Below are 104,014 nucleotides of genomic sequence, written 5' to 3'. Positions count from 1 at the left end.
TGGTTCATCGTTCGACTTGCATGTGTTAAGCACGCCGCCAGCGTTCGTCCTGAGCCAGGATCAAACTCTCCGTGAATGTTTACCGGTAATCCGGTGCACACATCACGAGAGCGGAACAGTCGAGCGGAATAGGCTCGACCGTTCACAGCGTCCTCGCTGTGTTTTTTCAAAGGAACCTCGTCCCAGCAGAGCTGGAGACGGGGTATCAACTAAATCTGGCGTTGATTTTTGGCACGCTGTTGAGTTCTCAAGGAACGGTCGCTTCCTTTGTACTCACCCTCTCGGGCTTTCCTCCGGGCTTCCCTTCGGTGTTTCCGACTCTATCAGACCGTTTTCCGATCCGATTTCCTCGGTGCTTTCCAGGTTCCCGCTTCCGCGTTTCCCTTTCCGGCGGTCCAAACTCTACCAGGGTTTTTCCGGCCCTCTGAACCATCTGATTTCGCAGGCATGCGAAAGATGATCCAGGGATAGGATCTGACGAGTTTGGGTGCTGCCACCAGAGGCACGCTTTCGCGCCGCCTCCTCTTGGGCAGGACGACGACTGTACACAAGTCCCGGCGGCAGCGCAAACCCCTGCTGTTGGTGGTCTAGACCACTACCTGATAGCTTCTCCGCAGAACTGCGACTACAACTGGCATACGCTGCTGCTCAGTGCGCTGTCCGGGACAGGCGGTGACGGCGCGTATGCACCCCCACTCCTTGGGAGGCCACCCATGACCACCGTGACGTCCCCGCTCGCCGGACGCGCCATCGGACTGGCCGAAGTGCCCGATCCGGTCTTCGCCGGGGCCATGGTCGGCCCGGGCACCGCCATCGACCCCGTGCGCGAGCCCTCCGAGGCCGTCTCCCCCGTGGACGGCGTCATCGTCTCCCTGCATCCGCACGCGTTCGTCGTCGTCGACGACGAGGGGCACGGTGTGCTCGTCCACCTCGGGATCGACACCGTCCAGCTGAACGGCGAGGGCTTCGAGGTCCTCGTGAACAAGGGGGACAGGGTGAAGGGCGGACAGAGCATCGTCCGCTGGGACCCCGCCGCCGTCGAGGCCGCCGGCAAGTCCCCGGTGTGCCCGGTCGTCGCGCTGGAGGCGACGGCCGAGTCCCTTTCCGAGGTGATCGAGGGCGGCCAGGTGCGGCGGGGCGACACCCTCTTCTCCTGGTCCTGACCACAGCCGCCGTCTGACGGCGTACACGAATACCAACTCGGCGGCGGGGGCCGCCGCACTAGCGGAGACGGTGAGATGGAGACAACGCTGCGGGGCGTCGGGGTCAGCCACGGTGTGGCGATCGGCGAAGTCAGGCACATGGGTACGGCGGTGCTCGAGCCGCCGGCCAAGCAGATCGCGGCCGAGGAGGCGGAGCGCGAGCAGGCTCGCGCACGCCAGGCCGTGGACGCGGTGGCGGCCGACCTGGTGGCGCGCGGCAACCTGGCGGGGGGCGAGGCCCAGGCCGTGCTCGAGGCACAGTCCCTCATGGCGCAGGACCCCGAGCTGATGGCGGACGTGGACCGGCGGATCACCGGCGGCAGCACCGCCGAGCGCGCGGTGTACGACGCGTTCGCCGCGTACCGCGAGCTGCTGGCCGCCGCCGGTGAGTATCTGGCTGGCCGGGTGGCCGACCTCGACGACGTGCGCAACCGGATCGTGGCGCGGCTGCTCGGCGTGCCGATGCCGGGTGTGCCGGACAGCGACGAGCCGTATGTGCTCGTGGCCCGGGATCTGGCTCCGGCGGACACGGCGCTGCTCGACCCGGCGCTGGTGCTGGGCTTCGTGACCGAGGAGGGCGGGCCGACCAGCCACAGCGCGATCCTGGCGCGGGCGCTCGGTGTGCCGGCCGTGGTGGCGCTGCCGGGCGCGGGCGAACTGGCCGAGGGCGCGCTGGTCGCGGTGGACGGCAGCACGGGTGACGTGTTCGTGAACCCGGGCGAGGAGACGAAGACGCGGCTGGAGGCCGCGGCGGCCGCGCGCGTGGCCGCCCTGTCCTCCGTCAGTGGCCCGGGTGCCACGGCCGACGGGCACATGGTGCCGCTGCTCGCCAACGTGGGTGGTCCGGCGGACGTGCCCGCGGCGGTGGAGGCCGGGGCCGAGGGTGTGGGGCTGTTCCGCACCGAGTTCCTGTTCCTGGACGACAGCAAGAACGCGCCGTCCGAGAAGAAGCAGGTCGAGGCGTACCGGCAGGTTCTTGAGGCGTTCCCCGAGGGCCGTGTCGTCGTGCGGGTGCTGGACGCGGGTGCGGACAAGCCGTTGGACTTCCTCACCCCCGCCGACGAGCCGAACCCGGCTCTCGGCGTGCGGGGTCTGCGGACGCTGCTCGACCACCCCGAGATCCTGCGCACGCAGCTGACCGCGCTGGCGAAGGCCGCCGAGGGGCTGCCGGTGCGGCTTGAGGTCATGGCGCCGATGGTGGCGGACCGTGCGGATGCCAAGGCGTTCGCGGACGCCTGCCGTGAGGCGGGGCTGAACGCGAAGTACGGCGCGATGGTGGAGATCCCGTCGGCCGCGCTGCGGGCGCGCTCGATCCTCGCGGAGGTGGAGTTCCTGTCGCTGGGCACGAACGACCTCGCGCAGTACACGTTCGCCGCCGACCGGCAGGTGGGCGCGGTGTCGCGGCTCCAGGACCCGTGGCAGCCCGCGCTGCTCGACCTGGTCGCGCTGTCGGCGGAGGCGGCGAAGGCCGAGGGCAAGAGCTGTGGTGTGTGCGGTGAGGCCGCGGCGGATCCGCTGCTGGCGTGTGTGCTGACGGGTCTGGGGGTCACCTCTCTCTCGATGGGTGCGGCGTCCATTCCTTATGTGCGGGCGACGCTGGCGCAGTACACGCTGGAGCAGTGCGAGCGTGCGGCTGCCGCTGCGCGTGCGACGGACAGTGCCGAGGAGGCGCGGGCCGCGGCGCAGGCCGTGCTGTCCGGCGAGTAGGACGTACCGGTCTTCCGGCGCAGGGGCGCCCCGCCTTCGGGTGGGGCGCCCCTCGGCGTTTCCCGGACATGTTCCTCAGTGCCGGTGGTCGGGGCCCTCCTCTCCGAGGTCGGGGGCCGCGCAGTAGTCGACGCCGGATTCGGGGGCGACGAGGTCGCCGGATTCGGCGTCGGTGCAGTAGGCGTCGAAGACCTCGGCGGCGGTGAGGGGTTCGAGTGCGCCGGCGCGGATGCGCCAGCCGTGGACGCGGTCGGGGTGGCCGGGCGTGGTGGTGCGCAGGACGAGGCCGCCGGGGCTGTGGGTGGCGAGGCCGAGGGCGAGGACGCTGGTGAACTCGATGGCCTCGGCCTGGTCGGGTTCGGCGGGTCCGGTGTCCTGCCAGTCGGCGTGGAGCACGGCGACGAGGGTTTCGGGTGGTCCGGAGACGCTGCAGACGAGGTGCAGGTCGCCGGGTGGCGCTGCTTCGAGGACGCGGGCGAGGAGGGCGGCGGCGCGGATGAAGGCGGCGCGGCCGATGTCCTCTCCGCAGGTGGGGCAGGGTCCGAGGCGGGTGAGCAGGGTGGTGGCGTACTCCCAGGTGGCCTGGCGGACCGCCGCGTCGACGAGGGTGGGAAGGAGGGTGGTGAGGGGCTGGCCCTCGTAGGCCAGGGTGGGGCCGAGGGCCGCGAGTTCGGCGGTGAAGCGGCCCCGGCTTGCCGGGGCTCCGGGATCGAGGCCGTTGGCGGTGCAGTACTCGGTGTACTCCTCGGGGTCGAAGAGGGCGAGTGTGGTGTGGCTGCCTTGTGCGGTGCGGGACTTGAGGACGGCTTCCAGGTTCTTGAGGTAGGCCGGGTGATCGTCGAAGGGGAAGCTCTCGTAGCGCCGCATGGTGTGGAAGTCGTGGGCGTCGGTGAGCAGGCCGACGGTGCCGGCGATCTCGCGGTGCAGGGCGCGGCGCTGGGTCCGCTGGTCGGTGTGTGTCATGTGGTGCCCCCGTGATGTTCGGTCGATCAATGCTCACTCACCGTAGCCGGGGGCACTGACAATGGGGTCGGGTGGAGCCGGTCGCGGACCAGGCGGTGCTGGATTCCGCAGGTCAGGGCGATGGTGGTGCCGAGCGCGGTCCAGCCGAGGGGGCCGAGGGTGAGGGCGGCGGTGATGGCGAGGGGGCCGAGGGAGCGCTGTGCGGCCTGGGCGAGGCCGTGGACGCCGAGGTAGGTGCCCTGGGCGTCGTCGGGGGCGAGGGCGACGGAGAGTTCCCAGGAGATGGTGGCGTGCAGCATCTCGGCGAGGGTGAAGAGGGCGGCCGAGGCGGTGAGCAGGCACGTCGCGCGGAGGGGGTCGCCGGTGGCGGAGAGGGTCATGGTGAGGCCGCCCAGGGCGAAAAGGACGGAGAGCGGTGCGAGGAGCCGGCGGGATGCCTCGGTGGTGGCGCCGAAACGGGAGAGCGGTACTTGGAAGGCGACGACCAGCACGTTGTTGAGCACGAGCAGCAGGGGTGCGAGGCCGTGCGGGATGCCTGGGGTGTGGGCGATCCAGAGGGGCAGGCCGATCTTGAAGTAGGTGTCGTCCAGGAAGAGGACGGTTTCGGTGCCGACGTAGGCGAGGTAGGTGCGGTCGCGCCAGGGGGTGCGGGGGCGGATGCGTGGCGTGTCCTTCGCGGTGGCGGCGACGCGGCCGGCCGAGGGGGGTTCGGCGCAGGTGAGGGTGAGCAGGGCGACGGTGATGAAGGAGAGCGCGTCGCCGGTGAGGAGCCAGCGGTAGGCGGTGGTGGTGCCGAGGGTGAGGGCGGCGGCCGCGGCGAGGCCGCCGAGTGCCCAGCCGGCGTTGGAGGCGGTGCGGTTGACGGCCTGGTAGCGGACGCGGTCGGGTCCTGCGACGCGGGTGGCGTAGAGCTTGGTGAGGATGCCGGCGGCGCGGTCGCCGAGGGCGGCGAGGGCGGAGTAGGCGACGAGCAGGGCGTAGTGGTCGGTGGTGAGGAGGGCGAACGAGGCGACGGCGCGCAGGAGTTGGAGGGCGACCAGGAGGTGGGTGAGCGGGAGGCGGTCGGCGAGGCGGCCGCCGAGGGGTGCGCCCGCGATGCCGGCGGCGCCCGCGATCGCGGCGAGGGTGCCGATCTGGGCGGCGGAGAGGTGGGAGACGTAGGTGAAGTACAGGACGGAGACGGAGGCCCACAGGCCGCTGCCGATGCGGTCCAGGAAGGTGACGAGGAGCATCCGGCGCCCGTCGCGGCCTCCTGGTATGCGCGGTCGGTGGTCGGCTGGTCCGGGCTTCGCTGCCACGGTTCCCCCTTGCCTCGATGTATGTACTGATACATAATCAACAACGTGGCAACACAATATGAGATCAGTGGTACGACCGCCAAGGGGATTACGCGCTCCGTCGAACAGGGCGTGGCCGAGGGCGTGTTGGCGCCGGGGGCGGCGCTGCCTCCGGTGCGGCGGCTCGCGGAGGAGTTGGGGGTGAGTCCGGGCACGGTGGCCACCGCGTACAAGGAGCTGCGGCGGCGCGGGATCGTGGTCACGCTCGGCCGGGGCGGCACGGTCGTGGCCGAGGCTCCCTCGGTGGCGTCACGGCGGCCGCCCAAGGTCCCGGACGGGCTGCGGGACTTGGCCGGCGGGCATCCCGATCCGGCGCTGCTGCCCGCGCTGGTGCCGCCCTCGCGCCTCTCCCCCGGTGTCCGCTCGCACCGTTCCGCGCCCCGGCTCGCACGGCTGGAGGACGCGGTGCGCGGGTGGCTGGGGGCGGACGGGGTGCCGGTGGAGCAGGTGACGTTCGCGCACGGGGCGCTGGACTTCATCGGCCGGGTGCTCTCCGTCGAGCTGCGGCCGGGGGACGCGGTGGCGATGGAGGACCCCGGCTATCACCATCTGCTGGACCTGGTCGCGGCGTTGGGGCTGCGGTCGGTGCCGGTCGCGGTGGACGGCGAGGGGATGCGGCCCGAGGAGCTGCGGGACGCGCTGCGGGCCGGGGTGCGGGCGGTGGTGCTGAGTCCGCGGGCGCAGAATCCGTACGGCGGGGCCTTCACCGCTGCGCGCCGGGACGCGCTGGCCGAGGTGCTGCGGGAGGCGCCGGACGTGCTGGTGGTGGAGAACGATCACGCCTCCGACGTGTCCGGCGCGCCGTTGCACACGCCGGCCGGGGCGGGGCTCGCCCGCTGGGCTCATGTGCGGACCGTCAGCAAGTTCCTCGGCACCGACCTGCGGTGGGCGGCCGCCGCGTGCGATCCGGTGACGCTGGCCCGGCACGACGGGCGGCTGCTGCTGACCTCGGGGTGGGTCAGTCATCTGCTCCAGGAGACCGTGTACGGCCTGCTGACGGACGAGGGCACGCGGGAACTGGTGGCACGCGCGCGTACCGCGTACGTCGAGCGCCGGACCGCTCTCGCGGGGGCGCTGGCCGAGCGGGGCATCCCGGCGCACGGGGTGAGCGGGATGAACCTCTGGGTGCCGGTGCGCGACGAGTCGGCCGTGGTGAACGGGCTGCGTTCGCGCGGCTGGTGGGTCGCGGCCGGGGCGCGGTTCCGGCTGGCTTCGGCGCCGGGGGTGCGGATCACCACGGCGGACCTCGAACCGCCGGAGGCGGCCCGGCTGGCCTCGGACTTCGCGGCCGTACTGGGCGAGTCCGAGGCCACCTACGGGGGTTGACCGGGGTCAGCCGCGTTTGCGGGCCAGTTCTTCATAGAAGTGGAGCAGGGTCAGATTGTCGATGGAGCCGGGGTTGACCGCCTTGTCCAGCGGGGTGCCCTGGAGGAGGCGTTTGACCGGCACCTCGATGCGCTTGCCGGTGAGGGTGTGCGGGACGCCGGGCACCTCGATGATCTCGTCCGGGACGTGCCGGGGCGAGAGCTGTTCGCGGATGGCCTTCTTGACGCGGTCACGCAGGGCGTCGTCCAGGACGGTGTCGGGGGCGAGGTGGACGAAGAGGGGCATCCAGTAGCCGCCGTCGGGCTGTTCGATGCCGATGACCAGGGATTCCTTGATCTCGGGGAGCCGCTCGACGACCTCGTAGATGTCGGCGGAGCCCATGCGGACGCCCTGCCGGTTGAGGGTGGAATCCGAGCGGCCGTGGATGATCACCGAGCCGCGTGAGGTGACGGTGATCCAGTCGCCGTGCCGCCAGACGCCGGGGTAGGTCTCGAAGTAGCTCTCGCGGTAGCGGCTGCCGTCGGGGTCGTTCCAGAAGCGGATCGGCATGGAGGGCATCGGGTTGGTGACGACCAGCTCGCCCACCTCGTCCACCAGGGGCTTGCCGCTCGGGTCCCAGGACTGGAGGTCGGTGCCGAGGCCGGGGGCCTGGAGCTCGCCGGTGTAGACCGGCAGGGTGGGGACGGCTCCGGCGAAGCAGGAGCAGACGTCGGTGCCGCCGCTGACGGAGGCGATCCACAGGTCCTCGCGGACCTCGTCGTGCAGCCAGCGGAAGCCGTCCGGGGGCAGGGGCGAGCCGGTGGTGGCGACGCACTGGACCATGGAGAGGTCGAAGTCGCGCGCGGGGTGCACGCCGGCCTTGCGGCACGCCATGACGTACGCCGCCGAGGTGCCGTAGAGCGTGGTGCCGGTGCGTTCGGCGACGCGCCACTGGGCGCCGGTGTCGGGGAAGCCCGGGCTGCCGTCGTACAGGACGATCGTCGTACCCGTGAGCAGGCCGGAGACGAGGAAGTTCCACATCATCCAGCCGGTGGAGGTGTACCAGAAGAAACGGTCCTCTGGGCCGAGGTCGCAGTGCAGGCCGAGCTGCTTGAGGTGCTCGACCAGGATGCCGCCCTGGGACTGGACGATGGCCTTGGGCAGGCCGGTGGTGCCGGAGGAGTAGAGCACCCACAGGGGGTGGCCGAAGGGGACCTGTTCGAAGACGGGCTCGGTGTCGCCGGCGGTCAGCTCCGACCAGTCGAGGGCGCCCTCGGGGGGCTCGGTGCCGAGGAGCGGGATGTGGACGACCGCGCGCAGGGTGGGCAGTTCGCGGCGCAGTTCGGCGACGGTGTCGCGGCGGTCGTGCTCCTTGCCGCCGTAGCGGTAGCCGTCGACGGTGAACAGGACGACGGGTTCGACCTGCTGGAAGCGGTCCAGGACGCTGCGGGCGCCGAAGTCGGGGGCGCAGGAGGTCCACACGGCACCCACGGCGGCGGTGGCGAGCAGGGCGACGACAGCCTCGGGGATGTTGGGCAGATAGCCGCTGACGCGGTCGCCGGGTCCTACGCCGAGCTCGCGCAGGCGGGCGGCCAGCGAGCCGACCTGGCGGCGCAGTTCGGACCAGGTGACGGGGCGCGGTTCATGGGTCTCGTCCACGCAGAGGAGGGCCGCGTCGTCCGGGCGGTCGGCGGCGGCGCGCAGGGCGTGTTCGGCGTAGTTGAGGGTGGCGCCGGGGAACCACTGGGCGCCGGGCAGGGAGCGGTCGCCGAGTACGCGCGCGTAGGGCGTGCCGAAACGGACGTCGAACCATTCGGTGACCGCCCGCCAGAAGGCCTCCGGTTCGGTGACGGACCACTGGTGCAGCGCGAAGTAGCCGCCGTCGGCGGGAGCGCCGTGGTGGTCGGCGGCCCAGGCCTGGAACCGGGTGATGCGGGCCCGGTCGATCCGTTCGGGACCGGGCTGCCAGAGCGGCTGGGGGTTCGCGGTGGACATGGGGCGGCTCCCGGGCTGTACGCGTCGTTGCGTCTCCTGCGTCCGCGCCGAGGTGTGTGCGGGACGGCTGACAGGGACGATGCCATGTGATCGACTTCAGCACCAGGGCACTCCCCACACAGTCCGGGCCGCGTCTATGTGGTCCGGGCCTGGGTGAACGGCAGTTGAACGGCCCGCGTGGGTGGGGCGCTCGGTGACAGGGTGAGCAGCATGGACGGTCGTGACCTGGTGCGTTCGATGAATGAGGTCGGTTCGGGGCGGGCAGCCCGGGCGGTGCGGACGTGGCGGGCCGCGTGGCGCAGACGGCGTGCCGACGCCGTGGGGCTGCCGCCGCGCGGGGCGGAGCGGGCGCGGGTGCCGGGGCAGGTGCGGGAGGCGGTGCCGGAGCCGGGCGGCGGGGTGCTGCGGTTCGAGCGCTCGGAGCTGCGGATCGTGGTGACGGCGGGCGGGGCGGTGTTCTGGGGCTGGGACGGGGCGGGGCCCGAGCCGTCGTACGCCCTGGCCGGGGGCTGTCCCGAGGCCGATCCGCGGGTGGTGCTAGAGCCGGACAAGGACGGCGGCTGGCGGGTGGTGGCCGAGCGGGCGACGGTGACGGTCTCGCGGCACGGGGCGGTGGAGGTGTGCACGCCGGGCGGGGTGGTGCTGCGGCGGGAGCTGCCGCCGCGCTGGTGGGAGCCGGTCGGCGGGGGCGTGGCGCGGTGGACGCTGCGGTCGGAGGTGACGGCGGACGCGCGGTTCTTCGGGCTCGGCGGGCGGGCGTCGGGGCCCCGGCTGCGGGACGGCGCGTACCGGTTGTGGAACGCCGGGCCCGGGCAGGCCGGTGAGCCGCGTACGGCCATGCCGGTGCAGCTGGTGGTGGCGGACGCGGGGGCGCATCTGGTGTTCCACGACACGACGTGGGACGGCACGGTGATCCTGCGGGAGGGCGAGGAGGGCGCCGGGTCGGGGCACGACCGGGCGGGGCGCTGCGAGGTGCGGATGGACGGGGGGCCGCTGCGCTGCTGGGTCGTGGTGGGCACTCCCGCGCGCGTGCTGGGTACGTGGGCGGCGCTGACGGGGGCGGCCGCGCTGCCGCCGGTGTGGGCGCTGGGGCACCACCATGTGCCGGGCCGGCTGTCCGGCGAGGAGGAGCTGCGGCGGCTCGTCGCGGGGTACCGGGAGCGGGAACTGCCGCTGGACGCGGTGCATCTGGGGGCCGGGCGGCGCGGTGAGGCGTTCGCCCCGGACGAGGAGCGGTTCCCGAAGCTCGCCATGGTGGCGGAGGAGCTGGGCCGGGACGGGATACGGCTCGTGCCGGAGGCCGCTCCCGCGGTGCGGGCGGTGCCCGGTGGGGCGGTGTTCGAGGCCGGTCTCGTGACGGACGCGTTCGTACGGGACGGCTCGGGCCGGCCGGTGCGGGCCGAGGCGTGGTGCGGGGAGTCGTACTTCCCGGACTTCACGCACGCGCGCGTACGCGCGTGGTGGGGCGCTCTGTACCGGGAGGGGCGGGAGCAGGGGCTTACGGGTGTCTGGCACACCATGGACGCGCCGACGGTGCTGAGCGCCTTCGGTGAGCCGACGTTGCCGCGTTCGGCTCGGCACGCGCTGGAGGGGCGCGGCGGTGATCACCGGGAGGCGCACAACGTGTACGGCCTCTCCATGGCGCGCGCCGCGTACGAGGGGCTGCGTGAACTGGCGCCCGGGGAGCGGCCCTTCGTGGTGTCCGGGGCCGGCTGGGCGGGCGTGCAGCGCTATGGCGGTGTGGCGGCGGGGAGCGCGGTCGCGGACTGGGCGGGGCTGCGGGCGTCGTTGTCGGAGGTGCTGGGGCTCGGGCTGTGCGGGGTGCCGTTCGCGGGGGTGGACGTCGACGGGGGTGTGCCGGCGGAGCTGTATCTGCGGTCGCTGCAGCTGGGCGCGTATCTGCCGCTGTTCCGTACGCGCGCGGACGGGCGCGGCGGGGCCGGGGAGCCCTGGGAGTTCGGTCCCGTGACGCTGGAGCACGCGCGCGGGGCGCTCGCGGAGCGGCGGCGGCTGTCGCCGTACCTCGTGACGCTGGCGCTGCTGGCGCGGCGGACCGGGGCGCCGTTCGCGCGGCCGGTGTGGTGGGGGTCGCCGGAGGACCGGGCGCTGCGGGACTGCGAGGACGCGTTCCTGCTCGGGGACGCGCTCCTGGTGGCGCCGGTGCTGGCTCCGGGGGCGGACCGGCGGGCGGTGCGGCTGCCGCGCGGGCGCTGGTACGACACGGCGACGGAGCGGGTGTACGAGGGCCCGGCGCAAGTGCTGGTGGACGCGCCGCCGTCGCGGATACCCGTGCTCGCGCGCGCGGGTGCGGTGGTGCCGGTGCGGGGCGCGGACGGGGGGACGGAGCTGGAGGTGTGGGCGCCGGCCCAGGGGCGGACGGGCGGCGGGCTCGTGGTGCGGGACGCGGGTGACGGGTGGGCGGAGCCCGTCGTCGAGCGGTACGCGGTGCGCCGTCGGGGTGCGGAGGTGGTCGTCACCCTGGAGGGGGAGGACGGCTCGGCGGAGCCGCCCTGCCCGGTGCGGATACGGGGGCTGGGGTGAGCCCGTGCGGGTCGGACGCGGCCCCACGGCCGGGACAAGGGCACCGCGCGGGTCAGATGTAGCGGCCCTCGAACCAGGCCCGTGCGGCGAGGGTGTGCAGCGGGAAGGCGAGTTCGTCGGGGGTGCGCAGCAGGTGCCAGCCCTCGGTCTCGTCGGTCGCGGCGGAGGCGGGGAGTCCTTCGGCGGGGCGTTCCGGCAGGAGGCCGAAGAGGAGCAGGTGGCCGTCGGGTGCGCTCATGGCGTCCATGAGGCGCACGTCGCGGGCGGCCGCCTCGATGCCGGTCTCCTCCCTCAGCTCGCGCACGAGGGCGTGTTTCCAGTCCTCGCCGTCGTCGATGTAGCCGCCGGGCAGGGCGACTCCGCCGCGCTCGGGGCCGATGGTGCGGGTGATGACGACCAGGGCGGTGCCCTGGGAGTCGTAGACGGGCTGGAGTGCGACGGCCACGGGCAGCGGGTTGCGGTAGGCGACGGTGCCGCAGGCCGGGCAGGTGCGCGGCCAGCCGGTGATGCCCTCCCCGTAGGGGGCTCCGCAGCTCGAACAGTGCGAGCCGGGCGCGGAGTTGACAGGTGAGTGCTGAGTTTCGGACACGCGCGGACTGTAGCCGATCAGGGGTGGCGCGTCTTCCGGCAGCTGTGTTGTCAGCCGGTGACGGTGCGGCGGCGCTCGGCGGCCTGCTCCATGGCGTGCCGTACGACCCCGATGAGGACCTCCTTGACCGACTCGCGGTCGCGGGCGTCGCACAGCAGCAGCGGCACATGGACGTCGAGGTCGAGGGCCTGGCGGACCGTCTCGGCCGGGTAGCGGTCGGCGCCCTCGAAGCAGTTGACGGCGACGACGAACGGGATCGCGCGCCGCTCGAAGTAGTCGATGGCGGCGAAGCAGTCCTCCAGGCGGCGGGTGTCGGCCAGGACGACCGCGCCGAGCGCGCCCTCCGACAGCTCGTCCCACATGAACCAGAACCGCTCCTGGCCGGGCGTGCCGAACAGGTAGAGCACGAGGTCGGCGCGCAGGGTGATGCGGCCGAAGTCCATGGCGACCGTGGTGGTGTGCTTGCCCTCGATGCCGCTGAGGTCGTCCACGGGGCGCCCGGCCTCGGTGAGGAGCTCCTCGGTGCGCAGCGGGCGTATCTCGCTGACCGCGCCCACCAGGGTGGTCTTGCCGACGCCGAAGCCGCCCGCCACCAGGATCTTGAGCGTGACGGGCTCGACCGGGGTCTTGGCGCGTTCAGGTCGTCGGAAGACCATCGGGCTCTTCTCCTGCTCGGTGAGGGGCGGAGGACGGCGGGCCGTAGCCGCCGCCACCAGGGGTTTCGATGACGAGTACATCGCCGGGTCCGACCTCGGCCGAGCCGCTGCCGCCCAGGTCGGTCACGGTGCCGTCGGCGTGCTCCACCCGGTTGGCGCCGAGCGCTCCGGGGGCGCCGCCCGCCATGCCGTAGGGCGGGATTCGGCGGTGCTGGGAGAGGGTGGAGACGGTCATGGGCTCCAGGAAGCGGATACGGCGCACCACGCCGTCCCCGCCGCGCTCCCGGCCCGCGCCGCCGCTCCCCTGCCGTACGGCGAACTCCTCCAGGCGGACCGGCAGGCGCCATTCCAGGATCTCGGGGTCGGTGAGGCGCGAGTTGGTCATGTGGGTCTGTACGGCGTCGGCGCCCGGGTAGCCGGGTCCGGCGCCGGAGCCCGAGGCGATCGTCTCGTAGTACTGGTGGCGTGCGTTGCCGAAGGTGACGTTGTTCATGGTGCCCGAGCCCTCGGCCTGGACGCCGAGCGCGGCGTAGAGGGCGCCGGTGAGGGCCTGGGAGGTCTCGACGTTCCCGGCGACGACGGCGGCGGGCGGCTCGGGCGCGAGCATCGAGCCGGGCGGTACGACGATGTCCAGGGGGCGCAGGCAGCCGTCGTTGAGCGGGATGTCGTCCGCGACCAGGGTGCGGAAGACGTAGAGGACGGCGGCGTGCACGACCGAGGTGGGGGCGTTGAAGTTGGTGCCGAGCTGGGGCGAGGTGCCGGTAAAGTCGATGGTGGCGCGGCGCCCGGCGCGGTCCACGCGCACGCGTACGCGGATGACGGCGCCGGAGTCGGTCTCGTAGGCGTACTCACCGTCGTCCAGGGCGTCGATGACGCGGCGGACGGCTTCCTCGGCGTTGTCCTGGACGTGCCGCATGTACGCCTGGACGACGTCGAGGCCGAACTCCTCGATCATCCGGCGGACTTCGTCGACGCCTTTCTGGTTGGCGGCGATCTGGGCGCGCAGGTCGGCGAGGTTGGTGCGGACGTTGCGGCTGGGGTACGGCGCCTCGGTGAGCAGCCGGCGGGTCTCTTCCTCGCGCAGGCGGCCGTTCTCGGTGAGCGGCCAGTTGTCGAAGAGGACGCCCTCCTCGTCGATGGTGCGGCTGTGGGCCGGCATGGAGCCGGGGGCGATGCCGCCGATCTCGGCGTGGTGGCCGCGTGAGGCGACGTAGAAGAGCACGGTGGGCTCACCCTGCGTGGCGGTCGCGCCGTCCGTGCCGAACACCGGGGTGATCACGGTGACGTCGGGGAGGTGGGTGCCGCCGTGGTACGGGTCGTTGACGGCGTAGGTGTCGCCCGGGCGCATGGCGGGGCCACGGCGGCGGACGACCTCCTTGACGGCGGTGCCCATGGAGCCCAGGTGGACGGGGATGTGGGGGGCGTTGGCGACGAGGTTGCCGTCGGGGTCGAACAGGGCGCAGGAGAAGTCCAGGCGTTCCTTGATGTTGACGGACTGAGCCGTCGATTCGAGCCGGGCGCCCATCTGTTCCGCGATCGACATGAAGAGGTTGTTGAAGACCTCCAGCAACACCGGATCGACTTCCGTGTCCGGACGGGAACTCCGCGTGACGGCCGTCCGTTCCATGACCAGATGTCCGTCGTCGTTCGCCGCGGCACGCCAGCCGTCGTCGACCACGGTGGTGGACCCGGCCTCGGTGATGACCGCGGGGCCGGTGACGGTCTCGCCGGGAGGAAGGTCCTCGCGGCGGTGGAGGGGTACGTCGCGCCAGGCGCCGCCGGTGTGGAGGAGGGCGGTGCCCGGTTCGACGGGCTGGCCTTCGTAGGGGGCGAGGGCGGAGAGATCGGGGGGCGGGGTGAGGCCGGTGGCTTCGACGGAGAGGGATTCGACGACGACGGGGCGGTCCAGGGTGAAGGAGTACGTGGCGCGATGACGTTCCTCGAAGGCGCGCCGCATCGTCTCGGGGTCGGTCAGTTCGACGGTCAGGGCGGTGTCGGTGCCGTCGTAGCGCAGTTGGGCGCGGCGGACGGTCTCGACGCGGTCGTCCGGGACGTGTTCGGCGCGCAGTTCGGCGCGGGACGCGTCCTCCAACTCGTCGGCGGTGCGCAGGACTTCGCGCATGGAGTCGTCCGTCAGGGGTGTCTCGACGGACTGTTCGCGCATGGCCGTGGTGTCCGCCAGGCCGATGCCGAGCGCGGAGAGCAGGCCCGCCATGGGCGGCACGAGGACGGTGCGGATGCCGAGGGCGTCCGCGACCCGGCAGGCGTGCTGGCCGCCCGCGCCGCCGAAGGTGGTCAGCGCGTAGCGGGTGACGTCGTGGCCCTGCTGGACGGAGATCCGCTTCACGGCGTTGGCGATGTTCGCGACGGCGATCCGCAGATAGCCCTCGGCCACGTCCTCGGGGGTGCGGTCGTCGCTGGTGCGCTCGCGGATCTCGGCGGCGAGTGCGGTGAAGCGGTCCCGGACGAGGTCCGCGTCCAGGGGCTGGTCGCCGCCCGGGCCGAAGACGGCCGGGAAGTGGGCGGGCTGGATGCGGCCGAGCATGACGTTGGCGTCGGTGACGGTGAGGGGGCCGCCCGCGCGGTAGCAGGCGGGGCCGGGTTCGGCGCCGGCCGAGTCGGGGCCGACGCGGTAGCGGGAGCCGTCGAAGTGCAGGACCGAGCCGCCGCCGGCGGCCACGGTGTGGATGTCGAGCATGGGCGCGCGCAGCCGGACACCCGCGATCCGGGTGGTGAGGACGCGTTCGTACTCCCCCGCGTAGTGCGAGACGTCGGTGGAGGTGCCGCCCATGTCGAAGCCGATGACGCGGTCGAAGCCGGCGAGGTGCGACATCCGCGCCATGCCGACGATGCCGCCCGCCGGGCCGGACAGGATCGCGTCCTTGCCGCGGAACCGGTGCGCCTCGGTGAGGCCGCCGTTGGACTGCATGAACATCAGCCGTACGTCGCGCAGTTCGTCCGCGACATGGCGGACGTAGCGGTGCAGGACGGGCGAGAGGTAGGCGTCGACCACGGCGGTGTCGCCGCGCGGGACGAGCTTCATGAGCGGGCTGACCTCGCTGGAGAGCGAGATCTGCGGGAAGCCGACGCGCTCCGCCAGCTCGCCGACGGCCTGCTCGTGGGCGGGGTGCAGATGGCTGTGGAGGCAGACGACGGCGACCGCGCGGATGCCGTCGTCGTGGGCGCGGCGCAGCTCCCGTTCGAGCGCGTCGAGATCGGGCGCGCGCAGCACGGTTCCGTCGGCGGCGATCCGCTCGTCCACCTCCAGTACGCGCGCGTAGAGCTGTTCGGGCAGTTCGATGCGGCGGGCGAAGATGCGGGGGCGGTCCTGGTAGGCGATGCGCAGGGCGTCGCGGAAGCCGCGCGTGATCACCAGGAGGGTGCGTTCGCCCGTGCGTTCCAGCAGGGCGTTGGTGGCCACGGTGGTGCCCATGCGGACGGAGTCGACGGGCTCCGGGGAGTCGCCGAGCAGCCCGCGGACCCCGGCGACGGCCGCGTCTGCGTACCGTGCCGGGTTCTCCGAGAGCAGTTTGCGGGTGACCAGGGTGCCGTCGGGGCGGCGCGCCACGATGTCGGTGAAGGTGCCGCCCCGGTCGATCCAGAACTGCCAGCCCGTGCCTGCCATGTCACCACCCCGCTGTCGCGCCGGTCACAGGGCCCGGAGGCCGTCGATCACGTCGCGCAGGATACCTTCGTCCGGCAGTTCCGCCGGGGGTACCGGACGCGTCACATGGACGAATCGCGCGTGCACGAGGTCGCCGATGAACACGCGGACCACGCCGACCGGGAGGTCGAGCCCGGCGGCGAGTTCGGCGACCGACTGCGGGGTGTCGCGGCAGAGTCCGACGATCTCCACGTGCTCGGGGGCCAGTTCCGGGTCCGCCTCCGGGTCGGCCGCGTCGGGTTCCGTCACGACGACCGCGATCAGGTCGAGGAACTCCTCGGTGGCGCTCGTGGTGCGGCCGCGCGTCATGGCGTACGGACGGACGACGGGACCGGCCTCGTCGTCGAACCAGTGACGGCCTCCCTGGCCCTTGCGGCTCATGCTCGGTGACTACCCGCCCGCGCGCGGGGTGCTGCCCAGGTGGACGCCGACCCGCTTGACCAGGAGCGTCATCTCGTAGGCGACCTGGCCCACGTCGGAGTCGGATTCGGCGAGGACGGCGAGGCAGCTGCCGTCGCCCGCGGCGGTGACGAACAGGAAGGCGTCGTCCAGTTCGACCACGGTCTGGCGGACGCTGCCCGCGTCGAAGTGCCGCCCGACCCCCTTGGCGAGGCTGTGGAAGCCGGACGCCACGGCGGCCAGGTGTTCGCCGTCCTCCCGGGTGAGGTCCTTGGACACGCCGGTGGCGAGGCCGTCGCCGGAGAGCACGACGGCCTTGCGGATGCTGGCGACGCGGTCGACGAGTTCGTCCAGGAGCCAGTTCAGCTCCTTCTTCACGGTCTCCGAGTGGCCGATCGTCTTCGGTGCGGTCATCGACCGTCTCCCTTGGTCGTTCCTGGTGCTGTGCCGTGGCGGGCCTCGTAGCCCGCCGCGTTCTCCTCGCGGCCGCGCTGCCAGCCGCGCTGGAGCGCGGCCATGCGGGTGCGGACCTCGTCGGCGTCCCGCGGGGGTGGCTCCGCCGGTCGCGCGGTCGGCTTCCGGCGGGAGTCCTGCTTCAACTGCGGTGCCAGGCTGGCCTGGCGGACCCGCCTGGGGAGGGGGGCGGTGCCCTCCGGGGGTGTACCGGTGCCGGTGCCCTGGCGGGCGGCCGTGCGCCGGCGTGGGTCCGGGGTGTCGGCCGGCGTGGCGCCCCGGGGGGTGGCGGGATCGTGGGAAGGCATGCCCTGGGGCGTGGTCGGGGCGCCGGTCGGTGTGCGGTGCGGGTCGGCGGCGCCGGGGGGCGTGGTGCCCTGGCGGGCGGCCGTGCGCCGGCGGAGGTCGGAGGCGCCGGTCGGTGTGCCCTCGCTGGCCGCGGTGTCCTCGTGGGCGGGCGTTGCGGGGCGGGGGCGTCGGGGGAGGTCCTCGGACGGGGAGGTCCAGGGGGTCACGGGCCCGGGCGGCTCGGGGGTGTCGGCCTGGCCTGCCGGGAGGGTGGGGCCGTTGATGTCGGTGGGCTCGTCGGCGGTGTCCTGCGACCAGGCGGAGCCTGCGGCGGGAGTGGGGCCCAGTACGCCCATGGGATCGGTGAAACCCGTCGGGCCGTTGAAGACGTGGGGGCCGCTGGAACCCGTGGGGGCCGTGAACGGGGTGGAGTGCTCGGGGTACGTCAGGTCGTCGTCCGGGCCGAGGACACCCATCGGGTCGGGGAAGCCGGTGGGAGCGACGGGGCCGGAGAGGCCCACGGGACCCGGGCTGCCTCCGGATCCGAATGGGCTGGCGGTGCCGAAGAGACCCGTGTCACCGGAGGAGTCGGCGGAACCGGAGGGAGCGGCAGGACCCGCCTGGCCGACCACGCCCGCACGGTCCGAGGGGCTGGTCGAGCCGCCCCAGTCCGTCAGACCTCCGTGCCCCGGAATACCGGTCGGGCTGACCGAGTCCGTCAGGTCCGCGCGGCCCGGGGGATTGTCGAAGCCGTCCGAGCCAGGCAGACCCGCGCGGCCCAAGGGACCGGCAGAGCCGAACGGATCGGCCGAGCCCTCGTCGTCCGGGAGAGCCGCGAGGCCTGCCACATCCTCCAGACCCGCACGCCGCAAGGCGCCGGCAGAGCCGAACGGATCGGCCGCGCCCTCGTCATCCGAAAGGCCCGCAGAGTCAATCGAGTCAGCCAGGCTCCCACGGCCCGAGAGGCCCGCGGAATCGGCCGAGTCGGCCGGGTCCAGGTGGCGTGAAGGGCCGGTCGGGGTCGCCGAGTCGGAGTTCGTGGACGGCGGGGCGTCCTCGCTCCTGCGGCGGCGGGTCGGGAGAGGCGGGGGTGTGCGTGAGGGGAGGGCGGGGTCGGGGTCCGGGGTGGGGACGTAGCCGCGGGGGCGGAAGATGGCGCCGCGTTCGGTCTCGGTGTCCTGGAGGGCGCCGGGGAAGTCGTCGGGGCCGGACGGCTCGGGCGCGGAAGGCGCGGGGAGCGGGGTCGCCGGGGTCTTCGTCAGGCGGGCCGGGTCCAGGCGGATGCCGACGCCGTTGGTGCCCGGGTCGTCGTCGCTGAGGAGGGCGTCGGGGATGAAGACGACGGCCGTGGTGCCGCCGTACGGCGAGGGCTGGAGGGAGACGCGTACCTTCTGGCGGCGGGCGAGCCGGCTGACCACGAACAGGCCGAGCCGGTCGGTGTCGGAGAGTTCGAACTCGGGGGTCTCCGCGAGCCGGAGGTTGGCGTCGAGGAGGGTGTCGGCGGTCATGCCGAGGCCCCGGTCGTGGATCTCCAGGGTGAAGCCGTTGCCGACCCGTTCGCCGACGACCTGGACGGCGGTGTGCGGCGGGGAGAACACGGTCGCGTTCTCCAGGAGTTCGGCCACCAGATGGGTGAGGTCGGAGACGGCGGGCCCGGTGACGGCGATGCTGGGCAGCCGCCGTACCTCGATGCGCTCGTAGTCCTCGACCTCCGCGATGGCGGCGCGTACGACGTCCATCAGGCGGATGGGGCGGCGCCACTGCCGCGAGGGCACGGCGCCGGAGAGGATCACCAGGCCCTCGGCGTGCCGGCGCATCCGGGTGGTGAGGTGGTCCAGGCGGAAGAGGTCCGCGAGTTCGGCGGTGTCCTCGGTGCGGCGCTCCATGGTGTCGAGCAGGGTGAGCTGCTTGTGCAGCAGCACCTGGCTGCGGCGGGCGAGGTTGACGAAGACCTCGGAGACACCGGCGCGCAGTTCGGCCTGCTTGACGGCGGCCTCGACGGCGGCGCGCTGGAGGGTGTTGAGGGCCTGGCCGACTTCGCCGATCTCGGTCTTGTCGTACTCGCGCCGGGGCACCTCGCTCTCCACGTCGACCTGTTCGCCGGTGGTGAGGCGGCGCATCAGGTTGGGCAGCCGGGTGCCGGAGGCCTCGTGCGCCTCGCGGCTCAGCTGCCGCAGGTCGCGGATGAGGCGGCGGCCGACGCGTACGGACAGGACGAGGGAGACGAGGACGGCGACGAGGCCGAGGACGCCGACCACGGCGGCCTGGGCGATGACGCCGATGGCGACGGGCTGGATCCGGTCGCGGAGGCGGTCGCCCGCCTGCTCGTCCAGCTTGCGGAGTTCGTAGAGGACTCCGCTCGCGGCGGCCTGCCAGGCGGTGGCGGTGACTCCGCGCGGGGTGCCGGAGTCGGTGGCCACGACGTTGCGTTCGGCCACGCGCAGCGGGGCGGTGGCGGCGTTGCGCCAGAAGTGCTCGTAGCGTTCGCGCTCGGCGGCGGGCAGCAGCGGCAGGCTGATGCCGTAGAGCAGGTCGCGCTGGGCGACGAGGTCGGAGATCTGCCGGGTTTCGGTGCGGGTGAGGCGGCCGACGACCAGGGAGGAGGCGAGCAGGGCGTCCTCGCGGGAGAGGAGTTCGCGGGCGCGCGTGGTGTTGACGAGGGCGGCCGCCTGCTTGTCCATCTCCACGTCGTCGATGCCGTCGACGGCGACGATCAGGGCGTAGCAGGGGTCGACGAGGCGGTTGTAGAGGTCGAGGGCCTCGGCGCGGGTGACGGTGCGCTCCTCGACGCCGCGCCGCAGGGACTCCAGGCCGCCGAGGGCGTCCAGGACGGCGGTGAGGCGTTCTCCGTCCTCGCCGCGTACGGCCGCGCGGGTGTCGCGGTCACGGGCGTTCGCGTGCAGCCGGGCGACGGCCTTGTCGGTGTCGGTGCGGGCGCGGTGGAGCGCGGTGAGGGCGTCGGCGGCGCGCGGGTCGGCGAGGTAGATCAGGCTCTGGCGGCGTTCGCCCTGCAGGAGGCGGACGGTGGCCTCGGTGGGATGGCCGACGGCGTCTACGGCGCGGGAGACGCGCAGCATCCGGGTGACCTCGCGCCCCGTCAGCACCGTGGCGAAGCCCCAGACGGCGGTCAGGGACACCAGGGGCACGAGGAGGAGCGCCACGATCTTCCGGCGGATCGATTTCCCGCGAAAGCGCATGGCCTCCCCCAGCTCGGCCCGCGCCGGGCGCGGAGTGTGGATGTCCCGACTCGGAACGGCGCGAGCCTACTACCGCCCCAGACGTAACTCGAAGACGTGTCTGACGCGCGAACTTCCTTGTGCACAAAGAAAGATGGCGAGTTGTCAGGGCATTGCGGGAGATTGCCGCCGCACCGGGGCACGGGGCATGCCCGGCACGGCCGAAATGGCGCGGACGGCGGTTGGCCGAAATTTTTCCCGGACCGGGAATCTTCGCGCCGTCCCGTGCGTCCTTGTCCATGGGGAACGCACGGGGAATCGTCGGGGAGACGGGGACGGAATCGGCCACAGGAGCCGCGTCCCGCGTCCGGGCGGCGTAAATCAGCGCAAGCCGGGCAGCCACTGGGGAGTCGGAGCTTTCGGGTTCCGGGGCGAGCGGTGTGCCGGCGGTGGGGAGTGACACGGTGATGGGCACGGCGGAGCGGCGCGAGGCGCCCGAGAAGAGCGTGGCGGTGCGCTCGGCGCCCGGGCGGGACCGGAAGGTGCCCGGTCAGGCCGGCGGGACGCGCGGACACACGCGCGGGAACACAGGGGAGTACGCGGCGCGGGAGCACCCCGGATCGTACGGGCAGGGCACGCGGGCCGCGTACCGGCCGCTGTGGGTGGAGGAGCCGGCCCGGCGGCGCCGGCTGCCCGATCCGGTGCGGACGTCGGCGGTGCGGGCGGTGCTGCTCGCCGCGGTGACGCTGATCCAGGCGATGGTGGCGTTCCTGTGCACCATGGCGGGGTCGTGGCTCGCGTTCCCCATGGTGATCAGCAGTGTGGCGAGCACGGTGGTGGCGACCTGGGCGGTGGTCGATGTCTGGGTGACCCGTCAGGTGTGGAACCAGCGGTACGGCGTGGTCTCCGAGCCCAGCAGTACGGCGCGGTCGCTGCGCCGGGAGCGGCGGGCGGCGCGGCGGCGTGAGCGGGCCGCGCGGCGCGAGCAGGGGCGGATATCCGGGCGGAGCGGCGCGGGGCAGCTGTCCCACTCGTAGGAGTGGGCGCGGCCGTCCTCACGGGAATGGCCGCGTCCGCCCTCGCAGGGCCGGCCGCCTCCGCCGGGTCCGCTCAGAACGCTGCCGTCTCGGCCTCCTTCTCCTCCCGTTTCTCCTCGCGCCCGAGTTCCCGGCGGGCGCGGGTGAACGCCTTCGTCCGGTCCACCGCGAGGACGGCGACGGTGCGGCCGTCGCGTTCGTAGCGGGCCAGGAAGCCCTCGGGGCCCGGGGCGCCGTCGTCGAGGCTGCCCTCCGTGACGCGGACGGTGTCGCCGTCGCGGCGGCTGCCCGCGAACTGCAGCCGGGAGCCGTACTGTTCGGACCAGAAGTACGGCACCGGGCGGCCGGTCTCCCGGGTGTGCCCGGCGAGCAGCGTGGCCACGGCGGTCCGGGGCTGGAGTGTCGCGGCGGTCCAGTGCTCGGAGCGGACCCCGTCCACGCGGGCCACGTCACCGGCCGCGACCACCTGCGGCAGCGGGGTCGCGCAGCCCGCGTCGCAGAGGACGCCGTCGCGCAGGGGCAGCCCCGAGCCCGCGAGCCAGTCGGTGTTCGGCGTCGCGCCGATGCCGGTGACGACCAGATCGGCGGGGAGCGTGCGCCCGTCGGCGAGGTCCACGGCGGTGACCGTGCGGGTGCCGCGCAGCGCGGCGACGCCCGTGCCGGTGATCAGGCGGACCCCGGCCCGGTGGTGCAGTGCCGCGCAGACGGCGGCCATCTCGGGGCCGAGCTGGGGCAGCAGTGGGAGCGGTGCCGCCTCCACGACCGTGACCTCGTGGCCGAGTACGGCACAGGAGGAGGCGGTCTCGGCGCCGATGAAGCCCGCGCCGATGACGACGACCCGGCGCGGGCCTCCGGTGAGAGCGGTGCGCAGGGAGCGGGCGTCGTCCAGGGTGCGCAGGGTGTGGACGCCCGTGGGTGTGGGACCGGGAAGGCGGCGCGCGCGGGCGCCGGTGGCGATGACGACGCCGTCGGTGGTGACGGTGCGGCCGGTGTGCAGCCGTAACGCGCGGGTGCGGGGGTCGAGTCCGGTCGCGCGGACGCCGAGCAGCCACTCGGCGTCGAGCGTGGCCCGGTCCTCGGCGTCGGTGAGGGCGAGGCGGGACTCGTCGGCGCGGCCGGTGAGGAAGTCCTTGGAAAGGGGCGGGCGGTCGTAGGGGCGGTGGGGTTCGTCGCCGACGATCACCAGTCGGCCGTCGAAGCCCTGGGCGCGCAGTTCCCGGGCGGCGTACAGCCCGGCGAGGGAGGCGCCGACGACGGTCACGGTCCTCATGCGGCGGTGCCCTCCCGTGCGGTGAGGTGGACGTGGACGACGCCGTCCTCGACGGTGACGCGGTGGGTGCGCACGGGCCGCCGTGCGGGGAGGCAGGTCGGCTCGCCCGTGCGCAGATCGAAGGAGGCGGCGTGCAGCGGGCATTCGACCAGGCAGCCCTCCAGCCAGCCCTCGGAGAGGGAGGCGTCCTGGTGGGTGCAGGTGTCGTCGATGGCGTACAGCTCACCGTCGTCGGTGCGGAACACGGCGACCGGCGGTGTGGTCGCGACGCGGACGGACTCGCCCTCGGGGAGGTCTTCGAGGCGGCAGACGGGAATCACGGGCCCCCCTCAACGGAACGCGGAAGCGGAGAGACGATCGGCGGAAGCCGGGTGACAGAAGCCGGGCCTCGGAGGCCGGGCTGTGGAGGCGGTGGAGCGGTGACGTGAAGAACTGACGTGCCGTCGACACCGGGCGGCCCGGACCCTTCCGGGACACGGACGCTTCGGTAACATGAAGTTTCGTATGGCGCACGTTCCTGCGCTGTGCGCAACAGAATCCGCGCGGGAGGACCGTCGCGTCAAGGGCTTCCCGCAGATGCGGCCCGAACCGGGCCGGTGATGGGGAGAGTTGAGCCATGAGCCGCACGCAGAAGCGGTCCGGTCGTGACGGGGCGGCCACGGCGGAGGCGAGCGCAGCGGAGCGGGGCACGGACGCGGCCGCACCGGAGCGGGGCGGGGGCCGGGGCGGCGCCGGCGCGGTGCAGTCGGTGGACCGCGCGGTGAGCGTGCTGGAGATCCTCGCCCGGCACGGCGAGGCCGGGGTCACCGAGATCGCCGAGGAACTGGACGTGCACAAGTCCACCGCGTTCCGGCTGCTCGGCGTCCTGGAGAACCGGGGCCTGGTGGCGCAGGCCAAGGACCGGGGCAAGTACTACCTGGGCGCCGGGGTGCTGCGGCTCGCCGGCGCGGCGGCCGTGCGCCTCGACATCTCGCAGGAGGGCGTCCCGGTCTGCCGCGAGGTCGCGGACGAGCTGGGCGAGACGGTGAACATCGCGGTCCTGGACGACGACGCGGCCGTCAACATCATGCAGGCCAGGGGCACCGCCTCGGTCACCGCGCAGAACTGGCTCGGCAGACGCACCCCGCTGCACGCCACCTCCAGCGGCAAGGTACTGCTCGCCCACACGCCGCCGACGCTGCGCGAGGGCCTGCTCGCCCGCCCGCTGCACCGCTACACCGAGCGCACGGTCACCGGCGCGACGATGCTGCGGGCGGAGCTGGAGGCGGTCGTGGAGCAGGGCTACGGCATGACGGTCGAGGAACTGGAGCTGGGCCTCGCCGCCGTGGCCGCGCCGGTCCGCTCCCACGACGGCAAGGTGATCGCGGCCATCAGCGTGTCGGGGCCGGTGTACCGGCTGAACGCGGACCGGCTGCCGGAGGTCGCGAAGCGGACGGTGGCGGCGGGCGCCGAGCTGTCGCGCCGGATGGGGTACGGATTCTGACGTACGGATTCTGACGCAGCGTCGGTCGCAGCGACGAACAGCCGCGCGGGGCAAGGTTTTCCGGCCCCGCGCGGTGGTGTGTCCGGCGGGTTTCGGCCGCCGGATTCCTTTTGCCAAGGGTTAACGCGCGCCCCTTGACGGCCCCGTCACGGCGTTCTCACTATGTTCCCCATCGCGCAACCCATCGTGCACCGCGCAACAGGAGAGGAGCCTGTCGTGCCACACGAGGTGACGCCCCGGGTGATCGTCGTCGGAGCCGGGATCGTCGGCTGTTCCCTCGCGGACGAGCTGACCGCGCGGGGCTGGACGGACGTCACGGTGCTGGAACAGGGGCCGTTGCCCGCGCCGGGCGGTGCGACCTCCCACGCGCCCGGGCTCGTCTTCCGTACGAATCCGTCGCGGACCCTGACCCGCCTCGCCGCGTACACCGTCGAGAAGTTCTCCTCGCTCGACGTGGCCGGTGTGCCCTGCTTCGAGCCGGTCGGCGGTCTGGAGCTGGCCACCACCCCCGAGCGCCTGGCCGACCTGCACCGCCGGGCCGGTTTCGCCGCCGCGTGGGGCGTGCCCGGCGAGGTGGTGAGCGCGGCCCGCTGCAAGGAACTGTGGCCGCTGCTCGACGAGTCGGTCGTGCTCGGCGGCTTCCACACCCCCGGCGACGGGCTGGCCCGCGCGGTGCTCGCGTGCCGCGCGCAGCTGGACCGGGCGGTCGCGCGGGGCGCCCGTTTCCTGGACCGGCACACCGTGACCGGCGTCGAGCGGGCGGACGGCCGGGTCACCGGGGTCCACACCGACCGGGGCTTCTTCCCGGCCGACCACGTCGTGTCGGCGGCCGGGTTCTGGGGGCCGGTCGTCGGCCGGATGGCCGGGGTGGACGTGCCGCTGCAGCCGCTGGCGCACCAGTACGCCCGGACCCGTCCGCTGCCCGAGCTGAGCGGCGCGACCGCCGAGGCGACGCGGCCGATCCTGCGCTTCCAGGACGCCGACCTGTACTTCCGCGAGCACGGCGACCGCATCGGCATCGGCTCGTACGCGCACCGGCCGCTGCCCGTGGACCCCTTCGCGGTGCCTGCGTACGACGCGGCGCGGGCGGCGGGCCGGGAGATGCCGTCCTCGTACCCGTTCACCGAGGAGGACTGGGCGCCGAGCTGGGCGGAGTGCCGGCGGCTGCTGCCCGCGCTGGAGGGGACGGAGATCGAGAGCGGGTTCAACGGGGTGTTCTCCTTCACCCCGGACGGGATGCCGCTGCTCGGGGAGTCCCGCGAGCTGCGCGGATTCTGGCTGGCCGAGGCGGTGTGGGTGACGCACTCGGCCGGGGTGGCGAGGGCGGTCGCCGAGTGGATGGTGGACGGGCGTCCGTCGATCGACGTGCACGACTGCGACATCACGCGGTTCGAGGAGGCGCAGCGCTCACCGGCGTACGTCCGTGAACGCGGTGCGCAGCAGTTCGTCGAGGTGTACGACGTCATCCACCCGCTCCAGCCGATGGAGCGGCCACGGCCGCTGCGTGTGAGCCCCTTCCACCCACGCCAGCGGGAGCTGGGCGCGTACTTCCTGGAGGGCGGCGGCTGGGAGCGCCCGCACTGGTACGAGGCGAACGCGCCGCTGGTGGCGGATCTCGGGGACGGCGGGAGTCTCGGCGAACTCGCAGATCTCCCGGCGCGCGACCCCTGGTCCGCCCGGCACTGGTCCCCCATCGCCGCCGCCGAGGCCCGCGCCACCCGGGAGCGCGTCGCCCTGTACGACATGACCCCGCTGCGCCGCCTGGAGGTCACCGGTCCCGGCGCGCTCGCCTTTCTCGACCGCCTGACCAGCAACAACCTCCGCAAGAAGCCCGGCGCTGTCACCTACACCCTGCTCCTGGACGAGTCCGGCGGCATCTGCTCCGATCTCACCGTCGCCCGCTTGGGCCCCGAGCGCTTCCAGGTGGGCGCCAACTCCCCCGCCGACCTCGACCACCTGCTCCGCCACGCCCCCGACGACGTCCAGGTCAGGGACATCACCTCCGGCACCTGCTGCGTCGGCGTCTGGGGCCCGCTCGCCCGCGACCTGGTCCAGCCGCTGACCGGTGACGACTTCTCCCACGAGGGCTTCGGCTACTTCCGCGCCAAGGAGACGTACATCGGACATGTACCGGTCACCGCGCTGCGGCTGAGCTATGTCGGGGAACTCGGGTGGGAGCTGTACACGACCGCCGACCTGGGGCTCCGGCTCTGGGACACGCTGTGGGAGGCGGGCCGGGACCTCGGTGTGATCGCCGCGGGCCGCTCCGCCTTCAACTCGCTGCGGCTGGAGAAGGGCTACCGCGCCTGGGGCACCGACATGACCACCGAAGACACCCCGTACGAGGCGGGCCTCGGCTTCGCGGTCCGCATGGACAAGGAGCACTTCACCGGGCAGGAGGCCCTGCGCACCCGGCCGGCGCCCACGCGCGTGCTCACCCCGCTGCTCCTCGACGAGCCGGCCGCCGTGGTCCTCGGCAAGGAGCCGGTCCACCTGGACGGCGTCCCGGCCGGGTACGTGACCAGCGCGGGCTACGGCTACACGCTGGGCCGGTGTGTCGCCTACGCCTGGCTGCCGGCCGGGCTCGCCCCGGGCACCGGCGTGTACATCGAGTACTTCGGCGAGAAGCTTCCGGCGACGGTCGCCGAGGAGCCGCTGTTCGACCCCGGGATGAGCCGCATCCGCCGCTGACCGGTCCCGCCACTGGCGGACCCACTCCGTCGACCGGCCCCACCCCGTCCGCCGCCGACCCGTCCCCCTCCAGGAGGTCCGCACCGTGTCCCCCGCTCACGACGTGATCGTCATCGGCCTCGGCGGCATGGGCAGCGCCGCCGCTCATCATCTGTCCGCGCGCGGCGCCCGGGTGCTCGGCCTGGAGAAGTTCGGCCCGGCGCACAACCGGGGCTCCAGCCACGGCGGTTCGCGGATCACCCGGCAGTCGTACTTCGAGGACCCGGCGTACGTGCCGCTGCTGCTGCGCGCCTACGAGCTGTACGAGGACGTGGAGCGGGCCACCGGCCGGGACATCGCGACCCTGTGCGGCGGTGTGATGGTCGGACCGCCCGACTCGCGCACGGTCTCCGGTTCGCTGCGCTCGGCCACCGAGTGGGACCTGCCCCATGAACTGCTGGACGCCAAGGAGATCCGCCGCCGCTTCCCCACCCTGAACCCGCACGACGACGAGGTGGCGCTGTACGAGGCGAAGGCCGGCCTGGTCCGCCCCGAGACCATGGTCTCCGCCCACCTGGAGCTGGCCGCCGGACAGGGCGCCGACCTGCGCTTCGAGGAGCCGGTGCTGAGCTGGGAGCCGTACGGGGACGGGGTACGCGTCCACACCGCGCGCGAGTCGTACACGGCCGGGCAGCTCGTGATCTGCCCCGGCGCGTGGGCGCCGCAACTCCTTGCCGATATCGGCGTGCCGGTCACCGTGGAGCGGCAGGTCATGTACTGGTTCCAGCCGAAGGACGGGACCGGGCCGTTCGTGCCCGAGCGCCATCCCGTCTACATCTGGGAGGACGCCCAGGGCGTGCAGGTGTACGGCTTCCCGGCCATCGACGGGCCCCGGCTCGGCGCCAAGGTGGCCTTCTTCCGGAAGGGCCAGGTCACCACCCCGGAGACCATCGACCGGACCGTGCACCAGCACGAGGTGGAGGCCATGGCGGACCACATGTCCCGCTGCATCCCCGATCTGCCGGGCACCTTCCTCAAGGCCGCGACCTGCATGTACTCCAACACGCCCGACGAGCACTTCGTGATCGCCCGCCATCCCGCGCATCCCGGTTCGGTGACCGTGGCCTGCGGGTTCTCCGGGCACGGCTTCAAGTTCGTGCCGGTCGTCGGCGAGATCCTGGCCGACCTCGCGCTGACCGGTGAGACCGCGCACCCGATCGGCCTGTTCGACCCCGCCCGCTTCGCTGCCACCCCGGACCCGGGAGACCGCCCGTGACGACGACCCCGCTCTCCCCGGCCAGCCCCCTCCCCCCGAGCCTGGTCGCCACCCTCCCCGGCGAGTACTACACCGACCCGGAGATCTTCCGGCGCGAACAGGCCGCCCTCTTCGAGTCGATGTGGATGTGCGTGGTGCGCGCCGCCGACCTGGACCGGCCCGGCGCCTACCGCACGGTCCAGGTGGGCCGCGAGAGCGTGGTCGTCACCCGGAGCCGCACCGGCGAGCTGCGGGCCTTCCTGAACGTGTGCCGCCACCGGGGCGCCCGGCTGTGCGTGGAGGAGTCCGGGCAGGTGCGCCGGAACCTCCAATGCCCGTACCACGCCTGGACGTACGACCTCGAAGGGCGGCTGATCGCCGCGCCGAACCTGGTGAAGATGCCGGACGTGGACCGGGAGCGGTACGGCCTGGTCAAGGTGGCCCTGCGCGAATGGCTCGGCTACGCCTGGGTGTGCCTGGCCGACGAGCCGCCCTCCTTCGAGGACACCGTGGTCCACGCGGCCGTCGAACGGCTCGGCGACCCGGCCGCCATCGAGCACTACGGCACGGAACGGCTGGCCCTCGGCCGGCGTGTCACCTACGACGTGAAGGCCAACTGGAAACTCATCGTCGAGAACTTCATGGAGTGCTACCACTGCGCCACGATCCACCCCGAACTCACCGAGGTGCTCCCGGAGTTCGCGGAGGGGTACGCGGCCCAGTACTACGTGGGCCACGGCGCGGAGTTCGGCACCGGGGTCGAGGGTTTCACGGTGGACGGCAGCGCGGGCTTCGGCAAGCTGCCCGAGGTGAGCGCGGAGCAGGACCGCCGCTACTACGCGATCACGGTCAAGCCCACGGTGTTCGTGAACCTCGTCCCCGACCACGTCATCCTGCACCGCATGTTCCCGCTGGCCGAGGACCGCACGGTGGTGGAGTGCGACTGGCTGTACGCGCCGGAGGTGGTGGCGTCCGGGGCGGACATCTCGAAGTCGGTGGAGCTGTTCCACCGGGTCAACGAGCAGGACTTCGCGGCGTGCGAGCGCACCCAGCCGGCGATGTCCTCGCGCGCCTACCGGGCGGGCGGGGTCCTGGTGCCGAGCGAGCACCACATCGGCGGCTTCCACTCCTGGCTGCTGGCGGCACTGGACACCAACTCCGTTGATTGAAAGGCGAATTCACGGGTATCCCCTCCGCCACTTCCTTCTCCAGGACACCAGGAGTCCACTCGATGACCACCACCGAGCCGTCACCCGGCCCACACCATCACGACGACACCGAGCTGGCCGAGTTCGGCTACCGGCCCGAACTCAAGCGCACGCTGGGCAACTTCCACACCTTCGCCGCCGGGATCAGCTACATCTCCATCCTGACCGGCACCTTCCAGCTGTTCTACTTCGGCTACGGCAGCGGCGGTCCGGCGTACTGGTGGTCGTGGCCGATGGTGTTCCTGGGCCAGTTCGCGGTCGCCCTGTGCTTCGCGGAGCTGGCCGCACGGCATCCGGTGGCGGGCTCCGTCTACAACTGGTCGAAGAAGATAGGCAATCGGCACCTCGGCTGGCTCGCCGGCTGGATGATGCTCATCGCCTCCATCGTCTCCATCGCGGCGGTCGCCCTCGCCTACCAGCTGACGCTGCCTCAGATCTCGTCCGCCTTCCAGTTCGTGGGCGACGGCACGGGCACGTACGACGTGGCGACCAACGCGGTGGTCCTGGCTGCCGTGTTGATCCTGTTCACCACGCTGGTCAACGCCTTCGGGGTGCGGCTGATGGCCACCATCAACGCGGCGGGCGTCTTCATCGAGCTGATCGCGAGCGTGGTGCTGGTCATCGCGTTCGCCGTGCACATCACGCGCGGCCCGGGGGTCGTCCTGCAGACGAACGGCACCGGATCGGGCCACAGCGCCGGATACCTGGGCGCCTTCCTGGTGGCCTCGCTGGCGTCGGCGTACGTCATGTACGGCTTCGACACGGCGGCCTCGCTCGGCGAGGAGTCGCTCGACCCCTCGCGCAACGCCCCGCGCGCCATCGTCCGCGCGGTGGTCGCCTCCTTCGTCCTCGGCGGACTGGTGCTGCTGCTCGCGCTGATGAGCGTGTCCAGCCTGAAGGGCGACAAGCTGTCCACGGACGGCCTCCAGTACGTGGTGCTCGACGTGCTCGGGCCGACGGCCGGCAAGGCGATGCTGTGGTGCGTGCTGATCGCGGTGACGGTGTGCGCGCTCGCGGTGCACACGGCGGCGATCCGGCTGGCCTTCGCGATGGCCCGTGACAACAACCTGCCCGGCTCCGCGCTGCTGGCCCGGGTGAGCCCGCGCTTCCGGACCCCCGTGCTGCCCGCCGTGATCATCGGGGTGCTGGCGCTGGCCATCCTCGTGGTCAACATCCGTCAGCCGCAGATCTTCACCGTGGTCACCAGCATCGGCATCGTCATGATCTACCTCGCCTATCTGGGCGTCACCGCGCCGATGCTGGTCGCGCGGCTGCGCGGGAAGTGGCGTCCGGCGGGCGACGGCAAGTTCTCGCTGGGCCGCTGGGGGCTGTTCGTCAACGTCGTCGCCGTGCTGTGGGGCGCGGGCATGACGCTCAACCTGCTCTGGCCGCGCGCCGCCGTCTACAACGCGACCGCGCCGTACCACTGGTATCTGCGCTGGGGCGCGGTGCTGTTCGTGGCCGTGATCGCCGGGGGCGGGTTCGCCTACTACTGGTTCGCGCAGCGCCACCGCACCGGGGTGCTCGCCGGGCACCGGCTGGAGGAGACCGTGCCGGACCCGGCCGTGGGCACGCCGGCCGCCGACTGAATTCCGTCTCTGGGGAGGGCTGTTGCGATGAGCGGCGACACGTTCGACTACGTGGTGGTCGGCGGCGGCACGGCGGGCAACGTCGTCGCCGCCCGGCTGTCGGAGGACCCGGCCGTCACGGTGTGCGTGCTGGAGGCGGGCCCGAGCGACGTGGGCGTGGACGACGTGCTCCGGCTGGAGCGCTGGATGGGCCTGCTGGAGTCCGGCTACGACTGGGACTATCCCGTCGAGCCGCAGGAGAACGGCAACGGCTTCCTGCGGCACGCCCGGGCGAAGGTGCTCGGCGGCTGCTCCTCGCACAACTCCTGCATCGCCTTCTGGGCCCCGGCCGAGGACCTGGACGACTGGGCGGCCCGGGGCTGTACCGGCTGGGGCGCGGCCGACCTGTTCCCGCTGTACCGGCGCGTGGAGGACAACGACGCGCCCGGCGAGCACCATGGCCGCGGGGGCCCGGTGCGGCTGCGTACGGTCAAGGGCGCGGACCCGTGCGGCACGGCTCTGCTGAAGGCGTGCGCGCAGGCGGGGATACCGACGGTGCCGTTCAACTCCGGCCGTACGGTGGTGCGCGGGGCCAACTGGTTCCAGATCAACGCCGACGAGGACAACGTCCGCCAGTCCTCGTCCGTCGCCTACCTCCACCCGGTGCTCGGCAAGCGGCCGAACCTTGAGGTGCGCACGGGGGTACGGGCGAAACGGCTGCTCCTGGAGGGGCGGCGGTGCGTGGGCGCGGAGTATCTGGACCCGGACCTCGTCCACACCCGCACGGTACGCGCCCGCCGCGAGGTGATCGTCTCCTGCGGCTCCATCGACTCCCCCAAGCTGCTGATGCTCTCCGGCATCGGCCCGGCCGCCCATCTCCGGGAGGTCGGCGTCGACGTGGCCGTGGACGCCCCCGGCGTCGGCGCGAACCTCCAGGACCACCCCGAGGGCGTCATCATGTGGGAGGCCCGCCGCCCCATGCCCACCACCTCCACCCAGTGGTGGGAGGCGGGCATCTTCTACGACACCGAACCCGTCCTGGACCGCCCGGACTTGATGTTCCACTACGGCTCGGTCCCCTTCGACATGAACACCGTCCGCTGGGGCTACCCCACCTCGGAGAACGCGTTCTGCCTGACCCCGAACGTGACGCGGGCGAGGTCACGCGGAACGGTCCGGCTCCGCACCCCCGACTTCCGCGACAAACCGCTGGTCGACCCGCGCTACTTCACCGACGAACACGACGTGCGGGTCATGACGTACGGCCTGCGCCTGGCCCGCCGGATCGCGCAACAGCCCGCGCTGGCGAGGTGGACGGGGGCGGAACTGGCCCCGGGACCCGACGTCCGGACGGACGACGAACTGCTGGAGTACATCCGCCGTACCCACAACACGGTGTACCACCCGTCCTGCACAGTCCGCATGGGCGCGGCCGACGACCCGCTGGCTCCCCTCGACCCACGTCTGCGGGTCAAGGGGATCGCGGGCCTGCGGGTGGCGGACGGTTCGGTGATGCCGGACCTGATCTCGGTGAACCCGTGCATCACGACGATGGTGATAGGCGAGAAGTGCGCGGACCTTATAAGAGAGGACGCGTGAACTTACCTAGGGGCGCGGGGAACTGCGCGACCAGCCCAGGACGGCCCGCAGCTCCCCACGAACCCTAGGAACTCACACCGGTCGGCCGCTTGAACATCCGCGTAGCCGTGATCTCGCTGTGCGCCTCCCCCGCCTGAGGCGGCTGCGGCAGCCCGGGCCGAAGGTGCTCCTCCACGCTGATGTACTTGAGCCCGGCCCGGAGGTCGGCGTCGTTGCGCAGCCGGATGACCAGGGGGAATTCCGCCAGCGCCGTGGTGTCGAAGAGACCCGTGGTGTAGAGGAGCTGCACGCCCAGCGCGTCGGAGACGGCCCGCTGAAGCTCCAGCAGATACGTCGCGTTGGCGCGCCCGATCGGGTTGTCCAGGAACAGCGTCCCCGCGTGCCGGTGCTTGTCGCGGCCTCGGTCGTTGGAGCGGAGGGCCGCCATCGTGCAGTAGAGGGCGATGGCGGCGGTGAGGAGCTGGCCGCCGGAGAAGACGTCGCCCATCTGGCCGACGGGGACGCGCTCGGCGCGCAGTACGGCGTCGGGCTTGAGGATCTCGACGGCGATGCCCTTGGGCTGGAGGGCGGCTGCGACGCCGCGCAGGAGGAGGGACATGCCGTCGCGGCGCAGGTCGGAGTTCTTCTTGACGGCGGCGCGGGTGGCGTCGTCGATGACCTCGCCGAGGCGTTCGGTGAGGGTCGCCTGGTCGGGCTCCTCGAAGCGGATGCGCAGGAACTCCTGGCCCGACCACTCGCCGAGGCCCTCGGGGAGGCGGGAGAGCCGCTGGGCGGAGCGGAGGGTGGCGAGCGAGGTCTCCACGAGGCCGCGCAGGCGGTCCACGATGGAGTCGCGGTTGCGCTCCAGCTGGGCGAGTTCGTCGGTGAGGACGCGCAGCCGGGGCGCGAAGGCGTCGGCCCACTTCTGGGCGTGCTCGGGCAGGGCGGCGGCGGGCAGTTCGCGGATCTGCTGCCGGGCCGGGGTGCGGACCTGCTCGTAGCGGGTGGAGTTGGCGTGCCGGACCAGGATGTCGCTCGCCTCGCGGACGGCGGCGTCGGCGGCGGAGAGGTCGGCGGCGCAGCCGCGCAGGGAGCGGCGGGTCTCGGCGGCTGCCTGGCGGGCCTCGTCCAGGGTGCCGGGGTAGGGCTCGGGGTTCTCCGGCTCGTCCTCGGGGGTGGTCTGCTCGCGCAGCAGGTCGCGGAGCATGGCGGCGATCTCGTCGAACCCGGCGGCGCCGTCCTCGGCGGCGCGGTGGGCGTCGAGGAGTTCGGCGTGGGCGTCGCGCGCCTCGGTCAACGCCTCGACGCGGGCGGCGAGTTCGGTGGTCGCGGTGCGCAGCAGGGCCTGGGCGTGCTCGGCGTCGCGCGGGAGGAGTTCCTCGGGCAGTTCGGTGTGGGCGTCGCCGTCCTCGGGGGCGTGCCGTTCGGCCTCGCCGCGCAGCCGGCCGAGCTGTTCGCTCGCGGTCGACATGCGGGTCTCCAGGAGCTGGACCAGTTCCTCGGCGCGGGCGGCGGCGGCCTGCCGGGACGGTCCGTCGGAGCCGTCCGGGGAGGTCAGGAGCAGTTCGGCGCGGGTGCGGACCTTGTTGCTGAGCCGGTCGAGGTCGGTGCGGGCGGCGCTCTCGTCGCTCTCGGCGCGGGCCTGTTCGGCGCGCAGGTCGGCGCCGACGCCGACCTTCTCGTACACCTGGGAGGCCGCCCGGTACGCCTCGCGCAGCGCGGGCAGCGACGCCTCGGGGGCGCCGTCGGTGTCCTCGGGTACGTCGTCGGGGGCGCCGGCGATCTCGGCGCGCTCGGCGCGCAGGGCGCGGGCGGTGCGGCGGGCGTCGTCGGCGGCGCGCTGGGCGGCGCGGCGGTCCTCGTCGGCGGCGCGGGCGCGCTCCAGACAGGACTGGGTGCGGGCCTCGGACTCGGCGGCGTCGTCGGCCAGTTCGCGCAGCTTGAGCTGCCATCCGGCGCGCTCGCGGAGGCGGTGGGCGAGTCCGGCGAGGGCGTCGGCGGCGCGGCGGGCGCGCTGTGCGGACTCCTGCCGCTCGTCGCGCAACTGTACGGCCTCGGCGGCGCTCTCGTCGGCCTCGGCGCGCAGGGCGCGGGCCTCGGCGAGTTCGGCCTCGGTCTCCTCGGCGAAGGCGCGGGCCTCGCCGGCGGTCTCGGCGAGTTCGGCGAGGCGTCCGGCAGGGCAGCCAGTGCGCCAGGAGGAGAGGCGGGCGGCGAGTTCGCGGTCCTTGCCGAGGCGGGCGGCGAGGGTGCGGATCTCCTCGTCGCGGGCGGCGGCGCGGGCGCGCAGAGCCTGGCGTTCCTCGTCGGCGGCGAACTCGTCGTGCATGGCCGGGTTCGGCGGGACGAGGAACACGTCGGTGGGCGTCGCGTCGACGGCCGGGGCGGGCGCGAGCAGTGCGGCGGCGGTGCCGACGGCGACGGCGGAGCGCGGCAGCAGCGCGGCGTCGCCGAGTGCCTCGCGGGCGCGGGCGTGGGTGTCGGGGTCGGTGATGATGACGCCGTCGACCAGTTCGGGGCGGGTGGCGAGCACGCGCGCGTGGTCGGCGGGGTCGACGGACTGGGCGAGGTAGCGCCAGCCGGGCAGCGCCGGGATGCCGTGCTCGCCGAGGAACTCCACGGTGGCCAGCACGTCGGGTCCGGGCGGCAGCAGGCCGCCGTCGCCGAGGGCGGCGAGGATGCGGGTGTCGTCGGCGGCGGCGGTGCGCAGCTCGAACAGGCTGCGCTCGGCGGCGGAGACGGCGCCGTCGAGGAGGGACTTCAACTCGTCGGCGTAGCGGTCGAGTTCGTCGACGGTGAGCGGGCTGTCGCTGTCGTCGTGGGGGTCCTCGGCGCTGTCGCGCTGCGCGGGTACGGCGGCGCGGACGGCGGGCAGGCTGAGCAGCTCCGCGAGGCGGTCCTCGGCGGCCAGGGCCTCGGCCAGGCGGCGTTCGGCCTGGTGGGTGCGTTCGGCGGCGGTCGCGGCGTCGGCGGCGCGGGCGGCGGTCAGCTCGGCGCGGGATTCGGCGGCGGCGGCCTCGCGGGCGCGCTCGACGGCCGTGCGGGCGGCCTCGCGGGCCTCGTCCCAGGCGGCGACGGTGGTCTTCTCGGCGTCGCTCGCGGCGAGCGCGGCGCGGGCCGGGTCGGCGTCGGGCGCGCTGTCGTCCAGCCAGCCGGCGCGGACCGCCTCGGCCGTCTCCTGTTCGACCTCTTCGAGGCGCTGGCGCAGATGTCCGGCCTCGCTGCGGGCGCGCTGTGCCTCGGTGGCGGCGGTGGTGGAGTCGCGGTAGGCGCCGTCACCGACCTCCTGGAGGGCTGCGGAGCGCTCCTCCTCCTCGTTGGCGAGGGATTCGGCACGGTCGGCGGCGGCGTGCAGGGCGCGTACGAGGTCGACGGCGGCCTTGGCGCGGGCGGCGAGCGCGGGGGCCGCGTCGCGTTCGGCCTCCTGGATCGCGGCGGACACGCGCGCGACGCGGTCGGCGGCGGCGCGGTGGCGCAGTACGGCCTCGGCGGCCTGCCAGGCGGAGTACAGGGTGCGGGCGTCGGCCAGTTCGCGCTTCTGCGCGGCGGCGGACTTCTCGGCGGCGGCGAGCGCCAATGAGGCGTGCCGGTAGGCGAGTTCGGCCGCGACGAGGGAGCTGCGCTCGCGGGCGCCCTCGGAGTGGGTGACGGTGTAGGCGGCGGCCGTGACCCGCTGGGCGAGGTCGGCGGCGCGGACCCGCTCGCGCACGGCGCGCGCGGAGAGCCTGCGGGCCAGGGTGCGGGTGCGGCGCTCGGCGCCGGTGTGGATCTCCCGGGCGCGGGCGCGGGCGTCGGCGGACTCCACGATGCGGCCGAGCAGGTCGACGGAGCCCGCCGTGAAGTCGCGTTCCGCGATGAGTTCGGCGCGCCGGCCCAGCTTGTTGCCGAAGCCGCTGACCAGGTCGGCGAGGCCGTCGGTGTCGCGGGTGTCGGTGACGGCGCGCAGCAGCAGGTCGGTGAAGTCGGAGTCCTTCTTGACCGCGAAGAGACCGGCGGCCTCGCCCTCGTCGGCGTTCATCTCCCGCTGGTAGCGGAAGAGTTCGGGGTCGAGGCCCAGCTCGCCGAGGTGCTCGGTCCAGCGCTCGTGGGTCTCCTCCCAGTGCACCTCCAGGTGCGGGTAGTTCTTGCCGGACTCGGTGAGGGCGTCGCGGAAGCCCTTCATGGTGCGGCGGCGGCCCTGCGCGCCGGAGGTGCCCTCGACGGGCGGGCGTACGGAGGTGGCCTCGGCGACCGGCAGGTTGTCCAGGCTGAGCCCGGGGCCGGGACGGAACGAGTACCAGGCTTCCGCGAACTTGCGCGGGTCGTTGGACACCTGGCGGCCGCGCCACTCGCTGGCCTTGCCGACGACCACGCACTCGCCGGTCAGCACGTGCTGCCACTCCAGGGCGACATGGCCGCAGTCGTCGGCGAGCAGGAACTTGCGGAGCACGCCGGAGCTGGCGCCGCCGAGGGTGTTGCGGTGGCCCGGCAGCATCACCGAGAAGATCAGCTTCAGCAGGACGGACTTGCCGCCGCCGTTCTCCAGGAAGAGCACGCCCGCGGGCGCGGGTCGGCGCGGCGGTCCGGACGGCTCCTCCTCGAAGAACTCCGCCTGGGTGGGCGCCGGGTCGGGCACGGGGGCGCCCACGCCGCGCATGTCGAGCACGGTGTCGGCGTAGCGCGCGCCGGCGGGCCCGATGGAGTAGAGGCGGACGCGGGACAGCTCGTACATGGCGGACTCTCGTCGTAAGGCTTCGAACAGGGTGCGGTGGTGCGTCGGGGGCGGCGGGGCCCGGGTGCCGTCAGGAGTGGAACGGCAGCCCCGCGTCGGCGACCAGGTCCAGGTCGTCGGACTCCTCGGCGGGCAGCAGGCTCGCGGAGGCGCCGGTGTCCGGGACTATGCCCAGCTCAAGCAGCTCGGCGAGGGCCGCGCCGCCCGCCATGTCGCGTACCTGGAGCTGGTAGCGGGCCGTGGTGCGGTAGGTGCCGCCGCCCTCGTCACCGGTGCGCTGGAGGAACCCGGAGTCGGTGAGGAAGCCGAGCGCCTTGGCGACGATACCGGTGGTGGAGGCGGCCGGGCGCCGGGCGTCCTTGGTGGCACCGGTGGCGCTGCGCCGCGCCCAGATCCGCCAGGCGGCCTCCAGGCCGGGCGCGTCGGTCGCCGGGTCGGTGTTCTCCCCCTCCTCCTGCGCCTGCTCCTCCAGGCGACGGCACGCCTGCCGTACGAAGGCGTCCACGCCGTTGACGGTCACCCGCCCGATGTACGAGTCGTCGGCCAGGTCCTCCGGCCGGGGGAACGCCAGCGCGGCGACGGAGAGATGCGCCAGGCCGTGCAGGAACCGGTCCCCGGAGTCGGCGGTGGTCCGGCGCGCGTAGTCGCCCATCCGCACCGCGAACACCGAGTCCTCGGCCGCCGTCACCGCCATCCCCGCCCGCGCCGACACCTCAAGGACGACGAGCCCGAGCCCACTGGCCACGGCATCCGCGAGTCGCGCGAACGGCGGGTCCTCCCGGTACCGCCGCAGCAGATCCGTGTACTCCTGATCCCGCGCGGGCTGCAACTTCGGCTGCAGCCCGAAGGCGACGAGCCGAGCCGCGTCGGCGGCGTCGGCGGGCGTGACGGCAGTGGTCACCGGCGGCGCCGGGGCCTCGGCGTCACTCCACTCGACGTACTCGCTCACGGTTGAGACTCCTTGCTGATCTGAGAAACGAGGGGCGGGACAACTCCATAAGGGGCGCGGGGCTGTGTTCGATCATGCGGCTCCGCCGCGTGGGCGCGACAAGCCACGACGAACCCGCACGCGCCCACCGGCAGAACCATCACGCCCCCTCCGTCCGATCCGCAGCCATCCCAGCCGCGTCCAACAGGGCGGTGCCCACGATGAGATCGGCCCCACCGAATCCGGGATCGTCCAACTCGATGCCGTCGTCCACGGCGAAGAGCAGCTTCTCCTCACCCTGCCGGTAGGCGGTACCGACAGGGGGACTCGCCGCGTGGATCGCCAGCAGAGCGACCAGATAGGCAAGGTCCTCGCCACCGACGTCCGGGGTCTTGCGAGCCTCGGCAAGCAGCCCGGACAGTCGGCGCGGGGCATCCGCCGGAAGGTCGAGAAGCTGCTTGGCGGCAGCGAGTTCGTCGTCGGTGAACCGACTGTCGTCCGGCGTCTCGATAAGGTCCGGCTCCGGCATCTCCGCCCCAAGATGCTCCCGCTCCACAGGCGGCGTCAGCAGAATGTCCACAAGGTCGGCCACCCGCACGGACACCGGCGTACGCAACCCCGTCCCGCGCGCGAAGAACGCGTCGGTGACCCGGATCGCCTGCTCCACGGGCAACGGCAGCACCGGCGCGACAAGATGCCCGTACAGGTCGATGCCGGCGGCCCCCGTGGGCGTGGCGAACGCCTGCCGGTCCTGCTCGGCGCGGAAGAGCGGGCCCGCCTCCAGCAGCCGGGACTGCAGCTGGGTGTGGCGGCGGATGCAGTCCTTGACGATGTCGACCAGGTCGGCGGCGCGCCGCTTGTGCTCGGGCTCCTCGGTCTCGTCGCGGGCCTTGCGGATGTTGGTGAGGATGGCGTTCTCGTGGCGGTAGCGCTCCGCCACGTGGTCCAGCGCCTCGGCGATCATGTCGGGCACGGCGTTGAGCCAGTCGACCGCGCGGACGTTGCGCCGGGTGGCCTCCAGGGCGCGGCGCAGCGTCTCGGAGTACTGCACGGTGCGGTAGCGGGCCTGCTCGGCGGCGAGCTGGGCGTCGGCGAGCCGGCCCCGGTTGATCAGCACCTCCAGCTTGACCTCGGCGGCGATCTGGGCGCTGGTGACGTCGGTGTCCAGGGCGCCGACGAGGACGTTGACGGCCTCGTCGGTGGTGCGCAGGTATACGGTGCCGCCGGGGCCTGGCACCTCTTCGATCAGCTTGAAGTCGTAGTCGCGGCGCACATAGCTGCCGTCCGCCGCGAAGGTGCCGTAGACCGCGCGGAAGCCCCGGTCGGCGCTGCCGACGTTGATCAGGTTCTCCAGGACCCAGCGGGCGGCGCGCTCGTGCTCGGGGGCGGGGCGGTGCGGGGCCTGGGCGGCGATGCGCGGGACGAGCCGGGCCACTATCTGGTCGTGGTCGGCGCCCGTGTCGAAGTCCATGTTGAGCGTGACCAGGTCGATGGCGGCGAGCGCCACCTCGGCCATGCCGTACACCGAGTACTCGCCGGCCAGGTTGGCCTTGCGCGCGTCCAGGTCGTGCAGCGGCGCGGTGCAGGCGAGCGCGCGCAGCCGCCGCGCCAGGCCCTCGTCGGCGGCGGGGCCCGGCGCCGGGCGCGGCGCCGCGCTGAGCTGGGGCGGAACGCTGTCCGTCGTTGCAGGCGAAGTCACGGTGCACAGATTAGGTCCTCGGTCCGACAACAACCCAAACGGCGCAGAAGCGACGGGCGTCACACCGGCGCGAGACCGCCCGCGCGGGGCGGTCAAGAGCCGGTCGTACGAGGGGTCATGGCGCCGGGGACCGGGCCGGGTGGACCGTACCGGAGCCGGATCGCCGCACCGGCACCCGACGGCCGACGGCGGGACGGAGGGCGGGCACCGGCCGCGAAGGAGCCGGCACGGCCAGCGCCTCCGCCGTCTCCGCCGACGCACGCGCGTCCAGCTCGGCGCCCGTGCCGTTGCGTACCTCCTCGGCCGCCAGGCGCAGCAGCCCGGGCAGCAGGTCGGTGCAGCGCCGGGCCGCCCAGCCGGTGCCCGCCGTGGCGAGCCACCACAGGCGCTCGGACCGGCTCGGGGCGGGGTGTTCGGGTTCCGGGGACGGCGGGGGTCCGGTGGCGAGGCCCGCGCGGGCGAGTACGGCGTGGCAGCGGGTGGCGAGGTGGCGGTGGCCGCGTTCGCCGGGGTGCAGCCGGTCCGCGCTCCACAGGGCGGGGTCGGTGAGCCAGGCGCCCTCGTGGGCGTGGAGGTGGACCGCGCCGTACCGGTCGGACAGCGCGTGGGTCACGGCGTTGACGGCCCGCTGGCGCCGCGCCAGGGGGCGGGCGAGGGCGGCGGGCAGGCCGAGGAGCGCGCCGGGGTCGGGCAGGCAGAGGGTGAGCAGGGTGGCGCCCCGGCCGGTGAAGGCGGCGTAGACCCGGTCGAGTCCGTCGGCGACCTCACGGATGTCGAAGGAGCCGCGCAGGGTGTCGTTGACGCCGACCGCCACGGACACCAGGTCGGGGCGGAGCGCGAGTCCCGCCGGGGTCTGCCGGTGCAGTACGTCGCGGACGCGGGCCCCGCTGACGGCGAGGTTGGCGAACTCCACCCGCCCGGGGTCCGCCCTGAGCCCGCCCGCCGGCAGGGCGGCCCAGCCGCGTGGCCCGCCGGGAGCGGGGTCGCCCACGCCCTCGGTGAGCGAGTCGCCGAGGGCCACGAAGCGCAGGGTTCTCATACGGCCCCCTCCCCCGCGTCCACCCGGCCGTCCACCCGGCCCGTGTCGCGCCCGAGCACCGGCGCCTCATGAGCGGCCAGGAACGCCTCCACCGCCGCCCCCCACCCGAAACACTCCGCACGCGCGCGTGCCGCCTCCCGCCGTACCCGCTCCGGCCGGGCGAGCAGCGTCTCGACCGCGTCCGCGAACCCCGCGCCGTGGTCGGCCGCGACGGCCCCCGCCGACCCGACCACCTCGGGCAGCGCGGACGACGCGCTCACCGCGACGGGCGTCCCGCACGCCATGGCCTCAAGCGCGGACAGCCCGAAGGTCTCGGCGGGGCCGGGGGCCAGGCACACGTCGGCGGCCGCCTGGAGCGCGCCGAGGGCGGCCCGGTCGCCGATGTGGCCCGCGAAGAGGACGGGAAGCCCGCGTTCCCGGGCGCGTGCCTCCAGGCGGGCCCGCAGCGGCCCGTCCCCGGCCACCACCAGCACCGCCCGCCGTCCGCGCCGCAGCAGCACCTCAAGGGCGTCCAGCGCGACACCCGGCCGCTTCTCCACGGAGAGCCGCGAGCACAGCAGGAGCAGCGTCTCGTCCCCGCGCGCGTACGCGGCGCGCGGACCGGTGTGCCGGAGCGCGGGATGCCGTTCCGTCAGGTCGACGCCCAGCGGGGCGCGTACGACGTTGCGCGCGCCGACGCGCAGGAACTCGCGAGCGGCGAACTCGGTCGTGCACACCACGCGCGCGTAGACGTGCGCGGTACGGGTGTTGAGGGCGTCGGCGGCGCGCCGGGAGAGGTGCTCGGGCACACCCCAGGTACGCAGCACGCCGTCGGCGGTCTCGTGCGAGACCATGACGGCCGGCACCCGGGCGCGTCGCGCCCACCGCCCGGTCCAGCGCAGGGTCGTACGGTCGGACACCTCAAGGCGGTCGGGGGCCAGCTCCTCCAGGAGGGCGGCGACGCGGGCCCGTGCGGTCAGGACGCGGTAGCCGCCGGTGCCGGGCAGCAGGGGGCCGGGAAGGGTGATGACGCGGCCCTGCCCGGTGTCGCGGTCGGTGTGCCGGGCGCCGGGGACGATCAGCACGGGTTCATGGCCCGCGAGGCGGTAGCCCCGGCCCAGTTCGCGCAGCGCGGTGCGCAGGCCGCCGGAGGCCGGGGCGACGAAGTTGGCGAGCCGGACGATGCGCAGCGGGCGGGGACTCATGTCGCGGGTCATGCCGCCACCGCCGTACGGCGCGCCGCGAGCACGTCGGCGTAGTGGGCGAGGAGGCGGTCGCCCACGGCCGTCCAGGTGCGCTGCTCGACGGCCGCACGCCCTGCGGCGCCGTAGGACGCCCGCAGCGTGGGATCGGCTGCGAGGGCGCGTACGGCGTCGCGCAGGGTGGGCGCGTCGTCCGGTGGGACGAGGAGTCCGGTGCGGCCGTGGTCGACGAGGTCGAGCGGGCCTCCGGCGGCGGGCGCGATGACGGGCACCCCGCTCGCCATGGCCTCCTGGACGGTCTGGCAGAACGTCTCGAACGGGCCGGTGTGCGCGAACACGTCCAACGAGGCGAAGATCCGGGCGAGTTCACCGCCCTCGCGGCGCCCGAGGAACACCGCGCCGGGCAGCGCCCCGGTCAGCTGGGCCCGGCTGGGTCCGTCGCCCACGACGACGACCCGTACCCCGGCGAGGCCGCACACCCCGGCGAGGAGGTCGACGCGCTTCTCGGGGGCGAGGCGGCCGACGTAGCCGACGATCAGCTCGCCGTGCGGGGCGAGTTCGCGGCGCAGCGCCTCGTCGCGCCGGTCGGGACGGAAGCGCGCGGTGTCCACGCCCCGGGGCCACAGCCGCAGCCGGGGCACCCCGTGCGCGGCGAGGTCGGCGAGGGCGGCGGTGGAGGGGGCGAGGGTGAGGTCGGCGGCGGAGTGGACGGAGCGGATGCGCCGCCAGGCGGGCGTCTCACCGGCGCCGAGGTAGGCGCGCGCGTACCCGGCAAGGTCGGTCTGGTAGACGGCGACGGCGGGAATGCCGAGGCGGGCGGCGGCGGCCATGCCCCGTACGCCGAGGACGAAGGGGCCGGCCAGGTGGACCAGGTCGGCGCGGTGCGCGGTGAGCGCGGCCGCCACGCGTCTGCTGGGCAGCGCGATGCGGACCTGGGGGTAGCCGGGCAGGGGCAGCGAGGGGACGCGGACGACGGGGTACGGCTCGGGGCGGCAGGGGGTGCCGGGCGCGGGAGCGGGGGTGACGACGAGGGGGGCGTGACCGCGCTCGGCCAGGTGCCGGGCGGTCTGGTGGGCGCAGTGGGCGACGCCGTTCACATCGGGCGGAAAGGACTCGGTCACGATGACGACACGCATACGGCTGTTCTCGCCATGACAGGCGTGTCCGCGTCGACGTGGATCTGTCCGGGCGGGGAACGTCCCATGAGCGTTGGGCCGCGCGGGGCCCGAAGGCGTGGCGCGCAGGGGGGCGAAAGGCGTGGCCCCGCGCGCGGGGCCGGCCGTCGTGCGCGGCCGGCCCCGATGAGCGTCACATGCGGTACCGCCGAGGGGCACACGCGGACCCGGCGGGTGTCACATCGTCTGCGCGTCCGGCCCGATGCGGCTGCGGACCGCCGTCTGGACCTCGGCCTCCTCGGCCGGGTCGGCGGCGAGGCGGCGCAGGCGCTCGACCACGCGGGCGTCGCCGGTCTCGGCGTGCCGGGCGGCCAGTTCGCGGGTGGTCTCCTCGCAGTCCCACAGGCATTCGACGGCGAACCCGGTGGCGAAGGAGGGGTCGGTGGCGGCGAGGGCGCGGGCGGCGCGGCCGCGCAGATGGGAGGAGGCCGTCTCGCGGTAGACATGGCGCAGCACGGGGGCCGCGCAGACGATGCCCAGGCGTCCGGCGCCGTCGACCAGGGTCCACAGGGTGGGCGCGTCGGGCCCTTCGCCCCGTACGGCCTCGCGCAGGGCGCCGAGGACGAGGTCGCCGTCCTGGACGGTGCCCCGGCAGGCCAGGACGCGTCCGGCGGCGGCGCCGAGCGCGTCGGGCCGCTCGGCCCAGCGGCGCGCGTGCTCCACGGCCGCCCCGGTCCGCATCCGCTCGAAGGCGTCCACGGCGGCCTCGACGACCCCGGTGGTGCCGTCGGCGACGGCGGCCTCGATCAGCGGGAGGGCCTCGGGGTCCGCGCTGTCGGCGAGGTAGCGCAGGGCGGTGCAGCGGGCGCCCTCGGTGCCGGTGCGGGCGGCGGCCAGGATCTCGGCGCGGTCCTCGGGCCCGGCCACGGCGGCCAGACAGCGGGCGGCGGGCACATGGAGGACGGCGCCGCGCTCCAGGCCCTGCTGGGCCCAGTCGAGAACGGCGGCCACGCTCCAGCCGGGGCGCGGTCCGGTGGGCCGCATCTGCCGCTGCCAGCGGTCGAAGCTGCCCGCCTCCTGCGCGGTGCGCACCCGGGTGGCGACGGACGTGCGCGGGTCCTCGGCCCACAGCCGCCAGGGCCGGGGCTCGAAGGCGTCGCGCACGGTGGCGGCCAGCTCGGCGTCGCCCGCCGGGCCGGCGGGGAAGCGGGCCAGGACGGGGGCGGCGAGGGCGCGCAGGCCCGCGTCGTCGTCGCGCAGGGCGAGCTCGTCCAGGGCCCAGGCCCAGTTGGCGCCGTGGGCGGCGTACCGGCGCAGCAGCGCGAGTGCGTCCAGGCGGCCGTAGGAGGCGAGGTGTCCGAGGACGGCGAGGGCGAGTCCGGTGCGGGACTCGTCGCCGTCGAGGATGTCCTCGGCGCCGAAGAGGTGGGCCTCGATGGCGTCCAGCTCGCCGTTCAGGTCGAGGTAGAGCCGGGCGTAGTACAGGGAGCGGTTCTCCACCTGCCAGTCGTGGCGGGGATCATGGAGCACACAGTGGCCGAGGGCTTCGAGCGCTTCCGCGCGGGGGGCGGTGAGCGCGTGCAGGGTGCCGTCGCCGCGGCCCCGCTGCAACAGGCCCAGCAGGGTGCCGCTGGGCGCTATGACCGGATCGAACATGGGAAACAGCCTCACATCAAGCGTCGACGCAACCGGGGAACACGCACTACCTGGCCGCGTGACACAACGTCGGAGCGCCCGCCGTCTCTTGCTTGCCGAAGACCATTTCTCTCTGCCTCTCGTAGGTGGCCCATGCGGACCGCGTCACGGCCCGCGTGGTGCGGCAACTCCTGCCCGGCCACCGCGTCCGTGAATCACGTCGTCATGATGACCCGCGGTCTGTGCTGCCGCGACCGTATTTCCGGCGGCTTGTACCGCCTCCCCCCGCTGCTCGCACCGCTCCCCCGCCGTCGCGCGCCCTGTCCGTCCCGGACGCGCGGCTCACTGCGCGCCGAAGCGCTCCAGGAGTTCGGTCCTGTTGAACATGCGCGCGGTGTCGACCGCCGACGGCGTGCCCGCGGCCGGGTCGGCGCCGGCCTCCAGGAGGACATCGATCACCTCGGCCTCGTCCTTGAAGACGGCTCCGGCGAGCGGGGTCTGCCCCCGGTCGTTGATCCGGTCGGCGTCGGCCCCGTGGGCGAGCAGCGCGCGGACGGTACCGGCGTGTCCGTGGTACGCGGCGAGCATCACCAGACAGTCGCCGCGGTCGTTGGTGAGGTTCGCCGGAACGCCCGCCTCGACGTACGCGACCAGCTCCTCGGTCCGCCCCCGCCGGGCCAGATCGAAGATCTTGGTCGCCAGCTCCACGACCTCGGGGTCGGGGGCTTCGCTCATCGGCCGGACCGCCTCTCGTTGCAACCGTTCAGGTGAATCGTCAGGGTACTTCGTCGCACCGGGCCGGGCCGGGTGCGACCGAGGTGAGGGGCGTGGCAGACCCGGTCGGACGCACGGATGCGGCCCCGCGGCGGAGTGCGGGCTCCGCCACCTGGAGGAAAAGCAGCACTTTTCACCCAGTTGCACCTTTTATCGTATGGATACATCCTGTGATCCTGGAAGTACTCATGGTGACTGTCCCCCCTTCGACCAGGAGGTCCCCCATGATTTTCTCCATGTCCGGCGTGGTCCTGCTCGGCATCATCGTCTTCCTCTTCTTCCGCAAGGACGGCCTCAAGGGCACGCACGCGTGCATCTCGGCGCTGTTCGGCTTCTACCTCGCGAGCACGGCCATCGCTCCGAGCATCAAGGCCGGCGGCGAGAGTCTGGCGAGCCTCCTCGGCGGCATCAAGTTCTGAAGCGCCTCTCCCCCGAGGGCGGGCACCCGCGCCGTCCGAGGGGGACCACCCCGCCCGTACGCCCCACGCGCACGCACCACCCGCCCGTACGCCCCACTCCGCACCACGCACAGGAGACAGCAGTGGCCCGGCGCCCTCTTCCCCGCATTCTGAGCAAGGACAGCGCGCAGCTCGCCCGCACGCAGCTCGCCCGGAGCCGGGACATGGCCCGGACGGCGGCCGACAGCGCCACCGACGTCCTCCACCCGCTGATCACCCTCTCGCGCGGGCTCGGCCGCCTCGCCGCGGCCGCGCGGGCGAAGTGGGCCGCGACGCCCAAGGACAAGCGCGGCCCGCTGCTGTTCCTGGCGGCCGCCGTGGTCCTGGTCGTGGCGATGATGCCGTACGGCCCGCTGCTCGCCGCCATCGCGCTGATGGCGGCGGCGGCCTGGTACGGCCGGGACCGCACCCCCGCCAAGCCCGAGGGTCCCGACCCGGCCCGGGCCGAGCGGCTGCGCTCCCTGTACGAGGCCCTGGTGCCCGTCTTCTCGACGGCCGACGACCCGGCCCCGCTGTACGCCCACGGCGGTGACTGGGAGAAGGCCCTCGCGGAGCACGAGTTCGACGAGGGCGGCCGCGTCGGCCATCTGGTGATCCGCTACCCCGCCTACTTCCCCGACGGCGACCCCGAGGCCCGCGCGCGGGTCGAGCGGCTGCTCGGCGCCAAGGCCGGACGCGGCCGCGAGTACCGCTTCGGCTGGGACGAGGAGGGCAACCGGCTCACGCTGTCCGTGCTCCCGCCGCTGCCGGCCGGGATCGCCGCCCAGCGGTTCGTCACCGCGCCCGGCGAGACCGTGCTCGGCTTCACCGACCAGAGCGAGGTCCAGCGCACGCTTCCGCTCTCCTTCGAGGAGGAGGAGCGCGACGTGCCGCCGGTCGTCTGGCGCACCGGCGTCCGCTCCACCGAGCCGCACCTGCTGGCCATGGGCCACCCCGGCAGCGGCACCTCGACCCTGCTGCGCTCCATCGCGCTCCAGGCCCTCCAGCACGGCGACGTGCTCATCGTGGACGGCGGCGGCACCGGCGAGTACGCGTGCCTGACCGGCCGGGACGGCGTGCTGGGGGTGGAGTGCGCCCCGGCCGGCGCGGTCACGGGCCTGGAGTGGGCGGCGCAGGAGACCGAGCGGCGGCTCCTCGCGGTCAACCGGGCCCGGCAGGCGGGCGACCCGATGCCCGAGGACACCCGGCGCCCGCTGTGGCTGATCCTGGACCGGCCGACCGTCTTCACCCACCTCGCGGAGGCGGAGCACCGCACCGACCCGCAGGCGCTGCTCCAGGTCCCGCTGCGGCACGGCCGCGCGGCCAACGTCACGGTGGTGCTGGCCGAGCAGTTCGACAGCGCGGACAGCCTGAGCGAGGCGGTCGGCCGGCACACCCGCGCGCGCGTGGTGCTCGGTCCGGCGACCGCGCAGCAGGTGGCCGCGGTGCTCGGCGAGCCCCCGCACACGACCCCGCCCGACACCATCCCGGCGGGCCGCGGCTACGCCCGCCTCGGCTCGGGCCCGGTGCTCCGCCTCCAGGTCCCGGCCACGCCCGACCCGTACGACGACGCCACGAGCGAGACCGACCGGCAGGCGGTACTGGCGCTGCTGCCGCCGCGCACGACACCGGCCGAGGCGCCGGAACCCGAGCGGACGGCCCGACTCACCAAGTCCGACGACACGTTGGCCGCGCCCGTGGTGGCCGAGGCGGTCGGCGCCGACTCCTGACGGGGTACGGCACGAGGGCCGGGCGGGATCAACTCCCCGCCCGGCCCTGCCCGTTCCCACGCCGCCCCTACGCCACGAACGTGCGCGGACCCTCCGACGCCCCGCCCGCCGCCCCGGTCTCCACCAGCCGCGCCGCGGCCGCGAGCCGCACCGCCGCCTCGTCCGCCACCGCTCCCCCGACGGTGAACGGCAGCCGCACATACCCCTCGAAGGCGCCGTCCACGCCGAAGCGCGGCCCGGAGGGCACCCGGACGCCGACCCGCTCCCCCGCCTCGGCCAGCCGCGAGCCCGACAGGCCACCGGCACGCACCCACAGGGTCAGTCCGCCGTCGGGCACCTCGAACTCCCAGTCCGGCAGCTCGCGTCGGACGGCCGCCACCAGACAGTCGCGGTTCTCCCGCGCCTGTGCCCGGCGCAGCTCCACCGCCTCCTCCCAGCCGCCGGTGCTGAACAGCCAGTTCACGGCGAGCTGTTCGAGCACCGGGGTGCCGAGGTCGGCGTAGGCGCGGGCGGCGACCAGGCTGCGGATGACGTCGGGGGCGGCACGCACCCAGCCGATGCGCATCCCGGCCCAGAACGCCTTGCTGGCCGAGCCGACGGTGATGACGGTCGAGCCGGCCGGGTCGAACGCGCAGACCGGACGCGGCATTTCACGGCCCAGCTCCTCGTCGAACCACAGCTCGCTCATCGTCTCGTCCGTGACGAGGACCGTCCCCGCCGAGCGGGCCGCGTCGACCAGCCGCCGCCGCTGGTCCTCGTCCGCGAGCGCGCCGGTCGGGTTGTGGAAGTCGGCGACCACGTAGGCGAGCCGGGGCGCGGCCTCGCGCAGCACCTGGCGCCAGCGGTCGAGGTCCCAGCCGGTGAGCCCCTCGGCCATGGCGACGGGGACGAGCCGGGCACCCGCCTCGCGCATCAGCTGGAGGATGTTGGCGTACGAGGGCGACTCGACGGCGACGCGCTCGCCCCGGCCCGCGAAGAGATGACAGATCGCGTCCATGGCGCCCATCGCGCCGGTGGTCACCATGATCTGCTCGGGCATGGTGGGGATACCGCGCGCGGTGTAGCGCTCGGCGATCATTTCGCGCAGGGCGGGGAGTCCGGCCGGGTAGTCGCCATGGGTGTGCGCGTACGGCGGCAGCTCCTCCAGGGCGCCCTGGACGGCGCGGGTGAGCCACGGCTCGGGGGCGGGCAGGGCCGCGCAGCCGAGGTCGATCACCGAGCCCAGCGTCTCGGGCGGGAGGGGTTCCAGGCCGCGCGCGGGCAGCGGGTTGCCCGCGGGGACGGCGGTCCAGCTGCCCGCGCCGCGCCGGGACTCCAGGAAGCCCTCGGCACGCAGCGCCTCGTAGGCGGCGGCGACCGTGGTGCGGCTGACGGACAGGGCGAGGGCGAGTTCGCGCTCGGCGGGCAGCCGCGCGGCGACCGGCACCCGGCCCTCCAGGACGAGCAGCCGTACACCGTCGGCCAGGGCGCGGTAGGCGGGCGGTCGGCGGGTGCCGGGGCCCGCGGGGCGCTTCTGCTGGGAGTTGAGGAGCCGGGCCAGCTGCGCGGCGCCCACCGCCGAAGTCCACTGCGCCATGAAGATCAGTCCACCTTCCCCGGATTGGCCATGGATGACCGTACCTGCCGAGCCACAGAGTGACACGCATCAGTCCACTGCTTCCACCCCAGGGGGGTATCCCGTGTCCACTCGGGGCCATCTCGGCCGACGCCTGGTCCAGCTCTACGGCGGACTCGCGCTCTACGGCGCCAGTTCGGCACTCCTCGTCCGCGCGGACCTCGGCATGGAGCCGTGGAACGTGCTGCACCAGGGCCTGTCCCGGCTCACGGGGCTCAGCATCGGCGTCGTCATGACGCTCGTCGGCGCGCTCGTGCTGCTGCTCTGGATCCCGCTGCGCCAGCGCCCCGGCCTCGGCACGGTCTCCAACGTCCTGGTGATCGGCTTCGCCCTGGACGCCACCCTGTCCGTCCTGCCCGCCGTGCACGGCCTCGTGGGCCGCGCCCTGCTGCTGGTGGCGGGGATCGTCCTCAACGGCGCGGCGACCGGGCTGTACATCGCGGCGGCCTTCGGACCCGGCCCGCGCGACGGCCTGATGACCGGGCTGCACCAGCGCACCGGCCGCTCGATCCGGCTGCTGCGCACCTGCGTGGAGGTCGTCGTGGTCGCGACGGGCTTCGCGCTCGGCGGCACGGTGGGCGTCGGCACGGTCCTGTACGCGCTGTCGATCGGCCCGCTCGCCCAGCTGTTCCTGCGCGTGTTCGCCCTCCCGTCGAGCGGCCCCGCCACCATGGTTGCCACCGGGGCACCCGCCCGCGCGATACTGCGCCCGTGACCTCGCCGATACGCCACCCCTACCTGGACCATCCCGCCCCGCTCGCCTTCGCCCACCGGGGCGGCGCGGCCGAGGGCCTGGAGAACACCGCCGCGCAGTTCCGGCGCGCGGCCGAGCTGGGCTACCGGTACATGGAGACCGACGTGCACACCACGGCGGACGGCCGGCTCGTCGCCTTCCACGACGCGACCCTGGACCGCACGACGGACGGCACGGGCCGGATCGCGGACCTGCCCTGGCGGGCGGTGAGCGAGGCGCGGGTGGCGGGCAAGGAGCCGGTGCCGCTGTTCGAGGAGCTGCTTGAGACGTTCCCGGAGGTCCGCTGGAACGTGGACCTCAAGGCGGAGTCGGCGCTGCTGCCGTTCCTGGAGCTGGTCGAACGGACGAACGCCTGGGACCGGGTGTGCGCGGGCTCCTTCTCCGAGGCGCGGGTGGTGCGGGCGCAGCGCCTGGCCGGGCCGCGCCTGGCGACCTCGTTCGGCACGCGCGGGGTGCTCGGGCTGCGGCTGCGCTCCTGGGGACTGCCCGTGCCGGTGCGCGGCTCGGCGGTGGCCGCGCAGGTCCCGGAGGCCCAGTCGGGCGTCCCGGTGGTCGACGCGGCGTTCGTACGCGCCGCCCACGCGCGCGGGGTGCGGGTGCACGTGTGGACGATCAACGAATCCGCGCGGATGCACCGGCTCCTGGACCTCGGGGTCGATGGCATCATGACCGATCACATCGACACGTTGCGCGAGGTCATGGAGGACCGGGGCGTCTGGGTCTGAACCACCCGGAGTGTCCTCGCAGCCCGCCGCGCGCACGGCACTGCGGCGGGGAAGCGAGGGCGCGGGGTGGGCACCGACACCGTGCGGGCGGAGGTGGCCGACGAGGCCGCCGGACTGCGGCGCGAACAGCGCGGCTGGTACTTCTACGACTGGGCGTGCTCGGTCTATTCGACGAGCGTCCTGACCGTGTTCCTCGGCCCGTACCTCACGGCGGTGGCGCGCGAGGCGGCCGACGCCGAGGGGTATGTGCACCCGCTGGGCATCCCGGTGCGCGCGGGGTCGTTCTTCGCGTACTCGGTATCCCTGTCGGTGATCGTGGCCGTGCTGATCATGCCGCTGGTGGGCAGCGCCGCCGACCGCACCGGCCGCAAGAAGCCGCTGCTGGCCGCCGCCGCGTACACCGGGGCGGCCGCGACGGCCGGCATGTTCTTCCTGGACGGCGACCGCTATCTGCTCGGCGGACTCCTCCTGATCGTCGCCAACGCGGCCCAGTCGGTCGGGATGATGCTCTACAACGCCTATCTGCCGCAGATCTCCGCGCCCGCCGAGCGCGACGCGGTCTCCTCGCGCGGCTGGGCCTTCGGTTACGCGTCCGGCTCCCTGGTCCTCGTCGCCGACCTGGTGCTCTTCTCCGCGCACGACTCCTTCGGACTGACCCAGACGGAGGCCGTGCGGATCTGTCTGGCCTCGGCCGGACTGTGGTGGGGCGCCTTCACGCTCGTACCGCTGCGCGCCCTGCGCGACCGGCACGCGCGCGTGGCGGCCGCCGCGCCGACGGGCCTGCGCCAGCTCGCGGCGACCGTACGGGACATGCGCCGCCATCCGCGCACGCTGGCCTTCCTGCTGGCCTACCTCGTCTACAACGACGGCATCCAGACGGTCATCACCCAGGCCTCGGTCTACGGCTCGGAGGAGCTCCGCCTCGGCCAGTCCACGCTGATCGGCGCCGTGCTCCTCGTCCAGGTGCTGGCGGTCGCGGGCGCGCTGGCCATGGGGCGCCTCGCGCGGAACTACGGCGCGCAGCGCACGGTCCTGGGCTCGCTGGTGGCGTGGACGCTGACGCTGGGCGCCGGGTACTTCCTGCCCGCCGGGGTGCCGGTGTGGTTCTTCGTGCTGGCCGGCGCGATCGGCCTGGTGCTCGGCGGCAGCCAGGCCCTCTCCCGCTCGCTGTTCTCGCACCTGGTCCCGCCCGGCAAGGAAGCCGAGTACTTCTCCGCTTACGAACTGAGCGACCGGGGTATGAGCTGGCTCGGCCCCCTGCTGTTCGGGCTGACCTACCAGCTGACCGGGAGCTACCGTTCGGCGATCGTGTCGCTGGTGGCCTTCTTCGTCGTCGGCTTCGTCCTGCTGGCGCGGGTGCCGGTGCGGCGTGCGATCGACGAGGCGGGGAATCCGGTTCCGGACAGGATTTAGCGTTCCACACGAAAGGGCGGTAGTGTACGCGTTTGGCCTGCCAGGCGTACCGTTACTGCGCGTCAAAGCCAGCGAAACGCTGGGTGACATCTGCTGTCAGATGTGACAAACCGGGCGCCTGTGGGTAGAACAAGGGGCGGCTACGACGGCGACGCATGACCCTGAACGGGAATCTTTACCGCCGACCGGACGTTGACCGGATGACGACGACAGCGACACCTGTCCTGTGGGCGACAAAGCCCGGGAGGCACGATTCATGAGTGAGCGAGCTCTTCGCGGTACGCGCCTCGTGGTGACCAGCTACGAGACGGACCGCGGCATCGACCTGGCCCCGCGCCAGGCCGTGGAGTACGCATGTGAGAAGGGGCATCGCTTCGAGATGCCCTTCTCGGTCGAGGCGGAGATTCCGCCGGAGTGGGAGTGCAAGGTCTGCGGGATCCAGGCACTCCTGGTCGACGGCGACGGCCCTGAGGAGAAGAAGGCCAAGCCCGCGCGTACCCACTGGGACATGCTGATGGAGCGGCGCACCCGCGAGGAGCTCGAAGAGGTCCTTGAGGAGCGCCTGGCGGTTCTGCGCTCGGGGGCGATGAACATCGCCGTACACCCGCGCGACAGCCGCAAGTCCGCGTAACCCCTCCGGGGGCAAGCACGCGAGAGAGCCGCGGGCGCCGTACATCGTGAGGATGTACGGCGCCCGCGGCTCTGTGCTGTCCGGACCCGCTCAGCGGTTCAGGGGCGGGCGCGGCTCGTCCGGGGCGTCGTCGCGGCGTTCGCGGACGACCTCGCCCTGGACCACCTTGCCGTCGGGGCGGTGGATGCGGGCCTGCTGGAAGGCGTCGCCGAGGGAACCGGGGGCGGCCACCCGCAGCTTGCGGTTCACCAGGTGCCCGGTGCGACGGCGTACCAGGGTCTGCACCGGGGGCAGCAGCAGAAGCAGTCCGGCCGCGTCGGAGAGCACGCCGGGGATCATCAGGAGCAGACCGGCGAGCATCAGCAGGCCGTTGCCGCCGCCGGAGGCGGTGCCCTCCGCGGGGGTGGCGCCTTCGGCGGGGGTGGTGCCGCGGCGCAGCGCCTCGTCCAGGTTGCGGAAGGCGCGGCGGCCCGCGCGCTTGACGACCACGGCGCCCGCGACGAAGCCCGCGACCAGCAGCAGGAACACGGCCAGACCGCCGGCCGCGTCCGCGATCACGATCAGAAGCCAGATCTCCAGCACCGCCCAGGCGGCGATGCCCAGCGGCAGATAGCGGCGCAGGGCCGAACGCCGGGGGCGCCCGGTCTGCGGAGGGGTGGGTGCGCCAGTCGTCATGCTTCCAGTGTGCCTGGGCCCGGCTCAGCGCGGGGTAAGGGGGTGATCGCCCCGCCCACCGGGCCCGGCCGGCGCTACCGGCCCTTGACGGCTCCCTTGGCCCTGAGCTTGTTCACCCGGTCCCCGACGCCCCACGCGGTGACCCGCCACAGCGCCTCGACCAGGATGTCCTTGCTCATCTTGGAGTCGCCGAACTCGCGCTCCACGAAGGTGATGGGCACCTCGACCACGTGGTAGCCGGCCTTGACCGAGCGCCGGGCCAGGTCGACCTGGAAGCAGTAGCCCTGCGAGGCGACCTCCCCCAGGCCGAGCCCCTCCAGGGTCTCGCGGCGGAAGGCGCGGTAGCCGCCGGTGATGTCGCGCAGCGGCAGGTCGAGGGCGAGGCGGGAGTAGAGGCTGCCGCCGCGCGAGATGGCCTCGCGGGACTTGGGCCAGTTGACCACCCGGCCGCCGGGCACCCAGCGGGAGCCGAGCACCAGGTCGGCGCCCTTGAGCGCGGTGAGCAGACGGGGCAGCTCCTCGGGCTGGTGGGAGCCGTCGGCGTCCATCTCGACCAGGACGCCGTAGCCGTTCTCCAGGCCCCAGCGGAAGCCCGCGAGGTAGGCGGCGCCGAGGCCTTCCTTGCCCTTGCGGTGCAGCACCTTGACGTGGTCGTCCGCCGCCGCCAGCTCGTCGGCGAGCTTGCCGGTGCCGTCGGGGCTGTTGTCGTCCGCCACGAGGACGTGTGCTTCGGGGACCGCCTCGCGTACCCGGCCCACGATCGCCTTGATGTTCTCCGCCTCGTTGTAGGTCGGGATGATCACCAGGACCGTGCCGAGCGGGCCGAACTGCCTCCCCCGGGCCGTGGCCGCGAGGGTCTCGCCGTCGTTCACTGCTGCCCCTTCGTGTCGTACGCAGGCGTCCACCATAGTGGTCACGGCCTGCGATGACGTGACAGCACATTCCTACGGTGGTGTCGATAGCGCAAGAGTTGGGTAGGAACGGGGTTTTCGTCACCGCTGTCCGCTGCGGATGGGGGCCCGGCGCCCTTCGGGCCGGCCTGGGACCCGCCGGCTGCGGGTCGACCTAGAGCCGTTGTCTACTGAGCGACCGGGCCCCACCCGGGTCACACCTGGCCGGCCGGCGGAGCGTTCCCCCGTCGGCGCGGGCGCTGAGCCTGGCTCCCAGTGACGGTGCCCCGGTGCGGCACACCGTCCCTGACCCAGCGGCGCTGCGACGAGTACGCGAACACTCGGCGGCCGGGCGTCCGGTGGTGGACGCGGCCGAACCTACCGGCCCCCGCCCTTCGACTGTCAACAGCCCCGTGGCCTGCGCAAACACCAGCGAGGTCGGGGCTTGTCGCAAGGATGCGCAGGTCGGGCGGCGGTGCGGCGGCGCGGACTCCGGCCGGCACCGCCGCCGTAGATCACTCGCCCGGCCGTACGTACACCGTCCGGCCGCCCACCACCGTGCGCAGACAGACGGGCAGTTCGCGGTCGGGGCCCAGGTCAGGCAGGCCGGGGGTGCCGGAGCGCGGGTCGGTGGACCAGCGGGCGACCCGGTCGTCGGGGGCCTGGACGACCAGTGCGCCGGTGCGCCAGACGGCGTAGTCGGCCGGGGCGCCGGGCACCAGCACGCCCGCGTCGTCGCGGCCGATGGCCCGCCAGCCGCCGCGCGTGTGCGCGGTGAAGGCGGCGCGCACCGAGACGCGGTGCGCGGGGGTGTGGTGGAAGGCGGCGGCGCGGACGGTGCCCCAGGGGTCGAGCGGGGTGACCGGGCTGTCCGAGCCGAAGGCGAGCGGCACCCCGGCGCGCAGCAGGGCGGCGAAGGGGTTGAGCGTGCGGGCCCGCTCGACGCCGAGGCGCCGGGCGTACATGCCGTCGTCGCCGCCCCAGACGGCGTCGAAGGCGGGCTGTACGGAGGCGATCAGGCCCAGCTCCGCGAAGGCGGCGACGGACTCGGGGGTGAGCATCTCGGCGTGCTCGACGCGGTGCCGGGCGGCCCGGACGCGGGCGAGGCCCACCTTGTCGGCGGCGGCGCGCATCCCGTCGACGACGGCGGTGACGGCCGCGTCCCCGATGGCGTGGAAGCCCGCCTGGAGGCCCGCCTCGGTGCAGGCGACGACATGGGCGGCGACCGCGTCGGCGTCCAGGTAGGCGGTGCCGGTGCGGCCGTTGTCGTCGGTGTACGGCTCGTGCAGGCAGGCGGTGTGGGAGCCGAGGGCGCCGTCCACGAAGAGGTCGCCCGCCGCGCCGAGGGCGCCGAGTTCGCGGGCCTTGTCGACGTCCTGTTCGGCCCAGTAGCCGATGACGCGGGGTCCGGGCCGTTCGGCGGCGAGCTTCAGCAGGCCGGTGAAGTCGTCCTCGGAGGAGATCGCGGGGCCGCCGCACTCGTGCACGGAGCCGATGCCGAGCGAGGCGGCGCGGCCGAGCGCCGCACGCTGGGCCTCGGCGCGCTGGGCGGGGGTGAGCGCGGCGAAGGCGGCCTCGCGGACGGCGTGGTGGTCGTCGGCGGTCAGCGGCGCGTCGGCGCGGTTCACGGCGGCGGGTACGAGGTCGAGCAGGGCGGTGCTGACGACGGCCGAGTGGACGTCGGCGCGGGAGAGGTACAGGGGGCGGCCGCCGGTCGCGGCGTCCAGCTCGGCGCGCGTCGGTGGGCGGCCGCCGGGCCAGCGGGCGGCGTCCCAGCCGTGGCCGAGGAGCACCCGGTCGGCGGGGCGGGCGGCGGCGAAGGCGCGGACCCGGTCGAGGGCCGCCTCCAGGGACGGCGCGTCCGACAGGTCGAGGCCGGTCAGGGCGAGTCCGGTGGCCGTGGTGTGGACGTGGGCGTCCGTGAACGCCGGGGTGACGAGGGCGCCGTCGAGGTCGATCACCTGGTCCACGCCGTCGGCGAAGGCGTCGGCGGCCCCCTCGGAGCCGACCCAGGCGACCTGGCCGCGCTCCACGACCATGGCGGTGGCGAAGGGGTCGGCGGGGCTGTGGACCTCGCCCCGGCGCAGCAGGACGGTCTCGGGCTCGCTCGTGGGGTCGGCGCACTGGTCACTCATGCCCCACAGTCTCTCGCGTGCGCGCGGGAGGACGGGAACCGGGGCGGACGGGACCGAGGGGGCCTATGGGGCCACCGGGGCCCGCCGGAGCCCGCCGGAGCCCGCCGGGGGTCAGACCCTCGGTGGGCGCGCCTCGTACGGCGTGGAGAGCACGACCGTGGTGCGGGTGGAGACCCCGGCCAGGGAGCGCAGCCGGGCGAGCAGCTCCTCCAGCTCGTGCGGGGTGGCCACACGGACCTTGAGGATGTAGTTCTCGTCCCCGGCGACGCTGTGACAGGCCTCGATCTCGGGGACGCCCGCGAGCCGCTCCGCGATGTCGTCCGGGGCGCTGGGGTCGAAGGGTTTGACCGAGATGAAGGCGGTGAGCGGCAGCCCGACGGCCTCGGGGTCGACGACCGCCGCGTAACCGCGGATCACGCCCCGCTGTTCGAGCCGGCGCACCCGCTGGTGCACGGCCGACGTGGACAGGCCCGTGGCCTTGCCCAGGTCTGTGTAGCTCATCCGCCCGTCCTTGACGAGCAGCTGCACGATCTGACGGTCCAGCTCCTCCATGTCGCAAGAACCTACAGGCCGCACGATCCTTTCCGGTACCCGAGCTGCGCAGGTCATGCGGGGTACGCTGACAGCGGCATGTGACGAACACCACATGACTTGTGCGCGCTGCGTGATGTTCTCACGATTACCGCCGAGAGTGGACGGGAAGTGCTTGCTGTGGTCGAGGCCGCAGCGCCTTCACGGCCCAGCCTTAGGGGGAGAATCCCATGCAGAGTGTCAAGCGCCCCGTCCGTCCCGCCGCCCGGCGGCAGCCGCGCGTCGTCGAGCCCGTGCCGGAGTACGTCGAACCGGACTTCGACGACGACTCCGAGAGCCTGGACGCCGAGGACACCTACGACACGTTCGAGATGTACCGGGTGATCTGCCCGGACTGCGCGCAGCCCATCGCGCTCCTCGCCGACGAGGAGGTCCTGCCGGAGCACGCGCGGTGCGCCTCGCCGTGGAACCCGTTCGGCCTCACGGCCTGCGCGGGCACCGGCCGCGCGGCGGCGGACGCCCGCCCGGCCGACGCGTCCGTCGCGCCGCAGGAGCAGGACACCGCCCTGCTGCTGACGCTCCCCCAGGGCCTGGACTGGCGGACCCAGCCCTTCTCGCACGTCGGCGGCCCGGGCTCGCGCCCGATGCGCGTACCGATGATGCGCGACCGGGCCGCCTGAGGCCCCTTCTCCGGACGAACGCCCCGCCTCCCGGTGCGCGCGCCGCGCCGAGGGGTGGGGCGTTGTGCCGTAGGGGGGCGTTGTGGCGTACGAGCGGGGTGTTGTGCCGTAACGAGCGGGGCATCGCCGTACGAGCGGAGTGTTGTGCCATCCGGGTGAGGCGTGACCCCGTGCGGATGACGTGCTGTGCCGTACGGGTGAATCAGGACGGCCGGCGGCGGCCGACGCGAGTGAACTGACGCTCGAATTGGCGCGGGGGTGACCCCGGCGGGCGGCCCCGCGTTGGCCTGGCATGACCCCCATGCACACGGCCACCGGGCGTCAGCGCCGGCCCCTCGTCCCACGGCCCGCGGAACCGGCCGCGCCCCGGCCGCCGCAGGACCCGCCCATCTACCTGGAGATGCTGCGGGCCTGGGCCGACCGGGGCCGCACGCTGCCGGGCCGCCACGACCCGGAGTGGGTCGAACTGGCGGCCCCACAGGTGGTCAGGGGGCAGTTCAGCGAGCCTCAGGGCCCGCCACATGACGGGCGATGACCATCCGCTGGATCTGGTTGGTGCCCTCGACTATCTGGAGCACCTTGGCCTCGCGCATGTAGCGCTCGGCCGGGAAGTCGGCGGTGTAGCCGTAGCCGCCGAGGATCTGCACGGCGTCCGTGGTGACCCGCATGGCCGTGTCGGTGCAGTGCAGCTTGGCCATGGCGGCCTGCTTGGCGAACGGCAGTCCCGCGTCGCGCAGCCGGGCGGCGGCCAGGTAGAGCGCGCGGCCGGCCTCGATCTGGGTGGCCATGTCGGCGATCATGAAGCGCAGGCCCTGGAAGTCCGCGATGGGGTGGCCGAACTGCCTGCGCTCCGTGGCGTAGCCGACCGCCGCGTCCAGGGCGGCCTGGGCCACGCCGATGGCGCACGCGGCGATACCGAGGCGGCCCGAGTCCAGGGCCGACAGGGCGATGGAGAAGCCCTGCCCCTCCTCGCCGATCCGCCGATCGTCGGAAACCCGTACGCCGTCCAGGTGAACCTGGGCGGTGGGGCTGCCTTTGAGGCCCATCTTCTTCTCGGGCACGGCCGCGCTCAGTCCCTCGGCGTCGGCGGGGACCAGGAACGCGGTGATGCCCCGCGGGCCGTCCGCGCCGGTGCGGGCCATGACCGTGTAGAAGTCCGCGATGCCGCCGTGGGTGATCCACGCCTTGGTGCCGCCGAGCACCCAGGAGTCGCCGTCCCGGACGGCCCGGGTACGCAGTGAGGCCGCGTCCGATCCCGAGGCGGGCTCGGAGAGGCAGTAGGCGCCGAGCAGACCGCCGCCGAGCATCGCGGGCAGGTGCTCGACCTGCTGCTGCTTGGTGCCGTGGGTGGCCAGGGCGTACGAGGCGAGCGTGTGCACACTGACGCCGAGGCCGACGGTGAGGCGGGCGGCGGCCAGCTCCTCCAGGACCTGGAGGTAGACCTCGTACGGCTGGTCTCCTCCGCCGTACTCGGAGTCGTACGGCAGGCCCAGCAGGCCCGCCTCCGAGAGCAGGGTGAAGACCTCGCGCGGAAAGCGGGCGGCGTCCTCCTCCTCGGCCGCCTTCGGCGCGATCTCGCGCTGGGCGATCTCACGGACGAGCGCGAGCAGATCGCGGGCCTCTTCCGTGGGCAGTTGACGCTCCACCGGCTGCGGGTCGCGGTCGGACATGGCGTCGGTCTCCTCCCTGTCGGGCACACCGGCGGAGGTGCGCCTCGGGTCGGGCGGCTCCGCCTGATCGTTCCGTTCCACCGACGGCCCGCTCCGGGTCTCGGAGGCGGCTGACCAGCGGCTGTGCCGTGAGTATGCCCGATCCGAGACCTCCCGTCACCAGTTAACGAGCGCTTACTTCAGGAAACCCGAAAAGCCCGCGGGGCGCCTTGTGGATCTTGGGCGGGTGGGGTGAGGTGGAGGTGGTGGGGTGGGGCGTGACGGGGAGGGGTGTGACGGGGAGGCGGGGCGTGACGGAGAGGGGCGTGGAGGTCCGGGGCACGGGGGCGGGCGCGTGGAGACGGGGTCGCAAAGGCCGGATCGCGGAGGCCGCGCCACGAAGACGGGGCTGGTGGAACCGGGGCATGGAGACAGGCCGGCCGAAGCCGAGTCATGAAGACGGGACCGCAGAGCCAGGGTTATGGGTTCCGGGCCGTGGAGTCGGAGCGTGGAGGCGGGGGCGCCGAAACTGGGTCGCGGAGGCCGGGGCACGGAGGCCCGGGGTACGGAGATCGGGCCGTGGAGGCAGGGCGCGGAGGCAGGACCGCCGAGACTGGGCCACAGAAGCGGGGGCGGGGAGGCCGGGGCGCGGAGGCCCGGGGTACGGAAACCGGGCCGCAGAGGCGAGGTCGCGCAGGCGGGCCGCCGAGGCCGAGTCACGGAGACGGGGCAGCAAAGGCGGGGTCGCGGAGAATGGGCGTGGAGGCGGGGTCACAAAGGCCGGATCGCAGAGGCCGAGCCACGAAGACCGGGCTGGCGAAGCCGAATCATGGAGACGGGCCGACCGAAGCCGAGTCATGAAGACGGGGCTGCAGCGCCGGGGTTATGGAGACCAGGCCGTGGAGGCGGGACCGCCGAGACCGGGCCGCAGAGGCCGGGGCGCGGAGGCCCGGGGTACGGAGATCGGGCCGTGGAGGCAGGGCGTGGAGGCGGGGTCACCGAAACTGGGGCGCCGAAACTGCGTCGCGGAGGCCGGGGCGCGAAGGCGAGGTCGCGGAGGCCCGGGTCGCGGAAACCGGGCCGCAGAGGCGGGGACCGGGCCCGGGAGGCCGGGCCGCAGAGGCGGGCTCAGCCCTCCCGGCGGGCCGGGGGTGGGGCCGGGCAGGAGGGGTCCAGCTCCTCGATGGCGCGCAGGGTGCCGCCGAGTGTCTTGACGAGCAGCTCGCACAGGGTGTCGCGGGTGAGCGCGGGCCGGTCGATCCAGTCGAGGGTGGCCCCCTCGACACTGCACACCCACGACAGCAGCCCGCTGCGGGCGAGCGGTCCGACGGCGGTCCTGCCGTACGCCCCGTCGGCGATGGTGTCGACGATCGCCTCGCGCACCCCGTCCCGGATCGCGTGCACCTCGGCGTCGAAACCGACGCCGCCGCTGACGATGGTGCGGTACGCCGCCTGGTGGTGCTCCGCGAACCTCAGATAGCTGTCGAGCGTGCGGTGCAGCCGGTCCACGGCGGGCAGCTGAAGCCCGCTCGCGGCGAAGGTGACCAGGTCGGCGACGGAGTCCTGGATGATCGCGAGGTAGTACCCGCGCTTGGACCGGAAGTAGTAATAGATGAGCCCCTTGGCGACATGCGCCTGCCGGGCGATGTCGTCCATGGACAACGCGTCGTACGACCGGTCGGCGAACAGCTTCCGCCCGATGGCGATGAGCTCGGCCCGACGCGCCGCGGAACGCTCACTCCCCCGCGCCGGCCGCGCCGGGCCGACGGCCTGGGTGAGGGCGACGGGCTGTTGACGCATATTCAATTCCGGCCCTGGTCTGTGCGGTCGGCGGGACATCCGCAGTATGGCAGAGGCGGCCGTTCGGGTGAGGGGGCGTGCCGAAGCGGGCGGGGCGGACGGGGCGGCGTACGACACCGGCCGCGCGGGCCGACACCGTGCTCCCTCCCAGCTCTCCGGGCTCAGCGCACGGATACTCCGGGAAGCGCGGGTAACAGACGACCTGGCCGGAGGCGTTGTACCGCTTGACCTTCGGCCTGATGCTCTCGAACTGTTTCGATGCGAACCTGGATACCGGCGCCGAGCACCACATCGGAATATCCCCGCACCTGCGGGTCCATCAACCCCGAACAACAGGCACGCCGCCGCTTCAGAGAAGAGCTACGCCCTCTACACCGTCCTCGACGCCCAGCGCCTTCTCACCCCTGGGATCCCCACAAGGGCGTACTTCCCGCCGGGGTCAACTACGCGGACGGTACGCCCTGATGCCCACTATGCTCGTCATCGCCACCACCGCCGTCCCCGACCACCTACGCGGAGCCCTCAGCCGGTGGACCAGCGAAGTAGTCCCCGGCATCCACGACCAGCTCTGAAAAGCAGTCACCGAACCGCCGGCGCCGGAGCAGCCGTCCTCGCCCACCCGCCGCCGCACCCCATCGACTTCGACAGCCTCCCTCTGATCCGCATGACGGGCCAGGAAAAAAAGCAAAGCCCTTCTTGAAGCCCAGCTCAGGAAGTGTTTTCCCCGCAGGCCCGGGGCTGTTCCGAAGGGCGTGCTCGTCAGCTCCGGCGCAGCACTGTTCTCCCTGTAGGCAGGGAAGCCGATGCTGCGGCGCGGCTTTGTTCATGTTTGGGGGCGGCACTTGTGCATGAGTGCCGGGGGCAGTTGGTGATTACTCCGTCGAGGGATGTTCGCGAGTCGCCGTGTCATCGCCGCGTCGTGATCAATTCGCTGTGTCTTGGGAAGTGGCGTCCGTAGGGTGCCCGCATGACGGATGAGAGTGAACGGGCCGTGCGGGCGGCTGTCGATGGGGAGATGGAGCTGCTCGACCCGGAGGTGCGGGCGTCGTCGGGTCGTGTGCTGGAGCTTTTGGATCCGGAGTTCATCGAGATCGGGGCTTCTGGGCGCCGGTGGGATGTGGAGTCGATCCTGACGGTGACGAGTGGCGGGTCGGTGTCTGCGGAGTCTCCGGTCGAGGTCAGCGAGATGTCCGGCGTGGTGCTTGCTCCGGGCGTCGTTCATCTCACCTACTTCGCCGACAACCAGGGCCGTCGGGCATGGAGGAGCTCCTTGTGGCGCCTGACGGAGACGGGCTGGCGGCTGTACTTCCACCAGGGCACTTCGAGCGCCTGAGCACCACCCCCGCCGGTTGACCGATCCCGGCCCCCCGGCCACACCACCGCGAGAGACGGAAACCGTAACCCCCTCCCCCTACACGCCCGGAGAACTGTTCGCGTCCTCAAGGCGCACTCCATCCCGCAGCCCCGCCGATGCGTCGACCGCCCTCGCCCGGCAGTCCGCACACCTCCCCGACCTCCTCGCGACGAACAGGTGCCGATAGACCGTCACCCGGCGCAGAGAGATGCCGCAGAGCGTCGCCTTGTCGGCCAAGGCGTGTTCCAGAGCTGAGCCGTCTGTCTCCAGGCATGCCGTGAAGCTCGTCGAGACAAGCCCGAACCTGAGCCTGAGGGACTGAACGCGGTGACCAAGCTGCGGCATGACCACCACCCTGGCACCTAGGGCGTGTTTTGAAAATGCTGGTCACAGCCACTCGTTGATGACGGCGATAGTGACTGTGGCTTCGTAGCGGACGGCGAGTTTGTCGTACCTGGTGGCCACCGCGCGGTGGCGCCGCACTCCACCGCGTGGCGCTCGCGGTAGTCGGTTTTGTCGAGTTTGGGCGGCCGCCCGCCGTGAGGACCGAGTCTCTTGCGGGTTCGGATCTGGTCGACCTTTTCCGGGATGGTGCAGTGGATCCCGCGTCGGCGCAGGTAGGCGCGGTTGGCGCGGGAGCCGTACGCCCTGTCAGCGCGGATCCTGTTCGGCTTGGTGCGGGGGCGCCCGGAGCCGATGCGCGGGACTCGGATGCGCTCCAGCACGGGCCGGAACTGGGGCGAGTCGCCGCGCTGGCCAGCGGTGACGATCAGCGCCAGCGGCTTCTGGCCCTGCTCGACCGCGAGGTGCAACTTTGTGGTCAAGCCGCCACGGGAGCGTCCGAGTCCGTGGTCGGCAGGTTCGTCGTCGATGCCGCCGGGTTTGTCCCGCTGCAGGTCCCCCTTTTGCGGGCCCCGGCTGCGTGCTGGTGGGCACGGGCGACTGTGGAGTCCACGCTCACGTCCCAGGTGATCAGGCCCTGCGCGTCTGCCCTGGTCTGAAGCTGGATGAGGATGCGCTTCCAAGTTCCGTTGCGTTGCCAGCGCCGAAACAGGCCGTAGGCCGTCTCCCACTCGCCGTAGCGGGCGGGTACATCGCGCCAGGGGGCGCCGGTCCTGATCCGCCACCGTATGCCGTTGATCAGCTGCCGTTTGGACCAAACCGGCGGCCGTCCCGGCTTCTTACCCACCGGCAATAACGGCTCCAGTCTGGCCCACTGCTCGTCCGTCAAATCTCCGCGGCCCACGAGTGGATCATGGCAGGTTTTGATCCACTTCTAAACCGGGGCTCAGCAGAGCTCGCCCGCCAGCAGCCCCATCGTGAACATGTCGTACCACTTGCCGTCACGGCGGAAGACCTGACGAAGACGGCCCTCCTCAACGAAGCCGACCTTCTCGTAGACCCTGCGCGCGGCATGGTTCTCGGTGACCACAGTCAGCGTTACCTTGTGGAGGCGCATGTCCTCAAAGCCGTAGCGGCAGATCGTCCGCACCGCATCGGTGGCGTATCCCCGGCCCCAATACGCCTTCTCGCCCAGGTAGATATCGAGCTTCGCGATGCCCTTCTCCGGGTCCGCGTCGTGCAGCATGATCAGGCCGATGAGCTGGCCGTCGGCCAGCGCCTCAATGCCAAGGAGCAAGTCGCCATAGGCGTTGCGGGGGCGCTCCTCCAGCCACTTGCGGACGCGCTCCACCGGCTGGGCATACGTGTCGTCCATCCACCGCATGACCTGAGGGTCGTGGTTCCAGCGCCACAGCGCGTCGGCGTCCGCGGGACCCATCGCCCGCAGTTTCACCAGTTCTCCAAGCGCCATGCTCACCGACCCCTTGTACGTCTCGTGATCATCTTACGAATCACGAAGTGGTACCACGGTCGGGATCGCACGCTCAATCGGTTTCGGCGGTGCCGAAACCGGGTCCAGAGCAAGTTCGGGAGGAAGCGCCGGCTGCCAGGGGACCATCCCACGGTGTGGGCAGCTACCAGTTGCAGTTGGGGAGGCCGAGGAGGTGGGACTTCCAAAACACGCCCTAGCACGATCGACCTGAAGCCGAAGAGACATGCTCGGCATCGCGGCCGGCGGCCGGTCACCCGCCGCTCACTCCGCCCTCACCCGGATACGGCACGAACGTGCTGCTGTGCGGGTCGATGAGCAGGGGCCGCCCCAGGGGCGGCGCCGCCCGCTGGGAACAGTCGAGGCGTTCACAGACGCGGCAGCCCATGCCGATCGGGGTGGCCGCGGAGGTGCGGGAGAGGTCGAGGCCGTCGGAGTAGACGAGGCGGTGGGCGTGGCGGATCTCGCAGCCGAGGCCGATGGCGAAGGTCTTGCCGGGTTCGCCCCAGCCGCCGCGGTGCCGGGTGATGGCCCGCGCCGTCCACAAGTACCGCTGTCCGTCGGGCATTTCGGCGAGCTGGACGTGGATGCGGCCGGGGGCGGCGAACGCGTCGTAGACGTTCCAGAGCGGGCAGGTGCCGCCGGCGCGGGAGAAGTGGAAGCCGGTGGCGGACTGCCGTTTGGACATGTTGCCCGCACGGTCCACGCGGACGAAGGAGAAGGGGACCCCGCGCAGCCGGGGCCGTTGGAGGGTGCTGAGGCGGTGGCAGACGGTCTCGTAGCCGACGCCGTAGTGGTCGGTGAGGCGTTCGATGTCGTAGCGCGCCTCTTCGGCGGCGGCGTGGAAGGCGGTGTACGGGAGGATCAGCGCGGCGGCGAAGTAGTGGGCGATGCCGATGCGGGCCAGGGCGTGCGTGGGGGTGCCGGGCTCGAAGTCCTCGGCGGCCCGCAGGGCGAGGTCGTCGCCGTGTTCCAGCAGGGCCAGTTGGGTCGCCATGCGGAAGGCGCGCTGGCCGGGGCGCAGCCGGGAGGACAGGTGGAGGGTGCCGCTCTTGTCGTCGTAGCGGTGGAGGCGTGCACCGGACTCGGCCGCGAGGCGGACGCCGTGGACCTCGGCGAGTCTCGTCGTCAGGGCGCCGATCACCTCGCCGGGCCGGATGCCGATCTCCTCGGCGAGGCGCTCGGCCGCGAGGTCGGTGTCGTGCAGGTAGTTCTGCCGGCGGTAGAAGAAGTCGCGGATCTCCTCGTGGGGTGAGGACGCGGTCGTCCCGTCGGCGCCCCGGCCGTCCGCCGCTCCGGCCAGGCGCTCGGAGAGCCGCTGGTGACGACGGCCGAGGTCGACCAGCACCTGGGCGATGCCGGGCAGCCGGGTGGCGAGGTCCGTGATGTCGGCGGCGGAGACACGGGACTCGGCGATCTCCCCGGCCAGCGCCTCACGGAGGTCGGCCACCAGCCGGGTCGCGTCCCGCTCGGAGAAGAAGCCGGGGTCGACGCCGAAGGTCTCGGTCAGCCGCAGCAGGACCGGGACCGTGAGCGGCCGGGAGTCGTGCTCCATCTGGTTCAGGTAGCTCGGCGAGATGCCCAGCACCCGGGCCAGCTCGGCCTGGCTCATCCGGCGCTCCTCGCGCAGCCGCCGCAGCCGCGCCCCCGCGTACGTCTTGCCCACCGACCGCTCCCTCCGTACCGGGGACTGGACTCGGTCAGCGTACGGGACCGAAGCGCCGTCAGCCCCTTCGCAAAGTTGGCAAAAGGCGGCACGAAGATTCGCAGAAGTTGGCATCGGTCCACGCTTGTTGGCACTCGGTGCCAGTGCCAGAGTCGAAGCACGGCCCGCCGGAACCCAGGGGCCACCGCCCGGACCCGGGGCGCGATTCACTGCCCTGACGTCGGATGTCCCGGCAGCGGCGGGGGCTCGTACCGCAGCATCACCCAGTTCCGCCTTCCGGGCCCCGGCGGGCCGTACCCCAGCAGGACGACACACAGTGCCATCCCCGGTTCATCCGGACGGCGGGATTGGCAACCGGCACAGACCGAGGAGACGGTGACAGTCATGGCAGACGCGAGGACGCAGGCGGCCGAGGAGCTGGCGCGGCGCTGGGCCACCGACCCGAGGTGGCAGGGCATCGAGCGCACCTACACCGCCGAGGACGTCGTACGGCTCTCCGGCAGTGTCCGCGAGGAGCACACCCTGGCCCGGCGCGGCGCCGAGCGGCTCTGGCGCCAGCTGCACGAGCTGGACTACGTGCACGCGCTGGGCGCGCTGACCGGCGGCCAGGCGGTGCAGCAGGTGAAGGCCGGGCTCCAGGCCGTCTACCTGTCCGGCTGGCAGGTCGCCGCCGACGCCAACCAGGCCGGGCACACCTACCCCGACCAGAGCCTGTACCCCGCCAACTCCGTTCCCCAGGTGGTCCGTCGGATCAACAACGCGCTGCTGCGCGCCGACCAGATCGCCACCGCCGAGGGCGCGGGCGACACCACCGACTGGCTGGTGCCGATCGTCGCCGACGCCGAGGCGGGCTTCGGCGGCCCGCTGAACGCCTTCGAGCTGACCAAGGCGATGATCGCGGCGGGCGCGGCCGGCATCCACTACGAGGACCAGCTCGCCTCCGAGAAGAAGTGCGGCCACCTCGGCGGCAAGGTCCTCGTGCCGACCTCGCAGCACATCCGCACCCTCAACGCGGCCCGTCTCGCGGCCGACATCGCGGATGTGCCGACCGTCGTCGTCGCCCGCACCGACGCGCTGGCCGCCAACCTGCTGACCAGCGATGTCGACGAGCGTGACGCCGAGTTCGTGACGGGCGAGCGCACGGCGGAGGGCTTCTACCGCGTCCGAGGCGGCATGGCGCCGGTCATCGCGCGCGGTCTCGCCTACGCCCCGTACGCCGACCTCCTGTGGGTCGAGACCGGCACCCCGGACCTGGAGCAGGCCCGCGAGTTCGCCGAGGCGATCCACGCGCGGTACCCGGACCAGATGCTCGCGTACAACTGCTCGCCGTCCTTCAACTGGAAGGCGGCGCTGGACGACGATCAGATCGCCAAGTTCCAGCGTGAACTCGGCGCGATGGGCTACCGGTTCCAGTTCATCACCCTCGCGGGCTTCCACTCCCTCAACCACGGGATGTTCGACCTCGCGCGCGGCTACGCCGAGCACGGCATGACCGCCTATGTCGACCTCCAGGAGCGGGAGTTCGCCGCGCAGGAGCACGGGTTCACCGCGGTGAGGCACCAACGGGAGGTCGGCACCGGCTACTTCGACCTGGTGTCCACCGCCGTCAACCCCGCCTCCTCCACCACCGCGCTGGCGGGTTCCACCGAGCAGGAGCAGTTCCACTAAGCCGCCGCAGCGGGCACCGCCGGCCGGGCGGAGGGGGACGACCGCCTCCGTCCCCCTCCGCTCCCACCCTTGAGGAGATCCCGATGTCCACCACCACGTTCACCCCGCAGCTCCGCGTCCTGGCCGCACCCGGCCACCGGCACGACGAGATCCTCACGCCCGCCGCCCTGGACTTCATCGGCAAGCTGGCCGAGGAGTTCGAGCCGCGTCGGCGGGACTTGATGAAGGAGCGCCGCCGGCAGGCGCTCCGGCTGGCGTCGGGCTCCCCGCTCGGCTTCCCCCTCGTCACCGCCGCCCTCCGTGCCGACCCGTCCTGGCGGGTCGCGCCGCCCGCGCCCGGGCTCACCGACCGGCGCGTGGAGATCACCGGGCCGCCCGACCGCCGGATGACCGTCAACGCCCTCAACTCCGGTGCCCAGGTGTGGATGGCGGACTTCGAGGACGCCACCGCGCCCCTGTGGGACAACGTGATCGGCGGCCAGCTCCATCTCCTCGACGCCATCGAGCGCCGGATCGACTTCACCACGCCCGAGGGCAAGGAGTACCGGCTGGGCGAGCGGGTCGCCACGATCATGGTCCGCCCGCGCGGCTGGCATCTGGACGAGGAGCACCTGGAGTACGACGGGCGGCCCGTGCCCGCCGCGCTCGTCGACTTCGGCCTCTACTTCTTCCACTGCGCGCAGCGGCAGATCGACGCCGGGTACGGCCCGTACTTCTACCTCCCCAAGCTGGAGAACCGGTACGAGGCCCGGCTCTGGAACGACGTCTTCAGCGCCGCCCAGGATCTGCTGGGCATCCCGCGCGGCACCGTCCGGGCCACCGTGCTCATCGAGACCATCACCGCCGCGTTCGAGATGGAGGAGATCCTCTACGAGCTGCGCGAGCACAGCGCGGGCCTGAACGCCGGCCGCTGGGACTACCTCTTCAGCGTCATCAAGACCTTCGGCCACCGCACGGACTTCCTCCTGCCCGACCGGGCCAGGGTCACCATGACCGCGCCCTTCATGCGGGCGTACACCGAGCTCCTCGTCCGCACCTGCCACAAGCGCGGCGCCCACGCCATCGGGGGCATGGCCGCGCAGGTCCCGGTCAAGGACCCGGCCGCGAACGAGGCCGCGATCGCCAAGGTGCGGCTGGACAAGGAGCGGGAGGCGGAGGACGGTTTCGACGGGTCCTGGGTGGCCCATCCCGCGCTCGTCCCCGTGTGCCGCGAGGTCTTCGACGGCGTCCTCGGCGACCGGGCGCACCAGATCGACCGCGCGCGGCACGACGTGGAGGTGGCACCGGCCGACCTGCTGTCGGTGCGGCGGATCAGCGGTCCGCCGACGCCCGAGGGCGTGCGCACCAACGTCTCGGTCGCGCTGCGCTACTTCGCGGCCTGGCTGCGCGGGCAGGGGGCGGTCGCGCTGGACGGTCTGATGGAGGACGCGGCCACCGCGGAGATCGCCCGGGTGCAGATCTGGCAGTGGCTGCGGCACCGGGTGGTCGACCGGCCGGCCGTGGAGCGGATCCTCGACGACGAGATCGCCGCGCTCGGCGCCGCGTACCCGTGGGCACCCGTCGACGACATCCGTGCCCTCTTCGAACGGACCGCCATGAGCGGTGAGTTGCCCCTCTTCTTCACCCCGGACGCCTACACCCACCACCTCGTGCGCCGGACGGAGGCCCGGGCGTGAGCGCGGTGATCGCACGCGTCGGCGTGGTCGGCGGCGGGCAGATGGGTGCGGGCATCGCGGAGGTGTGCGCGCGGGCCGGGCTGGACACCGTGGTCTGCGAGGTGGACGCGGTGGCCGCCCGCGCGGCACGCGACCGGGTCGCCGCGTCGCTCGACCGGGCGGTACGGCGCGGAAAGCTGGAGCGGGAGGCGGCACGGGACGCGCTCGCCCGGATGGTGTTCACCGGCAGTCTGGACGACCTGGCCGACCGGCAGCTCGTCGTCGAGGCCGTCGTGGAGAACGCGGACGCGAAGACCGAGGTGTTCGCCGCCCTCGACAAGATCGTCAAGGATCCGGCGGCGGTCCTCGCCACCAACACCTCCTCCCTCCCGGTCATGCGGCTCGGCATGGCCACCTCCCGCGCCGACCGGGTCGTGGGCCTGCACTTCTTCAACCCCGTCCCCGTACTGCCCCTCGTCGAGGTGGTCAGCTCACTGCACACCTCGGCCGGGACGACCCTCGCGGTGGAGGACTTCGCCACGCGCGCGCTGGGCAAGACGGTGATCCGCTCGCGGGACCGCGCCGGCTTCGTCGTCAACGCCCTGCTCATCCCCTACCTGCTCGCCGCCGTCCGGATGGCGGAGTCCGGCTTCGCGACCGCCGCCGGCATCGACGCCGGGATGGAGCTGGGCTGCGCCCACCCGATGGGCCCGCTCAGGCTCGCCGACCTCATCGGCCTGGACACCGTCGCCTCGATCGCGGAGTCGCTGTACGACGAGTTCCGCGAACCCCTCTACGCCCCTCCCCCGCTGCTCCAGCGGATGGTCGAGGCCGGGCTGCTCGGGCGGAAGAGCGGGCGCGGGTTCCACGTGTACGACCAGGGGTGAAGGCCGGCGGAAGAGTCGCGCGGGGCACTGGGATCCAGTGCCCCGCGCGGCTTTTCCGCGTCCTGATCGGCTCTGTCGCCGAGCGGCTCCGCAGCGAGACTTAGGTATACCTAAGTTTTGTCGGCAACACAACATCTGGCTTGCACCCGCACGCCGAGATCTAGATGTAGTGTTGTCGGTGCTGGTGGTTCGCCGGGCGCTCCTGTGTCCGGCGTCGCAAGAGGGAACCCGGTGGGAATCCGGGACTGCCCCGCAGCGGTGAGCGGGAACGACCGCCGTCATGAGCACTGGGCCCCGGAAGGGGGCCTGGGAAGCGACGGCCGGTAGGTGTCCTCCGATACGAGGAGGACGTGCCCGCGAGTCCGAAGACCTGCCACCGGCGCGCACGCCGGTCCGCGGTGTGCGCGCTCCGAGGCCCCGAGGGAGGGCCAGGTGGCAGACGCTCGGATCCGGGTGAGGCGATTTCTCCGCCGCCCCGGCGTCCCGTCGTACGCGCCGCTCCGCTCCTCCCCCAAGGTCCTCGGACCCGGACGGGAACGAGCGAGAGGAGACGGCGGTCGATGAGCGGTCTCGTGTATTTCTCCAGCGTCTCGGAGAACACCAAACGCTTCGTGGGGAAACTGGGCCTGCCCGCCACGCGCATCCCCCTGCACCCCCACCGCGAGGGCCTGCCGCGGGTGACCGAGCCCTATGTGCTGATCGTGCCGACCTACGGCGGCGGCGAGCGCGCCGGTGCGGTCCCCAAGCAGGTGATCCGCTTTCTGAACGTCGAGGCCAACCGCGCCCTGCTGCGCGGGGTGATCGCCTCGGGAAACACCAACTTCGGCGTGGACTACTGCCTGGCGGGCCGGGTCATCTCGGCCAAGTGCGGTGTCCCCGAGCTGTACCGATTCGAACTGCTGGGCACGGACCGCGATGTCCGCGCCGTGAGGGAAGGACTTCAGACGTTTTGGACACGACACTCGGCGCAGCAGCGACCGGCGGACTCGGCGCAGCGGCGGCCGGCGGCATGACCACTCCCGTCGTCGGCACCCCGGCCATCGGCACCCCGGCCATCGGCACGCCGGTGGCCCCGCGCGAATCGGTCGGCGCGCGCAAGGACTACCACGCGCTCAACGCCATGCTGAACATGTACGACTGCGACGGCCGCATCCAGTTCGGCAAGGACCGCGAGGCCGTCCGGCAGTACTTCCTCCAGCACGTGAACCCGAACACGGTGGTCTTCCCCACGCTGGAGGAGAAGATCGGCTATCTGATCGACAACGACTATTACGAGGCCGCGCCGATCCGGCGCTACCCGTGGGAGTTCGTCAAGGGCCTGTACCGGCAGGCGTACGCCCACGAGCACCGGTTCCGCACCTTCCTCGGCGCGTTCAAGTACTACACCTCGTACACGCTGAAGACGTTCGACAACTCCCGTTACCTGGAGCGGTACGAGGACCGGGTGGTCGCCACCGCCCTGTATCTCGGCGCCGGGGACGAGGAGTTGGCGTCCCGGCTGGTCGACGAGATGATGACCGGCCGTTTCCAGCCCGCCACCCCCACCTTCCTCAACGCCGGCAAGGCGCAGCGCGGCGAGCTGATCTCCTGCTTCCTGCTGCGCGTCGAGGACAACCTGGAATCGATCGGCCGGGGTGTCAACTCCGCGCTCCAGCTGTCCAAGCGGGGCGGTGGGGTCGCCCTGCTGCTGACCAACCTGCGGGAGCGCGGCGCCCCGATCAAGAAAATCGAGAACCAGTCCTCGGGCGTGGTCCCGGTGATGAAGCTCCTGGAGGACTCCTTCTCGTACGCCAACCAGCTCGGCGCGCGGCAGGGCGCGGGCGCGGTGTATCTGCACGCCCATCACCCGGACATCATGCGGTTCCTGGACACCAAGCGGGAGAACGCGGACGAAAAGATCCGCATCAAGACCCTCTCGCTCGGCGTGGTCGTCCCGGACATCACCTTCGAACTCGCCAAGCGCAACGAGGACATGCACCTGTTCTCGCCGTACGACGTGGAACGCGAGTACGGCAAGCCGCTGTCGGACCTGTCGGTGAGCGAGCACTACGACGACCTGGTCGCCAACCCCCGTATCCGCAAGACCACGTTGAGCGCCCGCGAGTTCTTCAAGACGGTCGCGGAGCTGCAGTTCGAGTCGGGTTACCCGTATCTGCTGTTCGAGGACACGGTGAACCGGGCGAACCCGATCCCCGGCTGGATCAACATGTCCAACCTGTGCTCGGAGATTCTCCAGGTCAACACGCCCAGCACGTACGACACTTCGCTCGGGTACGAGCACGTCGGCAAGGACATCTCCTGCAATCTGGGTTCGCTGAACATCGCGGCGGCGATGGCCTCCCCGGACTTCGGGGCCACCGTGGAGACGGCGGTGCGCGGGCTGACCTCGGTCTCCGACCAGTCGTACATCGACGCCGTGCCGTCCGTGGCCCGCGGCAACGAGCTGTCGCACGCCATCGGCCTCGGCCAGATGAACCTGCACGGCTACCTCGCCTCGCGGCACATCCATTACGGCAGCGAGGAGGGCGTCGACTTCACGGACATGTACTTCTACGCCGTCGCCTATCACGCGCTGCGCGCCTCGAACCGGATCGCGCGGGAACGCGGCACCGCCTTCGACGGCTTCGAGCAGTCCGCGTACGCCGACGGCTCGTACTTCGACAAGTACACCGAGCGGGCGTGGGAGCCGGCCACCGAGCGGGTGCGGGCCCTGTTCGCGGAGGCCGGGGTGCGGCTGCCGGACCAGGCCGACTGGCGGGAGCTGCGCGCCTCCGTCATGGAGCACGGCATCTACAACCAGTACCTCCAGGCCGTGCCGCCCACCGGCTCCATCAGCTACATCAACGACGCCACCGCCTCCATCCACCCGGTCGCCGCCAAGGTGGAGATCCGCAAGGAGGGCCGGCTCGGCCGCGTCTACTACCCGGCGCCGCACATGGACGACGACAACCTGGAGTACTTCCAGGACGCGTACGAGATCGGCTACGAGAAGATCATCGACACCTACGCGGCCGCCACCCGGCACGTCGACCAGGGGCTGAGCTGCACGCTGTTCTTCCGGGACACGGCCACCACGCGTGACCTGAACAAGGCCCAGATCCACGCCTGGCGCAAGGGCGTCAAGACCCTCTACTACATCCGGCTGCGCCAGGAGGCGCTGGAGGGCACCGAGATCGAGAACTGCCTCTCCTGCACCCTGTGACCCGCCCCGACCCGCTCGTGAAAGCACCGACGATGACCACCACCCCCACCCCGCTGACCGGCCTGTCGGTCACGCCCCCGTCCTACCGGCACGACCCCGCCGCCCGGCTCCGCCCGGTCAACTGGAACCGGGTCACCGACGAGAAGGACCTCGAGGTCTGGAACCGTCTGACCTCGAACTTCTGGCTGCCCGAGAAGGTGCCGCTCTCCGGTGACCTCTCCGCCTGGCAGCAGCGGCTCTCCCCCGAGGAACGCACCCTCACCATGCGGGTGTTCACCGGTCTGACCATGCTCGACACGGTGCAGGCCACCGTCGGCGAGATTGTGCAGATCCAGGACGCGCGCACCGAGCACGAGGAGGCGGTGTACACCAACATCGCCTTCATGCAGGCCGTGCACGCCCGCAGCTACTCCTCGGTCTTCTCCACGCTCGCGAACACCCCCGAGATCGACGACGCCTACCGCTGGGCGGTGGACAACGACGTCCTCCAGCAACGCTGCAAGACGGTCCTGAAGTACTACTACGGCGACGACCCGCTCAAGCGGAAGGTCGCCTCCACCCTGCTGTCGTCCCTGCTGCTGTACGCGGGCTTCTATCTCCCGCTGCACTTCTCGACCCACGCCCTGCTCACCAACACCGCCGACATGATCCGGCTCATCCTGCGCGACAAGGCGGTACACGGCTACTACTCGGGCTACAAGTACCAGCGCGGCCTGGAGAAGCTGAGCCCGGCCGGCCAGGAGGAGATGCGCGCCTTCACGTTCGCGCTGCTGGAGGAGCTGTACGAACTGGAGCTCCGCTACTCCGGTGAGCTGTACGAGCCGCTCGGACTGATGGACGACGTGGCCGTCTTCGTCCGCTACAACGCCGACAAGGCGCTGATGAACCTCGGCTACGACGCCCGCTTCGGCGCCGCCGTGACCGAGGTCAACCCGGAGATCCTGGCCGCGCTCTCCCCGGGCGCGGACGAGAACCACGACTTCTTCTCCGGCTCCGGCTCGTCCTATGTGATGGGCAAGGCCGAGGACACCGCCGACGACGACTGGGACTTCTGAGGAGACGCGGCATGTCCGGCACTGACTGTGTACTGCTCAAACACGGGGAGATCTTCCTCAAGGGGCGCAACCGCCATCTCTTCACCGAGCGGCTGCACGACAACCTCCGCGTCGCCCTGCGCGGCGTCGGCGGCTCCACTTGGATCAAGACCGCCCAGAACGTCACCGTACTGGGCGGCCAGGTCCCCGTGGCCACGCTGGTGGAGCGGGCCCGGCAGGTCATCGGGTTCAACTCGGTGGCCCCGGCCGTCCGGGTGCCGAGCACCCTGGACGCCATCACGGACGCGTCGGTCGACGCGCTGCGGGCGGTACGCGCCGAACGCCGGGTGCGCGGCTTCGCGGTCCGGGTGAAGCGACGGGACAAGGGGTTTCCGCTGACCTCGTCCCGGATGGAGGCGCATCTCGGCGCCCGCGTCCGGGAGGGCGTGCCCGGACTGCCCGTCGACCTCTCCGCCCCGGACATCACCCTCACGGTGGAGATCGACCGCAAGGAGACCTACCTCTCCTGGGAACGCCACCCAGGTCTGAGTGGTCTGCCGGTGGGGTCCAGCGGACGCGCCCTGGTGCTGCTGTCCGGCGGCTACGACTCCCCGGTGGCCGCGCACCGCGCCATGCGACGGGGGCTGTCCTGCGACTTCGTGCACTTCAACGGGGCGCCGTACACGAACCCGTCATCGGTCTACAAGGCCTACGCCCTGGCGCGCGAGCTGAACCGCTGCCAGCCGCCCGGCGCCCTGCACGTCATCGCCCTCGGCAAGGCGCAGAAGCAGCTGGCCGTGGCGGGCGCGGGGCGGCTCCAGGTGGTCGCCCAGCGGCGGCTGATGGTGCGCACCGCCTCGGCGCTGGCCGCCCGCACCGGTGCCCAGGCGCTGGTCACCGGGGACAGCCTGGGGCAGGTGGCGAGCCAGACGCTGGCCAATCTGGCCGCGGTGGACGAGGCGGCGTCCCTGCCGGTCCTGCGCCCGCTGATCGGCTGGGTGAAGCAGGAGATCATCGACGAGGCCCGCACGATCGGCACCGCCGGCATCTCCGTCCTCCCCGACGAGGACTGCTGCACCCTGCTCGCCCCGCCTCGGGTCACCACCCGGGCCCGGCTGCCCCAGGTGCGGGCGGTGGAACGGCGCCTCGAACTGGACGAGTTGATCGAGTCGCTGCTCGCCGGTGCCCAGGTGCTGCGGCCCGGGGAGGAGGCGGAGACACCGGAAGCCGAGGCACCGATGGTGGAGGCGGGTTGCCAGGCCGCCGGTTAGGAGTCCGTGGGGACCGGGCGCCGGCCGGGACCGTCGTACGAGGCCAGTGGGCGGATCAGCGCGTTGTGCGCGAGCTGTTCGGTGATGTGGGCGGTCCAGCCGGTGATCCGGCTCATCACGAAGATCGGGGTGAAGGTGGGGGTGTCGAAGCCCATCAGGTGGTAGGCGAGCCCGGCCGGGTAGTCGAGGTTGGGGTGGATGCCCTTGCGGGTGAGCATGGCGTGCCGCAGGGCCGCGTGCAGGGTGGCCAGCCGGGTCGTCCCGGGGTCACCGGCACGGGCGACCAGGCGGTCCAGGGCACCCTGCATGATCGGTACGCGGGAGTCGCCGTGCTTGTAGACGCGGTGGCCGAAGCCCATGATCTTCCGCTTGTCGGCCAGCGCGGACTCCAGCCACGCCTCGGCTCCGGCCGGGTCGGGTATCTCGGCGAGCATGTGCATCACCGCTTCGTTGGCACCGCCGTGCAGCGGGCCCTTGAGGGCGCCGATCGCGGCGGTGACCGCGCTGTACAGGTCGGAGAGCGTCGAGGTGACGACCCGCGCGGTGAACGTCGAGGCGTTGAAGCTGTGTTCGGCGTACAGCGTGAGCGAGATCTCGAAGCAGCGCACCACGTCCGGGTCGGGCACCGTGCCGAAGCACATGTGGAAGAAGTTCTCCGCGTACCCGAGGTCGGGGTCGGGCGGGATCGGGGCGAGTCCTCGGCGCCGGCGCTGGTCGGCGGCGACCACGGTGGGCAGTTTCGCCAGCAGGGCGAGGGATTTGGCGCGGTTGGCGGCGGGGCTGCCGTCGTCCTCGGTGGGGTCCTCGGCGCCGAAGAAGCTGACGGCGGTGCGCAGCACGTCCATCGGGTGGCACGTGGTGGGCAGTCGCGCGAGCAGTTCCGCGGTGGTGCGGTCCAGAGGCCGCAGGGCGCGCTCGCGGGCCTGGAACTCGCGCAGCTGGACGGGGTCGGGGAGTTCGCCGTGCCAGAGCAGATACGCGACCTCCTCGAAGGAGCGGTGGGCGGCCAGGTCCTGGACCGCGTAGCCGCGGTAGGTGAGGGAGTTGGTCTCCTGGAGGACGGTGGAGATCCCGGTGGTGTCGACGACGACACCGGCGAGTCCCCGGTGGATCCCGGGTGCGGTGGTGGTCATGGGGTGCCTGCCTTCGGGGGTCAGGTGCCGGGGTGGTTTCCGGGCGGGAGGGTGAAGTCGAAGACGGCCGAGTCGAAGGCCGAGTAGTCCTCGTAGCCGAGGAGTTCGTAGAGGCGGGAGCGGGTCTGCATGCGGGGCAGCAGGGACTCCTGGGTGCCTTCGGCGGCGAGGGTGCGCAGGCCGTCCTCGACGGCGCCCATGGCCAGGCGGAGCAGGGTGACGGGGTAGAGGGCGATGTCGTAGCCGAGGTTCTCCAGCGTGCGCGCGCCGAGCAGGGGGCCCTTGCCGAACTCGGTCATGTTGGCCAGCAGCGGGACGGGGACGGCCTTGCGGAACGCCTCGAACTCGGCCTCGTCGGCGAGGGCTTCGGGGAAGATCGCGTCGGCACCGGCGTCGACGTACGCCTTCGCGCGGTCGATGGCCGCGTCCAGTCCCTCGACGGCGCGGGCGTCGGTGCGGGCCATGAGCAGGAAGTCCGGGTCGCGGCGGGCGTCCACGGCGGCGCGGACACGGCGGGTCATCTCCGCGCGGGGTACGACGGACTTGCCGTCGAGGTGGCCGCAGCGCTTGGGGTTGACCTGGTCCTCCAGGTGGAGGCCGGCCAGTCCGGCGTCCTCCATGAGCTGGACGGTGCGGGCGGCGTTCATCGGCTCGCCGAAGCCGGTGTCGGCGTCGACGAGGACGGGCAGATCGGTCGCCCGGGTCGTCTGCTGGGCGCGGGCGGCGACCTCGGTGGCGGTGGTCAGGCCGATGTCGGGCAGGCCCAGGTCGGCGGCGAGGACGGCGCCGGAGAGGTAGGCGGCCTCGAAGCCGGTGTCCTGGATGAGCCGGGCGGAGAGCGGGTTCAGGGCGCCGGGCATGAGGAGCAGCCGTTCCTCGGCGAGCCGTTCCCTGAAGGCGCGGCGGCGTCCGGCGGGGGTGGTGCGGGTGTGGAGCATCAGAACAGGCCCTTCGGAAGGGTCGCGTCGTGGGCGGCCACGGCGTCGGTGTCGACGGCCGGGAACAGTCCGGCGAGGCCGTCGGCGGTCAGGCCGGGCAGTCGCTCGGCGGCGGCCAGGAAGCGGTCCTGGCCGGCCGGGGCGACGATGCCCTCGGTGAGGGTGCGGAACTTGCCCGCGTAGGCGGGGCGGTCGAAGGGGCGGGCCCCGGCGGGGTGGGCGTCGGCGACGGCCAGCTCGTCCTCGATCACGGAGCCGTCCTCCAGCGTGATCACGGCGCGGCCGCCGAAGGCACGGCGGTCCGGGTCGGGTTCGTGGTAGCGGCGGGTCCACTCGGGGTCCTCAACGGTGCTGATCTTCCGCCAGAGCGCGACGGTCTCGGGGCGCCGGGCGCGCTCGGGGGCGTAGGAGCGCTCGTGGTGCCAGGTGCCGTCCTCCAGGGCGACGGCGAAGATGTACGGCACCGAGTGGTCGAGGGTCTCGCGGCTGGCCGTCGGGTCGAATTTCTGCGGATCGTTCGCACCGGAGCCGATCACCTGGTGGGTGTGGTGGCTGGTGTGCAGGACGACCGAGCGGACCTTCTCCAGCGGGCCGGTCTTCTCGCGCAGCCGGCGGGCCAGGTCGATGATCGCCTGGGCCTGGTACTCGGCGGAGTGCTCCTTGGTGTAGGTGTCGAGGATCGCGCGGCGGGACTCGCCGGGTTCCGGGAGCGGGACCGTGTAGTCCGATTCCGGGCCGTCGAGCATCCACGCCAGGAAGCCGTCCTCGCCCTCGTAGAGAGGGGACGGGGAGGTCTCGCCGCGCATCGCGCGGTCCACGGCCTCGATGGCGGCCTTCGCGGCGAAGGCGGGGGCGTACGCCTTCCAGCTGGAGATCTCGCCCTTGCGGGACTGCCGGGTCGCGGTGGTGGTGTGCACCGCCTGCTGCACGGCCTGGTACACGGTCTCGGTCGGCAGCCGGAGCAGGGCGCCCAGGCCACCGGCGGTGGCGGCGCTGAGGTGGGCCACGTGGTCGACGCGGTGCGCGTGCAGACAGATGCCCTTGACCAGGGCGACATGGATCTCGTACGCGGCGACGATGCCGCGCAGCAGGTCGGCGCCGGTGCGGCCGGTGTGCTGGGCGACGGCGAGCAGGGGCGGGATGTTGTCGCCGGGGTGGGAGTAGTCGGCGGCCAGGTAGGTGTCGTGGAAGTCGAGTTCGCGGACCGCCGTGCCGTTGGCCCAGGCGGCCCACTCCGGGGAGACGCGGGTGCGGCTGCCGAAGACGGAGGCGCCGGGGGTGCTCGCGCCGTGCGCGGTGGCCTGGGCGCGAGCGACGGCGACCGGGCGGCGCCGCAGTGAGGCGACGGCGACCGAGGCGTTGTCGATCACCCGGTTGACGGCCATGGCCGCGCTGCCGGCGTCCGGCTCCTCGGTGGCGGTGGCCACGGCGGCGAGCTTCCAGGCGAGCTGGTCCTCGCGCGGAAGGCGGTCGGCGCTGGGGTGGACTCGGACGTGGTGCTCGATCACGGGACTCCTCGCGAGGACGTTCGGACGGGTCTGACGTCATCGAGAGTGCCCGCCGGAGGGCCTCCGGACCACCTCTGTGGCCTGCGGAATCCGTACATGGCGAGCCTGTGGAACTGCGAAATCTGCGAATTGTGCGGATGCTATGTTCGCAAGGAAGCCGCCCCCGGCACCGACGCCGCGCGGCCCGTGAGAGGAGGCGGTGATGACCCGACGTACGGACGCCCGCAAGATCTACGCCCCTGCCAAACTGCGCCGGCTGCGCCGTGAACACGGCATGAACCAGGTCGACATGGCCCGTGCCCTCTCCATTTCCACCAGCTACGCCAACCAGATCGAGCAGGGCCAGCGCCCACTGACCGCGCCGGTGCTGCGGCGGATCGCGGAGGTGTTCGGCGTCGACGCGGAGTACTTCTCCGAGGCGGCCGAGGACCGGCTCGCCGCCGATCTGCGCGACGCGCTGTCCGACGAGGCGTGCGGGGCCGCGCCGCCCGCCGCCGAGGAGATCACCGAGGCCGCCCGCGACCACCCGGAGGTGGCCCGCGCGCTGGTCGCCCTGCACCGGCGCTACCGCGACGCCGCCGGGCAGGCCGCCGCCCTCGCCTCACCGGGCTCCGACGCCACTCCCCCGCTTTCGGGCGAACCCCACGACGAGGTCCGGGACTTCTTCTACGCCCACCACAACCACTTCGACCCGCTCGACACCGAGGCCGAGCAGACGGCCCACGTCATGGAGCTGCGGCCCGGCCGCACCGCCGATCCGCTCACCGCCCGCCTCGCCGCACGGCACGGCGTCACGGTGGTCCAGGGCGCCCCGGGCCACTCTCCCGACGCCCGCCGCTACGACCCGGCGGCCGGCCTGCTCTTCCTCTCCCCCTGGCTCAGCGACGGCCAGCGCGCCTTCCAGCTCGCCACCCAGCTGGCCCTGCTGGAGCACAGCGCGCTGCTGGACGACCTCGCCACCAGCGCCCCGGAGCTGACGTCCCCCGACTCCACGGCGCTGGCCCGCATCGGCCTGGCCAACTACTTCGCGGGCGCCCTCCTGCTGCCGTACACCACGTTCCACTCGGCCGCGGAGGAGACGGGCTACGACATCGAACTGCTGTCCGCACGCTTCGGAGTCGGCTTCGAGACGGTCTGCCACCGGCTGAGCACCCTCCAGCGCACCGGCCACCGGGGCGTGCCGTTCTCCTTCCTCCGGGTCGACCGGGCGGGCAACATCTCCAAGCGGCAGTCCGCGACCGACTTCCACTTCTCCCGCCTGGGCGGCACCTGCCCGCTGTGGACGGTGTACGAGGCGTTCTCCGCGCCGGGGCGCATACTCACCCAGGTCGCGGAAATGCCGGACGGCAAGCGGTACTTCTGGATCGCGCGCACCGTCACCCGGGGCGGTCTCGGCCACCACGCCCCGCGCGCCGAGTTCGCCGTCGCCCTCGGCTGCGAACTGCGGCACGCGCAGCGACTCGTGTACGCCGAGGGCGTCGCCCTGGACGACCCGCGCTCCGCGACCCCGATCGGTCTCGGCTGCCGTATCTGCGAGCGCCGCGACTGCGCGCAGCGGGCGCGGCCCCCGGCGGGCGGCCGGCTGACGATCGACCCCGACCGGCGTACGTATGTGCCGTATCCGGTGGAGTCGGGGCGCCCTTGAGCCGGAGGGGCGGGCGCCCTCCGGCTCGGGCGAGGATCACCGGTGCCGGAACTCGGGCGGCCGCTTGCCGACGAAGGCGCCCATGCCCTCCTTCTGGTCGGCGGTCGCGAACACCGCGTGGAACAGCCGGCGTTCGAAGCGGACGCCCTCCGCGAGCGTGGTCTCGAAGGCGCGGGCGACCGCCTCCTTCGCCATCATCGCGACCGGCAGCGACATCCCGGCGACGGTCTCGGCGACGACGAGCGCCTCGCCGAGGAGGTCGTCGGCGGGTACGACCCGGGACACCAGCCCACTGCGCTCGGCCTCGGCGGCGTCCATGGTCCGCCCGGTCAGGCACAGCTCCATGGCCTTGGCCTTGCCCACGGCCCGGGTCAGCCGCTGCGAGCCACCGATACCGGGGATCACCCCGAGTTTGATCTCGGGCTGGCCGAACACCGCCGTATCGGCGGCGAGCAGGATGTCGCAGAGCATGGCCAACTCGCAGCCGCCGCCGAGGGCGTACCCCGCGACGGCCGCCACGGTCGGGGTCCGCAGCTGTCCGAGCCGGTCCCAGGCCGCGAACCAGTCGGCGAGATACATGTCCGTGTACCCCTGCGGCCGCATCTCCTTGATGTCGGCACCGGCCGCGAACGCCCTGTCCGAGCCGGTGATGACGATGCAGCCGCAGTCCGGGTCCCGGTCCAGGGCCTCGGTCGCGGCGACCATCTCGTTCATCACCTGGAGGTTGAGCGCGTTGAGGGCCTTCGGCCGGTTGAGGGTGAGCAGGGCGGTGCGGCCCTTGCGTTCGACGAGGACGGTCTCATGGCCGGTGGTCACGTGGTCTCTCCGCTCCGGTCCCTGATGGTGCGCACGATGCCCGAGAAGTCCTCCGCGTCGCCGACGCGTTCGGCGTAGGCCGCGTACAACTCGGCCGCCCGGAGACCGAGTTCCGCGTGCACACCGCCCTCACGGACGGCGTTGGCGGCCAGGCCCAGGTCCTTGGCCATCAAGGAGGCGGCGAAGCCGGGCAGGTAGTCACGGTTGGCGGGGCTGGTCGGCACCGGGCCCGGCACCGGGCAGTTGACGCTGAGGGCCCAGCACTGACCGGACGCCGTCGAGGCCACGTCGTACAGCGCCTGGTGGGAGAGGCCGAGGCTCTCGGCGAGGACGAACGCCTCGCTGACGGCGATCATGGAGACGCCGAGGATCATGTTGTTGCAGATCTTGGCGGCCTGGCCGGCCCCCGGTCCGCCGCAGTGCACGGCCTTCCTGCCCATGATCTCCAGCAGAGGGCGTGCCTCGGCGAACTCGCCCCCGCCCCCACCGGCCATGAAGGTCAGCGTGGCGGCCTCGGCGCCGACCACCCCGCCGGACACGGGCGCGTCCAAGGCGCGCATCCCGGCGGCGAGGGCCCGCTCGTGAGCCGTTCGCGCGTCGATGACGTCGATGGTGGAGCAGTCGACGAAGAGGGTGCCGGGGCGGGCGGCGGTCAGGATGTCGGCGTAGAGACCGAGGACGTGGCGTCCTGCGGGGAGCATGCTGATGACCACGTCGGCGGCGGCGACGGCCTCGGTCACCGTCGCCGCGGGCTCGACGCCGCTCCCGGCGGCGGCCTCCACGGCCGCGGGGACCAGATCGTGGCCGAGCACCCGGTGGCCGGCCTTGGCCAGATTGGCGGCCATCGGGCCGCCCATGTGTCCGAGTCCGATGAACGCGACGGTACGGCTCACCAGACCACCTCCTCGGTGATGTCGGATGCCGCGGCGAGGCCGAGATCGCGCTCGCCGAGAGGGGTGAAGTAGCGCTCGACGTCCGCTTCCGTGACCTCGGCGAGGGTCGCAGGCGACCACCTGGGCCTGCGGTCCTTGTCGATGACCTGGGCGCGGATGCCCTCCACCAGGTCGGGACCGCGCAGACAGGCGCAGGAGACGCGGTACTCCTGGTCGAGCACCCGCTCCAGAGGGCCGAGCCGGCGGGCGCGGCGCAGCGCCGCCAGAGTGACCTTCAGGGCGGTGGGCGACTTGGTGAGCAGGGCGCGCGCCGCCTCCTTCGCGGCGGGGTCCTCGTGCGCGAGCAGCCGGTGCAGGAGCTGTTCGACCGTGCCGGCGGCGTAGCAGGCGTCGATCCACTGCCGCTGGGCGGCCAGTCCGGCGGGCGGGGGCGGCTGGACGTGCCGGGCGACGGCGTCCCGTACGGGAAGCGCGGCGAGGTCGTCCAGGAACGCCGGGACCGACCCGGACGGCAGGTAGTGGTCGGCCAGTCCGCACAGCAGGGCGTCGCCCGCGCCGACCGGCGCGCCGGTCAGGGCGAGGTGGGTGCCCAGTTCTCCGGGGGCGAGGGCGAGCAGATGGGTGCCGCCGACGTCGGGGACGAACCCGATGCCGGTCTCGGGCATCGCGACCCGGGACCGCTCGGTGACGACCCGGACGCTGCCGTGCGCGGAGATCCCGACGCCGCCGCCCATCACGATGCCGTCCATGACGGCGACGTACGGCTTCGGGTAGCGGGCGATCCGGGCGTTGAGCCGGTACTCGTCCCGCCAGAACGCGGCCGAGGCGGTGCCGTCGCCGTCCCGGGCGTCGTCGTGAATGGCCCGGATGTCGCCCCCGGCGCACAGGCCTCGCTCCCCCGCGCCGGTGATGACGACGGTCTCGACGGCCGGATCGTGCTCCCAGCCGGTGAGCGCCTCGTCGATGCGGAGCACCATCTCGTGGGTGAGGGAGTTGAGCGCCTCGGGGCGGTTGAGGGTGATGTGGGCGGCGTGACCGCGCGTACGGAACAGGACGTCGCTCATCCGAACGCCTCCGTCAGACCGCGGGCCACGATGACGCGCATGATCTCGTTGGTTCCTTCCAGGATCTGATGGACGCGCAGGTCACGGACGATCTTCTCGATGCCGTACTCGCTGAGGTAGCCGTAGCCGCCGTGGAGCTGGAGCGCGCGGTCGGCCACCGAGTAGCCGGTGTCGGTGGCGAACCGCTTCGCCATCGCGCACAGGTACGGCGCCTGCGGATCGCGCCTGTCGAGTGCCTGCGCGGCCTGCTGGACCAGGGCGCGGGCGGCGGCGAGTTCGGTCGCCATGTCGGCGAGGCGGAAACGCAGGGCCTGGGCGTCGAGGAGGCGCTGTCCGAACGCCTCGCGGTCGGCGAGATGGGCCAGGCTGCGGTCGAGGGCGCTGCGGGCGCCGCCCAGGGAGCAGGCGGCGATGCCGAGACGGCCGCCGTCGAGGCCGCTCATGGCGATGCGGAAGCCCTCTCCCTCGCGGCCGAGGAGCCGGCCGGCGGGCAGTCGGACGCCGTCGAGGACGACCTGCCGGGTGGGCTGGGCGTTCCAGCCCATCTTCCGCTCGTCCGGCCCGAACGCGAGGCCGGGGTCGTCCTTGTCGACGACGAACGCGGACACCCCGTGGGCGCCCTCGCCGCCGGTCCGGGCCATCACCACGTACAGCTGGGAGGCGCCGGCGCCGGAGATGAACTGCTTGACGCCGGTGAGCACCCAGCCGTTCCCGTCCCGTACGGCGCGGCTCGTCAGGGCCGCCGCGTCCGAGCCGGCGCCCGGTTCGGTCAGGCAGTAGCTCGTGAGGTCGTCCATCGCGCACAGCCGGGGCAGCCATTGCTCGCGCTGGGCCGCGTCGCCGTAGGTGTCGATCATCCAGGCGACCATGTTGTGGATGGAGAGATAGCCCGCGATGGACGGGCAGCCGGAGGCCAGGGTCTCGAAGACGAGGACGCCGTCGGAGCGGGTGAGGCCGGAGCCACCGTGCTCCTCGCGGACGTAGACGCCGCCGAGGCCGAGCCCCGCGGCCTTGCGCAGGACGTCCACGGGGAAGTGCTTGTCGCGGTCCCACTCCAGGGCGTGCGGGGCCAGGTGGTCCTGGGCGAAGTCGAGGGTGGCCTCGACGAGGGCCTGCTGTTCCTCGGTCAGAAGGGTGCTGGTCATGGCCCATCACCCCATCGTGGGCAGCGTGAAGTTCGCACCCTCGCGCAGGCCGGAGGGCCAGCGGGAGGTGACGGTCTTCGTACGGGTGCAGAAGCGGACGGCGTCCGGGCCGTGCTGGTTGAGATCACCGAAACCGGACCGTTTCCAGCCGCCGAACGTGTGATAGGCGACCGGCACCGGAATGGGCACGTTGACACCGACCATGCCGACGCCGACCCGCCGGGTGAAGTCGCGGGCGGTGTCGCCGTCGCGGGTGAAGACGGCCACGCCGTTGCCGTAGGGGTGCTCGGTGGGCAGGCGCAGGGCCTCCTCGTAGTCGGCGGCACGGACGACGCAGACGACGGGCCCGAAGATCTCCTCCTGGTAGACGCGCATCGCGGGGGTGACCCGGTCGAAGAGGGAGGCTCCGGTGAAGAAGCCGTCCTCGTGTCCGGGGAGGACGAAGTCCCGTCCGTCCACGACGAGTTCGGCGCCCTCTTCCACGCCGAGGTCGACATAGGAGCGGACGCGGTCCACGGCGTCGCGGCCGACGAGGGGCCCGAAGTCGGCCTCGGGGTCGTCGCTGCGGCCGATCCGTAGCGAACCGATGCGTTCCTTGAGCCGGGCCACGAGGGCGTCGGCGGTCTCCTCGCCCACGGGGACGGCGACCGAGATCGCCATGCAGCGTTCGCCCGCCGAGCCGTACCCGGCGCCGATCAGGGCGTCGACGGCCTGGTCCAGATCGGCGTCCGGCATGACGATCATGTGGTTCTTGGCGCCGCCGAAGCACTGGGCGCGCTTGCCGTGGGCGGCGGCGGTGGCGTAGATGTGCGCGGCGATCGGGGTGGAGCCGACGAAGCCGAGGGCGGCGACGCGCGGGTCCTCCAGCAGGGTGTCGACCGCTTCCCGGGCCCCGTTGACGACGTTGAACACGCCGGGCGGCAGACCGGCCTCCAGGAAGAGTTCCGCGAGCCGCAGCGGTACGGACGGGTCGCGTTCGGAGGGCTTGAGGACGAAGGCGTTGCCGCAGGCCAGGGCGGGCGCGGCCTGCCACAGCGGGATCATCGCGGGGAAGTTGAACGGCGTGATGCCGGCGATGACACCGAGGGGCGAGCGCAGCGAGTGGACGTCGATGCCGGTGCCCGCGTTGTCGGTGAACTCGCCCTTGAGCAGATGCGGGATGCCCGCCGCGAACTCCACGACTTCCAGGCCGCGTTGGAGGTCGCCGTGGGCGTCGGGGATCGTCTTGCCGTGCTCGGAGGACAGCAGCCGGGCCAGCGCGTCCTTCTCGCGTTCGGCCAGGTCGAGGAAGCGCAGCAGGACGCGGGCGCGGCGCTGCGGGTTCCACTCGGCCCACTCGCGCTGGGCCTCGGCCGCCACGGCGATCGCGGCCTCGGTCTCGGCCCGGCTCGCGAGGGGGACGAGGGCCTGGATCTCGCCGGTGTCCGGGCGGTACACGTCGCCGTAGGTTCCCGAGGTTCCGGGGGTGCGCTTGCCGCCGACGAAGTGGGTCAGTTCGCGCGTCTCGGCGCGTTCGGTGGTGCGGACCATGGGTGCCTGCTCTCGTCAGGTGGGGTCCGGGGACGGCGCGCGGACGGGTCGCACACGGACGGGGTGGCGTGCGTGTGCGAGGGCCGCGCGGGATGCGCGAATGGCGTGGGGCCGTCAGGGCGTGACGGCGGAAACGGGCCGAACTCCTGGGCGTGCCGGCGCCGCTGGGGCGGGCCTGCCGGGATCGTGGACGCACACCGGTGCCATGCGTGTCAGCTCCATCCTCGTGGACCACACGGAACATCCCGCGGCCGGTATCCTGACTCCCGGATCAGCGCGCGCCGTCCGCCTTCCCGACTTCGAGCTCGTCAGTGGCGTCCTGCTCGACGGCGTACTCCCCGGTCACAGTGGCGGGACCGTGCCGGAATCACACCGGCTTCCCTGCACCGCGGGCCTTGTTCGCGACTATATAGTTGGACGTCCTAGTAAATCCAGGCCCTGGCGGAGCGCATTCGAGTGACACCGGGTTCGGGGGCCGTCCTCGGTTTCCCGTGCCAGTGCGAACCGCACCAGCACCTGGAACCGTGCCGCCTGCCCGGTCAGGGCCAGAAAAAGGCGACCACCCCTGGAAGGGTGGCCGCCGTCGACGAACCCTCGCTCAGCGAACCCCGACCTCGGCGAGCGCCCGCCGCTGACGCGGTGTCGGATCGGCCGGGAAGTACAGATAGCAGACGCCACCGGTCCCCGACGCGACCTGCCCCGAGGCGTTGTACCGCTTCGTCCGCAGCCAGATGGTCTCGAACTCCCGCCGCGCGTACACCCGCCGCACCGCGTCGTCGCTCGGGGAGGCGGGGTCGTTGGCGATGACGTCGCCGTCGCCGGTGAAGCCGATGACCGTCATGAGGTGGCCGGAGGTGCCGTAGCCCGCGCCGGTCAGTTCGGTCTTCAGGAAGGACTGGGAGGTGATGGCGGGGATGCCGGCGGCGATCAGGTTTTCCAGGTCGGTCAGGGAGGTGAGGCGGGTGATCACGCCCTGGAGGCCGGAGTAGGAGGCGGCGTAGGCGGCGTTGAAGGGCCAGTTGCCGCAGCCCTCGTACTGGTAGTCGTAGGTGGACCGGGCCGCGTGGCAGACCTGGGGATCGGCGTAGGCGGGGTCCACCCAGGAGAGCTGTTCGGGGGTGGGACGGGCGCCCCAGTACTCGATGATCATCTCCGAGGAGGTGGGGCTGCACCAGGCCTCGCCGCCGTTGTCGTACTGCGGGTACTGGCCCTTGTGGATCTCCTGCGAGTAGCGGGGTACGGCGAGTTCGCGGGTGAGGGCAGGGGTGGAGGCCGGGACGGTGAAGCGGTCGGGGATGTCCGAGCCCATCGCGCCGAGGCGGCGGACCGTGGGGGTGAGACGGGTGCCGGGCTTGCGGTACAGGGTCAGGCGCAGCCGGTACGACACCAGGCGCAGGCCGGTGCTCGCGTCGTCGATGGCGAAGGTGTCCGTCCACACGGAGCTCTTGCCGTCGCTCTGGTCGTCCACCGAGGTGCGCCGGATGTCCTGGTCGCCGGAGGCCCAGCGGCCCATCACGTACCAGGGGGTCGCGGTGCCGTCGGAGTAGGTGCCGTTCAGCTCCACCTGGAGCCAGGTGCCCTCGGGGGTGTGGGCGTTCCAGGAGGCGATGACCTCGGTGGCGGGCACGCCGAGCCGGTGCGCGGGCGAGGTCCAGGTGGCGTACTCCCAGGTCGCGGTGGTGCCGGTGTGCGGGTCGGTGTAGTCGGTACGGCCCGCGGGCGCGGCGATCACGATCCCGGGCCGCGATCCGGCCACGGCCCGCACGCCGTGTGCGGTGCCCCGCCGCCAGTCCGTGTACGAGGTCCAGGCGTGGTACTCGACGGGACGGCCGGGCGCCCCGCCGTGCCGTACGGCCGGAGCGGCGACGGCGGGAACGGCGGAGACGGCCCCCGCACTCACCGCGACGGCGACGGCCGCCCCGAGGACACTGCGGCGGGAGGGCTGCTGGGCTCTGCTCATGGACGCGACTACCCCCAGGGAGTCCAGGTGCGGACGGGTTCGAACGGGTTCGAACGGGTGCGGCCAGGTGTGGACCACGCACGGCTTCGCGCCCACTATGCGCCTGCGCCCCTGTCCCTGCCAGCACTTCTTCGCTTGTCGCACGAGGAACATTGGTTCAACCAATGACGCGACGCCGAGGCCGAGGCCCCTGGTCCCCACCGGCCCGAGAGCACGCCCCCCAAAAAAAGAAACCGCACATCCGCCCCGGCCCACAGCCCCCGTCACCCCCGAGGGGGCCCGGGCGCGTACGCCCGGACCCCCTCGTGCGTGGAAGCCTGCCGAACCCCCGGAGGGAACCGTCAGATCAGGTCCATCGCCGCCACCTCGTCCGGCCGGCCGTAGCTGACCGGGCCCTGGAAGCGGCGGCGGGCCGTGGTGAACCACCACACCGTGGCGATCAGGAGGACGGCCGCCAGGGCGATGGGGGCGTAGTTGAAGGAGTCGACGGTGATCGGGGACGCCTGCGGGAGCATGAAGAGGACGCTGCTCAGCAGGATCCAGGTCACGGCGAGCCAGCCGATGGGGCGGCCCCAGCGGCCCAGGTGCCAGGGGCCGGCCTGGAACTCGTCGCCGAGGCGCAGCCGGAGGAAGATCGGCACCGCGTAGGCGAGGAAGAGCCCGACGACGTTGACGCTGACGATGGCGGTGAAGGCCGTGTGGGACCACCAGCCGGGGATCACCAGCGCGAGCGAGCAGGCGACGGCGAGCCAGACGGCCTTGACGGGCGTCCGGGTGCGCGGTGAGACCGAGTGCCACCAGCGAGATCCGGGCATCGCGCCGTCGCGGGAGAAGGCGAAGATCTGCCGGGTGTTGCTGGTGAGGTTGGCGAGGCCGCAGAAGAGCATCGCGCCGATGACGATGAGCAGCATCGCCTTGGCGGTGCCGAGTCCGAGACCGTCGATGAGAATCTGGACGGGAGGCGCGTCGGAACCGGCCACCTTGGCGTAGTCGCTAATGCTGTAGACCAGTGCGAGCATCAGGATCAGGCCGGTGACGGCCGAATAGCCGATGGCGCGGGTGATCCCCTTCGGCGCGTTGACGGTGGCCTGAACCGTTTCCTCGGACATGTGGAAGCTGCCGTCGAACCCGGTGAACGTCCAGCTGGTGACGAGCAGACCCAACATGCCACCGTAAAGGCCGTTGGTGAAGCCGGTGTTGTTCTCGAAATGCGTGACGAACGACGCCGACTGATGGTGATCCGGAATCACGATGAGTGCGGTCACGATCACCACGAGTCCGATCAGCAGCCACCAGACGGAAATCCGGTTCAGCAAGGCGACGAGCTGCACGGTGTAGGTGTTGGCGAGCCCCTGGAGCACGATGATCAGGGCCGTGAGCAGCACGGTCTGATGGGTGGTGGGCTCGTACGACGTCCACTGGAGGGCGACGAACGCCTGGATGAAGGTGGCGGCCGCGTAGCCGGTGGCGGCGGTGCCGCCGATCTGACCGACGAAGTTCAGCCACCCGGTGAACCACGACCAGGCGCCCTTGTGCCGCTTGGCGAGCTTGCCCGCCGAGAAATACAGCGCACCGCTCGTCGGATAGGCCGAGGCCACCTCCGCCATCGCGGCACCGATGAACAGGACCATCACCGAGACGCCGATCCAGCCGAACACGAGAATACGGGGTCCGCCCGCATTCATACCGAATCCGAAGGAGGAGAAAATACCCGAGAGGATATTGATGATGGTGAAGGAGATCGCGAAATTGTCGAACGCCTTGAATCGGCGGGTCAGTTTCCGCGGATAACCCATCGCATGAAGCGTCGCGTCGTCGTCGAGGACGACCGGTTCCTCGTCCGCCCGGGACTTCTCCCGGGGCGTCGATATCCGTTCCGACACAGATCGGCCTTTCTGTTGTGGGGACAGAGCGGGTTGCGGGTTTCAGGCGGGTCCGGGGACGGGCAGCCCGCACGCGCGCCGGGCCCGGGAGAGCTGCTCGGCGGGGTCGCCGAAGGCACTCCAGGGCATGCGCGAGGCGTACGGACCCATCGCCGCGAAGACCGCCCGGGCCTCGAACTCGCACTGGGCCATGACCAGTGCGTGCGCGAGGTAGGCCAGGTCGAGCACGGGGGTGAAGCGGTAACCGGCCACCGTGGGCAGCCAGTTGCGGTACGCGGCCAGGGTGGTGGAGCGCCACTGGGGCTGCTCCCAGACCCGGTCCGCGAGGAGCTGGGTGGGGTTGTAGCTCTCCACCAGGGCCACCAGGGGCAGCAGCCTGAGGGCGGAGTCGGCGGGCGCGCGCTGGCTGAGGAAGGCGGCCACGTCCCAGGCCGCGTTCACCGAGCCGCCGTGGCGCGTGAAGAAGAAGGACAGGAAGCGGTGGTGGCCCTCGCGGTTCCAGGGGTCGAGGGAGAGCACGTGGGAGAACAGCCGCCAGGGGCCGGGCGGCGAGGTCAGCAGGCCCTGCGGGGCGGGGTCGCGCAGCCGGTGCAGCCGGGCCATGGTGAGCTTGGCGACCCAGGGCGTGGGGTCGTCGGGGGCGAGGGCCGCGGCCCGGTCGCAGGCCGTGAGGGCGATCCGCTCCAGCGTCTCGGCGCGTTCGTCGCGCGCGTCGGCGGCCCGCATCGCGCGCTGTACGGCGACCCGGGCCCACATCAGCGTGGACTCGGGCGTGGCCTCCTCGGCGAGCCACTGCTCGACCAGGTCGGTGCCGGCCGCCTCGGAGGCGAGCACCAGCGAGCGGTGGGCACGCAGGCCGAAGTCGGAACGCGTCTCGGCCAGGGCCTCCTGGGCATAGCGATAACGCCCGGCGCGCACATCGACGCAAACACTCGCCAGGACACGGTCGTCGGCCGCCGGATGCCATACATAGTGCCCTTCGAATAACTCCGCGGCCATGCTCTCCTGTCCGTCCGCATACGGCGCATCACAAGTTGCGCAGGACGCACCTTACTCAGCCGCCGCCGCACCGGGAACGCCTAAATTCACAAATCGGTCGGCGGAATCGGAACGTAATATCCGCTCATTGACCGGAAGTCAGCCAGTGGTTCAAGGGGTGACGTTTCGACGCCCCGGAGGGTGCCCGCACCGGCCGCTACTAGACTGTTTCCGGAGAACTCCCCCACACCGCCACACCTCGGGAATCGCCATTCAGCACCTCGCCGCCCGGCTGCGCGCCCTCCCCCCGTCGCTGGGCCAGGTCCGGCTGGTGGGTGTCGACGGGCACGCCGGCTCGGGGAAGTCCACCTTCGCCGCACGCCTGGCGGGCGCGCTGGGCGGGGCGCCCGTGCTGCACCTGGACGACTTCGCGAGCCATGAGCACCTCTTCGGCTGGACCGGCCGCTTCACCGAGCAGGTGATCACTCCGCTGGCGCACGGCGGGAGCGCGCGCTGCACGCCCTACGACTGGAATCTGCGCGCCTTCGGGCCGCCCCGCCCGCTGCCGTCCGCGCCGGTGGTCCTGGTGGAGGGGGTCGGCGCGGGGCGCCGGGAGCTGCGCCCGCATCTGGCGCTGCTGCTGTGGATGGAGCTGCCCGCCGCGCAGGCGTGGGCGCGCGGGCGGCGGCGGGACGGGGAGGCGCAGCGGGAGTTCTGGGACGGCTGGACGGCGGCGGAGCGCACGCACTTCGCGGACGACCCCTCGCGCCCCCGTGCGGATCTTCTGGTGCGCCAGGTGCCCGAGGGGTACGAGGTGCTGCCGGGGCCCGCGATGACCGATGGACCGGACCAAGATGTCACTCACCGTGAGGGACCATCGGCGGTGTGGTGAACTTGTGAAGAGGAGGGGCGATCGACTTTCACGAGCGCCCCAACTCCGCTTGACCGAGGGCCCGTACAGGTCTTACGTTCTCAATGTGCGGCTCTCCGGAGTCGCCCCGCAGACACGAAGCCCCCGGTTGTTCCCCCGTGACCGGGGGCTTCGTTCTGCCCGGACACCGTTTCCGTGCCCCTTTTGCGGCCCCGGATTCTCACTCTCGGTCACCGCGCGGTGTGCGCCCCGTATGCCCCCACCTCGCAGAACGACCCCTGTCGCACCCTTCGGCACCTGGTCGTCCCGCGGGTACGATGCCCTCGGTGCGACCTTCGAGCCGCTGCCTCGCGCACCGGTAACTCCGTTCCGCGGCACAGCGGTTCGACCGCGGCGACCGCCGGGCGCCTGCCCGGCGGTGACCATTGGGGGGCACGGTTCATGGGGGGATGATGGACTTCGGCACGCGGGGCTCCGAGGCCCCGGCCGACCTCGCCTGGACGCGGGGCGTGGACGCCTACACGATGGGCGCCTACCCGCAGGCGGAGGAGGAGTTCCGCGCCGCGGTGCGGATGGACCCGGGGATGGCCGACGCCTGGCTCGGGCTGCACGCGCTGCGCGTGGACACGACGACCGCGCTGCTGCGGATGTTCCGGCACCGCGACCGCTTCGGGGAACAGCGCGCCCGGCACCGCCGCGCCCTCAACTCCTGGTACTGGCTGGGCTGGTGGGTGCAGCCGGTACTGGAGAGCCCGCGCGATCTGCTGCTCGCGCACGCCTCGCACTGGCTGGACGGCCGCCATGTGCCGGAGCTGGACCGGGCCCTGGCCGGACTGCCGCCGGTGGACACCGATCCGCAGGTCCGCTTCCTGCACGCGTGCCGCTCCTATCTGGTCAAGGACTGGGACCAGCTGACGCGGCACACCGATCCGCTGCTCGACGACTCCCTGCTCGGCATCGAGGCCGGGCTGTTCGGCGGCATGGCCCGGGTGCGCCTGGAGATGTACGGGCAGGCCGAGCCGCTGCTCTCGGCGGCCCTGATGCGCTGCCGCAGCGAGCAGCCCCAGCGCAAGGAACTGCGCTACTGGCTGGCCCGCGCGCACGAGGGCACGGGCCGCAGCGCCGCCGCCCTGCCGCTGTACCGGGCGGTGCACCGGGTGGACCCGGCCTTCATGGACACCTCGGCCCGGCTCGCGGCCATCGCCGAGGGCGACGGGTACGACGACCCGGGCGACTTCGCCGCGATCACCCTGGCCGGCGCCGGACAGGACGCCATGGACGGCCCGGACACCCTCGATCCGCTCTTCGGCACCGAGGGCCGCGATCTGCGCCTGTCCGAACCCGACCTGCCGACCGGCCCGCTGCCCTCCGTGCCCGACCGCGCGGTGCGCGTGAAGAGCGGTACGTCCACGTCCGCGCCGCTGCCCGCGGGCCCCACCGACCCGGCCCTGCTGGAGGAGGCGCTGACCGAGCTGGAGCGCATGGTCGGGCTCGAACCGGTCAAGCGCCAGGTGAAGGCGCTCTCCGCGCAGCTGAACATGGCACGGCTGCGGGCGGGACAGGGTCTCCCGGTGCAGCCGCCGAAACGACACTTCGTCTTCTCGGGCCCCTCGGGCACCGGCAAGACCACCGTCGCCCGCATCCTGGGCCGGGTCTTCTACGCCCTCGGTCTGCTCGGCGGCGACCATCTGGTGGAGGCCCAGCGCGCCGACCTGGTCGGCGAGTACCTGGGCCAGACGGCCGTGAAGGCCAACGAGCTGATCGACTCCGCGATCGGCGGCGTGCTGTTCGTGGACGAGGCGTACGCGCTCTCCAACTCCGGGTACGGCAAGGGCGACGCGTACGGCGACGAGGCGCTTCAGGTGCTGCTCAAGCGGGCCGAGGACAACCGGGACCACCTGGTGGTGATCCTGGCCGGCTACCCGGAGGGCATGGACCGGCTGCTGGCCGCCAACCCCGGACTGTCCTCCCGCTTCACGACCCGGGTGGACTTCCCGTCGTACCGCCCCGGCGAACTCACCGAGATCGGCCGGGTGCTGGCGGCGGAGAACGGCGACCGGTGGGACGACGAGGCGGTGGAGGAGCTGCGGTCCATCGCCGGGCACGTGGTCGACCAGGGGTGGATCGACGAGCTGGGCAACGGCCGGTTCCTGCGCACGCTGTACGAGAAGAGCTGCGCCTACCGGGACCTGCGGCTCTCGGTGTACCCGGGCACGCTGTCCCGGGACGATCTCGCCACGCTGCGGCTGCCCGATCTGATGCAGGCGTACGGCGAGGTGCTGTCGGGGCGGGGGCCGCAGGACCCGTCCACGATGTGACGGGTCCCGCGGCCTGTGCCTGAGACCGGTCAGGCTGTGAGGGCCTGCTCCGGCTCACCGCTCGGCCTCGGCGCCGAGACCTCCGCGGCGGACCGCTCCGGCTCGGGGCTCTCGTCCGGCGACGGGGCCGGCTGCGGATGGGCCGGGTCGCGGACCTCGCCCACCAGCAGTTCCAGCGCGTCCTCCAGGGCGACCAGGCCGAGGACCCGCCCGGAGGCGTCGGCCACCTGGGCCAGATGGGTGGCCGCCCGGCGCATCACGGTGAGCGCGTCGTCCAGCGGGAGTTCCGCGCGCAGCGTGGCCATGGGCCGCCAGATGTGCTGGGGCACCGCGCGCCCCGAGTCCTCCAGGTCGAGTACGTCCTTGACGTGGACGTACCCCATGAAGGCGCCCTTGTCCGAGGCGGCCACCGGGAAGCGGGAGTAGCCGGTGCGCGCCGTCAGCTCCACGATCTCCGCCGGGGTCACCGAGGGCTCCACGGTGACCAGGGACTCCCGCTTGAGGAGGACGTCGGTGACCGGGCGGGAGCCCAGCTCCAGGGCGTCCTCCAGGCGCTCCTGCTCCTCGGGGTCGAGCAGTCCGGCCTGGCCGGAATCCTCCAGGAGGCGGTTGAGCTGCTCGCTGGTGACGACGGCCTCGACCTCGTCCTTGGGCTCGACGCGGAAGAGCCGCAGGATTCCCTGGGCGCAGGCGCCGAGGGCCACCGTGACCGGCCGGCAGAGCCGGGCGAAGTACACCAGGCCCGGGCCGAGCCAGATCGCGGCCTTCTCCGGGGCGGCCATGGCGAGGTTCTTCGGGACCATCTCGCCGATGACCAGGTGGAAGAAGACCACTGCGGCCAGGGCGATCGCGTAGCCCAGCGGATGGACCATGCCCTCGGGGAGGTGGACCGCCTCGAACAGCGGCTCCAGGAGATGGGCCACGGTCGGCTCGGCCACCGCGCCGAGTGTCAGGGAGCAGACGGTGATGCCGAACTGTGCCGCCGCCATCATCTGCGGCAGCCGCTCCAGACCGTGCAGGACCTGGCGGGCCCGCGCGGTGCCGAGCGGTTCGATCTGGCTGCGGCGCACGGAGACGAGCGCGAACTCGGCGCCGACGAAGAAGCCGTTGGCGAGCACGAGCAGCGCCGCGAAGAAGAGTTGCAGGACGCTCATCGCACGGTCTCCTTCACCGCGGCCACCGGGGCCGTACGGACCACGCGGACCCGCTCGGCACGGTAGTGGCGGACCTGGCGGACCGAGAGCCGCCAGCCGGGCAGTTCGGCCCGGTCACCGGGCGCGGGGATACGGCCGAGCAGGTCGGCGACCAGCCCGGCGACGGTCTCGTACGGCCCCTCGGGGGCTTCGAGGCCGATGCGCCGGAGCACATCGACCCGGCAGCCGCCGTCCACGTCCCAGGCGGGGCGGCCGTCCTCGGGCGGGGCGGCGACGAGCTCGGGCACGTCCTGGCGGTCGTGCTCGTCGCGGACCTCGCCGACGAGTTCCTCGACGATGTCCTCCAGGGTGACCACGCCCGCCGTGCCGCCGTACTCGTCGACGACGACCGCGATGGGCTGCTCGCTGCGCAGCCGGGTCAGCAGCGGCCGCACCGGCAGGGTCTCCGGGACGAGGAGCGCCTTGTGGGCGATGCGGGCGACCGGGGTGCGCAGGCGCTCGTGCGCCGGGACCGCCAGGGCGTCCTTGAGGTGGACCATGCCGACCACGTCGTCGATCTTCTCCCGGTAGACGGGGAAGCGGGACAGGCCGGTGGCCCGGGTCAGATTGACCACGTCCTCGGCGGTGGCCGAGTCCTCAAGGGCGCTGACCTTCACGCGCGGGGTCATGACGTGCTGTGCGGTCAGCTCGCCCAGGGAGAGCGTGCGCACGAACAGGTCGGCGGTGTCCTGCTCCAGGGCACCCGCCTGTGCGGAGTGCCGGGCCAGGGAGACCAGTTCGCCGGGGGTGCGGGCGGAGGCCAGCTCCTCGGCGGGCTCGACGCCGAGCGCGCGCACCAGTTTGTTCGCCACCGTGTTCAGCACGGCGATGACCGGGCGGAACAGGCGCGCGAAGCGGTGCTGCGGGCCGGCCACGAAGCGTGCCACCTGGAGCGGCTTGGAGACCGCCCAGTTCTTGGGCACGAGTTCGCCGATCACCATCTGGACCGCCGAGGCGAGCAGCATGCCGACGATGACGGCGATCCCGGAGGCGACGCCCTCGGGCACGCCGAGCGCGCCTACGGGGCCGTCCAGCAGGTCGGCCAGGGCCGGTTCGGCGAGCATGCCGACGACCAGGGAGGTGATGGTGATGCCGAGCTGGGTGCCGGAGAGCTGGAAGGACAGCTCCTTCAGCGACTCCACGACCCGGTGGGCGCGCTTGTCGCCGTCGGCGGCCGCCTTCTCGGCGTCGGGCCGCTCGACCGTGACGAGGCCGAATTCGGCCGCCACGAAGAAGCCGTTGGCCAGGATGAGCAGGAAGGCAGCCGCGAGAAGCAGCAGAGAGGTGGTCATGATGCCGCCGCCTCGGCACGCACGCGGAACGGGTCCGCGGTATGTCGGCAGGGGGCGGCGCAGGTACTACAGGACGATCCGTCCATCGCCGGAGAGGGTCACTCCTCGCATAGCAGGGAAACCTCCGTGCGCGCCGGGCGTGGCACGACGGAGGCGGAGGCGCCATGGGGACGCCTCCGCCAACAGATTAGTCAAGACAGGGGCCGGTGCGGCAGGGGCGGCGCCCCTGAACCGTCCCCGAGCGGACCCCGACCCGGCCCTGACCTCGGGCCGGACCGCCGTCGGGGCTCAGCCCCGAGAGGCCTCCGGATCGCGCGGCGCGCGCTGCTCCACCAGAGTGCGCAGGGCCCGTGCGTCGGCGATGGCCCGCTGCTTGGCGACGCCGGGCTGGATGCCGAGCGCGGCCAGGCTGGTGCCGTCGGTGAGGTTCAGGAACACCCAGGGGTCGCCCTGCCGCAGGTTGACCTGGACGATTTCCGCCCAGTCCAGCTTGCGGCTGCTCGCGATGTTGACGACGGTCACACCGGAGTCCTCGGCGACGACCTTCACCCGGGCCAGCCGGGCCAGCACCCAGAAGATGAGGGCGCCGGTGAGGACGAAGGTGAGCCGCTCCCCCGGGCCGACCTTCTCCAGGAGCAGGCCGATGCCGGAGATCACCACGAAGATCGCGACTCCGGCGGTGAGCAGGATGGCCCGGGTGTGGCCCGGCCGGAAGGTGACCGGGAGGGCGGGCGGGGTGTCGGACATCCGGGGCGTGTCCCTCACAGGCGGCAGGCGTGGATGGCGGTGGTGAGGATGGCGCGGGCGCCGATCGCGTAGAGGTCGTCCATGATGCGCTGGGCGTCCTTGGTGGGGACCATGGCGCGGACGGCGACCCAGCCCTCGTTGTGCAGCGGGGAGACCGTCGGGGACTCCAGGCCGGGCGTGAGCGCGACGGCCTTCTCCAGCTGCTCGACGCGGCAGTCGTAGTCCATCATCACGTACGTGCGGGCGACCAGGACGCCCTGGAGGCGGCGCAGGAACTGCTGGACCTTGGGCTCCTCGACGTCCGCGCCGGTGCGGCGGATGACGATGGCCTCGGAGGTCATGATCGGGTCGCCGAAGACCTCAAGGCCCGCGTTGCGCAGCGAGGTGCCGGTCTCCACGACGTCCGCGATGACCTCGGCGACACCGAGCTCGATGGCGGTCTCCACGGCGCCGTCGAGGTGCACGACGGAGGCGTCCACGCCGCGCTCGGCGAGGTGGCCCGCGACGATGCCCTCGTAGGAGGTGGCGACGGTGCGGTCCTTCAGCTCCTCCACGCCCGTGGCGGTGCCGGGCTTGGCGGCGAAGCGGAAGGTGGAGCGGGCGAAGCCGAGCGGCAGGATCTCCTCGGCGCCGGCGCCGGAGTCGATCAGCAGGTCGCGTCCGGTGATGCCGATGTCGAGGCGGCCGGAGGAGACGTAGAGCGCGATGTCGCGGGGGCGGAGGTAGAAGAACTCGACCTCGTTCACCGGGTCGACGACGCGCAGTTCCTTGGACTCGCGGCGCTGCCGGTAGCCGGCCTCATGCAGCATCTCCCCCGCAGGTCCGGACAGGGAACCCTTGTTGGGGAGAGCGATGCGCAGCATGAGGTTTCGGCTTCCTTCGTGTGACGTGGGGTGGTGCGGTGGAACGGGCGGAACGGTGGAGTCGCGCAGGGCGGTTCAGAGATGGGCGTAGACGTCGTCCAGGGAGATGCCGCGGGCGACCATCATCACCTGGACGTGGTACAGCAGCTGGGAGATCTCCTCGGCGGCCGCTTCCTTGCCCTCGTACTCCGCGGCCATCCAGACCTCGGCGGCCTCTTCGACGACCTTCTTGCCGATGGCATGGACGCCCTTGCCGACCAGTTCCGCGGTGCGGGAGGTGGCGGGGTCGCCGGTGGCTGCCTTGTGCTGGAGCTCGGTGAAGAGCTCCTCGAACGTCTTCTTGGACATGGTGGTCTCCACCCTACGCGCTCCGGGGGTGCCTCAGTGCCAGGGTTCGGACACCGAGCGCAGCGTGGCCGCGGTCGCGACGGCGGCGGTGACCGCCTCGTGGCCCTTGTCCTCGCTGGAGCCCTCGATGCCGGCCCGGTCCAGGGCCTGCTCCTCGTTGTCGCAGGTCAGCACGCCGAAGCCGACGGGGACGCCGGTCTCCACCGAGACCTGGGTGAGGCCCTGGGCGACGCCCTGGCACACATAGTCGAAGTGGGGGGTGCCGCCCCGGATGACGACGCCGAGGGCGACGATCGCGTGGTAGCCACGGCCCGCGAGGACCTTGGCGGCCACGGGCAGTTCGAAGCTGCCGGGGACGCGGATCACCGTCGGCTCGTCGATCCCCAGCTCGTGCAGGGCGCGCGTGGCGCCGTTCAGCAGGCCGTCCATCACCTTGTCGTGCCACTGCGCCGCGATGACGGCGACCCTGAGGTCGCTCACATTGCGTACGGACAGCTCCGGTGCACCCTTGCCGCTCACGTCTCTCCTCAGTGCTCTGTCTTGCCGGTCGTGCCGTGTCTTGCCGGTCGTGCCGTGTCTTACTGGTCGCCGCAGGTGGACACGGCGGGGGTGTCCAGCCAGGGCAGGTCGTGGCCCATCCGGTCGCGCTTGGTGCGCAGATACCGGAGGTTGTGCTCACCGGCGCGGACGGGCATCGCCTCGCGGCCGGTGACCTTCAGACCGTGGCGTTCCAACGCCTCGGTCTTGTCGGGGTTGTTGGTCATCAGCCGGACACCGCGGACCCCGAGATCGGCGAGGATGCGGGCGCCCGCGCCGTAGTCCCGGGCGTCGGCGGGCAGGCCGAGTTCGAGGTTGGCGTCCAGGGTGTCGCGGCCGCGCTCCTGGAGTTCGTAGGCGCGCAGCTTGGACAGCAGTCCGATGCCGCGTCCCTCGTGGCCGCGCAGATAGACGACGGCGCCCCGGCCCTCGGCCTGGATGCGCTCCAGGGCGGCGTCGAGCTGGGGGCCGCAGTCGCAGCGCAGGGAGCCGAAGACGTCCCCGGTGAGGCATTCGGAGTGGACGCGCACCAACACGTCCTCGCCGTCGCCGAGTTCGCCGTGGACGAGGGCGACGTGCTCGACGCCGTCGGCGGCGCGGTAGCCGTAGGCGGTGAAGACGCCGTGCCGGGTGGGCAGCCGGGTCTCGGCCTCGCGGCGAACGGCGGCCTCGGCGGGGGCCGTGCCGGTCGCGGGGTCGGTGCCGGTCGGGGCGGTCGCGTTCTGCACGGGCACCGCGGCCGGGGTCTCCTGGGCGCGGCGGTACGTGATCAGGTCCGCGATGGAGATGATCGTCAGGCCGTGCTTGCGGGCGAAGGGGATCAGCTCGGGCAGCCGCAGCATCCGGCCGTCCTCGCCCGCGATCTCCACGATGGCACCGGCCGGGCGCAGTCCGGCGAGGCGGGCGAGGTCCACGGCGGCCTCGGTGTGGCCGTCGCGGACCAGGACGCCGCCCTCGCGGGCACGCAGCGGGAAGATGTGACCGGGGCGCACCAGGTCGGCGGGCTCGGCGGTGCCGCTCGCCAGGAGCTGAAGCGTGGTGGCGCGGTCGGCGGCGGAGATGCCGGTGGTCACGCCGTGCGCGGCGGAGGCGTCCACGGAGACGGTGAACGCGGTGCGCAGCGCCTCGGTGTTGTCCTCGACCATCTGCGGCAGCCGGAGCCGGTCGAGTTCGGCGCCCTCCATGGGCGCGCAGATCAGGCCCCGGCACTCGCTCATCATGAAGGCGACGATCTCGGGGGTGATCTTCTCGGCGGCGATGACGAGGTCGCCCTCGTTCTCGCGGTCCTCGTCGTCCACGACGACGATCGGGCGCCCGGCCGCGATGTCGGCGACGGCGCGCTCGACCGGGTCGAGGGTGAAGTCCTCGGCGCCGTCGGCGGCGAGGTGGTGCAGGGGCGGTGCCGAGGTCATGCCGGCGCTCCTTCCAGGACGGGCCGCGCCGCCTCGCGGGAGCGCAGCCACCAGTCGCGCATGCCCCACAGGACGAGTGCGCCGTAGATGACGTAGACGAAGCCGGAGAAGGCGTAGCCGTTGGCGAAGTTGAGGGGGACGCCGACCACGTCGACCAGGAGCCAGGCGATCCAGAACTCGGTCATGCCCTTGGCCTGGGCGTACATGGCGACGATGGTGCCGACGAAGATGTAGGCGTCCGGCCAGGGGTCCCAGGACAGGGACGGGTAGGCGGTGAAGAGCAGGGCGACGGCGACGGTGCCGGCGGCCGCGGCGGCGATCATCGCGGCGCGCTCGCGCCAGGTGGCGAAGCGGGGGGCGATGTGTCCGCCGGCGGTGCTGCCGCCCCGTCGCCACTGCCAGAAGCCGTAGAGCGCGACGGCCATGACGACCGCCTGCTTGCCCGCGCTGCCGGTGAGGTGGCCGTAGAAGGCGGCGAAGAGGATCAGGCCGGAGACGAACTGCACCGGCCAGGTCCACAGGGAGCGGCGCCAGCCGAGGGCGAGCGCGGCCAGGCCGAAGACGTTGCCCAGCATGTCGGACCAGAGGATGTGCTGGCCCAGCAGCGTGAACGCCTCGGAGTTCAGTGAGTTCACCGCGCGTCCCCCTGCCCGGCCGCGAGCAGTCGCTCCACGTACTTGGCGATGACGTCGACCTCGAGGTTGACCGGGTCGCCGGGCTGCTTGTGGCCGAGTGTGGTCAGGGCGAGGGTGGTCGGGATGAGGCTGACGGTGAAGAAGTCGGGGCCCGCCTCGACCACGGTGAGGCTGATGCCGTCCACCGTGATGGAGCCCTTCTCCACGACGTAGCGGGAGAGTTCGGCGGGCAGCGAGATCTTCACGGCCTCCCAGTGCTCGGAGGGGGTACGGGCCAGCACCTCGCCGGTGCCGTCGACGTGGCCCTGCACGATGTGGCCGCCGAGGCGGGCGCCGACCGCGGTGGGGCGCTCCAGGTTGACGCGGGAGCCCACGTCCAGCGCGCCGAGGCTGGAGCGCTTGAGCGTCTCGGCCATGACGTCGGCGGTGAACTCGTCGCCCTCGTGGTCCACGACGGTGAGACAGACCCCGTTCACGGCGATGGAGTCGCCGTGCCGCGCGCCTTCGGTGACGACGGGGCCGCGAAGCCGGAAACGGGACGCGTCGCCGAGATTCTCGACGGCGGTGATCTCACCCAGCTCTTCGACGATTCCGGTGAACACTTCCCGGGTCCTCCTGCCTCATGGGGCACGGACTCCGGGGCTCGTCGATGACGACGGCAGGAACGGACGAGGCGCGACCGAATGCGACGCCGAGGGGACGCGTCCGCGTGCGGACAAGTCCTTCAAACGGCGGCGCGCATCGGTGATGCCCGCCCGCCGCGCACTGCCTCCCATCCGGACTTTAACCGTCGGTCCAGGAATTTCACCTGGTCAACCGGCCGCTGGAAGCGACCGGGTCGCGGACTGTAACCGCCGGTTCGGAATTTCACCGACCCCGGAGTGCGCTGCTTCTGGTACACGGCCAGTGTGCCATGCCCGACTGTCACCCATGCGGGCGAGTGGTGTGGGGTGCCTCACAGGGACGCGAGTCCGGCCGGCCGGGCGCGGAGAGGGCGCCGGTCAACCGCCTTTCCTCACAGCTGTGTTGAGCATGGTCCGGACCTATTGACCACAGTGGTCTAGTCCTCTTATGGTGCGGACGGACCCGGCGGCGGTGACGACGGCCCTTGCCCGCCGCCGGGTCACCACGACCTCCATGTCACATCCACGCGGGGCCGTCCGTCCCACTCTTGCAGGGGTGAAGCGCCCCGCAGGGGAAGTGGAGGACGGATGAGCACGATCCTGGTGACCGGCGGGACCGGCACGCTCGGGCGGCACGTCGTGGGACGGCTGCGGGAGGACGGCCACGCGGTACGGGTGCTCAGCAGGCACGCCGAGCCGTACGCCGTCGATCTGCGCACGGGCGGACCGGGCCTCGACGCGGCCCTCACGGGCGTGGACACCGTGGTGCACTGCGCGAGCAGCCCCCGGGGCGGCGACGAACAGGCCGCGGACCGGCTGATCTCCGCCGCGCGCCGCGCCGGTACGGCACACCTGGTCTACATCTCGATCGTCGGCGTGGACCGGGTGCCGCTCGGCTACTACCGCGCCAAGCTCGCGGTGGAACGCCGCATCGAGGACTCGGGCCTCGGCTGGACGGTGCTGCGCACGACCCAGTTCCACGACCTGGTGGCCACGGCACTCCGCGCCCTCACCGCGCCTCCCCTCGCCCTGCTCCCGGCCGGGCTCTCCGACCAGCCGGTGGAGGTGACCGAAGTGGCCTCCCGCCTGGCCGAGTCGGCCTCCTCCGCACCGGCGGGGCGGGTACCCGACATGGGCGGCCCCGAGGTACGGACCCTGCGCTCCCTGGCCGACGCCTACCTCCACGCCACCGGCCGGCGCCGGGCCCTCGCGGAAGTACCCCTGGCCGGCCGGACCTACCGGGCGTTCCGCGCGGGCGGACATCTGACGCCGGAGAGGGCGGTGGGGAAGGTGACGTTCGAGGAGTATCTGGCGACGGGGCGGGGCGGGGGCCGGTAGGGGGTGGGTACGGGCGGCGGCCGGAGCGGCTGGGGATACGGTCGGGGGCTGACGCGGAGGCCGGGAGCGGCCGGGGGTACGACCGCGAGCCGACGCGGACGCCGGGAGCAGCCCGGGATACGACCGGGAACCGACGCGAAGGCCAGGCGCTGGGAGTTAGGGCGCGGCCCGGTGGCCCGGCGGGGTGAACAGCTCGTCCTGCGCCCGGTCGCGGGCGGTCAGCAGGGCCCCGCGCAGTACGGCCCCGCCGCCGAGTTCGCTCGCCCGTACCTCGGTGGCCAGCGGCGACATCCTCCGCAGCCGCTCCGCCACCCGTCCGGCCAGCTCCGTTCCCCCGGCCTGCCCGACCTCACCTCCGAGGACGACACACCCGGGGTCGAGCAGGGCGGCCACGGAGGCGGCGCCTATGGCGACACGGTCGGCGAGGGCATCCAGGAAGCGGGCGGCGTTTCCGGGGTCGACGGCGGGGGTGCGGGGGCCGGCGGCCGGGACGTGGGAGTCGACGGCGGGGGCGCTGGAACCGGCCACGGGGATACCGGAGCCCACTGCGGAGGGGCGGGAGCCGACCGCAGGGGTGCCGCAGGCGTCTGCCGGGGTGCGGGAACCGGCCACGGGGACACCGGAGGCCGCCGCAGGGGTGCCGGAGCCGACGGCCGGAGTACCGGAACCAGCCACGGGAACACCGGAA

79 protein-coding genes, 1 rRNA gene, 2 pseudogenes and 3 riboswitches are annotated in these 104,014 nt (G+C 72.7%); of the genes and pseudogenes, 31 read left to right on the top strand and 51 right to left on the bottom strand.

What is annotated here, in order from left to right; translation table 11 throughout:
- Positions 1 to 76, bottom strand: a 16S ribosomal RNA gene (locus AB0898_RS06435); the annotation flags it as partial.
- A gap of 637 nt (positions 77 to 713) precedes the next feature.
- Here AB0898_RS06435 and AB0898_RS06430 point away from each other — a divergent pair.
- Both AB0898_RS06430 and ptsP read left to right on the top strand, forming a co-directional pair.
- Positions 714 to 1,163, top strand: a complete 450-nt coding sequence (locus AB0898_RS06430) for a PTS glucose transporter subunit IIA (protein ID WP_366801668.1) — start codon at positions 714 to 716, stop codon at positions 1,161 to 1,163.
- Between the two features lie 75 nt (positions 1,164 to 1,238).
- Positions 1,239 to 2,909: a phosphoenolpyruvate--protein phosphotransferase gene (ptsP, locus tag AB0898_RS06425; RefSeq protein WP_366801667.1), complete on the top strand. Its 1,671-nt coding sequence runs from the start codon at positions 1,239 to 1,241 to the stop codon at positions 2,907 to 2,909.
- A gap of 75 nt (positions 2,910 to 2,984) precedes the next feature.
- On the opposite strand, the gene AB0898_RS06420 is transcribed toward ptsP, so the two are convergent.
- The gene (locus AB0898_RS06420; RefSeq protein WP_366801666.1) at positions 2,985 to 3,872 is read right to left on the bottom strand and encodes a hypothetical protein; all 888 of its coding nucleotides are present in this window, start codon (positions 3,870 to 3,872) and stop codon (positions 2,985 to 2,987) included.
- A gap of 26 nt (positions 3,873 to 3,898) precedes the next feature.
- Positions 3,899 to 5,170 carry an MFS transporter gene (locus AB0898_RS06415; RefSeq protein WP_366801665.1) on the bottom strand — a complete coding sequence of 424 codons (1,272 nt, stop codon included), beginning with the start codon at positions 5,168 to 5,170 and terminating at the stop codon, positions 3,899 to 3,901.
- 45 nt (positions 5,171 to 5,215) lie between these two features.
- Here AB0898_RS06415 and AB0898_RS06410 point away from each other — a divergent pair, with 45 nt between their 5' ends.
- Positions 5,216 to 6,535: an aminotransferase class I/II-fold pyridoxal phosphate-dependent enzyme gene (locus tag AB0898_RS06410; protein ID WP_366801664.1), complete on the top strand. Its 1,320-nt coding sequence runs from the start codon at positions 5,216 to 5,218 to the stop codon at positions 6,533 to 6,535.
- Positions 6,536 to 6,541: 6 nt separating this feature from the next.
- On the opposite strand, the gene AB0898_RS06405 is transcribed toward AB0898_RS06410, so the two are convergent.
- A complete protein-coding gene (locus AB0898_RS06405) occupies positions 6,542 to 8,509 on the bottom strand; it encodes an acetoacetate--CoA ligase (protein WP_366801663.1) in 1,968 nt (655 codons plus the stop codon).
- 210 nt (positions 8,510 to 8,719) lie between these two features.
- On the opposite strand from AB0898_RS06405, the gene AB0898_RS06400 reads away from it, so the two are divergent.
- Positions 8,720 to 11,050 (top strand): glycoside hydrolase family 31 protein, encoded by a 2,331-nt coding sequence (locus AB0898_RS06400; protein ID WP_366801662.1) that lies wholly within the window; start codon positions 8,720 to 8,722, stop codon positions 11,048 to 11,050.
- A 52-nt stretch (positions 11,051 to 11,102) separates the two neighbouring features.
- On the opposite strand, the gene AB0898_RS06395 is transcribed toward AB0898_RS06400, so the two are convergent.
- The 6 genes and pseudogenes from AB0898_RS06395 to AB0898_RS06370 form a co-directional block, all read right to left on the bottom strand.
- A complete protein-coding gene (locus AB0898_RS06395; protein WP_366801661.1) occupies positions 11,103 to 11,639 on the bottom strand; it encodes an NUDIX domain-containing protein in 537 nt (178 codons plus the stop codon).
- Between the two features lie 50 nt (positions 11,640 to 11,689).
- A complete protein-coding gene (locus AB0898_RS06390) occupies positions 11,690 to 12,295 on the bottom strand; it encodes an ATP/GTP-binding protein (RefSeq protein WP_366801660.1) in 606 nt (201 codons plus the stop codon).
- Positions 12,276 to 15,920: a hydantoinase B/oxoprolinase family protein gene (locus AB0898_RS06385; protein WP_366801659.1), complete on the bottom strand. Its 3,645-nt coding sequence runs from the start codon at positions 15,918 to 15,920 to the stop codon at positions 12,276 to 12,278. The genes AB0898_RS06390 and AB0898_RS06385 overlap by 20 nt, the downstream gene beginning before the upstream one ends.
- A 24-nt stretch (positions 15,921 to 15,944) precedes the next feature.
- Positions 15,945 to 16,340 carry a DUF742 domain-containing protein gene (locus AB0898_RS06380; protein WP_366801658.1) on the bottom strand — a complete coding sequence of 132 codons (396 nt, stop codon included), beginning with the start codon at positions 16,338 to 16,340 and terminating at the stop codon, positions 15,945 to 15,947.
- Positions 16,341 to 16,349: 9 nt separating this feature from the next.
- Entirely contained in the window at positions 16,350 to 16,772 is a 423-nt protein-coding gene (locus AB0898_RS06375; protein ID WP_366801657.1) for a roadblock/LC7 domain-containing protein, read from the bottom strand.
- A 1,130-nt stretch (positions 16,773 to 17,902) separates the two neighbouring features.
- Positions 17,903 to 20,296, bottom strand: a pseudogene (locus tag AB0898_RS06370) (nitrate- and nitrite sensing domain-containing protein); the annotation flags it as partial.
- Positions 20,297 to 20,742: 446 nt separating this feature from the next.
- On the opposite strand from AB0898_RS06370, the gene AB0898_RS06365 reads away from it, so the two are divergent.
- Complete coding sequence (locus AB0898_RS06365) at positions 20,743 to 21,312, top strand: hypothetical protein (protein WP_366801684.1); 570 nt, start codon at positions 20,743 to 20,745, stop codon at positions 21,310 to 21,312.
- Between the two features lie 73 nt (positions 21,313 to 21,385).
- Here AB0898_RS06365 and AB0898_RS06360 read toward each other — a convergent pair whose 3' ends face one another.
- Together AB0898_RS06360 and AB0898_RS06355 are read right to left on the bottom strand one after the other, a co-directional pair.
- The gene (locus AB0898_RS06360) at positions 21,386 to 22,582 is read right to left on the bottom strand and encodes an FAD-dependent oxidoreductase (protein WP_366801655.1); all 1,197 of its coding nucleotides are present in this window, start codon (positions 22,580 to 22,582) and stop codon (positions 21,386 to 21,388) included.
- Positions 22,579 to 22,902, bottom strand: coding sequence for a bifunctional 3-phenylpropionate/cinnamic acid dioxygenase ferredoxin subunit (locus AB0898_RS06355; protein ID WP_366801654.1), 324 nt, complete (start codon positions 22,900 to 22,902; stop codon positions 22,579 to 22,581). The genes AB0898_RS06360 and AB0898_RS06355 overlap by 4 nt, the downstream gene beginning before the upstream one ends.
- Before the next feature lie 296 nt (positions 22,903 to 23,198).
- Here AB0898_RS06355 and AB0898_RS06350 point away from each other — a divergent pair, with 296 nt between their 5' ends.
- The 6 genes from AB0898_RS06350 to AB0898_RS06325 all read left to right on the top strand — a co-directional run bounded on the left by AB0898_RS06350 (position 23,199) and on the right by AB0898_RS06325 (position 32,365).
- On the top strand, positions 23,199 to 24,065 hold the full coding sequence (locus tag AB0898_RS06350; protein ID WP_407078290.1) for an IclR family transcriptional regulator: 867 nt from the start codon (positions 23,199 to 23,201) through the stop codon (positions 24,063 to 24,065).
- Positions 24,066 to 24,281: 216 nt separating this feature from the next.
- Positions 24,282 to 26,756 carry an FAD-dependent oxidoreductase gene (locus tag AB0898_RS06345; protein ID WP_366801653.1) on the top strand — a complete coding sequence of 825 codons (2,475 nt, stop codon included), beginning with the start codon at positions 24,282 to 24,284 and terminating at the stop codon, positions 26,754 to 26,756.
- Between the two features lie 85 nt (positions 26,757 to 26,841).
- Positions 26,842 to 28,011, top strand: coding sequence for an N-methyl-L-tryptophan oxidase (gene solA, locus AB0898_RS06340; RefSeq protein ID WP_366801652.1), 1,170 nt, complete (start codon positions 26,842 to 26,844; stop codon positions 28,009 to 28,011).
- Positions 28,008 to 29,159 carry an aromatic ring-hydroxylating dioxygenase subunit alpha gene (locus AB0898_RS06335; RefSeq protein WP_366801651.1) on the top strand — a complete coding sequence of 384 codons (1,152 nt, stop codon included), beginning with the start codon at positions 28,008 to 28,010 and terminating at the stop codon, positions 29,157 to 29,159. Before solA ends, AB0898_RS06335 begins: the two co-directional genes overlap by 4 nt.
- Before the next feature lie 62 nt (positions 29,160 to 29,221).
- Complete coding sequence (locus tag AB0898_RS06330; protein WP_366801650.1) at positions 29,222 to 30,787, top strand: amino acid permease; 1,566 nt, start codon at positions 29,222 to 29,224, stop codon at positions 30,785 to 30,787.
- 27 nt (positions 30,788 to 30,814) lie between these two features.
- Complete coding sequence (locus tag AB0898_RS06325; RefSeq protein WP_366801649.1) at positions 30,815 to 32,365, top strand: GMC family oxidoreductase N-terminal domain-containing protein; 1,551 nt, start codon at positions 30,815 to 30,817, stop codon at positions 32,363 to 32,365.
- Between the two features lie 64 nt (positions 32,366 to 32,429).
- Here the strand turns inward: AB0898_RS06325 and AB0898_RS06320 are convergent, their stop codons facing one another.
- The 8 genes from AB0898_RS06320 to AB0898_RS06285 all read right to left on the bottom strand — a co-directional run bounded on the left by AB0898_RS06320 (position 32,430) and on the right by AB0898_RS06285 (position 45,384).
- Entirely contained in the window at positions 32,430 to 37,052 is a 4,623-nt protein-coding gene (locus AB0898_RS06320; RefSeq protein WP_366801648.1) for a hypothetical protein, read from the bottom strand.
- Between the two features lie 70 nt (positions 37,053 to 37,122).
- Entirely contained in the window at positions 37,123 to 38,001 is an 879-nt protein-coding gene (locus AB0898_RS06315) for a hypothetical protein (RefSeq protein ID WP_366801647.1), read from the bottom strand.
- 139 nt (positions 38,002 to 38,140) lie between these two features.
- Positions 38,141 to 39,679: a hypothetical protein gene (locus AB0898_RS06310; RefSeq protein ID WP_366801646.1), complete on the bottom strand. Its 1,539-nt coding sequence runs from the start codon at positions 39,677 to 39,679 to the stop codon at positions 38,141 to 38,143.
- 115 nt (positions 39,680 to 39,794) lie between these two features.
- On the bottom strand, positions 39,795 to 40,718 hold the full coding sequence (locus tag AB0898_RS06305) for an SGNH/GDSL hydrolase family protein (protein ID WP_366801645.1): 924 nt from the start codon (positions 40,716 to 40,718) through the stop codon (positions 39,795 to 39,797).
- Positions 40,715 to 41,914 carry a glycosyltransferase gene (locus AB0898_RS06300; RefSeq protein ID WP_366801644.1) on the bottom strand — a complete coding sequence of 400 codons (1,200 nt, stop codon included), beginning with the start codon at positions 41,912 to 41,914 and terminating at the stop codon, positions 40,715 to 40,717. The genes AB0898_RS06305 and AB0898_RS06300 overlap by 4 nt, the downstream gene beginning before the upstream one ends.
- On the bottom strand, positions 41,911 to 43,035 hold the full coding sequence (locus AB0898_RS06295; RefSeq protein WP_366801643.1) for a glycosyltransferase family 1 protein: 1,125 nt from the start codon (positions 43,033 to 43,035) through the stop codon (positions 41,911 to 41,913). Before AB0898_RS06295 ends, AB0898_RS06300 begins: the two co-directional genes overlap by 4 nt.
- Positions 43,036 to 43,251: 216 nt before the next feature.
- Positions 43,252 to 44,670, bottom strand: a complete 1,419-nt coding sequence (locus tag AB0898_RS06290) for a HEAT repeat domain-containing protein (protein WP_366801642.1) — start codon at positions 44,668 to 44,670, stop codon at positions 43,252 to 43,254.
- Between the two features lie 321 nt (positions 44,671 to 44,991).
- Positions 44,992 to 45,384, bottom strand: coding sequence for an ankyrin repeat domain-containing protein (locus tag AB0898_RS06285; RefSeq protein ID WP_366801641.1), 393 nt, complete (start codon positions 45,382 to 45,384; stop codon positions 44,992 to 44,994).
- A 263-nt stretch (positions 45,385 to 45,647) separates the two neighbouring features.
- Between AB0898_RS06285 and AB0898_RS06280 the strand changes: the two genes are divergently transcribed.
- Positions 45,648 to 45,842: a hypothetical protein gene (locus AB0898_RS06280; RefSeq protein ID WP_361116755.1), complete on the top strand. Its 195-nt coding sequence runs from the start codon at positions 45,648 to 45,650 to the stop codon at positions 45,840 to 45,842.
- 122 nt (positions 45,843 to 45,964) lie between these two features.
- Positions 45,965 to 47,590 (top strand): ATP-binding protein, encoded by a 1,626-nt coding sequence (locus tag AB0898_RS06275; protein WP_366801640.1) that lies wholly within the window; start codon positions 45,965 to 45,967, stop codon positions 47,588 to 47,590.
- A 67-nt stretch (positions 47,591 to 47,657) separates the two neighbouring features.
- On the opposite strand, the gene AB0898_RS06270 is transcribed toward AB0898_RS06275, so the two are convergent.
- Entirely contained in the window at positions 47,658 to 49,166 is a 1,509-nt protein-coding gene (locus AB0898_RS06270; RefSeq protein WP_366801639.1) for a PLP-dependent aminotransferase family protein, read from the bottom strand.
- A gap of 103 nt (positions 49,167 to 49,269) precedes the next feature.
- On the opposite strand from AB0898_RS06270, the gene AB0898_RS06265 reads away from it, so the two are divergent.
- From AB0898_RS06265 to AB0898_RS06250, 4 genes are all read left to right on the top strand, one after another.
- Entirely contained in the window at positions 49,270 to 49,920 is a 651-nt protein-coding gene (locus AB0898_RS06265) for a hypothetical protein (RefSeq protein WP_366801638.1), read from the top strand.
- Complete coding sequence (locus AB0898_RS06260) at positions 49,917 to 50,684, top strand: glycerophosphodiester phosphodiesterase (protein WP_366801637.1); 768 nt, start codon at positions 49,917 to 49,919, stop codon at positions 50,682 to 50,684. The genes AB0898_RS06265 and AB0898_RS06260 overlap by 4 nt, the downstream gene beginning before the upstream one ends.
- Before the next feature lie 66 nt (positions 50,685 to 50,750).
- The gene (locus AB0898_RS06255) at positions 50,751 to 52,097 is read left to right on the top strand and encodes an MFS transporter (protein WP_366801636.1); all 1,347 of its coding nucleotides are present in this window, start codon (positions 50,751 to 50,753) and stop codon (positions 52,095 to 52,097) included.
- Between the two features lie 256 nt (positions 52,098 to 52,353).
- Positions 52,354 to 52,728, top strand: coding sequence for an RNA polymerase-binding protein RbpA (locus AB0898_RS06250; protein WP_361116736.1), 375 nt, complete (start codon positions 52,354 to 52,356; stop codon positions 52,726 to 52,728).
- Positions 52,729 to 52,818: 90 nt separating this feature from the next.
- Here AB0898_RS06250 and fxsA read toward each other — a convergent pair whose 3' ends face one another.
- The 4 genes from fxsA to AB0898_RS06230 all read right to left on the bottom strand — a co-directional run bounded on the left by fxsA (position 52,819) and on the right by AB0898_RS06230 (position 56,980).
- Positions 52,819 to 53,403 carry an FxsA family membrane protein gene (gene fxsA / locus AB0898_RS06245; RefSeq protein ID WP_366801635.1) on the bottom strand — a complete coding sequence of 195 codons (585 nt, stop codon included), beginning with the start codon at positions 53,401 to 53,403 and terminating at the stop codon, positions 52,819 to 52,821.
- A 74-nt stretch (positions 53,404 to 53,477) separates the two neighbouring features.
- Positions 53,478 to 54,311: a polyprenol monophosphomannose synthase gene (locus tag AB0898_RS06240; RefSeq protein ID WP_407078292.1), complete on the bottom strand. Its 834-nt coding sequence runs from the start codon at positions 54,309 to 54,311 to the stop codon at positions 53,478 to 53,480.
- A gap of 497 nt (positions 54,312 to 54,808) precedes the next feature.
- Positions 54,809 to 56,428 (bottom strand): amidohydrolase, encoded by a 1,620-nt coding sequence (locus tag AB0898_RS06235; RefSeq protein WP_366801633.1) that lies wholly within the window; start codon positions 56,426 to 56,428, stop codon positions 54,809 to 54,811.
- A 111-nt stretch (positions 56,429 to 56,539) separates the two neighbouring features.
- A complete protein-coding gene (locus tag AB0898_RS06230; protein ID WP_366801632.1) occupies positions 56,540 to 56,980 on the bottom strand; it encodes an Lrp/AsnC family transcriptional regulator in 441 nt (146 codons plus the stop codon).
- A 209-nt stretch (positions 56,981 to 57,189) separates the two neighbouring features.
- On the opposite strand from AB0898_RS06230, the gene AB0898_RS06225 reads away from it, so the two are divergent.
- Positions 57,190 to 57,639 (top strand): hypothetical protein, encoded by a 450-nt coding sequence (locus AB0898_RS06225; protein ID WP_366801631.1) that lies wholly within the window; start codon positions 57,190 to 57,192, stop codon positions 57,637 to 57,639.
- Between the two features lie 497 nt (positions 57,640 to 58,136).
- Here the strand turns inward: AB0898_RS06225 and AB0898_RS06215 are convergent, their stop codons facing one another.
- Together AB0898_RS06215 and AB0898_RS06210 are read right to left on the bottom strand one after the other, a co-directional pair.
- Positions 58,137 to 59,309: an acyl-CoA dehydrogenase gene (locus tag AB0898_RS06215; RefSeq protein WP_366801682.1), complete on the bottom strand. Its 1,173-nt coding sequence runs from the start codon at positions 59,307 to 59,309 to the stop codon at positions 58,137 to 58,139.
- Positions 59,310 to 60,416: 1,107 nt separating this feature from the next.
- Positions 60,417 to 61,088, bottom strand: coding sequence for a TetR/AcrR family transcriptional regulator (locus AB0898_RS06210; protein ID WP_366801629.1), 672 nt, complete (start codon positions 61,086 to 61,088; stop codon positions 60,417 to 60,419).
- Between the two features lie 464 nt (positions 61,089 to 61,552).
- Here AB0898_RS06210 and AB0898_RS06205 point away from each other — a divergent pair, with 464 nt between their 5' ends.
- Entirely contained in the window at positions 61,553 to 61,660 is a 108-nt protein-coding gene (locus AB0898_RS06205) for a type I-E CRISPR-associated endoribonuclease Cas2 (protein WP_366801628.1), read from the top strand.
- Positions 61,661 to 62,055: 395 nt separating this feature from the next.
- Entirely contained in the window at positions 62,056 to 62,421 is a 366-nt protein-coding gene (locus tag AB0898_RS06200; RefSeq protein ID WP_366801627.1) for a DUF4440 domain-containing protein, read from the top strand.
- Positions 62,422 to 62,829: 408 nt separating this feature from the next.
- On the opposite strand, the pseudogene AB0898_RS06195 reads toward AB0898_RS06200, so the two are convergent.
- From AB0898_RS06195 to AB0898_RS06185, 3 genes and pseudogenes are all read right to left on the bottom strand, one after another.
- Positions 62,830 to 63,688: pseudogene (locus tag AB0898_RS06195) on the bottom strand (IS5 family transposase).
- Positions 63,689 to 63,730: 42 nt separating this feature from the next.
- Positions 63,731 to 64,255, bottom strand: coding sequence for a GNAT family protein (locus tag AB0898_RS06190; RefSeq protein WP_366801681.1), 525 nt, complete (start codon positions 64,253 to 64,255; stop codon positions 63,731 to 63,733).
- 271 nt (positions 64,256 to 64,526) lie between these two features.
- The gene (locus tag AB0898_RS06185; protein WP_366801626.1) at positions 64,527 to 65,939 is read right to left on the bottom strand and encodes a short-chain fatty acyl-CoA regulator family protein; all 1,413 of its coding nucleotides are present in this window, start codon (positions 65,937 to 65,939) and stop codon (positions 64,527 to 64,529) included.
- Positions 65,940 to 66,323: 384 nt separating this feature from the next.
- On the opposite strand from AB0898_RS06185, the gene aceA reads away from it, so the two are divergent.
- The 7 genes from aceA (at position 66,324) to thiI (ending at position 75,656) form a co-directional block, all read left to right on the top strand.
- Positions 66,324 to 67,607: an isocitrate lyase gene (aceA, locus tag AB0898_RS06180; RefSeq protein ID WP_366801625.1), complete on the top strand. Its 1,284-nt coding sequence runs from the start codon at positions 66,324 to 66,326 to the stop codon at positions 67,605 to 67,607.
- A gap of 83 nt (positions 67,608 to 67,690) precedes the next feature.
- The gene (gene aceB / locus AB0898_RS06175) at positions 67,691 to 69,283 is read left to right on the top strand and encodes a malate synthase A (protein WP_366801624.1); all 1,593 of its coding nucleotides are present in this window, start codon (positions 67,691 to 67,693) and stop codon (positions 69,281 to 69,283) included.
- Entirely contained in the window at positions 69,280 to 70,149 is an 870-nt protein-coding gene (locus AB0898_RS06170) for a 3-hydroxybutyryl-CoA dehydrogenase (protein WP_366801623.1), read from the top strand. The genes aceB and AB0898_RS06170 overlap by 4 nt, the downstream gene beginning before the upstream one ends.
- A 168-nt stretch (positions 70,150 to 70,317) precedes the next feature.
- Positions 70,318 to 70,542: riboswitch (cobalamin riboswitch) on the top strand.
- A 167-nt stretch (positions 70,543 to 70,709) separates the two neighbouring features.
- Positions 70,710 to 71,162: a class Ib ribonucleoside-diphosphate reductase assembly flavoprotein NrdI gene (nrdI, locus tag AB0898_RS06165; protein WP_366801622.1), complete on the top strand. Its 453-nt coding sequence runs from the start codon at positions 70,710 to 70,712 to the stop codon at positions 71,160 to 71,162.
- Positions 71,159 to 73,351, top strand: a complete 2,193-nt coding sequence (gene nrdE / locus AB0898_RS06160) for a class 1b ribonucleoside-diphosphate reductase subunit alpha (protein WP_366801680.1) — start codon at positions 71,159 to 71,161, stop codon at positions 73,349 to 73,351. The genes nrdI and nrdE overlap by 4 nt, the downstream gene beginning before the upstream one ends.
- Positions 73,352 to 73,383: 32 nt before the next feature.
- Positions 73,384 to 74,406, top strand: coding sequence for a class 1b ribonucleoside-diphosphate reductase subunit beta (gene nrdF / locus AB0898_RS06155; protein WP_366801621.1), 1,023 nt, complete (start codon positions 73,384 to 73,386; stop codon positions 74,404 to 74,406).
- Positions 74,407 to 74,417: 11 nt separating this feature from the next.
- Complete coding sequence (thiI, locus tag AB0898_RS06150; protein ID WP_366801620.1) at positions 74,418 to 75,656, top strand: tRNA uracil 4-sulfurtransferase ThiI; 1,239 nt, start codon at positions 74,418 to 74,420, stop codon at positions 75,654 to 75,656.
- Here the strand turns inward: thiI and AB0898_RS06145 are convergent.
- From AB0898_RS06145 to AB0898_RS06135, 3 genes are read right to left on the bottom strand one after another with little or no spacing between them, the layout of a single operon-like run.
- Positions 75,653 to 76,789 carry a bifunctional 2-methylcitrate synthase/citrate synthase gene (locus AB0898_RS06145; protein ID WP_366801619.1) on the bottom strand — a complete coding sequence of 379 codons (1,137 nt, stop codon included), beginning with the start codon at positions 76,787 to 76,789 and terminating at the stop codon, positions 75,653 to 75,655. The genes thiI and AB0898_RS06145 overlap by 4 nt on opposite strands.
- Before the next feature lie 20 nt (positions 76,790 to 76,809).
- Entirely contained in the window at positions 76,810 to 77,727 is a 918-nt protein-coding gene (gene prpB / locus AB0898_RS06140; protein WP_366801618.1) for a methylisocitrate lyase, read from the bottom strand.
- Entirely contained in the window at positions 77,727 to 79,235 is a 1,509-nt protein-coding gene (locus tag AB0898_RS06135; RefSeq protein WP_366801617.1) for an MmgE/PrpD family protein, read from the bottom strand. The genes prpB and AB0898_RS06135 overlap by 1 nt, the downstream gene beginning before the upstream one ends.
- A gap of 202 nt (positions 79,236 to 79,437) precedes the next feature.
- Between AB0898_RS06135 and AB0898_RS06130 the strand changes: the two genes are divergently transcribed.
- The gene (locus AB0898_RS06130) at positions 79,438 to 80,880 is read left to right on the top strand and encodes a short-chain fatty acyl-CoA regulator family protein (protein ID WP_366801616.1); all 1,443 of its coding nucleotides are present in this window, start codon (positions 79,438 to 79,440) and stop codon (positions 80,878 to 80,880) included.
- Between the two features lie 36 nt (positions 80,881 to 80,916).
- Here AB0898_RS06130 and AB0898_RS06125 read toward each other — a convergent pair whose 3' ends face one another.
- The 8 genes from AB0898_RS06125 to AB0898_RS06090 form a co-directional block, all read right to left on the bottom strand.
- Complete coding sequence (locus AB0898_RS06125; RefSeq protein WP_366801615.1) at positions 80,917 to 81,696, bottom strand: enoyl-CoA hydratase; 780 nt, start codon at positions 81,694 to 81,696, stop codon at positions 80,917 to 80,919.
- Entirely contained in the window at positions 81,693 to 82,589 is an 897-nt protein-coding gene (mmsB, locus tag AB0898_RS06120; RefSeq protein WP_366801614.1) for a 3-hydroxyisobutyrate dehydrogenase, read from the bottom strand. The genes AB0898_RS06125 and mmsB overlap by 4 nt, the downstream gene beginning before the upstream one ends.
- Positions 82,586 to 83,653 (bottom strand): enoyl-CoA hydratase/isomerase family protein, encoded by a 1,068-nt coding sequence (locus tag AB0898_RS06115; RefSeq protein WP_366801613.1) that lies wholly within the window; start codon positions 83,651 to 83,653, stop codon positions 82,586 to 82,588. The genes mmsB and AB0898_RS06115 overlap by 4 nt, the downstream gene beginning before the upstream one ends.
- A complete protein-coding gene (locus AB0898_RS06110; RefSeq protein WP_366801612.1) occupies positions 83,650 to 84,798 on the bottom strand; it encodes an acyl-CoA dehydrogenase family protein in 1,149 nt (382 codons plus the stop codon). The genes AB0898_RS06115 and AB0898_RS06110 overlap by 4 nt, the downstream gene beginning before the upstream one ends.
- A gap of 6 nt (positions 84,799 to 84,804) precedes the next feature.
- Positions 84,805 to 86,328, bottom strand: a complete 1,524-nt coding sequence (locus tag AB0898_RS06105) for a CoA-acylating methylmalonate-semialdehyde dehydrogenase (RefSeq protein ID WP_366801610.1) — start codon at positions 86,326 to 86,328, stop codon at positions 84,805 to 84,807.
- A 231-nt stretch (positions 86,329 to 86,559) separates the two neighbouring features.
- Positions 86,560 to 86,741: riboswitch (cobalamin riboswitch) on the bottom strand.
- A 185-nt stretch (positions 86,742 to 86,926) separates the two neighbouring features.
- On the bottom strand, positions 86,927 to 88,288 hold the full coding sequence (locus AB0898_RS06100) for a peptidase C39 family protein (protein WP_366801609.1): 1,362 nt from the start codon (positions 88,286 to 88,288) through the stop codon (positions 86,927 to 86,929).
- Positions 88,289 to 88,629: 341 nt separating this feature from the next.
- Entirely contained in the window at positions 88,630 to 90,171 is a 1,542-nt protein-coding gene (locus tag AB0898_RS06095; protein ID WP_366801608.1) for an amino acid permease, read from the bottom strand.
- 42 nt (positions 90,172 to 90,213) lie between these two features.
- Positions 90,214 to 91,170, bottom strand: coding sequence for a hypothetical protein (locus AB0898_RS06090; RefSeq protein WP_366801607.1), 957 nt, complete (start codon positions 91,168 to 91,170; stop codon positions 90,214 to 90,216).
- A 250-nt stretch (positions 91,171 to 91,420) separates the two neighbouring features.
- Here AB0898_RS06090 and AB0898_RS06085 point away from each other — a divergent pair, with 250 nt between their 5' ends.
- Together AB0898_RS06085 and AB0898_RS06080 are read left to right on the top strand one after the other, a co-directional pair.
- Positions 91,421 to 92,041 (top strand): hypothetical protein, encoded by a 621-nt coding sequence (locus tag AB0898_RS06085; protein WP_366801679.1) that lies wholly within the window; start codon positions 91,421 to 91,423, stop codon positions 92,039 to 92,041.
- A 431-nt stretch (positions 92,042 to 92,472) separates the two neighbouring features.
- The gene (locus tag AB0898_RS06080; protein WP_366801606.1) at positions 92,473 to 94,338 is read left to right on the top strand and encodes an AAA family ATPase; all 1,866 of its coding nucleotides are present in this window, start codon (positions 92,473 to 92,475) and stop codon (positions 94,336 to 94,338) included.
- A gap of 29 nt (positions 94,339 to 94,367) precedes the next feature.
- Here the strand turns inward: AB0898_RS06080 and AB0898_RS06075 are convergent, their stop codons facing one another.
- The 9 genes from AB0898_RS06075 to AB0898_RS06035 form a co-directional block, all read right to left on the bottom strand.
- Complete coding sequence (locus AB0898_RS06075; RefSeq protein WP_366801605.1) at positions 94,368 to 95,492, bottom strand: hemolysin family protein; 1,125 nt, start codon at positions 95,490 to 95,492, stop codon at positions 94,368 to 94,370.
- The gene (locus AB0898_RS06070) at positions 95,489 to 96,823 is read right to left on the bottom strand and encodes a hemolysin family protein (RefSeq protein ID WP_366801604.1); all 1,335 of its coding nucleotides are present in this window, start codon (positions 96,821 to 96,823) and stop codon (positions 95,489 to 95,491) included. The genes AB0898_RS06075 and AB0898_RS06070 overlap by 4 nt, the downstream gene beginning before the upstream one ends.
- Before the next feature lie 288 nt (positions 96,824 to 97,111).
- Positions 97,112 to 97,570, bottom strand: coding sequence for a PH domain-containing protein (locus AB0898_RS06065; RefSeq protein ID WP_366801603.1), 459 nt, complete (start codon positions 97,568 to 97,570; stop codon positions 97,112 to 97,114).
- A 14-nt stretch (positions 97,571 to 97,584) separates the two neighbouring features.
- Entirely contained in the window at positions 97,585 to 98,433 is an 849-nt protein-coding gene (hisG, locus tag AB0898_RS06060; protein ID WP_366801602.1) for an ATP phosphoribosyltransferase, read from the bottom strand.
- Positions 98,434 to 98,508: 75 nt separating this feature from the next.
- Positions 98,509 to 98,781, bottom strand: a complete 273-nt coding sequence (locus tag AB0898_RS06055) for a phosphoribosyl-ATP diphosphatase (protein WP_026249121.1) — start codon at positions 98,779 to 98,781, stop codon at positions 98,509 to 98,511.
- Positions 98,782 to 98,814: 33 nt separating this feature from the next.
- Positions 98,815 to 99,300, bottom strand: coding sequence for a 6,7-dimethyl-8-ribityllumazine synthase (gene ribH, locus AB0898_RS06050; protein WP_366801601.1), 486 nt, complete (start codon positions 99,298 to 99,300; stop codon positions 98,815 to 98,817).
- A 59-nt stretch (positions 99,301 to 99,359) separates the two neighbouring features.
- The gene (locus tag AB0898_RS06045) at positions 99,360 to 100,730 is read right to left on the bottom strand and encodes a bifunctional 3,4-dihydroxy-2-butanone-4-phosphate synthase/GTP cyclohydrolase II (protein WP_366801600.1); all 1,371 of its coding nucleotides are present in this window, start codon (positions 100,728 to 100,730) and stop codon (positions 99,360 to 99,362) included.
- Positions 100,727 to 101,365 (bottom strand): nicotinamide mononucleotide transporter family protein, encoded by a 639-nt coding sequence (locus tag AB0898_RS06040; protein ID WP_366801599.1) that lies wholly within the window; start codon positions 101,363 to 101,365, stop codon positions 100,727 to 100,729. The genes AB0898_RS06045 and AB0898_RS06040 overlap by 4 nt, the downstream gene beginning before the upstream one ends.
- A complete protein-coding gene (locus AB0898_RS06035) occupies positions 101,362 to 101,967 on the bottom strand; it encodes a riboflavin synthase (RefSeq protein WP_366801598.1) in 606 nt (201 codons plus the stop codon). The genes AB0898_RS06040 and AB0898_RS06035 overlap by 4 nt, the downstream gene beginning before the upstream one ends.
- A 156-nt stretch (positions 101,968 to 102,123) precedes the next feature.
- Positions 102,124 to 102,254: riboswitch (FMN riboswitch) on the bottom strand.
- Positions 102,255 to 102,576: 322 nt separating this feature from the next.
- Between AB0898_RS06035 and AB0898_RS06030 the strand changes: the two genes are divergently transcribed.
- A complete protein-coding gene (locus AB0898_RS06030; RefSeq protein ID WP_366801597.1) occupies positions 102,577 to 103,326 on the top strand; it encodes an NAD(P)H-binding protein in 750 nt (249 codons plus the stop codon).
- Positions 103,327 to 103,482: 156 nt separating this feature from the next.
- Here the strand turns inward: AB0898_RS06030 and AB0898_RS06025 are convergent.
- Positions 103,483 to 104,014, bottom strand: a 532-nt coding sequence (locus AB0898_RS06025) for an ROK family protein (protein ID WP_366801596.1), incomplete at its 5' end; no start/stop codon positions are given.

Origin of the sequence: Streptomyces sp. NPDC005435 (genome assembly GCF_040703155.1) — a bacterium.
Lineage (GTDB): Bacteria > Actinomycetota > Actinomycetes > Streptomycetales > Streptomycetaceae > Streptomyces.
This window is presented reverse-complemented; position numbering and strand designations above follow the sequence as displayed.

Excerpts from the sequence above, each read along its gene's own strand:
- AB0898_RS06430 (WP_366801668.1), top strand. The coding sequence starts at position 714 with ATGACCACCGTGACGTCCCCGCTCGCCGGACGCGCCATCGGACTGGCC.
- ptsP (WP_366801667.1), top strand. The coding sequence starts at position 1,239 with ATGGAGACAACGCTGCGGGGCGTCGGGGTCAGCCACGGTGTGGCGATC.
- AB0898_RS06420 (WP_366801666.1), bottom strand. The coding sequence starts at position 3,872 with ATGACACACACCGACCAGCGGACCCAGCGCCGCGCCCTGCACCGCGAG.
- AB0898_RS06405 (WP_366801663.1), bottom strand. The coding sequence starts at position 8,509 with ATGTCCACCGCGAACCCCCAGCCGCTCTGGCAGCCCGGTCCCGAACGG.
- AB0898_RS06400 (WP_366801662.1), top strand. The coding sequence starts at position 8,720 with ATGGACGGTCGTGACCTGGTGCGTTCGATGAATGAGGTCGGTTCGGGG.
- AB0898_RS06390 (WP_366801660.1), bottom strand. The coding sequence starts at position 12,295 with ATGGTCTTCCGACGACCTGAACGCGCCAAGACCCCGGTCGAGCCCGTC.
- AB0898_RS06385 (WP_366801659.1), bottom strand. The coding sequence starts at position 15,920 with ATGGCAGGCACGGGCTGGCAGTTCTGGATCGACCGGGGCGGCACCTTC.
- AB0898_RS06380 (WP_366801658.1), bottom strand. The coding sequence starts at position 16,340 with ATGAGCCGCAAGGGCCAGGGAGGCCGTCACTGGTTCGACGACGAGGCC.
- AB0898_RS06375 (WP_366801657.1), bottom strand. The coding sequence starts at position 16,772 with ATGACCGCACCGAAGACGATCGGCCACTCGGAGACCGTGAAGAAGGAG.
- AB0898_RS06365 (WP_366801684.1), top strand. The coding sequence starts at position 20,743 with ATGGGCACGGCGGAGCGGCGCGAGGCGCCCGAGAAGAGCGTGGCGGTG.
- AB0898_RS06360 (WP_366801655.1), bottom strand. The coding sequence starts at position 22,582 with ATGAGGACCGTGACCGTCGTCGGCGCCTCCCTCGCCGGGCTGTACGCC.
- AB0898_RS06350 (WP_407078290.1), top strand. The coding sequence starts at position 23,199 with ATGAGCCGCACGCAGAAGCGGTCCGGTCGTGACGGGGCGGCCACGGCG.
- AB0898_RS06330 (WP_366801650.1), top strand. The coding sequence starts at position 29,222 with ATGACCACCACCGAGCCGTCACCCGGCCCACACCATCACGACGACACC.
- AB0898_RS06325 (WP_366801649.1), top strand. The coding sequence starts at position 30,815 with ATGAGCGGCGACACGTTCGACTACGTGGTGGTCGGCGGCGGCACGGCG.
- AB0898_RS06320 (WP_366801648.1), bottom strand. The coding sequence starts at position 37,052 with ATGTACGAGCTGTCCCGCGTCCGCCTCTACTCCATCGGGCCCGCCGGC.
- AB0898_RS06305 (WP_366801645.1), bottom strand. The coding sequence starts at position 40,718 with ATGAGAACCCTGCGCTTCGTGGCCCTCGGCGACTCGCTCACCGAGGGC.
- AB0898_RS06300 (WP_366801644.1), bottom strand. The coding sequence starts at position 41,914 with ATGACCCGCGACATGAGTCCCCGCCCGCTGCGCATCGTCCGGCTCGCC.
- AB0898_RS06295 (WP_366801643.1), bottom strand. The coding sequence starts at position 43,035 with ATGCGTGTCGTCATCGTGACCGAGTCCTTTCCGCCCGATGTGAACGGC.
- AB0898_RS06290 (WP_366801642.1), bottom strand. The coding sequence starts at position 44,670 with ATGTTCGATCCGGTCATAGCGCCCAGCGGCACCCTGCTGGGCCTGTTG.
- AB0898_RS06285 (WP_366801641.1), bottom strand. The coding sequence starts at position 45,384 with ATGAGCGAAGCCCCCGACCCCGAGGTCGTGGAGCTGGCGACCAAGATC.
- AB0898_RS06280 (WP_361116755.1), top strand. The coding sequence starts at position 45,648 with ATGATTTTCTCCATGTCCGGCGTGGTCCTGCTCGGCATCATCGTCTTC.
- AB0898_RS06270 (WP_366801639.1), bottom strand. The coding sequence starts at position 49,166 with ATGGCGCAGTGGACTTCGGCGGTGGGCGCCGCGCAGCTGGCCCGGCTC.
- AB0898_RS06250 (WP_361116736.1), top strand. The coding sequence starts at position 52,354 with ATGAGTGAGCGAGCTCTTCGCGGTACGCGCCTCGTGGTGACCAGCTAC.
- fxsA (WP_366801635.1), bottom strand. The coding sequence starts at position 53,403 with ATGACGACTGGCGCACCCACCCCTCCGCAGACCGGGCGCCCCCGGCGT.
- AB0898_RS06240 (WP_407078292.1), bottom strand. The coding sequence starts at position 54,311 with ATGGTGGACGCCTGCGTACGACACGAAGGGGCAGCAGTGAACGACGGC.
- AB0898_RS06235 (WP_366801633.1), bottom strand. The coding sequence starts at position 56,428 with ATGAGTGACCAGTGCGCCGACCCCACGAGCGAGCCCGAGACCGTCCTG.
- AB0898_RS06230 (WP_366801632.1), bottom strand. The coding sequence starts at position 56,980 with ATGGAGGAGCTGGACCGTCAGATCGTGCAGCTGCTCGTCAAGGACGGG.
- AB0898_RS06225 (WP_366801631.1), top strand. The coding sequence starts at position 57,190 with ATGCAGAGTGTCAAGCGCCCCGTCCGTCCCGCCGCCCGGCGGCAGCCG.
- AB0898_RS06215 (WP_366801682.1), bottom strand. The coding sequence starts at position 59,309 with ATGTCCGACCGCGACCCGCAGCCGGTGGAGCGTCAACTGCCCACGGAA.
- AB0898_RS06210 (WP_366801629.1), bottom strand. The coding sequence starts at position 61,088 with ATGCGTCAACAGCCCGTCGCCCTCACCCAGGCCGTCGGCCCGGCGCGG.
- AB0898_RS06205 (WP_366801628.1), top strand. The coding sequence starts at position 61,553 with ATGCCCACTATGCTCGTCATCGCCACCACCGCCGTCCCCGACCACCTA.
- AB0898_RS06200 (WP_366801627.1), top strand. The coding sequence starts at position 62,056 with ATGACGGATGAGAGTGAACGGGCCGTGCGGGCGGCTGTCGATGGGGAG.
- AB0898_RS06190 (WP_366801681.1), bottom strand. The coding sequence starts at position 64,255 with ATGGCGCTTGGAGAACTGGTGAAACTGCGGGCGATGGGTCCCGCGGAC.
- aceA (WP_366801625.1), top strand. The coding sequence starts at position 66,324 with ATGGCAGACGCGAGGACGCAGGCGGCCGAGGAGCTGGCGCGGCGCTGG.
- aceB (WP_366801624.1), top strand. The coding sequence starts at position 67,691 with ATGTCCACCACCACGTTCACCCCGCAGCTCCGCGTCCTGGCCGCACCC.
- nrdI (WP_366801622.1), top strand. The coding sequence starts at position 70,710 with ATGAGCGGTCTCGTGTATTTCTCCAGCGTCTCGGAGAACACCAAACGC.
- nrdE (WP_366801680.1), top strand. The coding sequence starts at position 71,159 with ATGACCACTCCCGTCGTCGGCACCCCGGCCATCGGCACCCCGGCCATC.
- nrdF (WP_366801621.1), top strand. The coding sequence starts at position 73,384 with ATGACCACCACCCCCACCCCGCTGACCGGCCTGTCGGTCACGCCCCCG.
- thiI (WP_366801620.1), top strand. The coding sequence starts at position 74,418 with ATGTCCGGCACTGACTGTGTACTGCTCAAACACGGGGAGATCTTCCTC.
- AB0898_RS06145 (WP_366801619.1), bottom strand. The coding sequence starts at position 76,789 with ATGACCACCACCGCACCCGGGATCCACCGGGGACTCGCCGGTGTCGTC.
- prpB (WP_366801618.1), bottom strand. The coding sequence starts at position 77,727 with ATGCTCCACACCCGCACCACCCCCGCCGGACGCCGCCGCGCCTTCAGG.
- AB0898_RS06130 (WP_366801616.1), top strand. The coding sequence starts at position 79,438 with ATGACCCGACGTACGGACGCCCGCAAGATCTACGCCCCTGCCAAACTG.
- AB0898_RS06115 (WP_366801613.1), bottom strand. The coding sequence starts at position 83,653 with ATGAGCGACGTCCTGTTCCGTACGCGCGGTCACGCCGCCCACATCACC.
- AB0898_RS06110 (WP_366801612.1), bottom strand. The coding sequence starts at position 84,798 with ATGACCAGCACCCTTCTGACCGAGGAACAGCAGGCCCTCGTCGAGGCC.
- AB0898_RS06105 (WP_366801610.1), bottom strand. The coding sequence starts at position 86,328 with ATGGTCCGCACCACCGAACGCGCCGAGACGCGCGAACTGACCCACTTC.
- AB0898_RS06100 (WP_366801609.1), bottom strand. The coding sequence starts at position 88,288 with ATGAGCAGAGCCCAGCAGCCCTCCCGCCGCAGTGTCCTCGGGGCGGCC.
- AB0898_RS06090 (WP_366801607.1), bottom strand. The coding sequence starts at position 91,170 with ATGGCCGCGGAGTTATTCGAAGGGCACTATGTATGGCATCCGGCGGCC.
- AB0898_RS06080 (WP_366801606.1), top strand. The coding sequence starts at position 92,473 with ATGGACTTCGGCACGCGGGGCTCCGAGGCCCCGGCCGACCTCGCCTGG.
- AB0898_RS06075 (WP_366801605.1), bottom strand. The coding sequence starts at position 95,492 with ATGAGCGTCCTGCAACTCTTCTTCGCGGCGCTGCTCGTGCTCGCCAAC.
- AB0898_RS06070 (WP_366801604.1), bottom strand. The coding sequence starts at position 96,823 with ATGACCACCTCTCTGCTGCTTCTCGCGGCTGCCTTCCTGCTCATCCTG.
- AB0898_RS06065 (WP_366801603.1), bottom strand. The coding sequence starts at position 97,570 with ATGTCCGACACCCCGCCCGCCCTCCCGGTCACCTTCCGGCCGGGCCAC.
- hisG (WP_366801602.1), bottom strand. The coding sequence starts at position 98,433 with ATGCTGCGCATCGCTCTCCCCAACAAGGGTTCCCTGTCCGGACCTGCG.
- AB0898_RS06055 (WP_026249121.1), bottom strand. The coding sequence starts at position 98,781 with ATGTCCAAGAAGACGTTCGAGGAGCTCTTCACCGAGCTCCAGCACAAG.
- AB0898_RS06045 (WP_366801600.1), bottom strand. The coding sequence starts at position 100,730 with ATGACCTCGGCACCGCCCCTGCACCACCTCGCCGCCGACGGCGCCGAG.
- AB0898_RS06030 (WP_366801597.1), top strand. The coding sequence starts at position 102,577 with ATGAGCACGATCCTGGTGACCGGCGGGACCGGCACGCTCGGGCGGCAC.